Source organism: Hahella sp. HNIBRBA332 (genome assembly GCF_030719035.1).
Taxonomy (GTDB): Bacteria; Pseudomonadota; Gammaproteobacteria; order Pseudomonadales; family Oleiphilaceae; genus Hahella.
Map to the genome: position 1 here is coordinate 4,727,571 of NZ_CP132203.1, position 115,343 is coordinate 4,842,913.

Genomic DNA, 115,343 nt, shown 5'->3' on the forward strand with positions numbered 1-115,343 from the left:
AGCATACCCAGGCCTGCGCGCAGAATAGGCACGACAGTCACTTTCTTGCCTTTCAGCTTTTCCACTTCCACCGGTCCAGCCCAGCCCTGCACAACCTCCGTGCCCAGATTGAAATCTTTACTCGCTTCATAAGTCAGCAGCGCTCCTACTTCCTGGGCGAGTTCGCGAAAGCTTTTAGTGCTGATTTCAGCCCGCCGCATCAGGCCGATTTTATGACGGACCAAGGGATGGCGGATTTCATGGGTAGGCATAGAGTATCTCCGGCAAGACCCGAAAAAGCAGGAGCGCTCTCCGGGCATCAGGTAATCTGAATATAAACGCGCAAAATCCTAGCGTATTTTGCGCGTCCACACATCCCTGCAGACGGAAATCTTGCGTGAAAATTGCAGATATATCGGCAAGATGGCTCTTATTCTTTTTATCCGTCCCGCCTTTCTCGTCTCACCTAATCTTCTTGTCCCGCCGGTTTCTGGTTTTTCATGGCGACGCCGAAGCCGATCTTACCGTTTGCAGGATCACTGGCGTCAAATATCAGCAACTCGCCATCGGCGGATACGATTCCCATGCGGCCGCTGTAAGTCAGCTCGCCGTTCGGCTCAACGTTATATGACACGCTCAGATTCCGCGTCGCAATCCCCGTCGAAGCGCGTATCTGACTGTCTACGCCAGCGCCCGCGCCATCCAGCGTCAGACGACTGAACGTCGCCTGGGGGATGTCCTGGTCTTCAATCACAACACCCAGCCAATACTCTCCCTGCAGAATATTATTAGCCATATCCGTGGCGGTGCGCAGACATATTGCGGCGCTCGCCACCGGTCGCCAGCCGCCGACTTCCGCGTTGCCCGGACTATCGTCTTCAGGAGGAGTGACGGGAACCTGCTCTTTCCAGGCCACCCTGGAAAAATGGAACACCCGACCATCAGGCGACGCGCCCCCCAATGTGCGTACGCTCCAGCGACAGGGGTCATAGACCGGATCGCCGTCGTTATCCACAGGACAGTCCAACGTATAGCCTGCGTTCTGGACAACTTCATCAAACGCCTCGTCCAAAGGCGGATCGGACCAGCTTAAAACAGCCTCGTCGTCAAAAGAGTAAGCAATCGCCCGACTTTCCGAACCTGCGCCCACACCGGTGCTGCCGATGCGCTGCAAGACGCCGTTTCCGTCTGCGTTTAAGGTGGCTTTATGAATCTGCACGGTGAGCTTGTTGTCAGCGCCGCTGGGAAAATAGGTTTCTTCAATGCAGAGATAGTCGCCCTGGGAGAGGTCCGGCTTTTGATAGACAATATCGCCGTCCGGATTTTCAGCGGTGGCTGTCTCATCGACTTTAACGCCGGCGTAAAAGGTTGTGCTGATGGCGGCGACATCCGTCAGGAAGAAGAGATCGCCCGCGGCGCTGATGCCGCCATATCGCGAGCCGGAGGCATTCATAAAGCCCGCGTCATCAAATTTGTATTTAGGCGTGTTGATCTTGGCGTAACCGCCATTGCCGCTCTTATTCAGGAGGTCGCCCAGCCCTGCTCGCGAGTTGCCGCTGATCACCGAACGCATCACGCGCCCCTGATCCCGTTGCAGAGAGATTTCCGACGCATACTGCAGCCCGCTCAGTACAAAGTCCGGGCTGGGAACCGTTGGGTCTTTGGGTTTGTTTTCCAGTTTTTCGCAGCCTTGCAGCGTCACGGCAACCACCGCGACGATAAGCGCACTTCGGGACCAATGCGCAGGCCCCAGGTTGTATTTATTGTTATTCATCGCAATCAAAGAGCTCAGTGGGGAGTTACCAACTGCAATCTTAGGTTACACAAAGATAAATTCATTGATGCAATTGGCAAAAGCTCGGAAAAGCGGCGCCGCGCGCCGCAGGCGCTCAGGCTTTACGATGGGAGCGGGCTTCCGTCGCCTGCCAGGACATGCCGGTGAGAGAGCGGTATTCTTCCAGAGCGTCGATCATTGCACGGGTCAGTTCAGCGGGCTCCGGCAACAGCGCCCGGTCCGCATTGATCCCGATCTGCACAGACTGGTTGTAACTCAGCAAGCTGACGCCGAGCCCGATATCGCCCGTCTGCGGCACCCAGAACATCAACTCTTTCACTTTGCTGCCCGCCAGATAGCGAGCGCGACGCGCTCCAGGCACATTGGAAAGCACCATGGACGTCTTGTTGCTGAATAGCTCCAGCAGCGGTTGTTGCACGCCTTGGGGAAACAGCCCCATTGCGGTGAGCAAGGCATGAGAAAGACTGGGTTGCATCGACTCTTTCAGCGCCGCCATATCGTGCTTGATCTTGTACAGGCGCTCTATAGGATTGCCGATCCCCGCCGCCAACGGCACGAAGACAGTGCCAAACTGATTGCCCAGCTCCTGTAACTGTTCTCTGCCCAGCCGGGTCTCCAGCGGCCTTAAATTGACAGGCAAGGTGGCGTGCAGACGCACACCGTCCACCTGATCCATACGCTCCTGCAACAGGCGCCTCAGGCCGCCGCTGACGCAACTGAGCAGCACGTCGTTGATGCTGCATCCAAACGCCTGAGCGACTTCCTTGAATTTATGCAGGGGGATTAATTCAGACCAGGTGCAGCATTTCATGACGCCCAATTCGCCACGCAAAGGCGTAGGGTCGTCCGCCTCAAGCGCCGCCAGACGCGCAATCTCCGCCGCCCCGTTCAGGCCCTGCCTGACGCCTTCCACTGCATAGCCGGGTTCACGCAGGATACTTTTACCCTCTTCCGCAATGCGATACCGCAGCTTGGTGCACTTTTCCACCGCCCGGGACAGCGTCTCCATCCCCATGACGAAAGACTGCCGTGCGCGCACGCCGGCGTCTCGCTGCTTACCCGGATCCAAAGGAAATGGATTAATGTTGGGAGACTGATCGGACAGCGAGCCAAACACCGCCACCAGCGCCAAACCGTCCGCATAACAATGATGCACGCGCATCACACAGACATGATGGTCGCCATAGTTTTCAATGAGGTAGACCTGCCATAACGGCTTTCCCGGGTCCAGAGGCGTGCTCATCAGCTCGCCAATAAACTTTTCCAGGGCGTCTTTATCCGCTGGCTGCGGCAACGCAACTTTGCGGACGTGATAATCCAGAGAAAAATAGGGCTCTTCTTCCCAGAAATAGAATCCAGAGTGATTGACCGGCTTTTGCCGAAAGCGGGGAAAGGCCAGAAACCTGGCGTTGATGAGTTCTTTCAGCTTGTTGAAGGGAATTGGCTCCACCACCGCCATCGCGGTGATCACCATCAGGTTTGTCGGACGATCCAACCGCAACCAGGCTGAATCGACGCCGCTTACCGGCTCGAAGTGATTATCTGACATGAGCTTTCGCCGCACCTCCCCCTACAATTCGGTCATTAGCCATAACGGCTGAAAATCGCAAACTTCTTTACAGAGCGATTACAAATTTTAACACAGGCTCAAAAGCGGCAATCCTATAATCAAAGTGCGACAACCTGACTGCCTGGTTGGATTTCGCCGGATTTTTCGAGCTAAAACCGGCGAGTCTGCGGAATGCGCCCTGGCAGTTTAACTGATGTGTCCATGGGGAAACCATAGAGCATCAGGCGACACTTTATATATAAGACTTAAGATTAGCCTCCACGCTTACAAAATAGGCGCCATAATTAACCTATAGGCGCAATCAACCGAAGTGTCGTCCAGGTGCGAGCACATACAAATATAATAAACCCGTTGTAGTTTCAGCCACAGGAGGCGTAAATCTCCAAGCGTGCGGAAAACGGGGCGGCGCGACGGTGGGAGTTACTACCATGAAAGCAGTCCATGCCCGTAAGTTGTTACGACCAATTGATCCGGCCTATACCGAGATGTTTTCCGGTAAGGTCTACTCCGTGGGAAAAGGCGCGGTATCTCTCCGCAACCACAGCGCTCCGGCGGAAAACACCGTCATCGGCGTCCACGGCTTCCTGGAAAATCACTGTTATTTCACCCAGACCTATCAGGCCCCCGACACGGAGCTGATCCTGCTCACCTGTAGCAATTACCATATTCCCGTCAGCGGGCCTACGTTGGAGTCCGCCCCCTGGCAAACGCCCATCAAATATCTTGAGGCGACCATAGAATACGACGCCGCCATTCTTAATCAGGTGCTGCAGAATCTGCCCAGCACCAATCGAGTGCGGGTGCATGGTCACTCGCGGGGCGGAGCCGTTATTCTGGAAGCCATCAAGCAGTGGCCCGAACTCTACGCTAACGTGGATATCGTGCTGGAGGCCCCGGTGCTGCCGCTAGGCAAGCTGCACGCACTGGCCCGCGCATTGCTCGACCCGGTCAGTCACGGTATGTGGCCCTGGGTGATCCGACTGGTCAACAGCGCCCCTTCCACCACCTACGGACAAACCTTTTTCGGCAGAATGAATTCCCGCAAACGGGTGTTGTTGGATCGTCTGTTTTCATCCACTCGGGACCATCTCACTATTGTGCGAAATATTGAGAACATTCTGGCCTGGATGGAAAAAGGCGACATGACGCCTTACGAGCACATGCGTCATGGCACCATCCTGATACCGAAGATTGACCGCATTCTAGACCGGGACGCCATGCTGCAAAGCGCCGAAAATTCCCCCAACGCCATACGCATTATTGAAACCGGCGCCACCAGCCACTTTATCACCCTGGATAGCCTGGAATGGGTGCCGCCGCTGTCGCTACTCCCCAACGCCGCAGCCGCTGGCGCCTGACACTCTGCTGATCTTGTTTCCGGCCAAGGACGCGCCGGTGGCCTCCTACAGGGCCTCACAACTGAGCAACCAATCACAAACTGCGGGAACGCGACAAAAAGTTAGGTAGGCTTTTCTAATCTATCTTTAGTAAACTTGCCGCCAATCATTCACAGGTTGCGATGAGCCATCGCATTACGCCGAAAGACTGTTTTCTGAAGCCAAATGGCGGGGATCACTCATGTCCAAAGAGAAACTGTTAAGCGTCAACGCAAGAACCGCGAACGCCCGACGCCTGCAACAGTTACTGTTGGACTACCACAACTATCGCCTGCAAAGAGACGAGCATCCCCTGGCGCAGGACATTGATCGGCTGTGCGATTGGCAGGCGGATCGCCTCAAAAGAACCCATAACGACCTATACAGCAACCAGCGCTACCATGAAGCGTTAGACTTCCTGCTGAAAGATCTATATTCCCCCAAGGAATTCACGCGCCGCGACGCGGATCTGGAAAGGGTGTTTCCGGTGATGGTGAAACTGCTCCCTGACTCCGCGCTCCATACCATTGCCGATCTGGTTGAATTGAACCTGCTCACGCAACAGTTGGATGAGCATATCGCCGCCGTATTGCGACAGATGCGTGTCGAGCGGATTACCGAGGACAACTATGCGGAGGCTTTCCGAAGTTGCGATAACTTCGCATCCCGCCGCCGCCAGATCACGCTCATCGACAAAACCGGCCATGAGCTGGAAAAGTATGTAAAAAGCCGCTTCGTAAGCTTCAGCCTCAAAATTACCGAAGGTCCGGCGGAAATGGCGGGCCTGGGACAGCTGCACAACTTCCTGTCCAGAGGCTTCAAGGCGTTCAAGGAGATGGGCGGGGTCAGTCAGTTATTGCGCGTCATCATGCAGAGAGAAAGCCACATCCTGGAGCAAATCCAGGTCAACGCGGATTCTCCCTTCACGCTGCCGGATAATCTGCGCGCTTACGCCTGACTATAGCGAGACGTAAGCCGAAGTTCTCAGGCTTTTTTCAGCAGCCCGTCCAAGTGGCTGTGAATTTCCTGCTCAATGCGGTCTTTGAAAGGACGGAACAAAAAACCCAATTCCATGTGCAGGTGTATCTGGCTTTCCGCCACTTCCAGCTGCCCCTTAACCCCACTGCGATGAAAGCGTAGAACTTTATCCTCCCACTCATAGTCGACGCTGAACCGCTCGGACAAGCTCTGCGCCAGCTCGTCCGCCGCCTGCACGGCATGATCCATATCAAGATTATGTTCACGGGTGAGTTCGATCACTGACATCTAAAAAACTCTTTGGTTAATTGCGGAGGCTATTGTTTATGGGTTTTCGTCATGTAAATCAAGCAAAAAAATCCCGCCTTGGGCTGCGAATCGCGGGTAGGACTTTCCCCGGGACACAGGTAGAATACCGCACAATTATTTTTACGGGAGCAACCTAATGACAGAGCGGGACACCACCCACTTCGGTTACAAACAGGTGCCGGTCACAGAGAAAGAAAGCCATGTGGCCAAAGTGTTCGACTCGGTCGCCGCCAAGTACGACTTGATGAACGACCTTATGTCGATGGGCATTCACCGCCTCTGGAAACGCTTCACTATCGATAAAAGCGGCGTCCGCGCCGGCGCATCGGTATTAGACATCGCTGGCGGCACCGGAGACCTGACCAAGAAGTTCTCACGCCTGGTAGGCCCGTCCGGCAAAGTGGTTCTCGCAGACATCAACGCCTCCATGCTGCAAGTTGGCCGCAACCAGTTGCTGGATCACGGTTACGGCGACAACATCGAATTTGTGCAGGCCAACGCCGAGGCGCTGCCCTTCCCCGACAATAGCTTTGATTGCGTCAGCATCGCATTCGGTCTGCGCAACGTGACCGACAAAGATCGCGCACTGCGGGAAATGCAACGGGTGCTGCGTCCTGGCGGGCGTCTGCTGGTGCTGGAATTCTCCAAACCCACCAACCCCATTGTCTCCAAAGCTTACGATGCATACTCCTTTTCCGCATTACCGCTAATGGGCAGTCTCGTCGCGCAGGACAGTGAAAGCTATCGCTACCTCGCCGAGTCCATCCGTATGCACCCGGACCAGGAGACCCTAAAGTCGATGATGGAGCAGGCCGGACTCTGCTTGTGCAAGTACTACAACCTCACCAGCGGCGTCGTCGCGTTGCACACTGGCGTCAAAGCCTGATATGAGCCCCTTCGACCCGCTTCTCCTCACCGCCCTCAATGCGACGGCGGAACGCATCGCGGCGGAGATCCTCCGCTACGACGCCGGTTCCGCCGCGCGTCTTGCGGAGTTGGACGGCAAATGGGCGCAGTTGACGTTAACGCCTCTCAGCCTGTCCGTGTACGTCAGGTTGGGCGAACGTCCCCGTTTTGCGGATGAAGCCGGCGGCGACGTCGATCTCGTCATTCAGGGCTCTCCTGGCGATTTCCTGAGCTATTTGCAGAACAAAGGCGGCGCACAGAACATCCATATTCAAGGCGATATAGGCCTGGCGCAGCGTATCGCCGCCATCGCCAACAACCTGGAAGTGGATTGGGAAGCCAAACTGGCCGAGCATCTTGGTGATATGCCCGCCCACTTTCTGGGTACGCGATTGCGCGGTTTCGGCCGCTGGGTGAAACACGTCGGCGACAGTTTTCGCCGTGACGCGGAAGAGTATCTACACCATGAAGCGCGCACAGCGCCGAGCAAAGATGAAATGAGCTACTGGGCGGATGAAGTCGATCGGGTACGGATGGATTACGATCGTCTGGAAGCCCGTCTGCAACGCCTGCAACAAGCCCTTAATCCCGCAGTAAAAGACACTGATAAGTGAGAAGAATCAACCGCCTTATTCAAATCGTCTGGGTGATCTGCCGCTACCGGCTTGATGAATTCGCCCCGTTGACCTTATTGCCGCTACCTCTGCGCCTGCTGTTTTTGCTGGCGCCCTGGCGTTTGTTTCCCAAACCGCAAATCCCCCGCGGCGAACGCTTACGACGCGCGCTGGAGGAACTGGGACCAATCTTCGTCAAATTCGGACAGATACTTTCCACCCGTAAAGACCTGCTGCCAGAAGATCTGGCGGACGAGCTCAAGCGTCTGCAGGACAAAGTGCCTCCCTTCGCCAGCGACTCGGCCGTACGGATCATCGAGGAGTCGCTGAAATCCCCGATTTCAGAGCTCTTCGCCGACTTTCAGACTTACCCGATGGCGTCCGCCTCTATCGCGCAAGTGCATGCCGCCACCTTGAAAAACGGCAAAGAAGTCGTGGTGAAAGTTATCCGCCCCGGCATAGAAAAGACTATTCGCCTGGATATCGCATTGATGCTGCTGGTGGCGAGACTGGTCGAAAATTACTGGGAAGACGGTAAACGCCTGCACCCGGTAGAAGTTGTGCGCGACTACGAACACACGATTCTGGACGAGTTGGACCTGCAGCGGGAGGCCGCCAATACGTCTCAGCTCAAGCGCAATTTCGCTGGCTCCGAGCTGATCTATATTCCTGAAGTCTACTGGGAGATGACCCACTCCCGCGTCCTGGTCATGGAGCGTATCTACGGCGTTCCCATCGCGGATGTGGAACAGTTGCGCAAAGCCAACGTCAATATGCAGCTGCTGGCGGAGCGTGGGGTGGAAATTTTCTTCACCCAGGTATTCCGTGACAGCTTCTTCCACGCCGACATGCATCCCGGCAACATTTTCGTGGATGTCAGCAATCCCGCCAGCCCACGCTATATCGCAATCGACTGCGGCATCGTCGGCACACTAACGCCGGAAGACCAGTCTTATTTAGCCAGAAACCTGCTGGCCTTTTTCCGCCGTGATTATCGTCAGGTGGCGGTGCTGCATATTTCCTCCGGCTGGGTTCCGGGACATACTCGCGTCAATGAGTTTGAAGCCGCTATTCGTACGGTCTGTGAGCCGATCTTCGAACGCCCGCTGAAAGACATTTCTTTCGGGCAGTTCCTGGTGCGGTTATTTCAGACCGCGCGTCGTTTCGATATGGAAGTGCAGCCGCAATTGGTATTGCTGCAGAAAACCTTGTTGAATATAGAAGGACTGGGACGCCAGCTTTATCCAGACCTGGACCTGTGGTCCACCGCACAGCCTTTCCTGGAAAACTGGATGAAACAGCGCATTGCGCCGCCGGGACTGCTGAAAGCCATTAAACAGCATGCGCCGGACTGGATTGAGCAGACACCTGAATTGCCGCAGATTCTGTACGAGGCCTTTGATCAACTGCGCCATCTGGATCGCTACAACCAAGCGAATCAGGACAGTCTGGCGAGTCTGAGTCGCGCGTTTGAGAAAGATAAGCAGCAACGGCGCGACTTCTGGCTCGCGGGCTTGGTGCTCGCTTCCGCTGCGGCGATGGCGATCGGCGAACAACCCTTGCGCCTGACGGAGCTGCCCTGGCCCTCCGTTGTACTCGCCGTCACCGGTCTTTACTTGCTTATGCGCCCCAAATAGCGCGATAGTAAGGGTGCATCTTACAAATTTGTGACAACCTCCGACTTAAGAAATAAAACGGTAACAATGACAGAGCAGAATTGGCGCCTCGCAATAAAGTGGAATAACGACGGCCTTATCCCCGTCATCGCCCAGGACAGCGATACTGGAACCGTGCTGATGATGGCGTGGATGAACGAAGACGCGTTGTCTGAAACGATTACCAAGCAGGAAGCGGTGTATTGGTCACGCTCCCGGGGAAAACTCTGGCATAAGGGTGAGACCTCCGGGCATGTACAGAAAGTAAAAGACATTCTACTGGACTGTGACGGCGACACTTTGCTGCTGAAAGTTGAACAAATAGGTGGAATTGCTTGTCATACCGGGCGTGAGAACTGTTTTTTCCGTTCTCTTGACGCACAAGAGTGGAGGGTCAACGCGCCGGTGAAGAAAGATCCGAAAGATATCTACGGATAAGCGCCCCCTCTGATTCGCCCACTATCAGGTTGAATGACGATGCGGCGACTCGGCAGGCGAAGTAAAGTTTTAGACAATTTGTTTTCAGAGGCTTGGAAAAGCGCAACATGAACGACATATTGACCCAGCTCGGCAAAGTGCTCGAAGAACGCAAGCTGGCCGATCCGGATTCGTCCTACGTCGCCAGTCTGCATGCGAAAGGACTAAATAAAATTCTGGAGAAAGTCGGCGAAGAATGCACCGAAACCATCCTCGCCGCCAAAGATGCAGAACAGGACGGTTCAACGCATAATGTGATTTATGAAACGGCGGACCTGTGGTTTCACAGCCTGGTGATGTTGAGCCACTTGAACATCACCCCGCAGGAAATTATGCAGGAGCTGGCGCGACGCTTTGACATTTCGGGGCTTGAAGAAAAAGCCTCGCGGGGAAAGAAATAGCAGCGGACAGCCCATACCGGCGCTAACGCTGGACTTGTAGGATTTGGTAATCAGGCAGTAATACTTCAAAGGAGCACAATCATGGGCATATCCATGTGGCAACTACTCATCGTTCTGTTAATCATCGTGCTGCTGTTCGGTACGAAAAAGCTGAAAAACATCGGCGGCGATCTGGGCGGAGCGGTAAAAGGCTTTAAGAAAGCCATGAGCGATGGCGAATCCGAAGAAGACAAAGAACCCAAGAAGCTGTCGCAAAATGAGAGCCGCGCCATCGAAGGCTCCGTAGAGCGCAACGACGCGAAGACTGAATCCAAACACAGCTGATCCAGATCGGACGGTCCATAGCCTATGTTCGATATCGGATTCCCAGAGCTAGCGCTGGTTGCGGTCATTGGCCTGCTGGTGCTAGGCCCGGAGCGACTACCTTACGCCGCACGCAAAACCGGCTTGTGGGTAGGCCGCATCCGCCGCATGGTCAGTCAGATGTCCTCTGAAATAGACCGGCAATTAAAAGCCGAGGAAATGCGGGAGCGGCTGCGCAAAGAGGGCGACACCCTTGGCCTTGAAAAAATTCAGCAAACGGTGAATGAAGCCCTGGCGGAAGCGAAGAAATACGAGGACATGGTTGAAAAGAACCCGGCCACGCCGATGTCCTCCCAATCTCCCCAAACGCCGCCTTCCGGGCATGACTCACAACCGGTAGAATCCCACTCCCATTCCGACGACGCTTCCAAGCAGCATGACCGCTCCTGAAATGACTCCGCGCGACGACAACACAGATAAAGAACTGCCGTTATTTGATCACTTGGTTGAATTGCGCAACCGTCTTTTGCATTCCGTTTTGGCGGTGCTGGTGGCGTTTTTGCCTTTGTATGCGTTTCGCAATGAAATCTACGCCTACCTGGCCAAGCCGCTGCGCGCGGCGATGCCGGAAGGCGCCACCATGATCGCCACCGAAGTGGCGTCGCCGTTCCTGGCGCCCTTCAAGCTGACGATGGTGCTGGCGATCTTTCTCATGATCCCGTTCATTCTCTACCAGATCTGGTCGTTCATCGCTCCCGCGCTGTATAAGCACGAGAAAAAGCTGGCGATTCCTCTTCTGGTAAGCAGCGTGCTCCTGTTTTATCTGGGCGTCGCCTTCGCCTATTACGTGGTGTTTCCCCTGGCGTTCAACTTTTTCGCCAGCGCCAGCCCTGAGGGCGTGACGGTGATGACGGACATCAACAAATATCTGGACTTCATCCTCAAGCTTTTCTTCGCGTTCGGTTTCGCCTTTGAAATCCCCATCGCCACCGTATTGATGGTCAAAGTCGGCATCACCAACGTAGCCAGCCTGCGGGAAAAACGCCCTTACATCGTGGTTATCTGCTTCATCATCGGTATGCTGCTGACGCCCCCTGACGTTATTTCGCAGACCTTGCTGGCAGTGCCTATGTGGCTCCTGTTCGAGGTCGGCGTCCTTTGTAGCCGCTGGGTGGAGCCGACAGCTGATCCCAACTCAGAATCCGTCAACACCTGACTTCCAGCCAAGTTCTGACCTTATGAATATCCTGTTGTTTTCAGCGGAAGAACTTTCCGCGTCCGGCCAGCTCACTCTTATCGACAGACGTGCAGAGCATTTGCGCAAAGTGTTGAAGGCCCAAGCCGGCGACGATATTCGCGTCGGCCAGATCAATGGAGAGATGGGAACCGCTCGTCTGCTTGATATCAACGAGGAGCGCGCGCGCCTGGAAGTGAGCCTGAACGCCGAAGCGCCGCCGCCGTTGGACCTGACCCTGATCCTGGCGCTGCCCCGCCCCAAGATGATGCGTAGAGTGATTCAGAGCACGGTATCTTTGGGAGTAAAGCGCATCTACTTGATTAACTCCTACAAGGTAGAAAAAAGCTACTGGCAAACCCCCTGGCTGGAGGCCGCCTCACTGAGGGAAAACAGCCTTCTGGGTCTCGAACAGGGCGTAGACACAGTGCTTCCTGAAATCCATATGCGCAAGCTGTTCAAACCTTTTGTGGAAGACGAGCTGCCGCACATCATCGCCGAAAGCGACGCCTGGGTGGCGCACCCCACCTCCGAGGCGCAGTCGCCACAGGTCAACGGACCGCTGACTTTAGCGGTAGGACCCGAAGGCGGGTTTACGCCTTACGAAGTGAAAAAGCTGGAGGAAATCGGCTTTAAGGGCTTCACCCTGGGTAAGCGCATACTTCGCGTAGAAACGGTTATTCCCGCGCTGATCGGCAAGCTATATCTGTAACTCACACGGGCGCGAGCGCTATCAGAAAGCAATCGCCGACCTGAACCCGCCCGCACCACAGTCTCTATCGTCAGACCCCCATAGCCTGACGGATCAGTTCTTTCTTGATCAACGGTGTTTTATTCACCAGGGTTAATCCTGCGTTCCTTACTCCGGCGATCATGGGAGAAGGGTGTCCGAAGCCGCGCTTGAATGCCTCCATCAGCGTCATCATGGAAAGATTTCCAGCCTGACGCCGCCGCTGATAGCGCCGCAGCATCTCTTCATGCCCCAGGGGCACACCCCGATCTAAAGCCCGTCGCGCCTCATCCAACAAAGCGGTTACATCTTCAAAACCAAGATTGACGCCCTGCCCCGCCAAAGGATGAATCGTATGCGCCGCATCGCCAATAAGCACCGCGCCGCCATCAAAGTAACGCTTAGCGTGTCGCTGCCTGAGCGGGAAAGCAAAGCGTCGACTGATATCGAGCACCTCTCCCAACGCCTGCTCGGACGCCTCAGATAGCGCAGATTTGAAACTGGCGTCATCCAGTTGCATTAACCTGGCCGCCTCCACCGAATCCGCCGACCAGACAATGGACGAACAACGGTAGTTTTGATCCTGATCCAGTAATGGCAGCAGAGCCAACGGTCCTGTAGACAAAAAGCGCTGCCGGGCTGTGAACTGATGAGGGCGGGCTGTAGTTATCGTCGCAACAATCGCCTGCTGACCGTAATCCCATTCCCGAGTCGGGATGCTCAACCACTGACGAATACGTGACAGAGCGCCATCCGCACCAACCAGCATTCTGCAGGAAACCGTCTCGCCGCTCCCAGTGTCGAGGGAGTAACCCGAAGCCTCCGGCTTCAACGCCCGCACCTGATCCTTGATGACGAGGATGTTAGAGCGTTCAGCAATGCGTTGATGCAAAGCGGAGGTCACCACACGGTTTTCGACGATCAACCCCAAGCTGCTTTCATACACTTCAGCCGAGGAAAACAGTATCCGACCGCTTCCCGCGCTATCCCAGACGTCCATATCGGTGTAACGCAGGCTATATGGCTCTATCTCCGCCCATACGTTCAATTCGCGCAATAGCTTTTCACTTGCCAGCGTCAGAGCGCTGACGCGGGGATCGAAGCTATGCGCGTCATTGCACTTGGGCGGCGTCCCCGTGTTCAACCCGCCAGGATCGATCAGGGCCACTTCTATGTCCAGCGCCGACAAGCCCAATGCGATCGCCGCGCCGACCATACCGCCGCCAACGACGGCGACAGGAAATTGTGTCTTCACAATAGGAAGCCTCTACTTTGCAGACCCCGGATAATCCATGTTCAACGCCATTGCGGGGCGCGCTCTGCAACGCCCATGGCATACTCAGCAAAGCGGCGTTTAGCCGCCGGCGCCAGATTCAGACTAATCAAGCCAAACTGCCTGACGCTCTCCAGCCAGGCGGACTTTTCACCAAATAGTTTGATCAGTCCATCACTGGCCGTCACAGTGCGTTTTTGATCCGCCTGCTGGCGCGTCAGATACTTGTTCAGTATCGGCAGTCCGCCTAATTCTTCATTGGTGACCGCTTCATTCAACGCTTCCGCCAGATGCAGCGCATCCCTTAAAGACAGGTTATATCCCTGCCCCGCCACAGGATGCAGCGTATGCGCCGAGTTGCCCAGTAATACCAAGCCTTCTCGAACCTGTTCCTGAGCGGTTTGCAGCGTAAGCGGGTAATGATTGATATCCCCGATCCGAACGATTCGACCTATCCGGTAGCCGATTTGAGACTGTAACGCCTCAGCAAAACCAGCCTTGTCCAGGGACAGCAGCCCCTGCAAGCGATTGCTCGGCACGGTCCAGACCACCGCCATTCGATCATTACGCGCAGACGCCAACGGTAAAAAGGCGACAGCGCCGCCATCAATGAAGCGTTCGTATGCGATATTGTCATGTGAACGGGAAAGGCTCACGTTGACCACCAGCGCATGCTGGCCATAATCCACGCGATGGCTGGCGACGCCAAAGCCCTCCGCAAGACTGGAGCGTCCTCCATCAGCGAGCACCAGCAGCCTACCGACGACGTCCCGCTCATGGTCACCTTCCCGCAGACGCACGCTCATACCTTCCGCACAACGCTGCGCGGACACCGCCTCTGCGGGCGCCATGACTGTCAAGTCAGCCCATCCCTCCAATGACGCAACGAGACTACGTCCAATCGCCGCATTGGGAACCACATAACCAAAGGCGTCCAAACCTTGCTCTTGCGCCTGCAGCCGGGTCGCACCCCATTTACCCTGTTCAGAGACATGGATGGTGCTGATGGAGCCAGCGTAGGGCGCCATGGCGGACCATACCCCCATGCGCTCATACAGGAGGCGAGAGCCGTGAGACAACGCCGTGGAGCGCATATCGAAACTGGGAGTAAAGGGACCCTCAGACGAAGTCCGCAAGGAGTGCGCCTCCACCAGCGCCACTTGAAAACGACGCCGGGAAGACTGCTGCAAGGCCAAAGCCAGCGTCGCGCCGACCAAGCCTCCGCCGACGATAACAATATCGTAGTGACGGGTCATCATTTACCCCGCATCAAGGCCTCAATTTCATCAACTTTCTTCGGCGTACCCGAGGTGATGACGTCACCGCCCTGCTTGGTCACAATCACATCGTCTTCGATGCGGACGCCAATGCCTTTCCAGCGTGGGTCAACGTCTTCCAACTCCGGCGCGATATAAATACCAGGTTCGACAGTCAGCGCCATGCCAGGCTCCAACACCCGCCATTCACCGCCAACTTTGTAGTCGCCAACATCATGGACATCCAGCCCCAGCCAATGCCCCGTGCGGTGCATAAAGAATTTTTTGTAAGCCTCAGTTTCAATCAGCTCATTCAGTTCGCCGTTAAGCAGGCCGATCTCACGCAGACCTTCGGTAATCACTTTTAATGCCGCTTCGTGCGGCTGGTTCCAATGGCGACCGGGACGCACTTCTTTAATGGCCGCGTCCTGAGACGCCAGCACGATTTCATAGATAGTGCGCTGCTCAGCGCTGAATTGTCCGGAGACCGGGAATGTCCGAGTGATGTCGGACGCATAGCAATCCAGCTCACAGCCCGCGTCGATCAATACCAGATCTCCGCTCTTCAGCTTGTCGTTATTAGTGACGTAATGAAGAATACAAGCATTCTCGCCGCCGCCGACAATACAGTTGTACGCCTGCGCCCGCGAGCCTTCCCGCAGGAATACGTGCTGTATGGCGGCTTCGAGCTGATATTCATACATGCCGGGCTTACAAATGCGCATGGCTTCGTTATGCGCTTCGGCGCTAATGCGCGCCGCCTGCTTCATAATTTTGACTTCAGCGGAAGACTTAAACAGGCGCATATCGTGCAGCGTATGCTCCAACGCCACGAACTCTCCGGGCGGGTGCGCGCCATTCTTGATTTTGCTGCGGATGACATTGATCCATTCCATAACCCTGCGATCAAACTTTTCATCCAGCCCCATGGAGTAGTAAACCCGCTGCTTGCCTTCCAGCAATCCCGGTAGAATTTCATCAATATCGTCAATGGGGAAAGCGTCATCGAAGAGATAGTGTTCGATCGCCCCTTCCTGTCCCGCCAATTTGCCATTCCAGCGTTCGTAGTCAGGGTTCTTTTCCTTGCAGAACAAAATGGATTCGCCGTGCTCACGCTCCGGGATCAACACCATCACCGCATCCGGTTCCGCAAACCCGCTGAGGTAATGAAAGTCGCTACTCTGACGGTAAGGATATTCCGAATCGCGATTACGCACGCGAATTGGCGCTGCGGGCAAAATGGCGATGCTGTTGGGCGTCATCACGTCAAGCAGATGGCGCCGACGTTTCTGATATTCACGAATCGATAATGCTTGCACGTCTATCTCTCTTAAAAACTTTTAGTTATCCGTAATCTGGCGCACATCCGTACAAACTGCCGGCGGGCCTTGTCCTTAGACCGTTAATGTAGCGTTTTCTTTTCCGAGGCGGCGTTCTTTTTAGCGGCAGTGAGTTCCTGCAGCACATTCAACGCCGCCACTTTCACAAACTCAGTCAGCTCCAGCAGTTCTCTTTCATCCTGCTCGTCGCCATCCACTTCGGGGTCCACTTCGCCGATATCCACCAGATCCTGAAGGATTTCCTGCACATCCGCCGAGCAGGAGGATAATCCGCTCCCCAAAACAGACGTCAGCCCCTCGACGAAGCCCCTGCACCAGTCCGCCAGCGCCGCAACGCGCAGCGAGCACTCTACAGCATCTTCCGGCAACCAGGGCTGAAAGCTCATATTATCCTGCGTCAGCGCTGCTTCTGCGTAGCCGTATACGGCTTTGAAAGCCGCTTGCAGGTTCTCTTCAATCGCATTGACGCTGCCGGCGAAACGCTGCGTGTAGCTCCACCAGTCGTTATCCTGCGCCTGGTCTCCCGCCGCCATTCTTCCACACCAGAGACCGTGAACTCCTGCGGGAGTCGCGTCAGCGTCGATGCGGTTTAATAGTTGTTGCAGGGCATGGTAGGGTTGGGACATTCGTTTAATTCTCCAATCGGGCGGAAGTCGCCCGCTTCCACAGGCTTAACCATCATCGTTCGCAACGGCGAATGGCGTAACCTTATTAAATAGAATTCATTTGGCAAAAACACCCGCTCTGCTTTAATAAGGCGCATCGGGCGCAATTGAATATATATGCGACGGCTCAGGCTTTCGCCATCATGTTTTTTACGGTTCTGGCGTCAACTTTATCAGGATCGACTCACGCCAGAATAATGCTGTGTATGCTAACATGACGCCCACTTATATCGCCACGCGGGTGCGCACGTTGACCCCCTTACATCGGCGACTTATATTTAATTGGACGCCCATGCGCCTACAGTTTGGTTTTCTAACATTTTTCCACTTTGATTCGCGTCCGTCATAAGTCGAGTCATGTTAGAAAACTCTTCCTGAAGAACCCTAGCAATACCACTGGAAAAACTTATGGATGTTTCTCAGTTGCAGCAGTTAAGCGATAAAATTGACCGCCTGATACAGAAGTGCAAACAGCTCGAAGCAGATAATCAGGCGCTACGCCAGCTGCAGGAAGACTGGCAAAAGGAACGCATGCAACTATTACAGAAGAACGATCTGGCCCGCTCCAAAATCGAGGCTATGATCAGTCGTTTGAAAGCTTTGGAGCAACGTTAATGAGTCGCACCAACCATACCGCCACCGTCACCATCCTGGATAAGGAATACTTGGTCGCCTGTCCTCCGGAAGCGCAACGCCAACTGGAAGACGCCGCGCGGACGCTGGATCAGAAAATGAAAGAAATCCGAGCATCTGGAAAAGTTTACGGCACAGAGAGAATTGCAGTCATGGCCGCCTTGAACTTGACTTACGACTTGATGCAGCAAGGACAGAAAACCGAACAGGTCTCTTCTACCCTAAGTACGCTGCATGAAAAACTGGACGCAGCGCTGAGAAATAAATAACTTTACAAAACATACAATTACGTAATCAAAAAAGAAAAAAATATTGGATATTCCTGGTTTGCCCCACTGCTTTTTTCACATTTTTCGTTATAATAGGACCCAAGCTCCCTGAACTGCTCGCCAGTCAGATACGTCCTCGAGCCGATGAATTTTATTATTGGTTACCTCCTGCGAGTGATGTGTGCAAGTCCCTCTTGAAGGGAAAGCCTAATTCATTCCAGCGGTTACCTCCTTGAACCAAAGGGTTCAAGGGCCACGTCAGACAGCGGCTGTCTCGGGGAGTTTATTTTTTCTGCTATGAATAAAGCGTCTATTCGTCGCGCCATGCGCAAAAAACGCAGAGCGCTGACACCCGCCCAACAACGCAGCGCCGCTTCCGGTCTGCAAAAATCACTCAGCTCAGCCATTCATCTCAGTCGTAGCGTCCGCTGGGGTCTATATCTCGCCAACGACGGGGAAATCAATCCATTTCCAACCATTCAGCGCCTGTGGCGTAGAAAAAAAGCCTGTTATCTTCCCGTGTTACACCCGCTCTACCACAACCGGCTATGGTTCGTTCGGTATCTGCCCGGCGCCAAGCTCAAGCCCAACAAGTACGGCATTCCAGAGCCTGTGCTTCGGGGAGCAAAACGAGTTCCCCCCTGGTCATTGGATGTGGTGTGCTTCCCATTGGTTGCGTTTGATAAACAAGGGAACCGATTGGGAATGGGAGGGGGTTATTATGATCGCACTTTCGCGGATCGCCGGGTCATCATCAAAAGGCCGAAATTGATTGGGTTCGCTCATCATTTCCAGCAACTTCCAGAGTTGCCCCACGAACCCTGGGATATTCCACTGTCCGCTGTCGCCACAGATCAGCAATTGCATCGCTTCAGAAACAAAAAAGCCCTGCGTTAACAGGGCTATTTCGAATCGTCAGGAAGACAGGGACTAATTAACGTCCTCGCCAGCGACGGAAACATAAGTGGGCGACGTACGTGCTTCCTTGTGGCCAAAGGTTGTGAAGCCGCTGACGACCAACCCAAGGCAAAATACGATCACAAGCGTAAGCATGACGTCAGGCTTGCGCTTCATGCATCCCCCTAATTTTCATTGGCGTTTTTTAATTTTATAAATCAGACAAATAGGTAATTGTCTTAACTTGAAATTATAGAAAAGTATTGTAACTCCTGCCTGATTTAAATCAAAGCTTTAAAACGCAATAGTGTGACCGTTTCTGCCTTTATATTAAAACCTCTTAATTATCAGGCACCTAGAAACAGTTTGTAGGCTGGGTTATTGGTTTCCTCCCAATACCTGAAACCAACGGTATCCAGCATTTTCCGGAACTCCGCCATTTCATCATCGTTAACCTGCGCCCCCATTAAAACACGGCTATAAGCGGCGCCATGATTACGATAATGAAACATGGTGATATTCCAGCGGGCGCCAAACGCCATAAGGAACTTCATCAACGCTCCTGGACGCTCTGGAAACTCAAAACGGAAAACCTTCTCGTTGGTTAACGCTGGCGAATGCCCCCCAACCATATGGCGGATGTGCATTTTGGCGACTTCATTATCAGTGAGATCAAGCACCGAGTAGCCTTTTTCCTCAAGAATCCCAACCAGCTCCTTACGATCTTCCAGACCAGAGCTGATTTGTACGCCGACAAAGATTTGCGCTTCTGTCGCATCACAATAACGGTAGTTAAACTCGGTGATACTGCGGCGACTTAACGCTTGGATGAAACGCTTGTAGCTGCCCGGACGCTCTGGAATTTTCACCGCCAGGATCGCCTCGCGCTCCTCACCCACTTCGGTACGCTCCGTGATGTATCCCAGACGATCAAAATTCATGTTCGCGCCGCTTACGATGGCGATCAGGTTTTGGTCCTGAATCTTCTCTCTCGCCACGTATTTCTTCAAGCCGGCGATGGCCAATGCGCCAGCCGGCTCAGCGATAGAGCGAGTATCTTCAAAGACGTCTTTGATGCCCGCGCAGATTTCGTCAGTGGTGACTAGGACGACTTCATCCACATATTGACGACAAACCTCCCATGGAGCCTTACCGATTTGTTTGACGGCGACGCCGTCGGCGAAGATACCCACTTCCGGCAACGTCACCCGCTTGCCTGCCTTCAACGCTGCATGAAGACAGTTGGAATCTTCCGGCTCCACGCCAATGACTTTGACATCAGGACGAAGATATTTGATGTACGCCGCGACGCCCGCGATCAAACCGCCCCCGCCGACGGGGACGAACACCGCATGTATGGGAGACGTATGCTGCCACATAATCTCCATGCCTACTGTGCCCTGACCGGCGATAACCTCCTCATCGTCGAAAGGAGGGATATAAATGTATCCCTTTTCTTTGACCAGGGTTTGCGCGTGCGCCGCCGCTTCGTCAAAGGCGTCGCCCTTCAACACGACCTTAGCGCCTTTCGCCCGTACGGAATTCACTTTGATTTCCGGCGTAGTTTGCGGCATGACAATTGTCGCCTTGACGCCCAACTTTTGCGCCGCCAGCGCCAATCCTTGGGCATGGTTGCCCGCTGAGGCCGCAATCACGCCTTTTTCTTTGGCTGAACTGGAAAGTTGTGCGAGCTTGTTATAAGCGCCACGCAACTTAAAGGAAAAAACCGGCTGCAGGTCCTCACGCTTCAATAAAATATGGTTATTGAACCTGTGGCTCAGTAGATGGGCCGTCTCCAAAGGAGACTCTATCGCAACATCATAGACTTTGGCGTCCAGGATCTTTTTTATATATCGGTGAGGCATGATGGGAACTTACTAAATCGCTAGCGGAATTGAGCGCCAAATAATATCGGCATTACAGACCCAACGTCTACTATTGATAGGACGCGGGGTCTATAATTCCCCTATTTTTGAGGGCGGGCTTATGCACCAGGACGAATTAAAGCAGGCTGTCGCAAAAGCGGCGCTGGAATACATCAAACCCCATCTGCAAACCGATACCATTCTTGGCATCGGCACAGGCTCTACTGCCAACTATTTCATCGACGCGCTGGCGGAAGTAAGAACCCAGTTCGATGGCGCTGTCGCCAGCTCAGAGGCCTCCGCCGAGCGTTTGAAGAAGCACAATATTCCGGTATACGAACTTAACTCCGTTTCCGGCTTGGAGTTCTATATCGACGGCGCTGACGAAACCAATCCGCGCCTGGAGCTGATCAAAGGCGGCGGAGCCGCGTTGACGCGCGAGAAGATCGTCGCCGCCAACGCCAAAACCTTTATCTGCATCGCCGACGAATCCAAATGGGTCGACGTGCTCGGCGACTTCCCCCTGCCGATTGAAGTCATTCCCATGGCGCGCAGCTACGTTGCAAGGGAACTGGTAAAACTGGGCGGCGACCCGGTCTACCGGGAAGGCTGTGTGACGGACAATGGCAATATTATTCTGGATGTGTTCAACCTGCGCATTCTGGAGCCGGTGAAACTGGAGCAACAGATCAACCAAATCACCGGTGTGGTGACCAACGGCCTGTTCGCCATGCGCCCTGCCGACGTACTTCTGCTGGGATCACAGGAAGGCGTGAAGACGATCAAAGCGAACGACTGATTGAGAATCTGGCGCGATCCGCTCATTGGATCGCGTCATTCGCCTTCCCCGTTTTCTGTCGACAAAAGCATCTTTCAAAAACCTCTCTGTATTCTTCATTCCCCCATTATTCAGAATATCCCCAACATTCCCCCCCACAAAAAAACAAGCGCTTGCTTGGTTTTAAATTGATCGATAAGCTGAGCCCTAATTAACAACTCGACAAGGGACTTGCGCATGTTCAACGAGACTCATCAAATGGCGCGGCGCACGACCGCAGCATTCATCAAACAACATGTCGCGCCTTATATTCAGGAGTGGGAGGAAGCTGGCTCGTTTCCTCGAGAGATCTATCGTCTGGCGGGAGAGGCCGGCGTACTTGGCGTTGGCTTCAATGAAAAGTGGGGCGGCGCCGGCGAGAACGATATATTGATGAAAGTCGCCGTCAGCGAAGAGCTCATGCGCAGCACTTCCGGCGGATTTGTCGCCAGTCTCGGTTCTCTGGATATCGCCTTGCCGCCGATCGCTCGCTGGGGTAACCCCGCGTTGCAGGATAAAGTGATTCCACCTGTACTCCAGGGCGAAAAAATCGCCGCACTCGCCATTACAGAGCCCGGCGGAGGCTCCGACGTCGCCAACCTGCAAACTCGCGCCATTCGAGAGGGCGACGTTTACCGTATTAATGGCTCTAAAACATTCATCACCAGTGGTTACCGGGCGGACTTCTATACTGTCGCCGTGCGCACTGGCGGCGAAGGTCACGCTGGCATCAGCCTGATTCTGGTGGAACGGGAGCGAAATGGGTTTAGCGCGGGACAACCACTGAAAAAGATGGGCTGGTGGGCAAGCGATACCGCAGAGCTGTTTTTTAATGACTGCATTGTTCCGGCTGAAAATCTTATCGGACCGGAAAACAGCGGCTTCATCGCCATTATGAGCAACTTCTTGATGGAGCGACTGGCGCTTTCCATCATGGCCTATATGACCGCGCAAATCGCTTACGAACAGGCCTTGAATTACGCTCGCCAGCGCGACGCATTTGGTAGAAAAATCGCCAAGTTTCAAGTTATCAAGCATCGCCTGGTCGAAATGGCGACACAGGTAGAGATCGCTCGCAACTACACATTGAATATTGCTCAACGCATACAAAACGGCGATAACCCGATCAAAGAGGTCGCCATGGCGAAGAACTTCTGCTCACAGGTCGCCCAAGAGGTAACAGACGCCGCCGTGCAGATTCACGGCGGCATGGGCTACATGCGCGAATCAGTAGTGGAGCGATTGTACAGAGACGCTCGCATACTCAGCATTGGCGGCGGCTCCACCGAAATCATGAATGAGATTATCGCCAAGCACCTCGGTCTATAAGCTCGGGCAGACGCCTTATTGGTTTTAGCGTGGCAAAGCTCCTATAATTTGCTGCCCAGCTTTTTAATAGAATGGAAAAGAGTATGAACTTTGACAATATTTCCGCAGGTAAAGAACTGCCAGACGACATTAACGTCGTAATCGAAATTCCCGCGCAAAGCAGCCCGATCAAATACGAAATCGACAAAGACTCCGGTGCGGTAGTTGTTGACCGTTTCATGGCCACCCCCATGTTCTATCCCTGCAACTACGGTTTTATTCCTCACACGTTGTCTGACGACGGCGACCCGCTGGATGTGTTGGTTGTTGCGCCCTACCCAATTCAGCCCGGCGCAGTGATTCGTTGCCGCCCAATCGGCGTGTTGAACATGACTGACGAAGCTGGCGAAGACGCCAAGCTGCTGGCGGTGCCTCACTCCAAGCTGACTCCGCTGTACAAAAGCGTCAACGAGCCGACAGACCTGCCTGAGTTACTGATCAAGCAGATCGAGCATTTCTTTGAGAACTACAAGGATCTTGAGGAAGGCAAGTGGGTGAAAATTTCTGGTTGGGCGGACCGCGAAGCGGCTCGTCAGGCTATCCGTGACGCAGCGGCAGCCTACAAAGGCTAATTACTGCAGTTTCCGGCGACGCTTCAGCGTCGCCGGTCATTCCCTTTTCTAAAAGCAGGTCTTCGCAATGCGGAGCAACTACTTCTCCCGATCCTTGCGAATCTTTTCAACAATGGCTGTGGTTGAACAGTTATCCAGAAAGTCCAAGGCCCGCACTTCTCCACCATAACCTTCGACGATCTCCCAACCGACAACTTGCTCTTTGCTGTAGTCGCCGCCCTTCACCAGGATATCCGGCTTCAGAATCTCTAATAAGCGCTCTGGCGTGTCATCTTCATACCAGGTAACCCAATCCACCGCTTCCAGACCAGCAAGCACCGCCATCCTGCGTTCGAGGGGGTTAATCGGGCGCGCCGCTCCCTTCAAACGGCTTACAGAGGCGTCGCTGTTAATCGCAACGACCAATCGATCCCCCAGTTTTCGCGCCTGATCCAGATAGCCGACGTGGCCGGCGTGAATAATATCGAAGCATCCGTTCGTGAAAACAATTTTCTCGCCATGAGCGCGCGCGTCGTCCAACGCCACTTTTAACTGCTCCACCGTCATTGCGCCACGCCCTGCGCCTTGCTCCTGTTGCACTGCGCGACGCAATTCCGGCGCGCTGACTGACGCCGTACCCAGTTTGCCTACGACAATGCCAGCGGCGATATTGGCCAACGCCACCGCCTGCCCCATTTCACTACCTGCGGCCAATGCTGCGGCGAGTACGGAGATAACAGTATCGCCGGCGCCTGTAACATCAAAGACTTCTTTCGCCTGGGCAGGCAAATGCAGTTCAGGTCGTCCCGCTCTCAGCAAGGTCATCCCCTGCTCGCTGCGCGTCACCAGCAACGCTTCCAGCTCCAGTTCCTCTACCAGTTTCAAGCCACGCTGAACCAGTTCAGCCTCACTCGCACAGTACCCTACCACCGCTTCAAACTCAGACAAGTTAGGGGTAATCAAGGTTGCGCCGCGATATTTCTCGAAATCGCTGCCCTTTGGGTCGACCAACACGGGGATTTGTTTGCTTCGCGCCAATTGAATAAAAGCTTGCGGATCGCGTAATGCGCCCTTGCCGTAATCGGACAAAATCAAAGCCCCTGCGCCAGCCAACTGCCCTGCGACTTTCTTTTCCAGCGGTTCCTGCGGAACGCCAGCGAAACTCTCTTCGAAATCCATGCGGATTAATTGCTGATGACGACTGACCACCCGCAACTTGGTGATAGTAGGTAAAGTTTCATGCTCCTGAAAATCCGCCAATATGCCAGCGGACTCCATCCGCGCCGCCAGTGACTGCGCCGCTTCATCTTTACCCGTCACCCCCAAAATCACCGCCGCACTGCCTAGCGCAGCGATGTTCAACGCCACGTTAGCGGCGCCGCCGGGCCGGTCTTCCAACTGCTCCACTTTGACGACGGGCACCGGCGCTTCAGGAGAAATCCTTGATGTCGCGCCGTACCAGTAGCGGTCCAGCATAACGTCGCCAACCACTACGACCCGTGAATTCTGAAACATTGGAAGCTGTATCTGCATGCCCATCCTCAAAACTGAAGCCTTCATTTATCTGTTTGCGATGGAAGGATCGCGCGGCAATATTAGCACGCCTCTCCCCCAGACAGCACCTTACCGCTCCGTCAACTGGCCGGACAAACTGGAGAGCCGGGCGGGATCGGGCTAAAATGCGCTTCTTTTGTTTTAGGAACGCCGTTACGTGTCCGAAGAAAAACGCGATCTGACCTACTCAGACTTTATTCACCCCCGTTATTGGCCAACTTGGCTTGGGATCGCCTTACTATGGCTGATCGCCCATACACCTTTGGCCTTTCAACGTGGACTGGGAATTCTGATGGGCCGCGCAGCCTACTATTTACTACCCAAGCGACGCCATATCGCTGAAGTTAATATCAATCTGTGTTTTCCAGAGCTTACCTCTGATCAGAGGCAAGATTTGGTAAAGTCGGCCTTTGACAACAACGCCATCGGCTATTTTGAAGCCGCATCCGCCTGGTTTACAGGAAAAGAGCGCTTTCGCTCGATTACCAAAGCGCACGGTCTGGAAAACCTGCAAGCAGCGCAGGCCAAGGGCAAAGGCGTTATTCTATTAGGCGGTCACTTCACCACACTGGATCTTGGCGGCGCGTTATTTGATATTTATTCCAGCGCAGCCAGCATGCAACGGGACCATGACAATCCCCTGTTCAACCTGGTGATGACCCGCGCCCGTAGTAAATTTTGCCATCCTGTATTGAGCAAGGACGACTTGCGCGGCCTTATCCGCCTGCTGAAAAACGGCAAAACCATCTGGTACGCCACAGATCAGGATTACGGTCGCCGCGGTAGCGTGTTCGCGCCCTTCTTCAAGGTTCCAGCCGCCACCATTACAACGACCTCTCGCATCGCACAAAAAACCGGCTCACTAGTCGTCCCCTTCAGCCACTTTCGTAATAAAGATGGTGGCTACGATATTTACTTTGAACCGGCGTTATCCAATTACCCCACCGGCGACGATGTCGCAGACGCTAAGGCAACCAACTTGGCGATAGAAAACGCTATCCGCCGCTATCCTGCCCAATATTTATGGATGCATCGGCGGTTTAAGACCGAGCCTCAAGGGAAAAGTCACCGCAAATATTCCGGAAAATGAGCGACATATCCACATATGAAAATTGCGCATATAGAAAGCAGCATCAACTGGGGCGGCCAGGAACTCCGTATTATCGAACAAATAGAGTGGTTACGGTCACATAAACATGAGGCGGAACTAATAGCGCGGGAGGACTCTAAAATCTACCAGGAAGCCCAAAAGCGCAACATTCCCGCTCATGCTCTGGATCTGCGCGGCTCAGCCAATCCTGGCACTGTACGCAATCTCTGCAAACTAATAAAACACAAAAAATACGATATCCTAGACTGCCATAGCAGCAGAGACGCCAGTTACTCCGCTCTAGCCAAGTTATTTACAGGACAAGTAGTTGTACGCTCGCGTCACGTCATTGACCCTATAAAAAACGACTTCCTGCACCGACTAGTCTGGCGTGTGGGCAATGACTTTATCATTACCACTGCGGAACACATAAAACAGCAAGTAATCCGCCTTGGGCTATCTACACCGGAGCGCGTATATGTTGCCGAAGCCGGAGTAGATGCAGACCGCTTCAAGTCTGATCTGCGCATGACACAAAAAGCGCTGAAGCAAGAGCTGGGAATTCCTGAAGAGCACTTGGTCATCGCCAACGTAGGAATGATTAGGCGGGATAAAGGCCAGCTGTATTTCGTAAAAGCCTGTACTGAAGTCGCTCAGCGCATACCAAACGTCACATTTATCCAAGTTGGAGAAGCAACTGATTCCACCCGTGGCTACAAAGAAGAAGTGATGATGGAGATTCAACGCTCTCCATTTAAAGATAGGTTCAAGTTTCTTGGCTATCACGCAGACGTCGAGAACTACCTGGCCATCAGCGATATCGTCGTCGTGTCTTCGGTGGAAACAGAGGCCAGAACACGTTTGGTCTCTCAGGCTTATTTGTGTGGAGCCAATGTGGTTGCGTCCAATATTGGCGGGCTTCCAGAAATGGTTGAACATGAACAAACCGGGCTGATCGCCCCAGCCGCTAATCCCAAAGGCATTGCAGAGCAAGTCCTCAGGTTGGTGGAGAATAAAGACTTAGCTGATCGACTACGCGCCAACGCCGCCCAGTACGCCCTCGACAAGCTGACAATGGAAGGTATGATGAGCGGGATGTTGAACGCCTACAATAGCGCCCTCTCTATGAAAGGCAAAAAATGAGCTACTTGCCCGACGCGATTAATTTTTCCCAGATCAAACGAATTCTGGTCACCAAACTACGTCATCACGGTGACGTACTATTGACGACCCCAGTCATTCACACGATTAAACAACAGCATCCGCACATTGAAATAGATCTGCTCATTTATGCTGACACCAAAGCGCTGGTTGAGCACAATCCCGAGTTAAGCCAAATATTTTGCATTGATAAAAAGTGGCGTAAACTTCCGCTGCTTCGGCACCTGCAGGCGGAAAGGACACTACGAAAACAACTGCAAGGACGACAGTACGACTTGTTAGTCCATCTTACAGACCACTGGCGAGGCGCAAAGTTGGCGAGAGCGTTAAAAACGCCCTACTCTGTGGCGGCCAAGTATCCTAAGCGCGCCAAGTCATTCTGGTGGAAAAAAAGCTTCACTCATTTATATCCTCTCCCCGAGACACCACGACATACTGTGGAAATCAATCTGGATTCACTCAGACGAGTTGGCCTTTACCCCGAATCTCAGCATAAACAGCTTGTATTGCAGACAAGTAACCAAGCGAAAGAATCTGTGGAAGGGCTGCTGAAGCAATTCAAGTTGGATAAATACTGGATTATTCACCCAACTTCCCGTTGGATGTTCAAGAGCTGGCCGGTTGAGAAAAACATAGAGCTAATCAAGATGCTCCAAAAAGCGAACGTTCCGCTAATTATGACAGCAGCGCCGGACGCACGGGAGCTAGAGATGATCCAGCAAATAAATGCAGGTCTTGAAAAGCCGCCTGTTACTCTGGCGGGGGAGCTGTCATTAGACCAGCTGACCGCTCTAATCGCCCAAAGCAGCGGGTTCATCGGCGTCGATACGGCCCCAATGCACATGGCGGCCGCATTGGATAAGCCAGTTGTTGCGCTTTTTGGTCCCTCTGACGAGAAGAAATGGGCGCCGTGGGGAGATAAGTCAAAAGTAATCGCCCACAGCGGCTTTAGTTGTCGCTCATGCGAGCTGGATGGCTGCGGTGGAGGCAAACTCAGTGAGTGCCTCTCCAGCATTGAAGCCGATACAGTATTTCAGACCGTTAAAAGTTATCTATCTGATAAGGAAGCATAGGCTTCGGAGAATACTTTCTCCATACGCTCCACCATCAATTCACGGGAAAAGCGTTCTTCTCCAAATTTACGGGCGTTGCGCCCCATCGTGCGTAAATGCTCTCTATCTGAGATCATTTGCGTCATGGCGGCAGTCATCGCCTTCTCGTTTCTGGGCGGAATCATCAGGCCGGTTTCGTTCTCCACGACGATTTCCCGAACACTTCCTACGTCCGTGGCGACGATTGGCAGCCCAGTTAACATCGCCTGCATAATACTTTGAGGCACCCCTTCGTTGTCATAGGAAGCCAGCACGAATAAATCCATAGCATGTAGATAATCCAACACATTATCCACCGTACCAGTCAAAGTGACGTGCTCGCCGATACCTAAAGCCGCAATTTGCTTCTGTACATTATCAAACTCTTCACCGCCACCGACCAACAGTAGGTGCGCAGAACTTCCCGACTTTAATAGTTCGGCAAATGCATCAACAAGATAGCTATGTCCTTTCCAGTCTCGCATGATCGCAACTTTTCCGATCACAGGACGATCCACAGGCAGTCCAAGTATAGTTTTGGCCTGATCCTTATCTTCCGCAAGCGGATATTTATCGATCTCCAACCCAGTCGGAATCGAAACCACCTTTTGCTTGGCGAATCTCGGCTGGCAAGTTAAATAGTCTCTCAACGTGTCTCCGGTTGTGACAATGTAATCAGCGCCTTTCGCGTATAGCCAAGTGGTGGGCCAATTATCATGGACAGGGGCGGAAACATGCCGCGAACGAACTACAGCAGGACGTTTGCTTAACCAGCGACTCGCCAGAGTGAAAAGCCAGCTATCGGTGGAGCTATGCGTGTTAACAATCATGGGAGGGTTGCTTTTCAGCCAGCGATAGGCCGCCAATAAGCCCTTAAAATTCTTGCGCTCAATGGGCACTGGAAAAACGGGAATGCCTCGCTTTTGAGCCGCCGCATATATCGGGGCATGCTCTGGACAAACGATGGTTACTTTATGCCCTTCCGCAATGAACCCTTCGCTCTCCCCTAAGATTCTTAACTCCTGGCCGCCCCATCCACAGGAAGACTCGGTGTGAAGGATATTGAGTTTCAAGTTCTACTCCAATCAATCAATGGAAACTGTCATTTCATTTCAATTTGGCGATAACATCGAACCTAGAGAAAACAGCGGCAATCTGCTTGTCGTTCCGACCATTTAGATTCGCGTTTTGTAAAGCGCTCAAGTGCGCCCCCTTCGTTTCAAAGAAATTACGCTTAAAGTGGTCCAATTTCAGGCAATTAGTTGACGCCAGCGCTGACATAGCCTTAAACCAAAGGTCGTCGCCATGGGCGCAAATTTCCATGAAGCACGCCGAGTCGAAAACCGGGGGAGCAAAGCTGCAAGGAGGATAAAGCACTCCTCCAGTACCTACAGGAATGACGCTCTTCCCTGATTCACGTCCTTGAATATTAGGCCAATACCGGTATTGGTTGAGTTCCCCCACTGCATTGAAAGTAATATAGCGGGCGCGATGGCATATAATCTGAGCGGGATTGGACTTATGAGCTTCATATAAGGTCGCCAGCCAGTCATGTGGATACAATATGTCATCATCGGCCGTTACGATGGACGACTGCGGGTATTCTTCCAGCGCGAATATCAGTTTTTTATAGGACTTAATATCCTCGCATTCCTTAATTTCCAAGCCTCGATCCTGAAGCTTGGAAATCTTTTTTGGCAACTTGCTCATGTCCTGCTTCGCAATCCAAAGTAGCAATCTGGACGGCTGGACGCTTTGATTTAAGATAGACTCCAAACAGATATGTAATTGAGCAAATCTTGGCGGATAACTGGTTAAACTGACAATGGGCGAACCTGAGCCAACATCCACTCCACATTGATTGGACACCAAAGACCTCATTTTTAAATACAGCTCAAAACGCCATTGCTTGCGTTCAACTCTATCTAAGCTGCGTCCAGTTTGCTTTTCCAACGCCTAGCCTCTCTCGTTATAGACTCTAAAACCCCTACCAAACTACTTTCTTTTGTAGAAAGGCTTCATCAACCCAAGACAGACTTTAAGAAGAGCAGCGGCGCATTTATCCTTCAACGGTGTTTGCTTAGGCTTCGTAAGCGCTTGTCTTAAAGACTTCAAGTAGATATATGAGTTATACATCTCTGGGTATTTTTCTCTCAATAATCGAGCGGTCGTTATAAAGTTATTGCTATATGTCAGTCGCTCATCTGCATGCAGGCGGATGATGGCTTGCGCCTCCGGCGCGTGAACAATTTTCTTTCCATTCATCAGAAAGTTAATAGCGATCTCCTTGTCCTGCCCATTTCGAAAACGTGGGTCATAACCGCCCCGCTCAATAAAGGCGCTTTTCCTTATAGTCACAGAGGAACCTGTATAACCAGGATTTTGATATATAAAACCAGATATTCTCGGCGTATTAACGGGATTCTTGAATGGCAGCACCTCTCCATTCAAAAGTTTATCCAATTTCGCAACAACCAGATCAGGCTTATCTTCATCAATAACTTTCTGAATTTTCTCTAGATACTGCGCTTCCCAAATATCATCATCGTCAAGAAAAGCAATAAACTCCCCTCCAGCCATGCACGCGCCGAAATTTCTGGCTTGAGCCGCTCCTGCACGACTCATAATACGATATAGCCGTACCGTATCAGGAAAATCCTGTTCTAGCTGACACGGTTCGGTGCCGTTGTCGACGACAATAATCTCATAGGGAGGATGAGTTTGTCGCAGCACCATATCTACGGTTGTATTGATATACTGCGGCCGATTATAGGTAGGAATGACAACCGATATTCTATTCACTCCAGACCGCCTCTCTGTTCTCAACTATCATTCCGCCTTGCTCCCCATCTGGAGTAGCTTAAATACAAACCCAGCGCCATCAGAGCTATAAACGCGGTATCTCTTCGCATTGTCGTGGTTACTAACCCCGCCACAGTTAACGTCAGCAGAGTATTCATTGCAATGGCCCACCAGCAAGCAAATATTGGATCTTCCCTAAGCCTGGGGAAATCCTGAAATAACGTAATCAGCCAAACCAGGAAAAAAAACAAAAGACAAAATAAACCCACCCCACCGTGCTCAACCAGCCAAGTCAGATAGACATTATGAGCATGCTCCACAAACCAAAAACGGTCAGGATTGTATGTTTCTCCCCGACTCTTAGCGACCTCTTTTATATAATCTTCTGTTAACTGCTTATACTCGTTGTAACCTCGTCCCAACAATGGCGCTTCAGGATATGCCTCTAATGCGGTATTCCATATTCTCTCCCTGGGAGTCAGTTTGCCCTCAAATACAGCGGACCACTGATTCTGTTTGGCGACAACGCCAGGAAAAAGCGTTATCAGTACAGCAGAGCAGCTCATTAAGACAGCAAGGACGATTACCGCGATTTTTCTGCTCCGCATAACAACTGGAATCAATGCGACTCCCACGGATAAGGCTGCAACGCCAATCGCAGCACGACTACTGGCCGCCATCAACCAAGCACCAACTACGGCTAAAGACACCGCCAGCACGGCAAATAGCAACCAACGCCTACGAAATAAAATGTATAAGAAACTGGATAGAAGAAACTGAAATACGATCAATACATACAATGACGCGTGGTTGACATGCTGAATATTTGGCAAACGCAGAACGATAAAACTGTGAGTACTCAGATAGTCAGGCCAGCTCCACGCCATACCTGCAAAGATAGATAGGGTCAGAGCCGTCAATATCAACCAATACTGTCGCGTTGAAAACTGCGAATACCTCAGCATGAAAAACAAAATCAAGTAACGAAGGACGTGAGAAACTTTTGTCGCCAGATCATCCTGCAGCGCAACCACCAGCTGGGTGGCAAACATGCTAAAGGCAAATAATATTACTGCCAGGTCCCATCTATCCCACGCCAGTTTGAAGTCTTTAGCACGAAAGCGATTGACAAGCCAAATCGCCATGAAGCCAACTAAACCGGTATTGCGCACCCCCTCAAGCAATGGCGTACCAACGATAACCGCCAACAGCAATGCAAACTCAACATTCCGCCATATCAAATCGGTCTTGCTTGTAAGCCGCTCGCAACAAGGCTGTGTCATAATTGAGCAGGCGTAAGTCACTTGTGGGAATTTGTTCGTGAGCCAAGCGCCTCACGATAAAGGTCAATATATTGTTGAGCGACTATTGGCCAGTCATGCTTCGCAATATACTCGATTGTAGATGCAGAGGTCTTTTGCATCAGCGGCCGATCAGCAAAAGCTTGTTCTATCAGATGAGCCATAGCATCTATATCTTCACTGGGAAATAACCAGCCATTTACACCTGGCGTCACCATTTCCAAGCATCCATCCACAGCGCTGGCGATGACCGGCAATCCCGCAGCCATTGCCTCTAACAACGAGTTCGAATACGGCTCTTTGCGGGATGCCGAAAGAAATACCGTTGCGCCTTTCAGCAACGCAATTTTTTCACCACCAATTTTAGGCCCGTGGAAGATAACCCTATCAGCTATCCCCAGTTCTTCTGCTAACTTTTCATACTTTTCGGTGTTGTCGCCACGCCCCACGATCCTGAACTCGATATCCTTCCGCTCCAGTTTTGCAAAGGCTTTCAGCATGATATCGAAGCCCTTTCTGGGAATTAGGTTGGCGACGCTGATAGCGTATGGTTTTTCCGCCTTAAAAGGCTCAACGCTTGAGAAGTCTTCCAGACTGACTCCGTTATTAATAATGTTTATACGCTCGGAAGAAATGCCAAAGTCTTCCATTACATCCGCCATATAGCGGCACTGGGCAATAAAGCGGTCAACAATATCTAGCCCCTTTCGCATCCGGCCCGTCGCATAATCGCTCTTGCGAATACCGCCTTCCGGCACAATATCACTGCCATGAGGACGACAAATAACTGGAAAGTTCATCCATCGACGCAGCTCACGTGCGACAAAGGTCTGCGGATAGGCGGCATGGCAATGCAGCACATTAAACCGGTACTTTCGATATACCTTGTAAAGGTCTATGAGTCTCAACCGGTTTCCGAACTTTTTTGATCTCGGGGCTTTGAATCGCACCACATCATAAGCATACTGACTGTCGTCGTACTTTCTTCTTTTCGGCGCCGGCGCCAAAACAACAACTCGAATACCGAGCTTACTACATTCTGTGGCCAAATGATGGAGCACTGTCTGCGCCCCTCCAATAGATGGCAAAAATACGTCAGTGTAAAAGCAGATACAGAGATTGGACATAGTAATCTTATATGTTTTCAATAGGCACAATAGCTCTAGCGCCCTGAGGATAAAGTTCACTTCCGCCTCTATACGAAGCTTTCCCCACAGGACACTACTAAAGTTCTCAATCTAACATGCCAACGACCGGTAGATTTCTTCATATTGGGTAGCGATATTACGCCAGCTTGATGGGCGGACACTAGAATAAGCCTTCTCAGCAAGACTTTTTCTTAAATCTCCGTCATGCCATAAGACCGAAATTGCTTCTGCTAATTGGTCCGTGTCTTCTACAGGGTAAGTTAATCCTGTGACGCTATGCTCAATTATCTCTCGATTACCGCCAACATCCGAAGCTATAACAGGTATATGCATAGCAATTGCTTCAACAATTGCATTTGAATACGCTTCTTTACGTGAAGAATTTATGAAAAGGCGCGCACCTTTCAGCAACCTTACCTTTTCTTCCCCGTCAACATGCCCAAGCAGCTCTACCCGCTCATTTAATCCCAACTTCCTGATCAGCGTACCAAGTAGCTCGGTATCCGGTCCGTGCCCCGCTATTTTCAATGTGATTTTAGGGTCAGACGTTTTAGCCATTGCTCTAATCAGGTTATCAAACCCTTTAACTGAACTCAGACGCCCCATTGCAAGCGCATAGTGTCCGCAACTACCCGCCATATTTTGCGAGGCAGTAAGAATATTGTTGTCGACACCATTATTGATAACCACAATTTTGTTTTCCGGCGCCATCAACTCCATCAACACAGACTTCATGTAAGCGCCTTGTGCGACGAAGATATCAACCGATTTCATTCCCAGTCTCAAGCGCTTCTCTACATAGCGGCTTTTCCTTATCCCACCATCAGGCACAATATCATTCCCATGAGGGCGACAAACTACAGGGACACTGACAAGACGCTTAAAGCTCCTGGCGACAAAGGTCTGAGGGTATGCTGCATGACAGTGAAGAAGGTCAAACTTAAAGGATAGATACAACCTGAGCAGATCTAAAAGAACCATCCTATTTCCGATTTTTTTCGACCCTGGCGCTTTAAACCTTACAACTCTGTATTCGTAATCATCATCACAGATTTCGTCACCTCTGAAATGTGGGGCCAGGACCACAACCTTAATGCCCCGTCTAGTGAGCTCGGTCGCCAGATGATGCAGCACCACTTGCGCGCCCCCCTGACGGGGGAAAAAAGTGTCCGTATAAATACATATTTTGAGCTCTCCTTGCACACCTGACCTAGCGGTCTTCATTTCCGCCCAACTCTCGCAACTTGGCGTACTTAAAGAAACTATTCATACAACCTACTACTATGTGAATTAGCCCTGGCGCGCCATCCAAGAAGCCTCGTTTAAGAAAATAAAACTTCATGAAACGAAATAATGGGCTAAGTATTAGTTGAACAAGAGAGAATTTTTTCCCTCTTCGCTTCAGCTCATGAGCCTGCAACGTCGTATAACGGTTTTGCTTTTCCAAGTAGGTAGAGACTCCATCCTCCGAGAAATGCAGCAAGTCCCCGTTTAAACGTCCAGCTTCCGACTCCAAAACTACTTTTTCATGGATGGGGTCATCACTCCAACGCCCTTTAGAGCGGTCAAACAAACGCAAACTCAAATCAGGATAGCCTTCTCCATGTCTGAGCCAGCGCCCCATGAATCTATTGCATCTCGGCATCGCGTAGCCCGAATAAGCTGGATTTTGCATTACTGCGCGAATTTCTTTCGCCAGCTCAGGCGTCACACGCTCATCCGCATCCAGACACAACACCCAATCATTCACAGCTTGCTCAACAGCAAACTGTTTTTGCTTGCCATAGCCCTGCCATGATTTTTCTATCACCCTGGCGCCAAGCGACTTTGCGATTTCTCGAGTATCGTCAACACTTCCTGAGTCAATGACCACCACTTCGTCAGCGAAAGCGACACTTTCAATACAGGCTTTTATTCGTGCAGATTCATTAAGCGTAATAATAGTCACACTCAATAACTTTGGATAAGGCTTCACGTTATTCGCTCTCTATCAACAAGCTTCATAACCCTTTCCCAAATCACTTCGGGAGAGAGCTCATTCCAGCATGGAGGATGGTCAAATTTGTCGCCCAAAACCTCATAGCGGCAGTGCTTTTGCATACAAGGCGCACAATGGTAGCTTGAGCCAAGAGAGGTTTGTTGCGCGCCGTATATTCCAGTGAGAGAGGGATTAGTTGGTCCATACAAAGCGATTGTTGGTTTAGCAAGCGCAGCCGCCAAATGGCCCAACCCTGTATCCACGGTGACTATGACTTGAGCCTTGGCGATGTGCTCCGCGATCCCTTTTAACGGCATTCGAGGCAATACCCGTACGCCTGTGGAAGCCTCCAAGCGTTCCGCCCGCGCTTTTTCTTCTTCATTCCCCCATGCCGCCCACACATTAAAGCCGGCCTCCCGGCACCGTCGAGCCAGATCAATCCAAAAAGTTTCAGGCCAGTGCTTGGTGCGCCATGTCGTACCGTGAAGAAACATAATCGTCGGCCCCGTATCTTCAGATTCAGCAGCGTTTATCTTGAGCCCATACTCTGGCTCACCTCTTTTCGCATAACCGAGCCCCTGCGCGAATAATTCGCGCGTCCTCTCCACTGCATGCATTTGCTTGGCGACTGAATAGCGTCGGTGATAGAAAACACTGGAAAGAGGCTCTCTCACGGACGTGCGGTCGTATCCGACGATTTCCGCACCAACTTTTTTGGCTATCAAGGCGCTTTTCAACAAACCTTGGGCATCTATAACAACGTCATAATCTGACTTAAGCTTTTCACCAAAACTCGCCCATTCACCAGTTCTCAACGCCCCATAGGGATTTTTACGCCAACGCCGCAACGCGGCAGGAATGACCTTGTTGACAGACGGATGCCAGGTAGGGATTTCTGCGAAAGCTTCCTCAACCACCCAGTCCAATTGTAAGCCCGGTACGTTCACCGCAGCCTCAGTGACTGCGGGCAGCGTATGTACGACATCTCCTAAGGAAGACATTTTCACCAGTAGAACTTTAGGCAAGGGGCGCAACTTCCTGACTGTCGGAACCACAAGGCAACTTATCCAACGCAGAGATGACCTGTTGCGCTGGTAACTGTTTGAGGCAGTTATAATGTCCCAAAGGGCAAGTACGTTCAAAACAGGGACTGCAGTCCAGACCCAAGCGAACGATTTGCTTGTGCTCAGTAAGTGGCGGCGTAAAGTCTGGAGAGGTAGAGCCGTAAACGGCGACCAGAGGACGCCCTAAGGCTGCAGCAACATGCATTAGGCCTGAATCGTTACTAACGACGCGAGAGGTTAATGACAACAACGCGACGGCTTCCTGCAGACTCGTCAAGCCAGCAAAGTTCACAACACCGACAGAGCCTGAGGCCGTCGCTATTTCTTCGCAAACAGGTTTGTCATTGGTGGAGCCAAACAACCAGACGCGCCATCCGTCTCGCAGATAATGGCGCGCAACGGCCGCATAATGCTCCGCAGGCCACTGCTTGGCGGCGCCAAATTCAGCGCCGGGACATAACCCCAAAATTGGCGTCCCATCCGCGTCTACGGCGTACTTAGCGCACACGTCCGCCGTAAGCTTCGCATCAGGTTTCAACTCTGGGTTGGGTATACGGCTTAAGTCAGCTTGTCCATTATCATAGGCAAGCGCCACAAAGCGCTCGATCATCAGCGGGAACTGCGCTTTATCAAGCTTACGAATGTCATTCAACAAGCCATAACGCATTTCTCCCCGCCAACCAGTACGCCTTGGTATGCTCGCAAACCAGGGAATTAAGGCGGACTTCAATGAGTTAGGAAGAACAATGGACCAAGCGTAGTCCTTAGCCTTTAAAGACGCAGCCAGTTCCCGCCGCGCCTTCAACATCAGCTTGCCATGCCCCACCGGCATATCGATGGCGTCCCTCACTTCCGGCATAGCCTCAAGAATTGGGCGACTCCAGCCTGGAGCAAGGACGTCTATTTGAGCGTCCGGGTAAAGGCGCACAAGCACTTTAAAAAGGCTTTGCGCCATCACCATATCGCCAACCCAAGAGGGCCCGATAATCAGAATATTCAAGGGCTGGCGCCTCTTACCAGGAAATAAACTAAAACTTAGGCGACGGGCGTCAGCCAGTGCTTGAACTCTTCGTTACGTCCTTTGACTACGTCGAAGTACAGCGACTGCAATCTTTCAGTAATCGGCCCACGCAGACCGGAGCCAATTGGACGTCCATCCAGCTCTCTTATCGGCGTAACTTCCGCCGCAGTACCAGTGAAAAACGCCTCGTCAGCAATATAGACTTCATCACGGGTGATACGCTTCTCCACCAACTTATAGCCCAAATGCTCCGCCAGATGAAAAATCGTGTTACGAGTGATGCCGTTGAGGCAGGAGGTCAACTCCGGTGTGTATATAACGCCATCACGGACAACAAAGATGTTTTCTCCGGAACCTTCCGCCACATAACCTTCCGGGTCAAGTAGTAATGCCTCATCGCACCCACACGCCAACGCTTCGTTCAAAGCCAGCATAGAGTTGATGTAATGACCGTTCGCTTTAGCGCGGGTCATAGAAATGTTCACATGATGACGAGTATAAGAGCTGGTGCGCACCTTGATGCCTTTCTGCAACGACTCTTCACCCAAATACGCTCCCCACTCCCAAGCGGCGACGATCACATGCACGCTCAGATTATTAGCGCGCAGCCCCATACCTTCAGAGCCATAGAACGCCATGGGGCGCATATAAGCTGAGCTCAGATTGTTGTCACGCACCGCCTGACGTTGAGCTTCATTAAGCTCATCCTTGGAAAAGGGCAGCTTCATGTTCATGATATGAGCAGAGTCAAACAACCTGTCGGTATGCTCCTGCAAACGAAAAATCGCCGCCCCCTCAGGAGTCTGGTATGCGCGGACGCCTTCAAACACGCCCATGCCGTAATGCAGCGTATGTGTTAACACATGCACATTGGCGTCACGCCAAGGCGTCATTTTGCCGTCGAACCAGATCAAACCGTCACGATCAGCCATGGACATAGCAGTCAACTCCTTCGGGGCCCAAAGCCACACATTCTTAAACTGTAACCCGACTTTAACGTCGGAAGAGTATTAGTTAATCAGAGGAGCAACCAGGTCACTCCGCAAATACTTTTTCCCAAAACGCCACAACCCAACGACGCTCTTCCAACAGCTCGTCAGCTTGTATTCGCGCAGGAAGATTCTGAAGCGCTAGCCGGTGCCCGCGAGAGCGAAGCAAGCGATAGATGTCGCACAGTTTATCCGCATCTTCAGGAGTGAAAATACCGGCCTCACCCAATGCTTCCAATATCCTGATGTTGTCGCTCCAGACAACAATCTGAGGGTATTCATTCGCCCAGCGCAAAGCTGCATATTGAACCATAAATTCGATATCAACGATACCGCCCCCATCATGCTTGAGATCGAAATAAGGCAGGCTTCCTGAGGAATCCGACTTGGTTCCGAGAGAGGCGCGCATTTTCTCTCTCATCTCCATCACTTCTGCGCGCAATTTTGCTGGGTCACGAGGTTGCGTAAGAATGTCTTTCCTTACTTTTTCAAACTCTGCGCGAATACCGGGACACCCCGCCACCGCTCTCGATCGGACTAGAGCCTGGTGCTCCCAAGTCCACGCGCTTTTTTCCTGGTATTGCTGAAATGCGCTAACAGAGCTGACCAGTAATCCCGAGTTCCCAGAAGGTCGCAGACGCATATCCACTTCATATATATCTCCAGAAGCCGTTTTCGTCGTCAGCAGATGGATAATTCTCTGCCCAAGGCGGGTGAAAAAGACTGGATTGGCGATACTGGTTTCACCATTCGTACTTAAATCTCCTGAAGCGCCATGCAGAAATACTAGATCCAAGTCCGAACCGTAACTCATTTCAATCCCACCAAGCTTTCCATATCCGACAACTGCAAATCGCATATCGTTTGGCGGAGCATCTTCGTAGCCTGGCTCGCCGTATTTCTTCACCATCGTTTCCCAAGCTTCATCCACCACCTGCTCAATAATGGTTTCAGCGATAAAAGTCAGGTAATCACTCACTTTCATCAGGGGCAGAGTCTCACGCAAATCAGAGGCGGCCACACGTAATACGTGAGCCTTTTTAAAGTACCTCAACGCCTCCATTTGCTCTTCCAGATCATCATTGGGAATGCGCAACATTTGCTGACGGAGTTCATCACGCAATGCAGAAGTATCAGGCGGAGTGTAAAGGCTACCTGAATGCAATAACTCATCAAGCAGCAAGGGCGTAGTTACAATTTGCGTCGCGATCCAGGCGCTTTCCGCGAACAACCGAATAAGTTCGGTCAGCGCGCTTGGGTTCTCATTCAGTAATGCTAAATAAGCACTTCTCCGCAGAACAGCTTCAACCAGAGCCAATAGTCTTCTGCACGTTTCATGCGAAGCCCTGCTGTACGCCAAAGACTGAAGCAGGTTGGGCATGAACTCATCTAAACGCTCTTTTCCCTGCAACTGAATATGCTGCACTCGTGAGCTCTGGCGAAGCTGCTTCACAGACTCATAGATTTCCACTGCCTGTTCACATCCAGACTGCGATAACAACTCCAGCGCCTCATCCTGAGTTAATCTGCCCGCCCAAAGAGCCCGCCACTCGACCGTATCTGGACGCTCTAAAGGAGCTTCCCTGCGCTCAGCAATAATGTCGGCAAAATGCTCCGATACACAATCCCTGAATTTATCTAATTGAATTCGACATTCACTCCACTCCGAGAAGCCCATTGCCACAGCAATCCGCTCCCTCCCCTCCTCATCCTTTGGTATCTCCTGAGTCTGCTTGTCTTCAAGACCTTGAATAGCATGCTCTAAATTGCGCAGAAATATATACGCCTCCCGTAACTCAGTCGCTGCGGCGACAGGTAGAAGCCCTTCGTCTTCGAGGCATTCCAGAGTCAGCAGCAGGTTCCGTTGCTGCAGCCTGACATCTCGGCCACCGCGCATCAGTTGGAACACCTGGACGATAAATTCAATCTCTCTAATACCCCCTCGCCCTACTTTAATATTTCCATCCTGACCTTTACGCTGAACCTCTCTTTCTATCATCTCCTTCATCGCTCTCAGCGCCTGAACTGCGCCAAAGTCGATATATTTACGGTAAACGAAAGGCTTAAGCGAAGTTAGTAGCTCTTCACCCGCCTCAATATCGCCAGCGACCGCCCTGGCCTTGATCATCGCATACCGTTCCCAATCCCGACCTTGCTCCTGGTAATAAGCTTCCATAGCCGCAAAGCTAAGAGCCAGAGCCCCACTCTGCCCGTATGGCCTCAGCCTCATATCCACCCTAAACACAAAACCATCGGCCGTTGTTTTATCTAACGCCTGTATTAACCTCTGCCCCAATCGAGTGAAAAACGCCTGATTATCCAAAGAGCGAGTCCCACCCTGAGTCTCACCTCTTTCAGGAAACGTGAATATTAAATCAATATCCGATGATACATTGAGCTCGCTCGCCCCAAGTTTCCCCATAGCGAGAACAACCAAATGCTGCTTATCGCCAGCGACAGAGTGCGGCTCCCCCAACTGCTGACTCATATCACGATAGATCCAACCCAAAGCCTCATCAATACAGGCTTCTGCAAGCCATGAGACCTCACGGGCTGTGACTTGATAGTCCGCCAAGCACACCAAGTCTCGCCATATAATTCGAAACATCATCCGTCGGCGAAACTGCCTCAGTATTCGAAGCAAGTCATCCTCCTTCTGAGCTTCCGACAACTCTTCGACCAATAACCTTCGGAAATCGGCAGGTTGATAATCTTTTTGATACTTGGAAGACTGCAAGAAATTGAGAGCCAGGCCGGGCTCCCTAAGAACGATTAAGGCGAGGAAATCACTCACTGCAAAAGCGCGGAGAATATCGGGAAAGAAAGGAGAAAATGCGCCTAAAGTCTCGGCAGGCAGGCCAGCAAACTCATCCCAATACTTCTGAATCGCTGGATGAATTGCTGACGGATATAACTTTAGCTCGCTTGGCGCAGCCATTAGTCTGTGCTCCCCTGATCAGAATTTCTTTTCCTCAGAATAGCACGATCAGAACCATAGCTAACGCTTCAATGTGTGACGCCCTTATGTTAATAAATTACCAATCGCTCTTTGCCAATGCCTGCCTCAACTCTGAACGATTCAAAGTAGCATTAACATTCCAGTTGTAAGGCAAGTCCGTAGAGAACTTAATATTCATAGGTAAGTCTCGTCGATACTTACGGACAAACGCCTCAACCCCACCTACCACTGCGAAATCATCCTCAAACCAGCCAAATATACTAGACAAGTGGATAACATCATTCTCTATTACAATCCCTTTATTTTCCTGCGTTAAATATTTTTTTGATTGCTCTTCCAACTGCTGATTGAGATTACTCGCAGTATAAGGCTCAATACGTAAGTCTGGGCAACTCATAGATGCACAGTTAAGCGCCATGTGAATCCTTGGATCACCCATCTTACGAAGAATTCCATGCTCCAAATAACGCAGAGTCACCTTCTCTCCACACAAGACCCCTGCATCAAACGTCCAAACGGGCTTAAAGAAGGAACCCAACGATTTAAGCTTAGTAATTGGCCAGTTATCGACGACCATTTTGATAGCGAGAATATTATAGCCATTTAGGTAAAAGGCCATACGCTCTTCAGGAGTCTCAAGATCAGACAAAGGGAAGGTAGCGATCTGCTCGACTAATTTGGCAAATTTCTCATTTCCTTTTAACGCCCCATAGTCGACAAAGTTGGCATCCATATATTCTTTGTGATCAGGTTTAACATATTGCCGCAGTAGCTCTGAGTATGCCGACCAGTCTGGTTCCTTGGCGTTTGCTGTAAATGCAATAAAAGCAGCTAACGCTGTACATAAGAAGCAAATAGACCTCAAATTGATGCGCATACTCTTACCTTCTGAAAGCAGAATTAACCCGTTAGCTCCCTCCTCAGCACTTCCAAACCTATCAAGCCAGGCGCTGTGGAGTTAAGTATATACTCAGAAAAACCAACCCCTTGCTCTCTACTTAACCACTGAAATAAAGACTCAACTTCAGCTTTAACTAACTGCCCCATCATGTTTCCTTTGGAACCACTTAAAGTCAGTAGTGAGCTTATCCCAGCCATACATTCAACGTACTGATACCAATCCTTGCCATCATCGTTGGCTGCAGCTTCCATATAGCATGCCAATTCATCAATTAATTCATCGAGCAGTGTACTTACTATGCGCTCAGGATCACACTCCCGCTCAGTCGCAGTGACTCCTGCAAGACTGTATCCACGAGCCGCTTTGCTTTTCTTACTCAACCAACAGGGAACTTGCTTAGCTATTTTCTCAGCCACAGCTATAACGCAAGACACATCGCCTTCTTTGAGCTCAATTTCAATCTCGGATATGGGTTGAACTCCACCAGCACTGCGAATTTCACCAATATCTAAAGCCAACTCAAATACGCTTCCGCCAACCTCTACCATCCATTTGGTACGCTCAAATTTGGTTTCAAAGACAGGCCCAACCCTCTCCAACTCTATACCTTTGACAGCTTCCACCTTTGAAAGTTTCGTAATATCCAACTTATTTTCTGATAATTGCCAGTTCCACTCGTCACGAACATGCAAACCAGCCACACACCTGCCGCTCCCCTTCAGAGTTTGCTCCCAGGTATCTCCATGATTCCGTATTCTCAAAGCAATCTTTGAGCGCTGCATAGCAAAGTTAGGAGTGTCGTAATATACATTTTGGAGTATTGAGCTTGAGTTCGGATTCCCCCAGATTTCTATGAGATCAGAATACGTTCTTGACAGCCTCTTTCGAGGAAAAGAAAGCTTAACCTCGATTTCTTTCATGATTTTTCTCCGCACGCCCACATAAATCGCCAGCTTCTTATATTATTTTGAGCAAAAAAAAACCGGCTCTGAGAGCCGGTTTTCTTTCTGAAAATACTTTCAGACAATATTAGAACGCGTAGGTTGCGCCAACATTGAAAGTCTCAATGTCAGTGTCATCACCACCGCCTGCAGGTTCTACAGTTTTCAGGTCATACTCAACATACACATACATGTTGTCAGACAGATTGTGCAGGGCCTGAAGTGTAATTTCACTTGCTTCTTCATCGCTCTCAAAGTCAGCAAAGCCATATGCTGCTGCGAACTGAGTTGCCCCCATGGTGTAAACACCACCAAGCGCCCAAAAATCAACGTTTTCGTCTTGAGTCTCGAACTGACCGATTACTTTGAAGTCGCCGAATTTGTATGAACCAGACAAACCGATTACGTCTTCACCACCATCCAAGTCATTAATTGCGTAACCCAATACAACCTGCAGCGCTTCCATTTCATACTTAGCAGCAACAGAAGCGGTATACTCAGAACCACCTTCCAAAGACTTAGTCACACCAACAGTGAAACCGCTAAAGCTTGGGGAATAGTAATGCAGAGTATCACTCTCTGCCATTCCCGCCACGTCACCAGCAACACCTACGGATTCAAACAAGTCAATTTGGTCAACCCACTCATAAACGGTATCTTCTGAACCCGCCAAAACAGTACCGAAGTCACCTTTAACACCGATAAAGGCTTCATCAAACTTCTCGCCTAAGCCTTTATTGGTAGCTTGGTCATCAGCATCAAAGTGAAACTCTGCTTTGAAGAAGCCTTCAACGCCAGGCATAATTTCATGCTTGTGTTTGAAACCGATAGTAGACCCATTATCAGCAAAGTCAGTGTTGCTGGCTTCACCAGCACCAGTATCAACATTTACATACGACTGAACTAACTGAATGTTACCGTAAACGGTAGGCATGGAATCTAAACGAGCAGCCAGCTCAGAGGCCGGATCCATCGCAAAAGTGGTAGAAGAAATCGTTGCAGCGGCAACAGCTGAAGCGATCAAAGTCTTTTTCATTTCGTCTTCCTTTTGTGTGTTAAATCAACTTCTTTCGAAGATTGATGGTTAAAAGCCACATTTTTCTTTATATAGGCAAAAAATTTTCGCCAATTTATAGTTCGTGATTATGTCAACTTAATGACATTTTTCAATCCGATGTTTTGTCTATATCAAAGCCTCCTTTTTCGCCGCACCCCATCAGTTTTTAAATGTTGATAGATTTTCGCAAATCAGGCCTCTTCACAGAGGTCTACATTTCTTCACTGAAGGTCAGCCAAAAAGGCTTAAATTTCCACTCTATCAACAACTTACCATCAAAGCCTTGACAGCTCTTTTTGCAGAGAGGCAAAAAATCCTTACAAACAACGGGTTATACAACTTTCCTAAACAAGAAAATTAATAACCATATGTAATACAATGTTGTCGTTTTTGCAACCAAAAAGTGCCTCTATGGCATTTTTTTTTGTAACAAAAAATCTACTTTCAAGCCCTAAAAAGGCCGAGGGGGCTTCCCCCTAAAAAACCAAAACTTTTTACAATCAAGCAGTTAAATCGACCGCTTTGCGTGCTCTTTAATCGCCTGATATTGGCGCAGCTTTCTTTACCTAAACAAACATACATAGAAGCGCACCAGTACTATAACAAAGGAATTATATTATTGGGCCATCCATCCCATAGTGGATTTCCGAAACCCAAGTAGCTTCAAACCACTCGATTTTGCTGAGCAGGCGTAAAGCATAAAACTCTTAATTTCAATACTCTTTTACTCCACACGAAGCGAAAATGTTGTTGGGCCAACATTGGCCAGCGTCACTTCCATGTCCGCACCAAACTCTCCCGTCTGAACCTTGCTTACTATTATTGAAGCCTTATTAACAAAATGATCGTAAAGCTTCTCGCCTAATTCAGGCGAAGCTGCAGAAGAAAAACTTGGTCTCATTCCTTTTTTTGTATCAGCCGCCAACGTGAACTGCGATACAACCAACAACTCTCCATCTATGTCCTTGAGGCTTAGATTCATCTTGCCATTCGTATCAGCAAAAATACGGTAGCCCACAATTCTATCTAACAGTCTTTCCGCCTGACGCTCGGTGTCATTTGGTTCAACCGCCAGCAAAACGAGAATGCCTTCACCGATTGAACCAACTGTCTCTCCATCCACTTTGACGGAAGCATGCGCAACGCGTTGAATCAGTCCGATCATTTATTACGCTCGCGCTTAATCTTTAAGGAACTGTTACAGCCTTTTTAAACATTTGCGGCATTAAAACTGCCTATTACTTAACTGTCAATAGGACTAGCCATTAAGTTTCGATACGCCACCGATCCTATCCGCCATAGAGCCAATAGATTTAATCATCGCATCAACCATCGCAGGATCTCTCACTGAGTGACCAGCGTCTCTAATGATGTACAAATCGCTACCTGCCCAGTTTTGGTGCAGGTCAAACGCTCTCGCCAAGGGAGAAATAGCGTCATAACGGCCATGAACAATGATGCCCGGTATGTCTTTTAGATGAGCTTCTGAGCTCGCTGGCTTGTCGGTCAGCTCCTGATAGAACTTACAGCCCAATATCGCCAAAGAAATGGCTTGGTGAGGGTGTGTCAATCTATCCACCAAGTCCTGACAAGGATGAAGAGTGGAAATCTTAGCCACCCATGCAGCCCACTGCTTTGCGGCCTGTATCTGAAGCAGCTCGTTCGCGCCACTCAGATATTTTGAAAAGTAGCTTAGTATTTGCTCAACGCCTTCTTGCGGGCAATCCTTCATCACTTCATGCCAGGCATCTGGAAACATTTTTGGGGCCCCTTCCGCCAGCATCCATGAAATCCCCGCCGCATCAGCAACAAAGTAACCAGAAATCACCACTCCTAATACGGTTTCAGGGTGGGCGCAGGCATATTGTTGCGACAGAAAGCCCCCCCATCCCATCCCAATCAGCATCCATTTATCAATGGCCAGGTGTTGCCTCACCCGCTCAATATCCTGGATAAGAATATCTGGACGGTTATGATTAGTCTCAGCTAATGGCGTAGATTTACCGCAGCCCCTCTGATCCATCATGATGATACGGAAACGCTCAGAGTCCAGCAGGCGTCGACAGAATGGGTCTGAGCCGTATCCTGGCCCGTCATGCACAAACAATACTGGCAGTCCGTCTTTATTGCCGGACTCCTCAATATAAATTGTGTGAAGATTATCTACAGGAAGGAAATGTTCTTTGTGAGGCTTTAGATCTGGGTATAAGGTGAGCATTCGGCTTTTCCAGCATTGTCCTTTAACTCGAAAGAACTATAGCACTCTGCGGAAAAGCCGAAAACTTTATAGATCACTTTATCCAATTACTTTTGGATTTCAGTCCTTAGTACGGTCAGCGCGCTTACGCTCGTGCTCTTTCAGCAACTTCTTGCGAATCCTGATATTGCTGGGCGTCACTTCAACCAGTTCATCGTCTTCAACGAACTCTAACGCCTGCTCCAGAGAAAAACGAATCGGCGGAGTCAGAAGAATATTCTCGTCCGTACCAGCTGCGCGAATATTGGTCAACTGCTTGGCCTTGGTCGGATTAACAACCAAATCGTTATCTCGACTATGCAGACCGATAATCATGCCTTCGTAGACTTCAATGTTTGGATCCACGAACAGACGACCACGGTCCTGTAGGTTAAACAGCGCATACGCCAACACTTTACCCGCCACATTTGAGATAAGAACGCCATTGTTACGTTCAACGTTCACACCTTCTTTCACAGGGCCGTAATGATCAAAGATATGGGTCAGAATGCCTGTACCTGAAGTCATGGTAAGAAACTGAGAGCGGAAACCAATCAAGCCGCGAGAAGGCACAATAAACTCTAAACGAGTACGTCCTTTGCCGTCCGGGATCATGTTGACCAACTCACCGCGACGCAGCCCCATCACCTCCATGATCGATCCCTGGTGCTCATCCTCCACGTCGATAATAACCTGCTCGTAGGGCTCGACCTTCTGTCCATCAATCTCTTTTACGATAACTTCTGGACGGGAAACGCCTAATTCAAACCCTTCACGACGCATGGTCTCGATCAAAACGGATAAATGCAACTCACCGCGACCAGATACAATGAATTTGTCAGGAGAGTCGCCTTGCTCTACACGCAACGCTACGTTGTACAGCAGCTCTTTCTCCAATCTTTCCTTGATATTTCTACTGGTAACGTACTTACCTTCTTTACCAGCGAATGGCGAGTCATTGACCTGGAATGTCATGCTGACGGTCGGCTCATCTACGATCAACGCGGGAAGTGCTTCCGGACGTTCCGGGCTACATAGCGTATCGGAGATATTCAACTCATCCAAACCAGTAACACAGATAATGTCCCCGGCTTCCGCCTCAGGCACGTCCACGCGCTGCAGGCCGTGATAGCCCATTACGGTTAATACGCGCCCATTACGCTTGCCGCCATCGCGATCAACCACAACAACAGGCGTATTAGTTTTTACTTTACCGCGCGAAACGCGACCAATTCCGATAACGCCAACATAGCTGTTGTAATCGAGGGCGCTGATCTGCATCTGGAAGGGGCCATTAACATCGACAGAAGGAGCGGGAACCTTTTCAACCACCATTTCAAACAGAGGCGTCATGTCTTGTTGCAATGCATCCGGCTCAAGTCCCGCAATGCCGTTCAACGCTGAAGCATAAATAACAGGGAAGTCTAGCTGCTCTTCTGTAGCGCCTAGGCGGTCAAAAAGATCCATCACTTCACCGACGACCCAATCAGGACGAGCGCCAGGACGATCCACTTTATTGACAACAACGATAGGCTTCAGCCCACGAGCAAACGCTTTTTGAGTCACGAAGCGAGTTTGCGGCATAGGACCGTCAACTGCATCGACGAGCAGGAGAACAGAGTCAACCATAGACAGAACACGTTCAACTTCGCCGCCAAAGTCGGCGTGTCCAGGAGTATCTACGATATTAATTCGGTAATCATTCCACTTGATGGCGGTATTTTTCGCCAATATAGTAATGCCGCGCTCTCGTTCCTGGTCATTGGAATCCATAACGCGTTCAGCGTCCATGTCCTTGCGGCCTAAGGTGCCCGACTGCTGAAGGAGTTTGTCGACCAGAGTGGTTTTACCGTGGTCAACGTGGGCAATAATAGCAATATTTCTTAATTTCTCGATCACAAAAAACACCTGCAAAATAAACAGTCATGGGCTGAGGGCGCGACATTATAGCTGACGCCTGAATCTTTTTTATACATCTTTATACACCCTCCCGAAAATTTATCTATTCTTAGCCTGATACCAAAATGGTGCACGGCGCCCCAAAAGCGCACAGCCGCCCCAAAATTCGCACCATGATAGTGCAAACCTATTGAAAGGTTAGAGAAGTCGTCACGCTCACAGTTCATGGCGTCTTTTAAAAACAAGGAGTTATGATCAAAAAATCTCTTGGCAAATAATTTGCTAATCAGGAAAACCAGAAGCAACTGACCATGAGGCGTGATAGTATTTTTGCGCTCGTTAGACTTCCCGGAACGCTCTCCCCTCCACGGGTCTGTTTCATGGTGGCGAGGATACACTACTGCAGTGTTTCGGTTTCACCTCAACATAAATAAAATCTTACGGAGTAACTGGAATGTCAGAGAAAACTCTGAATCTTATTAAAGAGCACGAAGTTAAATGGGTTGATATGCGCTTTACCGACACTAAGGGTAAAGAGCAGCACGTGACTATCCCTGCTAGCGAAATCTCTCCGGAATTCTTTCAAGAAGGCAAAATGTTTGACGGTTCCTCCATCGCTGGTTGGAAAGGCATCAACGAGTCAGACATGATCCTGCTGGCGGACGATGAAACCGCCGTCATCGATCCGTTCACTGAAGAGACCACTCTGAACCTGACTTGCAACATCATCGAACCCGCCACCATGCAGGGTTACAATCGCGATCCTCGCTCTATCGCCCAGCGCGCAGAGGAGTACCTGAAGTCCACAGGCATCGCGGACACTGTATTGTTTGGACCAGAGCCTGAATTCTTCATTTTCGACAGCGTAAAATGGAAGTCCGACATCAACGGAGCCATGTACGAAATCTATTCCGAAGAAGCGGCCTGGGTATCTGGCGACGACTTTGAAAGGAACAACGTAGGTCACCGTCCTGGCGTAAAAGGCGGTTACTTCCCCGTACCTCCCGTTGACTCCCTGCATGATCTACGTGGCGCGATGTGCGCAGCGATGGAATCCATGGGTTTGACCATCGAAGTACACCACCACGAAGTAGGCACCGCAGGTCAGTGTGAAATCGGCGTTGGCGCCAACACCCTGGCGCGCAAAGCAGACGAAGTGCAAATTCTGAAGTACTGCGTACACAACGTAGCGCATGCTTACGGCAAGACTGCGACCTTCATGCCCAAGCCTCTTGTTGGCGACAACGGTTCAGGCATGCACTGCCACCAATCGCTGTCCAAAGACGGCAAGAACATTTTCTCTGGCGACGGCTATGCTGGTCTGAGCGACATCGCCCTGTACTACATTGGCGGCATCATCAAGCACGCTCGCGTATTGAACGCTTTCACAAACCCTTCCACTAACGCGTATAAGCGTTTGGTGCCAGGCTTTGAAGCGCCGGTTATGCTCGCTTACTCCGCTCGCAACCGTTCCGCTTCCATCCGTATTCCTTTCGTCACCAACCCGAAAGCGCGTCGGATTGAAGTCCGCTTCCCAGATCCTTCCGCCAACCCTTACTTGGCGTTCGCCGCCATGTTGATGGCTGGTCTGGACGGTATTCAGAACAAGATCCACCCTGGCGACGCTATGGATAAGGATCTGTACGATCTGCCGAAAGAAGAAGCCATGAACATCCCAACAGTATGTAGCTCTCTGTCACAAGCTCTGGATTATCTGGAGAAGGACCATGAGTTCCTGACCAAAGGCGACGTGTTCACCAAAGACATGATCGAAGCTTACATCGAGTTGAAGCGCAAAGAAGTAGAGCGTCTGGACATGACCACTCACCCAGTCGAATTCGAGATGTACTACTCTGTATAATCCGCTGCGAAGTTAACTACGACGGACTTGAAAACCCCGCAATCTGCGGGGTTTTTTTTGGTTCCGCTTCTGCTACAGTTCAAGTAACTGGTCAATTGGGTTGAAGTTATGAAATCTCGGTTCGCTTATATTCTTCTTTCTTCTGCGCTTTTTTCTTCTTATTCAGGTCTGGCCTGCGCAGAAATTTATCGCTGGGTCGACGCACAAGGCAATGTGGAATATTCCGACCAGGAGAGAGAGGGCGCCGAGAAAGTCGAAGTTGGCCCAACCGCAACGATAACCATGCCAAAAATGACGGATATACCGCCTCGCAGCAATGATGAGCCGGAGCCTGCGCCTTCAAGCTACTATGCAACGCTGAATATAACCTTCCCCACCAATGACTCCGCTTTTCACTCCGGTAACGGCGATCTGACCGTATTATTCACATCGGATCCAACTCTGTACCCCAATCACAGCTACCGCGTCTCGCTGGACGGAAGCCCGGTTGGAACAACCAAGGATAACTTCCTTGAGCTGAAAGGCGTTAACCGGGGCACACACTCCGTTTCTCTTGATGTGATTGATAATTCAGGCGTTGTCCAGAGCGCAGCGCCAGTGCAGTTCACCATTCATCGCCCCAGCATAAAAAACTAGCCCAACATAACGCACCAAAATAGCGCATAATTAAAAACTAGCGCATCCACTTTGTGCATGACGCGCCATGATCACGCACATCGCCGCAGACTTACGTTGCGCCAAAGCCCGCTTCTGGAGCGCTTCCTAGGGGCATAGCTCACATTTGGGCTATCCGCCCCACGCCTGTGCAGAGAACCCGGTAATTCGCACCGCTTTACCGCAGTTCTGGTTTGGATATTGCATTCACAATGCAAAAATAGGTCAACTTTATGCTACCCATCGTTTTTCAGACTCGCTTACTCGAAAATCTGACCACTTCCGTACTGGTTATTGACCCCCAGCAGCGGATTGCATTCAGTAATTCATCCGCCGAAGTGTTGCTGGAAACCAGTGAGCAAAGAGCCCATGGGGCCACCATTAAGGATTTATTGATAGAAGGCAGCTCTACGCTGACCGGGCTGGAGGAGTGCCTGCGCACAGGCCAGACTTATACCCAAAGAGAGGCTGAGTTTCTATTGCCCTCCGGGAACCGTCTTCTGGTTGATTACACGGTCTCTCCCGTGCATATCGTCAACGATGTCTACGTCATCATGGAGATTCAACCCCGTGATCGCCTTTTACGCATCAGTCGTGAGGAAGAACTGCTCTCCAAACAGGAAACCTCCCGCATATTGATTCGCGGACTCGCCCATGAAATCAAAAATCCCTTGGGCGGCATCCGCGGCGCGGCACAGCTTTTGGACAAAGAGTTAAAGGAAGAAGGACTGCATGACTACACCCGCATCATCATCGATGAAGCGGACAGACTGCGCAATCTGGTTGACCGCATGCTTGGCCCCAATCGCAGCTTTAAACAGGAGCCGACCAATATCCATGAAGTGCTTGAGCGGGTGTACAGCCTGATTGAAGTAGAAAGCGCCGGTAAGATAAAGCTCATCCGCGATTACGACCCCAGCATCCCCGAATTCGCCGGCGATAAGGAACAGCTGATTCAAGCCTTCCTGAATATTTGCCGCAACGCCATGCAAGCCTTTGAGGACTACACGCCTCCCGGGTCTGAGGGTCCGCAAATATTATTACGTACACGCCCGCTCAGGCAGTTCACGATCGGTCATACGCGACATCGCCTGGTGGTAAGAGTGGACGTCATCGACAACGGCCCCGGCATTCCATCCGAATTCCTGAATAATATTTTCTACCCGATGGTAAGCGGTCGCGCTCAAGGGACGGGCCTGGGGCTTTCCATCACACAAAGCATAATCGGACAACATAAAGGACTGGTTGAATGTGAAAGCCAGCCCGGCAGTACGAACTTCATCATATTTATTCCACTGGAGCCACTATCATGAGCGCATCACCCAACGTATGGATCATTGATGATGATCGTTCAATTCGATGGGTCTTAGAAAAAGCCCTGGAGCAGGCGCATCTAAATACCCGGTCATTTGAATCCGGGGATGGCGTTCTGCATCGCCTGGAGCGGGAGCAGCCGGATGCCATTATCAGCGACATCCGCATGCCCGGCATTGACGGACTAAGTCTGCTGGGACAGATTCATACCAGCTACCCGCACCTGCCAGTTATTATCATGACCGCACATTCGGACCTGGATAGTGCGGTATCTTCCTACCAAAGCGGCGCCTTCGAATACCTTCCCAAGCCTTTCGACGTGGACGACGCCGTCTCTCTGGTAAAGCGCGCCGTGGCTCATGCGCAAGAACAGATGGCCACCAGCCGCCCCCCAGAAGGAAGCTCCTTGAGCCAGGACACGGAGATCATCGGTGAAGCCCCCGCCATGCAGGAAGTATTCAGAGCCATCGGCAGGCTTTCTCACAGCAATATCACAGTATTAATCAACGGCGAATCCGGCACCGGTAAAGAACTGGTCGCGCGCGCCCTGCATCAGCACAGCCCCAGAGCCGGCAAACCGTTTATTGCTCTCAACATGGCTGCCATACCTAAAGATCTGATCGAGTCCGAATTGTTCGGGCATGAAAAAGGCTCCTTCACCGGGGCTGGAGGCCAACGGCAGGGGCGCTTTGAGCAGGCCAACGGCGGCGCGCTATTTCTGGATGAGATTGGAGACATGCCGCCGGATACCCAGACGCGCCTGCTACGGGTGTTGGCGGACAGCGAGTTCTATCGGGTCGGCGGCGCCACCCCCATCAAAGTGGACGTGCGTATTATCGCCGCCACACATCAGAACTTGGAAAAGCTGGTGCAGGAAGGGCGCTTTAGGGAAGACCTTTTCCACCGTCTGAATGTCATCCGAGTGCATCTACCCAAGCTCAGCGAGCGTCGGGAAGATATCCCTAAACTCGCTGGGCATTTCCTGAAAAAAGCGGCGGAAGAGCTGAATGTCGAGCCCAAGGTGCTGAAAACCGAGGCGGAAGAGTACATGTGTTCGCTGGCATGGCCTGGCAACGTAAGACAGTTGGAAAATACCTGTCGCTGGCTCACGGTGATGGCCTCTGGCCGGGAAATTCACGTTTCCGATCTCCCCCCTGAACTGCAGGAGCAATCCAACCACCGCAGCCCAACCCAGGATTGGCAGGAATCATTGCGCACCTGGGCCGAACAGGAGCTGAAGAAAGGCAAAAGCGGCCTGCTGGATACAGCGGTGCCCACTTTTGAGCGCATCATGATAGAAAGCGCGCTGAAGCAGACGGCAGGAAGAAAGCGCGACGCGGCGCTGCTACTTGGCTGGGGACGCAACACCCTCACCAGAAAAATCAAAGAGCTGGGAATGGCGGGGCACGACGAGAGCGAAGACGACGATTAAGCCTCTCTCGCGAGTCTGGCTACATACAGAACATAAGGGGCCTTCGCGCCCCTGCTCACGCTTTTTTCTAGAAATTCGCCAGCGATTTCGGACGCTCTATATAAAAGCCTTGCACATAATCGACGCCCAGCTTTTGCAGCATCTCCAATGACTCTTTGGTCTCCACCTGCGGAGCGATAATTTCACGCCCCAAGTAATGCGCCATTTCCGTCATGGAGCGAATCATCGTCTGATCGTTTTGATCGGTCGCCACCTCTTTGACAAATGAGCCATCCACCTTGATCAGGTCCACGGGCAACTGCTTGAGATATTGATAGGACGCCATGGCGGTGCCGAAATCACCCAGGCAAAAACGACAGCCATATTCCTGCAGCTCCACAATAAACTCAGAGACATCGCAAAGATTCGAGATCGCGGCTGCTTCCGTGATTTCGAAGCACATTTTGTCCATAGGGCAGTCGTATTTAGTCAACCGCTCAAAGATAAACTCCAGCAATCCCTCATCATTCAGAGAGTGACCGGAGAGGTTGATGCTGACCCCGCCCATCGTTTCAATCTGCTGTCGGTTCTTCGACATCCAGTCCAGCATATGTCCAACCACCCAGCGATCCACCGCCTGCATCCGCTTGTAGGTTTCCGCTGCGCGCACAAAGTCTCCCGCAGGAATCAGGTTGCCGTTGTCATCGTATATGCTGAGCAATATCTCGTATTGGGCGCCCATCTTGGCGGCGGGATGCAGCGGTATGATTTTCTGACAACGCAGCAGCACCCGCTCGTTCTCCAATTCTTTCCCCAGGCTCGCCACCTTCGAGGCGATAGCGTCCCGCCTGGCAATCAGGGCCTGATCGACATCAAACTCTTCGACGCGATTGCCTCCTTTACTCTTGGCGCGACGGGCCGCCTCTTCAACGGCCTGCATCATGTGAGGCACATCCAACACGCCGCCGCTGACCTCCACGTAACCAATACTCGCGGAGATAGAGAAGACGTTGCTTTCCCACTGCAGCTGATACTGGCGCAGCGCCGTGGTGATTTTCTCCACCGCCGCCGTCGCCTCGCCTTCCACCAGCAACATGAATTCATCGCCGCCAAACCGGCATACCAACGTCTTCGGCGTAAAAAGCGACTTCAATAAACTTGCGATATCCTTTAGCGCCTGATCGCCCGCCTCAATACCGGCGGATTCGTTGATCAGACGGAACTGCCCAAGACTGACCAGTAACCCGACAAACTTATCGCCGTCACTAGACTGAGAAAGTTTCACTAACGCCTGGCGCTCAAACTCCTTACGCTGGATAAGCCCGGTCAGTTCATCATGTGACGATGCGTGGCTGAGCTGCTCATAAAGGTCCTGAACCATGGCGTCCAGACCTTGATCGACCACTGGCGTATCCACCGACTCATCCGGCTCGGCAATGCCTTTTTGCAGGTAGGCCGCCAGCGTCAGCGCGTCCAGGTCAATCACCTTCATCCCCTGATGATTCACGAAAACATAACGTGAAAAGCTGCGCCCAACCCAGACCAGCCGAATAAATTCCGCCTCTTTCTCATCACGTTCCAATCGCAGCCAATCTCCGACCTTCAGTTTTTGCGCTCGCATCAGCCAACGCTGCAGCCCCCTTTGCCTGGCTTCGCCCAGCAGTTGCACGCCTGGATCACTGATTTCTTCCCGATTATCCGGCATGGTCACCATTTCAGGCTCGGCCCCCACACTACGTACGAGGAGGCGTTTAAGTTCGTCGCGAATATGGCCAGACGGCATATGATTGGAGGAGATGGCGGAAAGACCATCCTGAATAATGCGTAGCAGTTCCGGCAAGTTGAACTCGAAACTTGGGTCATCGCCGACATGAATCAGCGTATCCAAAACGCTCAGGTAGTCATACCAGGCCTGACTAGAGGGGCCTTGCCGAATATAGGTCAACGACAGTAAGTCTCGCCACCCCCCATTCAGCAATGTCGCCACCGCACGCGGCACCTGCTTGCCGGCGATACGTTGTTCAATTTCGTCAATCACCGCCTGCTTGGCTTCCTCAACTTTCTGCTGCCCTTCCGCCGCTGCGGTGACCCTTTCCACATTCCGACGATAGAGTAGGTTCTGTCGCTCCAGCAATTCATCCAAATCCGCAAGCGCTTCATCAAATACGCCTGGGTCCCGTTCATGATCCACCTGAATACGATGAATGAGCGTATTGATGCGATCCAACGCCGATTGGCTGCTCCTCCCCCCCTTGACGCCGATCTGCGCAATTCGGTTAATGACTTTGTGCGCTGTATTTTCATGCTGCTCCAGGAAGTCTGGGTTGCGCATCAGCAAACGCAGCACAGGTAGCTCCAGCCCCTTGATCTGCATCTTGGCGATTCCGCTAAGCTTCTGGTTTTTCAAAAGGCTGGCGAAAAACCGGTCCACGACATCCAGGGCCTTGTCCTGCTCCGCCCCAAAAGATTTCAAACCCGCTTCATTATTCTGTAGCACATTGAACAAGCGCTCACGCAATCCTGATTCTTCAAGACTAACGCCCTCCCCAGGCGGAGCCTGCTGCACAGCCTGCAAGTTGAACAATATTTCTTCATTGCGAAACTGGGGCGCCTCAGACGCTTTTGGAAAGGGCGGCGCTTGCTGCTCTTTTTGCTTCAACAAGGCGCGATTGCTTTCCAGGATTTCAAACAGCTTGTTCACCGCTGCGAAACTGGTTTCCGCATCCGCCAGGTAACCATGCATATCCCTTTCGCCCTGCGCTCCTGATAGCGGAGGAGCTGGGGGAGTAACAGGACTGCCAGGCTGCGTGGACTCCTCTTGATTAGAGCCCATCAGCTTTTGACGCAATTGCTCAGCGCGCTCTTTATCCTCCGCACTGAACGGACCTTGTTTGCTCTCAGTTGGCGGTTTCTTTACGCTTTCCTCTTCCGCCGCCTTCTTTTCCGCCTCTGGAGTGCTTAAGTATTTCGACAAATCAAGATTGGGCAGCACACCCCGCCGAACCAACAGGTCATTGATTTCCGCATATACAGGCCCGAGTTCGGCCAGCACAGTGCGTTCGAACACTCTCAGGCACAGGCGCTCAGCCGGCAATGGTAGATGCAGTTGAATCAGGGTGTCACGCAAGGCATAACATAACAGCGGCGGCCCCACAGCGTTGTTATATCCCTTGTGGCAAACCACTCCGGCGGCGTCCAAGCGCATCTTCAACTGCACCAGAACAGCCCGGTATGTGGTTTCCGCTTTTGTGACCATAACTTTCAGCGTAAGCCAGTCTTCAAACTCGGACTTATCTATTAATGATAAATCCGTGCGCTCTTCTTCCTTTTTGGCGGCGCTCTCCGCTCGGGGCGTCAGCGCCTGGCCAACATGCTTGAAAAACTGGCTGGAAAAAATTTCATTCTGTTTCGCCAGGGCAATGGCGGCGTCGGCAAGTTGAGAGCGCTGGTTATCCGTAGGCGCAGTATTAATGGCCTCGTCGAAACTTTTCGGCAAGGCGCGCAAATAGGTATCAAACAAGGGCGTCAAATGCTGGTGAATGACCCGCTCGCACTGCCTCATCAACAACGAAGCGGAGTCCGTGGAGCTTTTTGGTGCGCCAGGGCCAATGTTTTCGGCCCCACATATACGCAGCAGGGCGGTCACCGCCGCCATATTGCCTTCCGCAAAGCTTCCTCCCATTGCGCTGTCGATGGCTCTCACCACATTCACTTTCAGTGTATGGTTGCGATTCACGAAAGGATCAATAAAACTCACTTGTACGCGCTGACCGGCGGTAAAGCCGCTATGCTTGAGGCGCTGAGCCGTCTCAGTGGGATAGGTGACATAAACGCCTTCCGGGCAGAAATCCGCAATCGTGCATGACAGGCCACTCAATCCCTTAAAGTCGAGAGATGCGCTCAACTGAATGGGACGCCGTGGACTCGCACGCCGCTCCTGTTCTCTGCCACTGATTTCCGACATGGGTTTCTGTAGGTTAAGTTAATTAACTAAGAAGGCGCCGGTCGCCGCTATCGCTCCGCCCGCATCAGAGCGCTAATACCAGTATAGACAGCCAATAAATTTTTGGAGAAAGAGTTCGCCAATGGCTTTACTAAAAAAAACCTATCCTTTATCTCCAGTTATAAAACTTTTACCTCTGTTACTGATGGGGTTGCTGGTTCTGGGAGGCTGTCAATCTACGGGGTTTATGTTGCAGGCGATTCAGGGGCAGTGGGAGATCCTGCAGAAGAAGCGCCCCATTGAAGAAGTCGTGCAGGAAGACGCGACGCCCGCCAATCTCCGTGAACGGCTTGAATATGTCATGCAAGTCAGAGAATTCGCCGCCACCTCCTTGCACCTTCCCGTGGAGGAAGCATATAGCGAATATGCCGACCTTGAACGCCCCTATGTCGTCTGGAACGTTTTTGCCGCGCCGGAGTTTTCTATGCGCAGTAAAACATGGTGTTACCCCATCGCAGGCTGCGTCGCCTACCAGGGTTATTTCGCCGAGCGGCCCGCCCATGAAGCCGCTGAAGCACTGACGAGCGAAGCGTTCGACACCCATGTGGGCGGCGTCCCGGCTTACTCAACCTTGGGCTGGTTCGACGACCCGGTCCTGAATACATTCATTTGGTATGACCCTGTGGATTTGGCCGGGCTGCTTTTTCATGAACTGGCGCACCGCAGACTGTATATAAAGGGAGACACCGCCTTTAATGAAAGCTGGGCGACCGCCATCGAGCAGGAAGGAGTGCAGAGATATATCCAATACACTTCTAACACACCCTCGCAGAATGCGCCACCACTGCTCAGCATCTACTCCGCAGACGCCATTAATGCTCGCTACGCCGAGCGCGCTCAGAGTCGGGAACAGTTCGTCGCCTTGGTGAAGCAAACTATTGGTGAACTGGAAGCGCTATATAAAGAAAGCCTGTCTCAGGAAGACAAACGCGCCCGCAAAACGGAAATCATTGAAGTATTACGCGCCCGATACACGAAGCTAGCGCAACAGCGCAAGATATCCTCAGGCTATGAACGCTGGTTCAACGCGCCAATTAACAACGCCAAGTTACTGACAGTCGCCAATTACCACCAATGGACGCCAGGGTTACGTTACAAAATCCGCGAGCTGGGCGACCTCAATGCCTTTTATCAGTGGTCGGAATCCCTGGCGGACCTGAGTAAAGAAGAACGCATGGAAGTGTTGATAAAGTTGAATGAACTGGCGCAGCACAGCGCCGCCAGTTCATTCGAGAGTGAGACAAGTAAATAGAGGACAGCGCGGACGCCTAGTCCAGATTTTTAACAAATACCTTTGAATTACGTTGCAGGTTGTACATGCTTTGCTTTTTCACTGGTAAATCCGCAACCTGCCCCAACTGAAAGCCCCGCTCGATAAACCAGTGGGCCGTTTGTGTAGTCAGAACAAAGAGTTTGCTCATATTGGCGGATTTGGCGCGACGCTCGGCGTAGGCCAACAGCTGATCGCCACGGCCCTGCTTGCGATAGCTGTTTCTGACCGCGACACAAGCCAGCTCCACACAGCGTTCATCTTCGAACGAGTACAAGGCGGCGCAGCCGATGATGGCGCCGTCGCGATCATCAACGATGAAATTGCCAATCTCCTGCTCAAGCAGCTCGCGAGAGCGCCTTACCAGGACGCCCTGTTCCTCCAAAGGCCGGATCAGCGCCAATATGCCGCCGACATCGTCAATAGTGGCGGGGCGAATCTCATCATAGGAATCATCGGTGATTAAGCTGCCGACGCCATCACGCGTAAACATCTCTTGCAGTAAAGCGCCGTCTTCCGCATAGCTGATCAGATGCGCTCGCCGGACGCCATTTTGCAGAGCGCGACAGACTGATGAGAGCTGTCGGAATTCTTCTGTGTCAGAGGCTAGATTCTGCAAATGCTGCAATGCATCATTCACAGACAAATCACGCAAGACGCCGCCATCAGGTCCAGTCAGTCCCCGTTTTGGGCCAAATACGATCAGCTTGTCCGCCTTCAACGCCACGGCAGCGGAAGCCGCCACATCTTCACAAGAGAGATTGAAAACCTCTCCTGTCGGCGAATATCCCAATGTAGGCAACAGGACGATCTGCCCCATCGCCAATAGCTTGTGAATAGGCTCCGCCTGGACTTTTCGCACAAACCCCGTATGACAGTGGTCGACCCCATCCACCACCCCCACGGGTTTGGCGATGACAAAGTTGCCGCTGATCACCTGCAGCGCCGCGCCGTGCATGGGAGAGTTCACCAGCCCCATGGACAGCTTGGCCTCCAATTCCGTGCGCAAACGCCCAACCGCTTCACACACGCAAGGCAACGCCTCTCCATCCGTAATACGCACGCCGTGATGATGGTGAGACTGCAAATCAGACTCCTGCAACCTGGCCTCGATTTGTGGCCGGGCGCCGAAGGCCACGACCAAACGCAGGCCCAGACTGTTGAGCAGAGAAATATCCTGCACGATGGTGTTGATGCCAGCATGCGCCAGCGCTTCGCCGGTGAGAAGAATGACGACGGTTCGACCACGATAGGCATTGATATAAGGAGACGAATGTCGGAACCAGTAAACCTGCTGCGCTGGATCGCGTTGCACGGCGCCGCCGGATTGCGCACCGAGGGAGGGAGGTTTTTCCTGATTTAATTCATTCATAGTCGCCAGTCTCAATTCTTTCCTGGGCGCATCCCAGGCGGTTAATCCAGCCATACGCTCATACTGAAGCTCTAAATACCCTCCAGCAGGAGCGGCTGCCGCTTAGCATAAGGCAATTTGCAGATTTGAAAAGTCCGGGGAAATAACTTATTCCGAGCGCTATAGACACAGACGTCGTATAAGCTCTTCCAGCAGTTTCATCATAGGGGAAATACGATCCAGAGCCACGTATTCGTCAGGCTGGTGCGCCTGATCAATGTCTCCAGGTCCCAGGACAAGCGTTTCTGCTCCCAAATGTTTGAAAAACGGCGCTTCCGTCGCAAACGCAACGCTTCCGGAGGTTTTCCCCGTCAGCTCTTCACAAATACGAACCAAACGACTGTCCTCTCGTTCCTGGAAACTGTCTACGCCCTCAAACAGAGGCCGTAGCTGAATATCCACTTCATGTTTTTCCGCGATGCTACGTAATCGGCTGCGTATACTGTCACGCACCGTCTCCATGGGCATTCCCGGCATTAAGCGCACGTCATATTGCAGCTCACAACTCTTGCAGATGCGATTGGGATTATCTCCGCCATGGATGCACCCCAGGTTTAGGGTTGGATAGGGCACAGCAAATCCAGGATTGCTGTATTGCTCCATCCATGACGTACGCAGTTCCCTCAAACTGATCATCACATCCGTCATCGCCTCCAGCGCGTTGCGTCCTAACGCTGGCTGCGACGAGTGCCCAGACCGGCCCTCCACTTTGATAGAGTCCATCAATATGCCTTTGTGCTGACGAATGGGTCGCATACCTGTCGGCTCTCCGATGACCACATAGTCTCCGTAATTTTTAGCCGCCTGCATTAACCGTCGCGCGCCATCCATTGAGCTTTCTTCATCCGCTGTAGCGATCAGCGTCACCGGCTTGCGTAAATACGGCAGGGCTGGAGCCAACGCCGCCAGCGCCAGAGCGAAAAAACCTTTCATATCGCAAACGCCCAAGCCGTACCACTTGCCGTCCCTTTCACTCAGCTTGAACGGATCGCTATTCCAGGCGCCATCGTCATAGGGAACTGTATCTGTATGCCCCGCCAGCACTAACCCCCCTTCGCCCTGCCCAGCCTTGGCGACCAGATTCCATTTATCTTCAGCTTCGTTCACCGGCAATAACGTCACATCCATCCCCAGGGATTCGCACCATTGCGCTAACCGCTGCACCACCGGGCGGTTACTTTGATCCCATCGTGGCAATGTGCTGCTCACGGATGGAATGGCGACTAGCTCGCGGATCATGGTTTCCAGCTTCGGCAGCTCGGGCATGCGTACTCCTCTGGCTTGAAAGTGATTACGGGTCGCCTTGGGCGACCGCATAATGGCTATTTATATACCTTAATCTCCGCAATATCGCGCTTCTTGATGTGGAAGCTCACCGACCCCGTCTGTAAAGGCACAGCCACATCTATTTGGTATTCCAGCACTTTTTCGATACTGCCCTCAACCAACTTACCCGAGTTCTCCTTGAGCCTGACGGGATACCCCACGTATGCGTCCAGTTCGTCCACTTCTACCTGGCGATACGCCTTTTCAACCTTGGGAGGTGGTGGCGGTGGCGCGTCAACCACAACAGGAGGCGGAGATAAAAACGCCTTCAACTTGGCTTGATCAATATTTGCGCTCAAATCCGGAATCATGACTTGATTCATTCGCAGTTGCAGCCCCAGAGCATCCACAATGGAGCTCATATCCATAAAGGCGAGCAAACTGTAATCCAGATCCTCAACAGGGTTCAGGATAAACTCGAAAGATCCGTCGCCTTTTAAGTAGACTGCGTATGCGTTAACCAAATCAGCGCTTGGAGTAACGCCCGCTTCAGCCAGAATCTGCTGACTTTTCTCTATGCTCCCCTCCACAAATTGCGCGGGACTGTCGCCTGTTTTCTTGGTGCAAAACAAAGTCAGCCGCTTGATAAACGAAGCATCCTCATACAAATACGTCAGATACTTCAGTCGCGGCAACCTGGTCCCTTCAGATGGAGGCCAAGAGAAGTTGCGATCCACATCAATGTCCAGGCGCCCCTGGATATTGCTTACTCCTTGGATATCCGTGTTAAAAAACAAGCTCAGCATGGAGGACATTGAGTTGTAGTTATATCCCCAAGAAGCGTCGACCTGTAAACGGTCGTACCCCATTTCACGCATCTCTTTGACATCGACGCCATCTACATCACCGCAGTCAATCGCCAAGAACTCTCCAACATTATGAGAACCATCCGGCTCAGATTTGTAGTTCTCCCAAGAATCCACCATCGGCAAATTAGCGTGGACCACTGAGATCTCCAGGGAGTCAGGCATCCCTGCATCCGCGCTTTGCGGCGAACGACGATTCAACGGAGAGTAGTAGTCAAGCATGGCGAACACTGACGGAAACTTCAGGCTGATTTCCTGAATGGGAATGGTCTCCCGCAATTGGAAAGGCGTAAGCTTGACGTCTTTGATGATGATCTCGCCTTCTAGGTTGGAGCTGATCCAGCCGTAATCCACCGCCATATGAAGCGCTGTCGCTTCTTTAAATTTGGCGATTGCCTGATCCGTCTGATACCAGACCAATCCTTTGAACGCCCCATAGGCCCCTAATACAACTAAAAAAGTAGTGACTATAAATTTCTTCATGAGGTCAGCATCCGAATATTTGCTTACTAATCAATGCGCGACTTAATTAAAGCAGCCTAGTCCGCAAAAACAAACAGGCCCGGTGTGAACCGGGCCTCAGCCTGAAGGCTTTTCTGCGGTTTGGCGCCAGATCAGGCGTCGTCGCAGCCTTTGCGAGTTATCAGGGTGCCTACGCCTTCATCGGTAAAGATTTCCAATAGCGTAGCGTGGGGGACCCGGCCATCGATGATATGAGCGCTATGCACGCCATTTTTCACCGCTGACAGGGCACATTCGATCTTGGGCAGCATTCCACCGTGAATAGTGCCATCAGCGATCAGCTCGTCGACTTGTTTTGTGCTCAAACCAGTTAACACTTTGCCTTCTTTATTCATCAGGCCGGCGATGTTGGTAAGCAGCATCAGCTTTTCCGCCTGCAGCACTTCAGCGACTTTACCTGCGACCAGATCGGCGTTGATATTGTAAGACGCGCCGTCCTGCCCTACGCCAATAGGCGCAATGACGGGGATGCAATCGCTGTCAGTGAGCATGGTGATAATATCTTTGCGTACGCCCGTGACCTCCCCGACATGGCCAATATCGATAATCTCCGGCTTTTGCATATCAGGTGTGGCGCGGGTTACTTCTAATTTTCGCGCGGTAATGAAGTTGGCGTCTTTGCCAGTCAGACCGATAGCTTTACCGCCGTTGCGGTTGATCAGGGCGACGATGTCTTTGTTAACCGAGCCGCCCAGCACCATCTCCACCACATCCATGGTTTCGCTGTCCGTTACACGCAGTCCGTTTATAAAACTGGATTTGATATTCAGCCGCTGCAGCAAATCGCCGATTTGCGGTCCACCACCATGCACGACGATAGGGTTAATCCCCACCAGTTTCATCATGACCACATCTCGGGCGAAGCTGTTCTTCAACTCTTCATCCGTCATGGCGTTGCCGCCGTATTTGATCACAATGGTTTTCCCCGCAAAGCGCTGTATGTAAGGCAGCGCTTTGCTCAATACCGCCGCAACCTGGAGGGCGTTATCTCGATCAAGCATAATTCCGTTAGTCTCCTGCGAATCTCAATGCACAGTTTCAGCGAGCCCACTCCCGGACCCGCTGTGATTTAAAAAGGAACCGACAAAGAAGGGTCCACGGCCAACAACTGATCGCGGAAGACCTTTTGAATGCGCCCCAATGCGTCCTGACTCTCCGCCTCAAAGCGCAGCACCAGCACAGGCGTGGTATTAGAAGCCCTACACAAGCCCCAGCCATCAGCGTACTCAACTCTCACGCCATCAATGCTGGACACGTTACCATCGCCCCAAGATGCGTTTTGGGACAGTTTTTCCATGACCATAAACTTGCTGCTGTCGCTGACCGCAATGTTAATTTCCGGAGTGGAAACATCTTCCGGGAACTCATCAAACACAGCGTCTGCGTTGCGCTCATCGATACCAAGAATTTCTAACAGACGAGCGGCGCTGTATATGCCATCGTCAAAACCGAACCAGCGCTCCTTGAAGAAAATATGGCCGCTCATCTCGCCCGCCAGCAATGCGCCAGTCTCTTTCATCTTCGCCTTGATCAGCGAGTGCCCGGTCCGCCACATGATGGGACGACCGCCATAACTGGAAATAAGAGAGTTCAGGCGGCGGCTGCATTTCACATCGAAAATAACATCAGCGCCAGGATTACGAGAAACGACATCCTTGGCGAACAACATCAACAGACGATCCGGCCATATGATCTTACCTTTCGCCGTAACCACGCCTATGCGGTCGCCATCGCCATCAAAGGCAACACCGATATCAGCGCCGACCTCCTTCACCTTTGCAATGAGCGCCTGCAGGTTTTCTGGCTTGCCCGGATCTGGATGGTGATTAGGGAAGTTGCCATCCACGTCACAGAACAGCGGCGTTACTTCGCAGCCCAATTCTTCGATCAGCTTGGGCGCGATATCGCCAGCAACGCCATTGCCTGCATCCAGCACCACTTTAAGCGGAGCCGCGACAGCAATATCATTAACGATGGCGTCAATATAATTTTGGCGAATATCCTGGTTTCTCAGCTCGCCCTGCCCTTTGACATAGTTCTGTGTACGTATCCGCTGCAGTAGCTTCTGGATCTCCGCCTGCGCCAGCGTATCTCCCGCCAACATCATCTTAACGCCATTGTATTCAGCGGGATTATGGCTGCCAGTCACCATAGCGCCGGAGAGCGTTTGAGTATGGTGCGCGGCAAAATAAAGCACTGGCGTAGGCACGAGCCCCACATTAATGACATTAACGCCGGTCGTCATGATTCCTTGCGCCAGCGCCCTGGCTAGCGCCGAGCTGGATTCGCGGCCGTCATAGCCCAGACACATATCCGTCACATTTTTCTGACGCGCTTCAGAACCGAGCGCTCGCCCGATCTCATACATCACTTTGACGTCTAATGTGTCGTCCACTACTCCGCGAATATCGTAGGCCCGGAAAATGGTCTCAGAGACATTCACCACCTGAGATTCATTGACTTCCATTGACGCCCCCTCACCAAAGTCGGAGGCGGGTTCGTCATCGTGTAGCCCCAGCAGATCGTCGTCCTCCCCCAGCATGCTGATGTCCAACGCATCATCATTTTGAAACAGCGGAGCCGCCTCCTCTTTGGCAGGCTGAGGCGCTTTCTTGGCCGGAGCCGCCTCCGCCCCTGTCTCAGCAGACGTGGCTTTGGACTTGGAGGGGATTGAGCGCTTCACAACGGTCTGACGCGCCTGATCCAGCAGCACCACCATTGAATGGAAAGATAGCAGGGAGATCTTTGGCGAACTGGGTTTCTCCCCCATAATGCAGGCTTGGCCAAACGCAGTAACCGCCGAGATATCCTTGCGCACTTTTTTGGTGAACAAAAATACTGGCGCCGCCGCCAGTCCCGCAGCCAATAACGCGATAGCCAGAGCGACTATCCACAACATCTGGTCGCTATAGGAAAAGCGGGCTGACTCATTGGGATAATAGGCCACTTGCCATTGCGGCAAAGCCGTGGCGCCCACCAACTTGTCGCCAGAGCCTTGCCCATGCTCTATCACCACTCGTTGCTGTCCGCCGACGGACTGCAACAACTGATACTTCCCGCCGCCGGTCTGACGCCAAGTCGGCTCAAGAATCTCAGTGCTAAACATTACTAAAACAGTACCCACGATCACGTTGGAATCTGTTTGCACCGGCTTTACGACTTGAATAAACCATTTTTCGTTAGATACGAAGGCTTCCAGACGCACCGCCTTGCCTTGTTCTACGTTACGCACCATATCCAGGCTGGCGAAGCTGACCGGCACCGGAGATTCCGTGTCGCGCACGCCTCTCCCCTTCTGAAACGCGACCGCCCGCACTGCGGCGGGCAACGTTTTAGTGGCGATACCTGTGACTTGGGCGCGCACCTGATCATCCACAAACCTGGCGGCGTCCACACTGCCCGCCAAGACAGCGACCTGATCCTCAATAAATTTTAGGCGGTTATTAATGACGGATACCGCCGCATCCAGATTACTCTTCTGGGTTGCGGCATTGACTTCATCCACCAAAGGCTGCAACACCGTGGATTTCAATACAAAAGCGGTGATGACGACACAGACCGCCGCTAAGGCTGCGCTCAGTCCGGCGAAAAGTCCCGGGGCGGCAAGCCCTTTGGTTTCCGTCTGTTTGCTTTTGTTCGCTGGGGCCGGTTTGGGCTTCTGTACGCCATTACCGTTCGCTTTGCCGTTAGTCTCCGCCTGCTTCTTTTTCATCGGTTTCATTGATAAGCCAATTTACCTTTTATTCGCATTTCGCCACATGGCCTCAGCACGCCCTTTGCACACTGAGGCTAAAGTCATGTAAAGAATACACATTTCCTGCAACTCGGCCTACGCCGCTTAGTTGCGGCGGTTATCAAAACGAGCAAATGCTTATTTAGTTCCCGTTGAACCAAAGCCGCCTGCGCCACGCGAGCTGTCATTAAAGTCGTCAACAATTTCAAATCCGACTTGCACCACCGGCACGATAACCATCTGCGCTATACGTTCGCCAACATTAATGGTGAACGCCTCGCTCCCTCTGTTCCAGCATGAGACCATGACCTCACCTTGGTAATCCGAGTCAATCAGACCAACCAGGTTGCCCAGGACAATTCCGTGCTTGTGTCCCAGACCCGAGCGAGGCAGCAGCATAGCCGCCAATCCAGGATCAGCAAGATGGATCGCCATGCCCGTTGGTATAAGCGTAGTCTCCCCCGGTTGAAGCGTGACAGGTTCCGCCAAACAGGCGCGCAAATCCAGACCAGCGGAGCCGTCAGTTGCATATGCGGGTAGTGGGATTTCCTTGCCCAGACGTTTATCCAGAACTTTCACGAGTAATGCTTGTTTCATGAACCTCAGACCAAATTCAATTATCAGTAGACTGTGTTTTTCGATAGTGCTGGACGATATGAGACATTAATTGTCCCGCAAGCGCCTGCTTGGATTGTTTAGCTATTGAAATCACCTCATCCCGGCTGATGAGGGAAACTTCGTTATCATCGCTGTTAAAGCCGATGTCTTTACGAGAAACATCGTTTGCGATGATCAGATTGATATTTTTACGCTCCAGCTTGCCGCGCGCGTATTCCTGCACTTTCTGGGTTTCCGCAGCAAAGCCGACCGTAAATGGAGCGTCTTGCAAGGCGGCGACGTCCGCAAGAATATCAGGGTTACGCGTTAACGCTATCTGTAGCTGTTCGGCGGACTTTTTCATTTTTTGGTCAGCTATTGTTACAGGCCGATAATCTGCAACCGCCGCTGCAGAAATGAAGATATCCGCCCCGGCCTGCACCGCAGCCAACGCTTCCGCGTGCATTTCCAATGCGCCTTCCACATTAACGACCTTTACGCCTCCAGGCCTGCGCAAAGCGACCGGCCCGGAAATCAAAGTGACCTGCGCGCCCATACCGGCCGCTGCTTCCGCCAGGGCATACCCCATTTTCCCCGAACTGTCGTTACTGATGTAACGCACGGGGTCAATACGTTCGCGGGTCGGCCCCGCAGTAATCACGACATTACAGTTCCTGAGCTGCTCGCCCAAGGCGAAATGCGCTTCCGTCAAAGCAAGCATAGCAGCCGGCTCCAACATCCGCCCGGGGCCTAAATCTCCACACGCCTGCTCACCCGCATCAGGCCCCCAAATAAAGGCGCGTGGTCGCAACGAAACCAGTTTTTGCACATTAGCCTGAGTCATGGGGCTGCGCCACATGGCTTGATTCATTGCAGGCGCTACCGCCAATGGCGCCTCACTGGCCAACAGCACAGTGGTGAGAAGATCATCCGCCAATCCGCCCGCGATTCTGGCGATAGCATCCGCGGATGCCGGCGCAACGATGATTAAGTCCGCCCATCGAGCCAATTCAATATGCCCCATCCCCATCTCAGCTTCGGGATCCAGAAGGCTGTCTCTAACGGGTCTGCCTGATAGCGCCTGGAAGGTTAACGGGGTGATAAACGCTTTTGCGCCTGAGGTCATCAGCACTTGCGTTTCAGCGCCGCTTTTCACCAACAGCCGGGTTAGTTCAGCGCATTTATAAGCGGCGATCCCACCAGTGATCGCCAGTAAAACTTTTCTGCCGGTAAGCATCGCGTTACTTCACTCTGTCCCCGTTTTGACTGGGGCTACGATAGCACCAGTCCGTTTTTTTTTCATCGCATTTGTATATAATAGCGGCCGTTTTGATTGCCGCAGCATATCAAAGCAAAGACGTATTTAATGGATGAACAAATTAGTAAAAGGATTTTGTATGCCTATCTCCGATTGGCCAAAGGCCGACCGTCCTCGTGAAAAACTCATCGCCCATGGCGCCAGCAAATTAAGTGAAACCGAGCTTCTCGCTATATTCTTCCGAACCGGCTCCCGCGGCCGCAGTGCGGTGGACCTTGCCCGCGACACCATCAACCAATTCGGCGGACTTCGTCCCTTACTGGACGCCAGCCTGGATGAATTCACCCAGGTTCCCGGTCTAGGGGAAGCAAAATACAGCCAACTGCAGGCGGCAACGGAACTCGCCAAGCGCTACCTGCAAGAGAAAATGCAGCGAAGCCATAATCTCACCAGCCCCGAGCTGACGAGGGAATATCTGAGCGCCCATCTGCGACATTATCCGTATGAGGTTTTCGCCGCCTTATTTCTAGACAACCAGCACCGCGTGATCGCCTACGAGGAGTTATTTCGCGGCACTATCGACTCCGCTAGCGTGCATCCACGAGAAGTGGTGCGCAGAGTGCTAAAACACAATGCCGCCGCTATAATATTCGCTCACAATCACCCGTCCGGCGTCGCGGAGCCGAGCCTTAGCGACAAGGAAATCACAGAAACTCTGCGCAAAGCGTTAAGATTGGTTGACGTGCGAGTACTGGACCATATGATTGTCGGCGACGGAGAAGTCGTTTCTCTGGCGGAGCGGGGTTGGATTTAAACTCTCCGCCCATATAAAGAAGCGCTTGCGACGGAAAAGCAAAAAAGAGATGCGCCAAGCCCTCTGGAAATTGTGCAAAAAATGCAAAATCTTTTGCTTTGAAAGCCTCTTTCTGCTATAAAGTCGTGCTCATTTTTACGGGTCTGGGTAAAGCGGGAAATTCTCCACCCAGAAGCAGGAATTTTTCAGTACCAACGTTTGGTTGGAGGCGAGTCAAATGTCTAGAGTTTGTCAGGTTACGGGCAAAGGCCCAATAACTGGTAACAATGTTTCTCACGCAAACAACAAAACCAAGCGCCGTTTTCTTCCGAATCTGCAAACTCATCGTTTCTGGGTCGAGAATGAAAAGCGCTTCGTTAAGTTGCGTGTTTCTACTAAAGGTATGCGAATCATCGATAAAGTCGGCATTGACAAAGTGCTGAGCGATATTCGCGCACGTGGCGGCAAGGTTTAAGGAGCTATATTATGCGCGAGAAGATCAGATTGGTTTCTTCAGCTGGAACCGGCCATTTCTACACAACCACTAAAAACAAGCGCACTATGCCTGAGAAAATGGAGATCAAAAAATTTGATCCCGTTGTTCGCAAGCACGTTGCTTATAAAGAAGCCAAGATCAAGTAAGCATCTTACTTCTTCAAAATAACGGCCAAGCCTTTTCAGCTTGGCTGACGAAAGCCCGGCCTAGTCGGGTTTTTTTATGCCTTTCCTTTTCCATACCCGACGGGTAACGCCACGTCCACAGCAACGGGAAGATGGTCAGACACAGGAAAACAAACCACACCCGCATTTCTGATCTGCAGCCCAGGGCTAACCATAATATGATCAAGGGAGCGCTCAGGACGCCAACTGGGAAAGGTGTTCACACGTTCAGGCAATGACACTAGCGTCGTGCGCCCAAGCGCTGTAGAGCTTAGCAGCTGCTCCGCATGATTGTTCAGATCCCCCATCAAAACAACATGCTCATACCCCTCAATTAATTCGCAAACGTGCTCCAATTGCTGACATTGAGCCTTTTCCCCCAGTGACAGATGCAACATCACCACAACAAGAGGATTAGTGGGATCGCCATAGGTGGCGATAATAGCGCCCCGCCCAGGAATGACGCCCGGCAGTCTATGTTGTGTAACGGAATTCGGCCGATAGCGGCTCAACAATCCATTACTATGCTGAGCAATGCGCCCAAGATTGCGATTCAACTGCTGGAACCAATATGGATGACCACTCTTCTCCGCCAGATATTCCACCTGATTGACAAAACCGCTGCGGATACTGCCGCCATCGCACTCCTGTAACGCCACTACATCATACTGGCTCAGCAAAGCGGCTATACGGTCAAGGTTTTTATTGCGGGACTGGCTAGGCAAAACATGCTGCCAACTCCGCGTCACATAATGACGATAAGCGGCGGTCGAAATACCGACCTGAATATTAAAACTGAGGAGACGGATATGTCTGTGGTGGGGAAAATCTTCAGCGGCATTCATGTCGCCCTCCATAACCGGAGAGCGACGGGGTAGTAGGGCGCCAAATTTATCTCTGAATTTTTGATACACGCCCCACTACTCCTACTACGTTTGTTTAGCTAGCGCCCTCTCAGGAACCTTTCGCCTGGCGCTCTTTATCTATCAGGAAGTCAGCAACTTTCAGCATATCCTCATACGTCCCACCACGAATGGCGTCTATACGATACTTGCCATTGACCACCAACGCCGGCACCCCTGTCGCACGCGCGGAAAGCGCACGTGAAGCTGCTTGCTCCACTTTGGACTTCACACTGAAAGAATTATAGGCCTTTTTAAACCGTGCTTCTTCCACGTCATATTGAGCGAAGAATTTAGCCAAGTCATCTTCGGAGTTGAGGGACTGTTGATCTCTCGCCAACGCATCAAACAGCGGCTGGTGCATTTTGTCAGAAACGTCCAGTGCTTCCGCCGTGTAAAAAGCCTGAGCATGTGCTTTCCAGATCTTATTGAAAGCGGCTGGCGAGCGGAAGAAGCTTACATCCTCCGGCAGGCTTTTCTTCCAAGCGTTAACCAGAGGATCAAACTTGTAGCAGTGAGGGCAGCCGTACCAGAACAACTCCACCACTTCGATTTTAGAAGCATCTAGCACCGGAATCGGCGCAGGCAGTGTTTTATAGTGCTGACCTTCAACATAGGTCTCAGCCCTGGCCGCCAAAGCAACCAGCCCTAAAGTCATGATTAATAGAATCCTGGCGAACTTCCGCATTTACGATCTCCGAGCTCCGTTGATTAGAAAATATTTGCAGGCATGCTGTAAGGAAAAAAGTTTTACCTCTTAGCATTCAATATGCAACTCCAGGTCCGTGCTTATGACAAACAATTAATATGGCGGCAAGCTGCGTATAACAAAAAAGGCGGACAAAGCCGCCTTTTTCGAACAGGTATATTTCAAGCTACGTTTAATGCAAGCCCAAAATGTAGTTAGCCAACGCTTTGATCTCAGCATCGCTCAAATTAGCGGCGATGTCGCGCATAATGCGGGTCTCACCATCATTGGAGCGATCACCTGAGCGGAAGTTCTGTAATTGTTTGGCGACATAATCAGCATGCTGACCGCTTAAACGAGGAAATCCTGCTGGAAAGTTGCCTGTGCCATTGGGCGAGTGACAACCAGAACAAGCAGGGATGCCCTTGGCGGCATTACCGGCGCGATAAAGCGACTCGCCCTTCTCTAAAGTCGCCTCACTCGCTGAGCCTACCGTTGCAGGTTGACTGGCGTAATACGAGGCGATATCGGCGATATCCTGGTCCGACAAGTTGTCTGTCAATCCAGTCATTTCCGGCACTGCGCGGTCTCCGGACTTGATATCGTGAATCTGTTTGATCAGATATCTTTCACCCTGCCCCGCCAGTTTGGGGAAGTTGGGAACGGCGCTATTACCGTCAGCACCATGGCAGGCCGCGCAAACTGCAGATTTGGTCTGTCCCGCCTTGGGGTCTCCCTCAGCGTGCGCCAGGCCAACCATACCCATCGCCAGCACCAAACCAGTTACGAAAATTCTCATTGTTGACCCCATCAGCTACCTATTTAATTTGCAATTACATTGTTGAGGCGCTTTGATCCAAGATACCCCAAGCACAATCAGTATCTTATTTTACCAATTCGCGCATGCTGCAATTACGTGAAAAGAACAGGATTATCTTTCCACGCCCTTAAAACGGTCTGGTATTATACATAAAACACTCAAAACATGAACGAATAAACAACGCGACAACGTCATTCAAAAACGCAGCATCAAAACAGTGCTGCATCCACTCATTTTTCGATATTTGCAAGCATTAAAGGTATGACCCAAACCACCAAACGCCCCGTCTCATATCAAAGCGCCCGCTTCCTTATGAGCGCAGAACAGTTGCAGCAGTGTCCGCCTGACATGGGCGTAGAGGTCGCCTTCGCCGGACGCTCCAATGCAGGAAAATCCAGCGCCCTGAACGCGATCACCCAAAATGGGAAACTGGCGAAAACCTCCAAGACGCCTGGCCGCACTCAACTTATCAACTTCTTTACCCTGAATAGCGAAGGCTGCCGACTGGTCGACCTTCCGGGCTATGGCTACGCCAAAGTGCCGAAAGCCATGCTCGAAAAATGGCGGAGCAATTTGCAGCGCTATTTAGAACACAGATTGACGCTGAACGCTTTGATCCTGGTCATGGATATCCGTCATCCTCTCAGCCCCTTTGACTGCAGCATGCTCGACTGGTGCGAAGCCCGCGAGCTACCGACGCTGGTATTGCTGACCAAAGCCGACAAGTTGAAGTTCGGGCCCGCCAAAAGCGCGCTGCAAGAGGTAAGAAAGGAGCTGAAGAAGAAATGGAAATTCCCTATCGAAGCACAGCTCTTTTCCTCCGTCAGCAAAGTGGGAGTTGAAGAAGCGCACGCTTTTATGGACCGCTTCTTTATTCCCCCTGACGCCGCCGCTTCAGAAGCTGAGGAATCGGTAGAACCCCAGGCGTAGAAAGCTTACGAACAATTGTTCACAGACCCAAATCATTGAGTACGCTGGGGGAATAGTTCTGCTGCAACCCAGTGACTTCATCGTAGAACGCCGGTTGCAGGTATGGCGCTTCCAGACAAATGACTTGGTATATCCCATGCTTGAGAGTGTCTTTACGGATCAAAGCACTCTCTTCCCCTGCGGCGGTTTTAAGAAACGACATCCAGTTCGTCACCACCAACCAGACGTTTAACGCCAGAGATCGACGCAAGTGATCGGAAACCGGCCTTAAAATGCCTGACAATTCCATTCCATAAATGATATTCACCACACTGCCGATACAGCGCTGCGTGAACTTGCGATAGTCCGCCTTCAAGCGCTCATCCGATTCAAGATAATGTTCCAGATCCCGATGAAAGAAACGGTAACTCCATAAACCATCAAAAACGGATTCAAGGTAATCAAATTGATCCTCAACAGTTAACGGTCGCCCTTCCGGGGCCTGCAGATAGTGATCGACCAGCAATTGGTACTGTAAAAAAATCTCGTAAATGATGTCCGTTTTATTGCGAAAGTGATAATAGAGATTGCCTGGCGAGATACTTAAGTGAGAGGCGATATGATTGGTAGTGACGTTGCGTTCTCCACGCTCATTAAATAAATCCAGACTGGCTAAAATTATTTTCTCTCTAGTGTTCATTACGACTGCTCTGATCCAAACCGGCGGCTTTCATTATGAATAGTTCCTTCTACACATCCAGGCCTTGACACCTAGAGTATATACTCTAAAAATATAACCACTGATGCAAGCATAGAAAAACAAAAATCTGCACGATGGGGCAAGACGCCCAGGAGGCGATTATGGCGGCGGACGTTCTCACAATTACCACTAGCAAGAAAGAAATTCAGCACCTACATCGGGCGTTTCGTGCGCAAAAGCGTGCGTTTGACCATGACCCCAACCCAAGTTACGAGGTGCGGCGCGACACCTTGATTCGCTTGAAAAAAGCGTTGCTGAACAATCAAGAGGCGTTGCTTGACGCCATCAATGAAGACTTTTCCTCCCGCTCTCGCGACGAAACGCTTTTAGCGGAGTTTATGCCAGCCATACAGGGCATCAACTATACGCTGAAGCACCTGAAGTCCTGGATGAAACCTTCCCGCCGGCAAGTCGGCTTACTGTTTTTCGGTTCCGAAAACTCAGTCCATTACCAAGCATTGGGAGTCGTGGGCGTCATCGTTCCCTGGAATTACCCTCTTAACTTGGCGGTAGGCCCCCTGATAACCGCCTTGGCGGCAGGCAATCGGGCAATGATAAAAATGTCCGAGTATACGCCGCGAACCTCTCAGGTCTTTCAAGACTTGATGGCGAACACCTTCAGTGAGGACTTGGTTTCCGTGATAGTCGGCGAGGCCGATGTCGCCGCCGAGTTTTCCCGCCAACCATTTGATCACCTGATATTCACTGGCTCTACTGCAGTGGGGCGCATGGTCATGCGAGCAGCGGCGGAGAATCTTACCCCTGTAACGCTTGAACTGGGCGGGAAGTCTCCCGCGGTCATCTCGAAAAATCTTCCGATTAGCGACGCTGCGGAGCGTATCGCCTTTGGAAAAGCGTTTAACGCAGGCCAGACCTGTATCGCGCCAGATTATGTGCTGTGCCCCGAAGATAAGGTCGAGCCCTTTATAGACGCCTTCAGGGAAAAATTTCGCAAGCTGTATCCATCATTGAAGGACAATCCAGATTACACGGCGATAATCAATGATCGCCAGCACAAACGTCTGCGTGGTTATTTAAAGGATGCAGAGGAGAAAGGCGCCACCCTGATCGAAATGAACCCGGCCAACGAGGACTTCAGCCGCGGCGCCCGCAAGCTTCCGTTAACGCTGATTCTCAACGCAACGCCGGAGATGAAAGTGTTGCAGGAGGAAATATTCGGCCCGTTGCTGCCGATAGTTCCCTATCATTCCATCGACGACGCCATTCGTTACATTAATAACCGTCCTCGCCCCTTGGCGCTCTATTACTTTGGCTACAAGAAAAGCGAGCAAAAGCACCTTCTGGAGCGCACCCACGCAGGCGGCGTCTGCATCAACGATACGTTAGTGCACTTCGCCCAGGACGACCTGCCGTTTGGCGGCATCGGGGAGTCTGGTATGGGGCATTATCACGGCAAAGAAGGCTTTCTCAATTTCTCCAACGCCAAAGCCGTGCATACGAAGCAGCGCTTCCACAGCGGAAAAATTATCTTTCCCCCTCACGGCACGTTGCTGCATCAATTGGTATACAAGCTGTTCCTGCGCTAGCGGGAACGGCTGTCCCACCTTATATAACGCCTATAGGGCGACCAAACGCCCGCCGATAGACGACTCTAGCGACTCAACTTGCGCCGCGCCTTCATGGCGCGTAGCCTATACGCGAATTGCGCGCCGTGCAGGCTATGCGCCCACTTAACCCCCATAGCAACCCTTTAGCTGACGCCGGAATCTTCCGTCTATGAATACCGTTATCTACCCAGGCACCTTTGACCCTATCACCAATGGTCATAAAGACTTGATCGCCCGCGCTTCGCGCATCTTCGATAAAGTAGTTGTGGCCGTCGCAGCCAGCCCGAAAAAGAATCCTCTGTTTTCACTGGAAGAGCGGGTGGATCTGGTGCGTCAGGTCGTCAAGCCGTTCTCCAATGTGGACGTAAAAGGCTTCAGCAACCTGTTAGCGGATTTTGTGCAACAAAACCAAGCCAATATCATTCTCCGCGGTCTACGCGCGGTGTCCGATTTTGAGTATGAGTTCCAGCTCGCCGACATGAACCGCAAGTTGGCCCCGAGTGTGGAAAGTCTCTTTCTTACCCCAGCCAACCACCTGTCCTACATCTCCTCTACGCTTATCAGAGAAATCGCTGCGCTGGGCGGCGATGTGACGGAGTTTGTAGATCCAATCGTCTCTAAAGCCTTGCAACAACAATTCGCATTGCGCAAGTGATTCCAGGGTTGTGTTTTTGATACAATCAGCATGTTTCTAGAGCACTGTATAGTCGGATAGGGCGAGAAAAGAGTGGCGTCGGCCACCCTGTCCGACAAGCATGAGGTACCCTATGGCGCTAATGATTACGGACGACTGCATCAACTGTGATGTATGCGAGCCGGAATGCCCGAATGAAGCGATTTCTCCGGGCGAAGAAATATATATTATCGACCCCAATAAATGCACTGAGTGCGTCGGCCACTATGACGAACCACAGTGCCAGCAGGTATGCCCTGTCGACTGTATTCCTCTGGACCCCAACAAAGTGGAAACCGAAGAGGAACTGATGACGAAATATTACAAACTGACAGGCAACACGCCCGCCTGATACGCTTGCCGGGACGGATAAATAACTGTCCGTCCCCACCTTTATCTATTTACGTCCTTTCTATATAAGTTCGGCAATATATTCTCACTCTCTTTTACTTGTTTTTACCTGATATAAAGGACTTATCTTTATTAGTTCAGGACATTTTTAAGCAATGTGAGCTAAACTTATAAGCTGGAAATGTATTTCCAAACGGCGAAGCCGTCTCATCATTGTATTTTTTGCTGGAGATAGATCATGGCTACCCGTGAGCGAGAAAAAGAAGCGGAAGAGGAACAAATGACCGAAGCTCAACGGCTGACGCTGCTTGAAAAAAGCATGTCGCTGAACCGCTTTTTCTTGCTATTGCTCGCCATGCTGATCGTCGTGACCTTATCCGTCACCATTACCGTGTCCATCATCAGCGCTATGGACAGTGGAGGCGATTCCGCGAAAACGGCGGAGATCGTTGACCTTCAGAAGAAGGTGCAGGAGTTGCGACAGGAACTCCAGGCCACCCGCGAACAAGTCGCAGTCCTGAACGGGGAGATTCCCAACATTAAAACCTCCATTGCAAACGGCAGCGCCCCCGCCTTTCAGCGCCTCTTGCTGAAGCAGGAAGCGAGCTACCAGGAGTTTATTCGCGGCGTCAAAGAAGGCATGTACGACTTGGCGCGCATGGTGCCGGGGTCCCGCACTTGGTTGGAGCTTTATAACGAGAAGATGGACCGCGCGCTCCAATTCAGTCAGGAGCGCCAGCGGGAACTACAGCGTTTGAACACAGGCGGCGTATTGATTGAACCAGGCGGCTGAAACCATTCAGTCCCCCTCGATTTCAGATCCCATCAAAATAGACATCCAGCGAGTTTCTTCGCTGGAGTCCAACGCGATCTTCAACATCATAGTCAGCGGCACGGACAACAACATCCCCACTGGACCCAGCACCCACCCCCAGAATACCAATGAAAGAAACACCACCAGAGTAGACAGCCCAAGCCCACGCCCCATGAACTTGGGCTCGATAATATTTCCCATCACTACATTGATCACCACATAACCCGCGCCAGCAATGGCCGCATGACCCGGTCCCAGTTGGATCAGAGCCAGCAATACAGCAGGAATCGCCGCGATAATGGAGCCAATATTAGGGATAAAATTGAACAGTAACGCCAACAACGCCCATAGCAGCGCATAATCCACGCCCAGCCCCAGCAACATGATCCAAACCGTCAATCCCGTCACCAGACTGATGATGGTCTTTATCGACATGTGACGTTTTACGTTGTCGAGAAACAAATCCAGACGCTCGAAAGCCATACGCCCCTCAAAGGCGCGATGCAGCTTATTGGGCAGCACCGTAGCCTCAAACACCATAAAAATCACGGTCAGAACAATGAGAAAGGCGTTAGACAGCACGCCTCCCAGGCCGCCCAACATGTTCGCAGCCGTTTTGAGCAATGAACCAGGGTTGAAGTAATTCTTCACGACTTCCTGGGAGATATGAATCCCCATTGAGTTCAGCCAGTTGATGAACTCTCCGCTCACTCCTTGCAAGCGCTCCTGATAAAAATCCAGATTTTCCTTAAAGTCCGCCAATGACGAAGCGATGACGCTCACCACCAGCAACTGCGCACAAGTGATTCCGACCAGCACCAATATCAACGAAAGCCAGGCCGGCACGCCCTTGGATTGAAGAAAGACAAACGGAGGCGTGCACAAAATAGCGAAAAAGGCGGAAAGCAGAAAAACCGAGACGATGGACTCCGCCTGCTTAACCCCTGCAACGACAATGATGAACGCCGCCAGGGTAATCAAAAATCGCGCGCCTGCAGTGAATCCTGCCTGCTGAGACATAAGAATGCTCCTGGAAGTTAAGGAGAGGGCTTCCTAGACGGAAGCCAAGTGAGTAAGCAAAAAGTTTTGGGCGTTGAAGCGCTCTTCGCCCTCCTCTATCGCCTTGCGCTCATAGGAGCCATCCGGCTGTAAAAGCCAGGCGTTAGAGTTATCCCGCAGATAGGCGTCCAGCTCGCTTTTGATACGCTCCGCCAGCTCTTTTCGCTCGATAGGAAAACAGGTCTCCACCCGATTCAGTAGATTACGCACCATCCAATCCGCACTGGAAGCATAGACTTCATATTTCCCGTTATTATGGAAATAAAATGCGCGCGTATGCTCCAGAAAACGTCCGACAACCGAACGCACCTGTATATTTTCGGACACGCCGGGAACCCCTGGGCGCAAGCAGCAAATGCCGCGGATAAGCAGGTCAATGCGCACCCCGGCCTGGGACGCTTCATACAAGGCGGTGATGACTTTAGGCTCGGTCAGCGCATTGAACTTGGCAAGAATATACGCCTCCTTCCCCGCTTTTGCGTTTTCCGCTTCGCGGCTGATCAGCCCCAGTAACTTGTCATGCAACGTGAACGGCGCATGAAACAGCTTTCTGATTTTGAGCGCTTTACCCATTCCGGTCAGCTGCAGGAATATCCTGTGCACATCCTCACACAGGGCGTTCTCCGCCGTCAGCAGACTGTAGTCCGTATAGAGCCTGGCGTTGCTGGCGTGGTAGTTGCCGGTGCCCAAGTGTACATAGCGCCGAAGCTGGCCTTCCTCACGCCGGACGATCAGAATCATTTTGGCGTGAGTTTTAAACCCCACCACGCCGTAGACGACGATAACGCCAGCCTCCTGCAATCGACTCGCCAGCTCCAGGTTTTCCGCCTCGTCAAAGCGGGCGCGCAACTCGATAACCGCCGTCACTTCCTTACCGCGACGAGCGGCGTCCACCAACGCAGCGACAATTTCAGACTGGCTGCCAGAGCGATACAGCGTCTGGCGAATGGCCAGCACATTGGGGTCCTTCGCGGCCTGACGCAGGAGATCTATCACCGGCGTAAAGCTCTGAAATGGATGCAGCAGCAGAATATCCTGCTTGGCGACGACCTCAAACAGATTTTCTTTATGCCTCATTTCTTTAGGCAACCCCGGGGTGAATCCAGGGTATTGCAAATCAGGCCGGTTAACAAAGTCGTTTACGGCAAGCAAACGCGTCAGGTTTACAGGACCTGCGACGCGATAACACTCCGTCTCCGTCAGACCAAACTCCTGCAACAGAAACTGCACCAGTTCTTCAGGGCAATTATCCGCCACCTCCAACCGCACCGCATCGCCGAAACGACGGCTGAGAAGCTCCCCGCGCAATGCCTGCGCCAAGTCTTCCATATCGTCTTCTTCCAGCACCAAATCCGCGTTACGAGTAATACGGAACTGGTACATGCCCTTCACCGTCATCCCGGGGAACAGGTCGTCGGCATGAGCGTGTATGACGGAAGACAGGAAAATGAGATTATCGCCGCCTTCGCAGACTTCGTCTGGCAGGCGCACCAACCTTGGCAACGAACGCGGAGCCGGGACAATCGCCATACCCGTCTCACGACCGAAAGCATCTTTACCATCCAGCTCAACGATAAAGTTCAGGCTCTTATTGACCAGACGGGGAAAGGGATGACTGGGGTCTAATCCGATAGGGTTGATGACCGGCAGCAGTTCGCGCTCGAAATACTGGGCCACCCAATCCCGCTGGGTCGGCGTCCAGTCCGCACGGCGCAGAAAGAAGATGTTTTCCTGCTCCAAAGCGGGAATCATCACATCGTTCAGCTCACTGTATTGCTGTTCTACCAGTTTGTGCGCCTGTTCAGCGATGTGCTGTAAAGTCTGCGCCGGCGACATACCGTCGGCGCCGACTGTCTCCCGTCCATACTTGATCTGTTGCTTAAGGCCCGCCACCCGAATTTCGAAAAACTCGTCCATGTTGCTGCTGAATATGCATGAAAACATCAGCCTCATCAGCAGCGGGTGGGATGTATCCAAGACTTGATTCAACACTCGGGCGTTAAACTGCAGATGGCTCAGCTCACGGTTGAAGAAATACTCGGAACTGTTCAGGTCTATGACAGGGACCTGTGAGGAGTCCACCTCCTCTTCTAACACATCGTTAACGGCAACCGTTGTCGAATCGCTACTCATGAAACTGTAATCCTTAAGCGTTTGTTGGTTATGTCTGTTTTAAATGTTGCGCCGCCTTCTTGGCGAAGTAGGTCAAAATCCCATCAGAGCCAGCGCGTTTGATGCACGTCAGCGACTCCATCATCACCGCCGTTTCGTTCAACCAGCCCTGCTGGGCCGCCGCCATATGCATGGCGTATTCGCCGCTGACCTGATATACAAATGTCGGCACCTGAAATTCGGATTTGGCGCGACGCACTATATCGAGGTAAGGCATACCTGGCTTGACCATGATCATGTCAGCGCCTTCGGCCAAATCCAGCGCGATTTCCTGCATGGCCTCATCGCTGTTAGCGGGGTCCATCTGATAGCTGTATTTATCGCTTTTCCCCAGATTGGCCGCTGAGCCGACCGCGTCGCGGAATGGCCCATAATAAGCGGACGCATACTTCGCCGAATAAGCGAGTATCCTTGTATTAATATAGCTTTGTTTTTCCAAAGCGCCGCGCAACTCACCAATGCGGCCATCCATCATATCCGAGGGAGCTACGACGTCCGCGCCAGCTTCAGCATGGGTAAGACCTTGTTTGACAAGCACTTCTACAGTTTCATCGTTGAGCACGTAACCTTTATCGTTAATCAGACCATCCTGCCCATGCGTAGTGTAAGGGTCCAAGGCCACGTCGGTGATTACGCCCAATTCGGGAAAACGGCTTTTAAGCGCCCGAACTGCGGTCGGGACCAGTCCCTCGGGATTATAGGCTTCCGCCGCGTTCTCGCTTTTGCCCTCGGCGGGAATTACAGGAAACAAAGCGATAGCGGGGATCCCCAACCCCACCAGTTCCTCCGCTTCGCGCAACAAATCCTCGACGTTGACCCGCTCAATCCCAGGCATAGAATCGATTTTCTGCGCTTTCTCCTGGCCGGGAAGAACAAACATCGGATATATCAGATCATCGACGGTCAGCGTGGTTTCGCGCATCAGTCGACGGGAAAAGTTATCGTAACGCATGCGTCTCATGCGCACAGCCGGATATTGACGGGGGGTAAATGCCACGTAATCGCCCTCTATGCTGTCAGAAAATTTATCGCATCATGATAAGCCTTTGTTTTCATGAGCGCCACGCCATTTCCTCGCCCCAGGGAACGGATTTCAGGCAAGATAAAATGAACTATTCTCCTCAGTATGGGGTCTATTTCATCACTGACTTTTTAACGCCCTTGGGTTTCGGAAATAAGACATGAAAGCGAAAAAACTAGGCTTGTTATTGCTGTTAGCGTTACTGATCGGCGCTTTTTTTCTGTTCGATCTTAACCGCTACTTCAGCCTTGAGTATTTTGCGGAGCAACGGGAGGTGATATCAGCCTACACCACGGCCAATCCATTAACCGCCGCCGCCATTTACTTTGTCGTCTATGTTGTGGTCACAGGCCTGTCTCTGCCCGCTGCGGCCGTGCTGACACTAATCGGCGGCGCTATTTTCGGATTGTTCGAAGGAACCTTGCTGGTGTCCTTCGCCAGCGTCATCGGCTCCACCATCGCCTTTTTGGTCTCACGCCTTTCTTTGCGCGACTGGGTGCAGGATAAGTTTGGCGACTCCCTGCAAGCCATTAACGCGGGTGTGGAACGTGAGGGAGCGATGTACTTGTTCGGGCTCAGGCTAGTGCCGTTGTTTCCGTTTTTCGTCATTAACCTCGTTATGGGCCTGACGCCAATTAAAACCCGTACTTTCTTCTGGGTCAGTCAGTTAGGCATGCTCCCCGGCACCATTGTATACGTCAACGCCGGCACCCAACTCGGACAGGTGCAGTCCGCTTCGGGCATTTTGACTCCCGGACTGATTGCCTCTTTCGTACTGCTGGGAATATTTCCTTTTATCGCCCGACGCATCCTGGATGTGCTGAAAGCGCGTAAAGCCCTGACGGGGGTGGATAAGCCGGCTCATTTTGATCGTAACCTGGTGGTAATTGGCGCCGGCGCCGCGGGGTTGGTGACGTCTTACATCGCCGCAGCGGTAAAAGCCAAAGTCACCCTTATAGAAAAGCACAAAATGGGCGGAGACTGCCTGAACACGGGATGTGTGCCCAGCAAAGCGTTAATCCGGTCAGCAAAGATCGCCAATTATGTCGAACGCGCTGCAGAGTTTGGCGTACAGACCAGCAACCCCACTATAGACTTCGCCGCCGTCATGGAGCGCGTACAGTCTGTGATCAAACAGGTTGAGCCTCACGACTCCGTGCAACGCTACACCAGCCTGGGCGTTGAGTGCCTCGAAGGTGAGGCGACTATTCTCGACCCTTATCGGGTAGAGGTGAACGGCCAGATTTTAACTACTCGCAATATCGTCATTGCAACCGGCGCACGCCCTTTTATCCCACCGATTCCTGGCCTGGATTCAGCGGAGTATTACACCTCCGACACCATCTGGAGCCTGCGCGACAAGCCTGAGCGTTTACTGGTCATCGGCGGCGGCCCTATTGGCTGCGAGCTTACCCAAGCGTTTCAGCGCCTCGGCGTCAGGGTCACGCAGTTAGACATGTCCCCCCGACTAATGCCGAGAGAAGATGCGGATGTATCCGCCGTGGTGGAGGAGCGTTTTCGTAACGAGGGCGTTGACCTGCGCTTGGGCTATAGCGCAAAAGCATTCAAACGAGACGCCTCTGGAAGCAGCCTGCTGATCTGTGAAAAAGACGGGGAAGAAATAGAACTCGCCTTCGATAAAGTGCTGCTGGCGGTCGGGCGCAGAGCCAACACCAGCAATCTGGGGCTGGAAAAACTGCAGTTAAAAGTCAACAAAGACGGAACACTACAAGTAAATGAGTACTTACAGACAGAAATACCGACTATCTATGCTGCAGGCGATGTCGCAGGCCCCTACCAATTTACGCACACCGCCGCCCATCAAGCCTGGTATGCGGCGGTAAACAGCCTGTTTGGGGTATTGCGTAAATTCAGGGCGGACTACCGGGTTATTCCCTGGGCGACTTTTACCGACCCTGAAGTGGCGCGTGTCGGATTGAATGAACAGGACGCTATCGCTCGTAATATTCCTTACGAAATCACCCGTTATGGCATTGACGACCTGGACCGCGCCATCGCCGACAGCGAAGCGCATGGATTTATAAAGGTGCTGACTGTTCCCGGAAAAGACAAAATCCTCGGCGCCACTATCATCGGCCACCACGCAGGCGAGCTGATAACAGAGTACATCACTGCAATGAAACACGGCATTGGCCTCAACAAAATCTTGGGAGTGATCCACATCTACCCAACCTTGTCAGAAACCAACAAGTACGCCGCCGGAGAATGGAAGCGCGCGCATGCGCCGCAGAAAGCGCTGCAATGGCTGGAAAAATGGCATCGCTGGCGTCGCAAAAGCGATACAGAGATGAACTCTGCATTAGGGCAAAGCAACAACGAAGTTTAGTGAGGAGACAGCATGAGCGGCGCCAAGCAGACTGAGATGGCGCAGCCTTCCCCAACTCAGTTAGTGCGCCCTTAAAGGCTAGTTTCGAATGACCGTATGCTGCACGACACGGCTTGTAGCAGGTTGAACAAACTCTGCATCCGCAGTGAACTCACCGTCCGATAATTGCGGGGCCAATCCAGCGCCGCCAAGGAAAAAAGCCGCTGCGAACAGAAAAGCCCCTGTCGCCAGACAGCCTCCGCCCAGCACTCGGGACGCCCAAATGCGGCGACGCTGTCTGCGGTTGGTAAATAAAGCGCGCCAATGGCATACATTGGTGGGCTCCTGCAAAAACACGCAGTTTAGTACGCGACGGCGCACGTGATGAACACTGTCTGCGGCGGTTTCGTCCTGCTGACGCAAATAGAGCACAATGATAAAGAGGCAAATAGCCAGCACCACCGAACCCAGCAGGATATGCAACACATCCACCTGCTGTCCTAACAGCATGGCGCCGCCGAGAATGCCAGCGACCAGCATGGTCATAGAGGCGATCATTAACGCCACTAAGCGGCCGATACGAGTATGCTTACGACGGGAACGGGAGAATGAGAGTTGGACCTGATCGCCAATCTGCAGACCAGCGATGCACTTGTCATCAAGAGAGGTGAAGCGAATTCTATCGCCTTGCCATTGATATTCGATAACAGGAAAAAAGCTGTATGACGCTTTGCCTGGCTGCGCCATTTTTTTGCGCATGCCATAACCGGGCTCAAGCGAGACGACGCGCCCTTGAACGGCGTAAGCGCAGTGAAGAAACCGGGTGAACTCCCATATCAGGACCCACCCTGCAGTAATGAGCGTAAGGCCCATAAGCAGAATCAGGACGTCCATTGTGTTTTCCTTATTATTATCTTGTTTTCAACGCAATTTATTATTTGATGAGTGCACGCTGCGAAGGGAGAGTATAAAGAAGGAAAAATCTCACAGCAATAGCGTGACGCAGGTCTCAGGCGAGGAATTAAAGAAAAGCAAGGATGGGAAATATTATTGACAATCAGAACAAAGACTTAATGATAAAACCAGTAAGCGCCGAGTTACCCGTCCGACGCCTATCCTGCATCGAAACGGGCCTCGTAACGCCACTACATATATTCGTTAAATAGGATTACTACCGTACTGCATATCCGGCTTTCGAGGCGGATCCGCGCGCACGTCATTAGCGATGGTTTGCACCTGGCCTCCACGTTGAAGGAAGGCTTCAATATCGCTCTGCAATTGCTCCCGAATCTTGTTCTTTATAGCAAGCGACTGAGACTCTGAATTCGCCGCCTGTTTAACAGCCGCACCTTCATCATCAGAATCAGCCGCGCCGGAATCGTAGGCCGGCTCCAGATCCTCAAAGTCGTCGGTATCAATGTCGCTCATGGGGTTACCTCCAAAAGACAGAGTAGGTGGTCGCTATCCTTTGTTGTTATGTCCTCTGGGAATTTTCAACCTATTTATAGTTGAGCCATGAAACTCTGCAAATGTTCTATGAGAAGAATTTTGTATCAAACTGTGATTTTCTGTAAGCATTGCCGGGCAAGGGATTGAGGCCTGTCTCCATAACGCAAAACCTCACATCCCAACACGCAAGCACAGAACACAAAATATAGGGGGGATACCGCAGACTAAGAGGAAAATGTAGTAAGGCGAGCCTAAAGATCCAGCAAAGGAACGGGTTTGCCAACGATATACCCTTGCACCCAATCCACGCCAATCTCACTCAAGGCTTCGAGCACCTCCACACTCTCCACACACTCGGCGATCGTCGCCATGCCCATGAAACGTCCCAGTTCATTAATGGAGCGCACCATAGCGTAGTTGGTCATGTTTTCATGTATATCGCGGACAAACACGCCGTCAATCTTGAGAAAGTCTACAGGCAAGCTTTGCAAGTAGGCGTAAGAAGAGAAGCCCGTACCGAAGTCGTCCAGGGCGAACCGGCAGCCAGTGCGTTTCAGCTCACGAATAAAGTCAGCGGTATAGTGCAAGCTGGCGACCGCAGCGGTTTCAGTGATCTCGAAACAAACTTTCTGCGCAGGAAAACCGCCTTTGCGGAAATGGCCCTCAAGAAACTCCAAAAAGCCGTCGTCACTGAGAGAGTGTCCAGACAGGTTAATAGTGAAGCCGCCCATATTTTCCAGCTTGGCGGGATTGGCGCGCATCCAGGACAATACGTTATCCACCACCCAGCGGTCGATATAAATGGAGCGCTTATAACGCTCTCCCGCCTCGATAAAGGCGGCGGGAGAAATCGGTTTGCCGTTCTGGTCGTTCAGGCCCAGTAGAATTTCGTAGAAATGCTCATCGCTGGATTTATCCATCGACTGAATGCGCTGCGCACGCAGCCACAGGTCACAATCGTCTATCGCTTGATCTATCCGGGAGACCCAATGCAGCACTTCCTGCTGGAACGCCTGATCGCGATCTTCTTCCAGGAACAGTTTTACCCGGCTGCCGCCAGCACGCTTGGCGGAGCGGCAAGCCAGACTGGCGTGATTCAATAAAGCGCTGGCGTCGGTGCTGCCGCCATTAATCATGACGACACCAACACTGAGCGTCGCAGAGAAGTGGCCTTCCCCAGCTTCAAAGCGATGTTTGGAAAACTGCTTGCATACTCGCTCCGCTGCGTCCAACGCAACGTCCTGGCTCGCAGGAGAAACTAACAGGGCGAACTCATTGCCGCCGATACGCCCTAATTTGAGCTCTATACGCAACTCATCCAGCCAGCTATCGACCAGCAGGCTGAAGTCGCGCAGAAGCCGATCGCCAATAGCGTTGCCATAGTTACTGTTGATTGCGCCAAACTGATCGATATCGAAAACAATCAACGCTGCGGTTTCATCGTGATTTTTCACCCAGGTGGCGAGGTATTGCAGTTGCTTTTCGAATTCGTGCCGGTGCATGCACCCGGTAAGCGGATCGTGGACAGCCTGTATGGCCATCTTGTGGTAGAGGTCCTGGACGATTGAATAAAGGCTTTGGTCGACAAAAGGTACTTCTCCCTCTTGCACACGCGCAAGCTGCCCCCGATCCATCTTTGTCACCAAATCGCTATAGTCCAAGTGCACCTCATGTAAACCCTGGGGGGTTAGAAAGACAAATTTATAAGCATCCTCTCCAACCCACACCAGACGCATGCGTTGAGTAGTATCCGCCTCGCACATTTCCACCCAATCCCCCACCTGCAACTGATGCGCTCTTTCCTGCCAGCGTTCCGCCAGCTCAAAATCGCTCTCAGCGCCGGTTTCATCGGCTTCCTCGTCAGTGGGGTAAGTGGCGACCAAAGTGTAAGTAACCGCCAAATCATCTGCAAATATGGCGCGTAACTTTTTGCAAACGGCGGAGGCCTTCTGGGGATCCGGGCTGCTGGCCAGCTCTTTTTCAATCAAATCCAGCATAGCGGGGCCTTCAAGCTCACGCTCAAACGCCAGATCCTCGCTGTCGTTATCTTTGCCTAGCCAGTCGTGCAACTGCTCAATAACGGCGAAGTAGTCCGCTACGCTATCGCTATCGCCGCCTTCTTTCAGCAGCGCTAACACCATGAAGTTTTCCCATCCCGCCGCCAGCAGCTCCAAAACGACGTCGGCCACCTGGGCGCCCGCCAATAGGGTGCTGATGCGCCGCGAAACCGCTTTGCGCGCCCGCTTCAGCCGATCACGGCCCTCACAGGTTTTGGCGATGCGTTCCGCGTTGCGGACAAAGGCGCGCTGCTGCCGCTCCACCAGTTGCTCCAGACGACTGGAGACCGACTCCAGCAACGCCGCATCCAACCGGCCTGCGGAGAGTTCGTCAATCACCTCGTTGAGCACTTTTTCCAGACTCTTGCTGGAAACCCGATCTGCGGAGGCCAGAGCCATAAAATGGTTGAGCACACTACGGGCGGGATGGCGGCTGTCATCCAGGAACGAGCTGTCTTTCAGTAGTAAAAACAGCAACGGCATACGCAACTGGTTGATCAGCCCCTTCAACTCCGTAGGCATATTGCGCGAGGAAAGAGGCGCGAATATACGATCCACCAGATCAACGCGATCCCAGACCTCCTGCGAGTCGGAAGGCATATGCACACGCCCGCCTTCCGCCATAATTTCCACGACTTCCCGGATGGTTCCGTCCTGCTGCGCCAGAGAACCTAACAGCTCGCGTTGATTTTGCTGCAAATCCTGCAACAGCTGGGTAGCACCGTATTCGTAATCTGCGCCGGGCTCTGACACGCCCCGGGAAGGCGCATATCCCCCACGCTGCATCCTGACCAGACTAAGGATACTGCCGCGGGGCGCGCGCATTTGGGGGTGCAAAGGCGCAGACGCGGCAGGAGTGTCCAGGGAGAAGTCCAAACTTTCCAAATCCGAAGCAGCGCCTTCGATAACTTTTGGCGCCGGTGAACGCGGTTTGGCGCGGCCTTCCGACCAATTAGTGCGCATCTGATCCAAGGGCACGGCTTTAAGGCCGTGGGACTTGAACATGTCAATAAATTCATCGGTGGACTCTCCCAACTCCCGCGTCAGCAAACGCTCAAAGGCGAGATAGAGCACCGGCTTCGCCGGATCAGGCGTCTGCAGGGAGTTGACGGCGTAATGCAGGCACTGACAGAGCACCGCCGGACCAATCGGGTTCCAACGGTCATCGATATCCTTGCCCGATACCTGACTGAGCATCTGGTTCAGCATGAATAGACGGGTGCGCTGACGGTTCGCCACGGCGGTCGCCACCATTTGCACTTCCAGCCAGTCTTCAAACTGCGTCTTATCCACCAGCTCCAGCTCACTGGAGGTCCACTCGCCCATGGGACGGGCGCCGAAGAGCAAATCCAGCTCCTGATGCCAATGCTCAATGAAGTCTTTCTTGAATTTTTTACGTCCCTGGGTAAACAGGACTTTCGCGTCCCGGAACGCATTGATGTCACGCAACACCGCACTGGAGGCGATACGGGTGTTCAACTCGGTTTCGATATTAGCGAAGAACGACTCCAGCAGATTGCCGATAAGACGCTCCGCCGCATTCTCAAACCACTCCTTCAGCTTCTGTCGTTTACTGCGGGTGGTGTAGGAGGGCATGTTGGACGCGCTTTGCCGGATCTTGAGCATCATTTCCACCAGCTGCGGTTGGGATTGCAGAAACTCAATCCCCACTTTGCGCCCCTCCACCCTGCGGGTATCGGCCAGCAACCTGAGATGATGCTCGCTACCGTTGTACTGGCAGAAAATATGCACTTCCACCCGACAGTCGGGCTTTTCCCTCAAATGATGGGTCAGCTTCTCCGAATCGATATCGGACAACAACATACCGCCAGCACAAATGTTGGCCACCCCGCAGGAAGCAGGGGTGAACCCTTTGGCCACGATAAGCGCCTCATGTTGCAGCGAATAACGGGGGTGTTGGCGTTTGTTGTTTTGCATCAAAACAATACGGGCGTCATATGAAGGTTCCCTTAAATCAGTTTAGTCATCGCCCACGATTCAGCAACCGCCAGCCCCTTGGGCCGCCGAATTTACAGAAGTCGTTTATCACCGGACATTCCTGGGCGACGGATTTTCCGATGGAGCGTCAATTTGACGCCGCATGGGAAAATCCGTCGCGGCTTACTGCGGGGAACAACTCATCAAGAAAGGAAACCTCTTTTATATTTATCGAAACTTCGTAATACTTTCACGCACTTACTTTTCCTTACTACAACAGACCCATCGTTCGGCCCATGGCTTACCGAGAAACAGAGAAAGTGCGGGCGCGCAAAGAAACTATCAAATTGCGCCTGTTCAAGGCCGCAGAAGAGCTCATTTCCGAAGCCGGCTTCAAAGGAGCCTCTGTTGCGGCTATCGCCGCTCGCGCCGGCGTCGCCACTGGGACGGTGTATCGCTACTTTCCAGACAAATCCACGCTCTGCGCCGAAGTCTTTCGCCATGTCACCCAACGCGAAGTGGATCAGGTCGCCGCCTCGCTCAACGCGCCAGGCGACATTGATGTCCGATTGCGCCTTGCGATCGCCACCTTCGCACGCCGAGCTTTACGCGGTAGACGTCTCGCCTATGCGCTCATTGCAGAACCCGTGGACCCGGTGTTGGATCAAGAACGTCTGAACTACCGCCAGGCCTACGCAGAACTCTTCAGCCAAACCATAGCGGAAGGCGTCAAATCCGCAGCGCTACGTCCACAGAATCCTGAAGTCAGCGGCGCTGCGCTGGTTGGGGCATTGGCGGAATCCCTGATCGGCCCCCTCGCCGAACAGATCAAATCCTACGTCCCAGGCCTTAGCAGCGACCTGCAACCGCCCATCACGGCGGACCATCCTATCGTCATGGATATTGCAGAATTCTGCATTAATGCTGTCGGGCCTATTCCAAAGCGCTGATAACGAAAACTCTCCGTCATGTTTTAATCAATGCCCCTGGAGGGACGCAATGATCGCCTAAAACAAGCCGGAACGCTACTGGCGCAAGCCTGACAGGTCTGTCAGAATGCCATGGCTCCCAAGTAAGGTCCTGACGCGGATCAACAATTATTTATCGCAATCGATAGCATATTAATATCAACCAATTAGACTAGACCCCACCAAAAACGCTCATGGCTACTCAGAAAAAACCGATTCCGGCTCTTTATATCGGCGTAATTATGTTTGCGCTTGGTCTCTTGATCGCCACGCTTCTGCACTCGGCCCGCTTCTCCCAGAGCGCCCTGTCAGCCCCAGCAACAGGCGACTCGTTGTTCACACTACAAGGCGCGGAATATACGCCGGAGCAACTGCCATATGCCGAGGCCGCCGCGCTGTTCGAGCTTGAACAACAGGTTTTTGAACGTAAGTCACAAATTCTGGAAAACGCTGCGCTTCAGGTGCATTTTCAAAACCTGGCGAAAGCGCGGAATGTCTCCAAAGAGCAGATCCGAGATGAACTGATTGAGATCAAACCCGTCACTGACGAAGAAGTCTCGCAGTTTTTTGAGGCCAACAAGCAACAAATCCAGCGTCCCTTCTACGAAATCAAAGACGCGATTAAGGACGCCTTACAGAAAGAGCGTCTACAACGCGCAGAACACGATCTCATCGCAAGCCTGAAAAAGCAGGGGCAGCTCAGTTTACACCTGACTGAGCCCAACGCTCCCGTCGCGGATCTGCAACTGGAAGGCTACCCCGTCCGCGGCGCCGCCCAGGCGCCTGTCAGTATTGTGGAGTTTGCGGACTTCCGTTGTCCTCATTGCAAACATGCCTCGCATACTTTACGCAAGATACTTGAGAAACAAAGCGACAGCGTGCGCTGGACCATGGTGGACTTCCCTGTGACCGGCAAAACCTCCGTGTATCTGGCCCAGGCCGCCTACTGCGCCGGCAAGCAGGATAAATACTGGGAATTCCATGACGCGCTCTTTGATTACGAAGGAAAACTAAACGAAGCCTCAGTGGCTGGCGTCGCCGAAAAACTCGGTCTTGATGCCGCCAAAATCGAAGAGTGCGCCGCCAGTCCGGAAGCCGCTCAGTTTGTGGAGAAAGAACAAAATCAGGCGATGGCGCTGGGACTTCGCGGCACGCCAGCAATCTTCATTAATGGTCTCCCATTCCATGGCGACAACCTGGAAGCCGCGCTGGAAGAAGCCGTCAACGCCGCCGTTGCGCGCTCCCGCGCGGGCTGAGGCAAAAGCGCTTGAGCAATAGTAAGTCATGAAGTTCAGGGCCTGACACATGCGCAGGCTCTATCATTCTCAGACAAAATAAAAGGGCGCTATTTGTCCACCAGATGAATAACGAGAGTCGCGTCATGCATGGTTTCGTCATTAGGTTAGAGTTTCAGCTACAAGGGTGCTCCTCACTAAAAGAAAAACGTCAGCGCACCAGCGGCGTCCGCGAGAAACTGGGACGACAGCCGCACTTGGCGATTATCGAATCGGGACAGACGGACAGCTTACAAACCGGCGAGTGGACCCTGATCCTTTTGGCGCCCAACCGAGCGACAGCGGACAGACATCTCTCACAGCTTGAGCAAACTCTGGCGCAAAGCCTGGACGCTCGCATCACGCTCTTCGAACAAGAACCATTGTAAGACGCCTGGGGCCCATACCAGAGGGCCCGGCCAGATGCCGGATTGATGCAAAACAGCAGCTAACTGGTGTAATATCGGGCGACTGGCGCTTGTATTTGACAACCACTATACTTGCGCGTCGGCTCGGTCCGCCCCCTGCGGCCTGACCAGAGCCCAGGAATATTGTTGCTGGACACGCGGGGGCGGCTCCGCGCGTCCCGAGAGCGCCATTAAGCGGTAGCGGGGTCCTATGTCGAAGACCAAAAAAATCGCCAAAGCCAGTTTGGAAACGATGTATCGGGTATTCACCATCCCCGAGGCGCCAAATTCCACACTGGGCCGAATCGACCAGAAAATCTCACAGAATCTGGCCGGATTCCTACAGGATCACATTGTGGCGGTGGAAAAAGATCTCAGCGAAATGGAAAAAGACTTCGCAGAGTCCCGCATTCCAGAAGAGCCCGTGTTCGTCTCTGAGCAAACCCAGTTTCTACTGGACAAGCTCGTTTCCCAATCCGTACATACAGCCTCCCCCAGTTTTATCGGCCACATGACGTCAGCGCTGCCTTATTTCATGCTGCCGCTGTCGAAAATCATGATCGCGCTGAACCAGAATCTGGTGAAAACGGAGACCTCAAAAGCGTTTACGCCGTTAGAGCGTCAGGTCATCGGAATGATGCATCGGCTTGTCTACGAAAGAGACGACGCCTATTACCAAGAGTGGATGCATAATAGCAGCGCGGCGCTGGGCAGCATGTGCTCTGGCGGCACGGTGGCCAACATCACCGCGCTCTGGGTTGCGAGGAACCTGTGCTTTCCTGCAGACTCGGTCTTCAAAGGCGTACGCCGCGAAGGCATGTTCAAGGCCCTGAAGCACTATGGTTATGAAGGGGCGGCGGTGCTGGTATCCAAGCGGGGCCACTATTCTCTCAGCAAGTCCGCCGATCTGCTTGGTCTGGGCAGCGACAATATCATCGCCATACCGACCGGCTCCAATAACAAAATCGACTTGCAAGCCTTGCGCGCCACCTGTGAAGAGTTGCGGGACGCCAAAGTGCGCATTATCAGTCTGGTGGGCATCGCCGGCACAACGGAAACCGGCAACATCGACCCACTGGAGGAAATGGCCGCCATCGCCAAAGAGTTCAGCACCTACTTCCATGTTGATGCAGCTTGGGGCGGCCCCACTTTATTCTCCAACAATTACAGACACTTGCTGAAAGGCATTGAGCTGGCTGACTCCGTCACCATGGACGCCCATAAACAGCTTTATGTGCCAATGGGGGCCGGACTGGTCGTGTTCAAGAATCCATCCACCAGCAACGCCATTGAGCATCACGCCCAGTACATTATTCGTCAGGGCTCCCGCGACCTGGGCAGTAAAACACTGGAAGGTTCGCGACCCGGTATGGCCATGCTTATTCAGTCCGGCTTGAAAATCATTGGTCGCACCGGTTACGAAATTCTGATAGATCTCGGCATTGAAAAAGCCAAAGCCTTCGCGTCGATGATCAGCCAGGCCGATGACTTTGAGCTGATCAGCGAGCCTGAACTTAATATTCTCACCTACCGCTATTGTCCCGCATGGGTCAGGCAGGCCCTGGAGTTCGCCGATGAAGAGCGCCAGCAGGCTATTAACGACTGCCTGAGCCGAATCACCAAAGGCATTCAGAAAACCCAACGGGCGCGGGGCAAAGCTTTCGTATCCCGTACGCGGCTCAATCCAGCCGCTTATGATGGGCAAGCCTGCGTCGTCTTCAGGGTGGTGCTGGCGAATCCGCTGACGACAGTGGAAATTCTGCAGGACATTCTTGAGGAGCAGCGCTCTATCGCCGCAGAGGATCTTCTCTCTGAGCGCATGGATGAACTACGTAATCTCTGCGCCACTTCAACGGTCAAAGCAGCGGCGTCCTAAGACGCCGCATTTCTGAAAAACGGTAAAACAGCGCAAAATTCGATCAAGATCATTGCACCCACTGATAATTCAGTGCACATTAAGGGCTTCCCGGCAGTATCACTATGGGAGAAGCTTATGCGTCTGGATTACCGTTCCCCTCTTGCTGACGACGCCAAATTCTGCGCCCTCTCGGGCAATGACCGGCAACGGGTAGAGTTATTTATCAAAGATACTGGCGACGCCACTTACACCCTGATCGCACTGGCGGGGCAGGAAAGCAAACCTGCGGTAAAGGTGAAACTGCAGGGTCCCTATCACAGCTTCATGCAAGCCCGCGCCGCGATGAATGCGATAGCGGGATCACTACTGAACATCAATTTTGATCTCCTGGAGAACGCCATCAGCATCTGGGGCCTGCAAGCACAGGCGCAAGTGCGTAAGCTACGCCAGGAGCGCAAGCAAAATATGGGCGACTATCGGTTCAATCCCGACGACGTCTATTTTTAACCACACACTGATGCTGCGGTTATTGGTCGCGACTGCTCGGCGCAAGCAAATATCGCAGCAGCCGCTTTTGACATGTTTTTACATTACCCACACACAAAAAGAAGATATTCCTGCTAAGATAACCACCATATCGACGCTTATTCCGTCGTAAACATCACCGGCGCTTCGAAGCAAAACTGAACGCCGCCCACCTTATTATCCTGGCGCCGCTTTTGCCGGGATACATCCTGTTACACAGTCGTTGTTATTATTCGCCGCGTAAGTGTCTATACTAGCCGTTCCGGCCAGTTCGTGGACGCCCCCTTGCGGGATCATCCAGGTCTTGTTTGGAGTATCGTGGAAGGCTCTCACGCCCTCTTCGACTTTCCAGCAAAGGACGCCTTCCAGGTTTGGTAAGGCCCACTTAAATCGTATGGAGGCGGCCTCGTCTACCGGCAACACCCTAGATAACCAGAAAAACTACGGAGCGTGAATCACATGGAATGGAACATTGATTCAAAACTCAATATAGCTCGTCATATAAGTGGTTTCGAAATGGCATTTGAACTACGGAACGGGGAAATTGTGGAGCTGAGACCTATCCAGGTACCCAAGCACCTGTCGCCGGTTCAAGTATGCCAACTTATACGCGAGTCTAAATCCGCCATTGAAAGTACTGCAAGGACAGAAGACCGAGGCCATTATTATGGTGGCAGGTCAGCCCCGGCCCACACGCCGAAGGTTGTTGTGAAAAGGAAAAGAACGTTAGTGCTGAACAACGAAACCAACTAGGTCTTCGTGATCAGCGCCCCTTTTACGCCTGCTCTAACACTGGCAGCAGTATCCGCCAGTAGCAGGCGAAGTCAGGGCTAACGCCATATTCCGCTTTCATGGCGGCTTCCCTCCTGCTGATTGACTGTGTTTCTTCCTCTGGTGAGCCAACGCCCCGATTCTATCGGCGTTTAGCCATTTACTCTGTCGTTTCCTCCCCTGACTTAATACAATACCGTTTCGTATTTGAGCGCCGCCCAAGAAGACAAAGCGATCAAAAGATCGTATTTGAGTCCCTTCTTTTGGTCGCGCTTCAATATAAAAGCGTCCGCGCGTATCCTGTCGCGGCGCGGAGTGAAAGGCCTCCCATTGAAGCTTTTCCTCAAGACAGCCTCTACTATAGGAAGACCATTCCATGAAATGCACAAGCTGTAACTCAGGCGCGCTAAAGCCCGGTTTCCTCGAAGACTTACTGGCCTGCCATATCTGCGATAACTGCGGCGGAACCCTGATTTATCTGCAGGATTACCTACGTTGGTTAAACTCAGAGCATTCTTTAAGCGAAGTGGACTTTGATCTTGCGGTTAATGCGGAAGATTCGAAAAAAGCGCTGCTCTGCCCCAAAACCGGCCGCCTGATGCTGAAATATCGTATTTCAAAAAACACTGATCACCGACTCGACCTCAGCCCGGAAATACTCGCCATGTGGTTAGATAAAGGCGAGTGGGATTTGCTGAAGCAGGAAGGACTCGCCACCAAGTTGAATGCGATTTTTACCGATCCCTGGCAGCGAAAAATTCGCGAAAGCAAAGCTCGCGATGTTTTCGAAGCTTTATATGAAGAAGAGTTCGGCAAAGAGGAATACGCCAAACTGCGGGAAGTTCGCGAGTGGCTGGACAAGCAGTCAAAACAGAAGTCGATGATCGCCTATTTGCTGGCGAAAGATCCCTACTCCGCCAACCGGTAACAAAAAAAGCGGGCTTAACGCCCGCTTTTTTCATCAATAGAGTCTGCGTTCCCGCCGACTATGCTTCCGGTTTCTTCAGCTCAAGTCGCAGACTGTCTATTTTTGCGTTCAAGTCCGCCATGCGCTTATGGGTTTCCAGATCCAACTGCAGTTTACCATCCATAGTTTTTACCAGGGGATAAATACTGTTTTGAATGGTGTCAGCCAGTGTCGCGAGAATTTTATCCAGGCCAGGCATGGGCTGGTTGACGACTTCCACTTTGGGCGCCACATCCACTTTCGGCGCAGCGTCTTTCAAGTCGCTCATGGCCTTGACCATTCTGGCCAGCTGCTTGACCACATCAGCGGAGTAGTCCTTTGGGGCCTCCACCGGTAAAGCAGGCTTGTTCCCTTGGCCAACAACCTCAGTAAGACGACTCAATCCATCCGTCATTTCCCGCAGTTGGCGCACCGCCTGCTGTGACGCATCCATGTCCTTCAGGCCCCGGTTTTTAGCGAACTCTTCTTTGATCGCAGACCAACGGGTTTGCTGCTCAGCCGTCAGCGTTCCACGCAATTCCGCCAGCTTCAGCAGGTTCTCTTCCGCCCCCTGGGTTAACAACTGCGACTCTCCTTGATAGTGGTCTTCCAACAGTTGCTGCAGCTCATCCCCAGTCATCACCGAGGTGATTTTTTCCGCCAACTTATTCATGTTGCGATAACTTCCCTGCAACTTAAATGTTGGCTCGGAGCGGTAAGCGTCAGCCTGGGCGCTGCTGCGAATGTATTCCTGATTAACCCGCAACACGACTTTTTGCACGTCCATCAGCTTGCCCAATACATCGACCACTTCTTTGAACTCAGCGCCGCTGTATGTGTGCTTCATATCCGTCGCAGCGACTTCGCGGCCCTTCGCTGCATCAATGAACTTGTAGAAATCCTCCATATCTCGAGTCGCCAGCGGGGCCAAAACTGGATTGGACGTCATCGCGTTCTCGATATAACTCATCGCAAAGGCGTCTTCCATGCCGCCAAGAACATCGCCAAGGTTATAGATATCAGCCCGGTTAGCGAGCATATCCGGCACTTTGAACGTTTCACCGCTCTCCGTGTAGGGGTTACCCGCCATGACGATACAGAACTTCTTGCCACGCAGGTCGTAAGTCCGCGTTTCTCCGTTCCAAACCCCCTCTACTCTTCGCGTGCCGTCACAGAGGGAGATAAATTTCTGCAGAAACTCTGGATGCGTATGCTGTATATCGTCCAGATACAGCATGACGTTGTTAGCCAGTTCAAAGCCAAAGTTCAGCTTGATCAACTCCTGTCTGGCCGTCGAGTGCGGGGCCTTTTCAGGGTCCAGCGAGACCACGTCATGCCCCAGAGAAGGACAGTTCACTTTAACGAAAGTCAGCCCCAAACGGCTGGCGGTATACTCCATCAATGTGGTCTTGCCGTATCCCGGCGGGGAGATCATCATCAACAGGCCCATGTTGTCCGTACGCTTGCTTTCGCCAACCGTCCCCATCTGCTTGGCGAGGTTATCGCCAATGAATTTCAGGTAGTGGTCATTGATCAGCTTGTTGCGCACGAACGAAGTCAACGGCCGAGGTTTAAGCTCATTCAGGCGCAACATCTTGCGGGCCTGCTCCAGCTTCTGCTGGCGCAGTTTGAGAAAACGCTCATAACCGGTGATGTCTTCTTCGACATGACGACTCATCCGCGCCATGAAGTCGTCTAACGCCAGTTGCAGCGTTTGTTCTTTGATCCGTGAGTGCGAGCCCAGCAAACCGGATACGGTGAACCGTAAGTCAACCTCGCGCTTATCCCTGGGGATTTCCTGCTCCGCCGCCAGAATCGCTACTGCCTCGTAATGGAAGTCTTCGAACTCCTGCCCATTGGATTGTAGAAAAGCCTGCAGCCAGCTCCGCGCCAAGCGCCAGCGCGCCCCCAAGTCGCCATCCAGAGACTTCATGCTCTCCTGCAGCATATTCCAGGCATTGGACGTCTGCAGATTCAGTTTCATGCGCTCATAACAGTCCAGGGCGTATTTGCCGGTTTCTAAAGCGAGCGCGTCTTTGCCCAGCTCGGCGGCCAAATAAGCCGCCGCCTGCGCGATATCCACCTCACTGAAATCCAGACGTTGTTGCGCCACAAACTGCTTCAGCTTATCCCCAAGCGCGCCCTGCAACTGCGACATCGCCTGAGGACTGTTCAACACCTCCAGCATGATCTGCGCCGCACGAGCCTGCGCGCGGCGGGCGGCGCTGTCTTCATCATGCTGCCAGGCCGACCAGAATAAACAAGCCAGCGCCCGAATGCGTCCGGTATATTTCAATAGTTGCGCCTGATTGATAACCGGCAGAATCTTCGCCAGGATCAGCGCCGCGTCATGGTCATGAATCCCTTTTTCATACCCTTCTTTGTAGCGAGGACCGGCGAATTCGGTGACAAACGGCTGTATCCCATCTCCCGCCGCCAACGTCTGCATGACCTTTTCCTTGAAGGCGACTCCCTTGGGGTCACTGAGACGCTCCAGAAAACGATGCGCCAGAAACTCTGCGCGATACACATCCGGCGTTTCCGATATCAGCGTCATGTCCCAATAACGACGACAGGCATCCAACTCCGCATCGTCAATCAGCTGGTAGTAGTCGCTGCCGGTCACATGAATAAACAGCTTGTCGTCCCTGGGCAATATAGACAGATCCAGTTCCTGCGTATTGACGCTGAAGCGGTGACGCGGCCCTAGCTTGATGACCTTACCGCCCTCTTCGAAAATGTCCGTTTTGTCCCGCAATCCTCTCACGGCTTGCTCTTTAGCGGACTTCAGTCGGCTTTCCAGGTCATCTGCGGCGATCTGATCACCCAGATCACGCAACTGCTTCACTATTTGCCGAACTTTCTGCGCCAGCGCGTCGGATGCAAAGAAGGTATTCACCTCATCCATTTGCTGGAAGCGCTGACAGCGCTTGCCGATGCTTTCCAGAATGCGCCCGGCGGCGTCCGCCAGGGTGTGCGTCTTGCGCTGACGCTCTTCGATCAGGCGCTGCTTATGCTTGTCGAACGCGTCGTACACTTCGTCCCGCTTGGCGAGAATGTCTCCCAGAAATTCGTCAAACTCGCCGAATTGTCCTTCCAATTCCTGTAATTGGTTCAGCAGGCGGGACAGCAGCTCGTCGCACTTATCCGGGGTGTCCGCCAAGCCGAGAGCATTGCTAAGGCTTTGTTCAAACAAGCGGAACTGCGCTGCGAATTGCGCAGTCGCCTCTTTCGAGCCCAACGACTTGGCTTTGTTCTGTACCTTTGCCTTCTGTTGGTTGATCTTGGCGTACAGCTCGGAAATACCGTCGATGATGTGCGTACGCTGTACGGCGTCTTCCACTTCCAGCGTCGCCACCAACTCCGACAGCAAATCCAGGCCGGCGCTGATTGCGCCAAACTCTTCCAGCAGCGGTTTCAACTCTGCACGCGTTTCCAGTTTTTCCGCTTTCTCCGTCAGCTCTTGCAAGCGCTCGTAATAACCATCAAGCGCTTTTGGGGTGGCCAGGAACTTGACGGTCTCCTGCGCCAGTTCCTGCTCGGTCTCCACCAACTCAGCTTCCATAGCGTCGATCGCAGAGAGGTCGATATACCGGTAGTCACGCAATGTCATCAACCTGCCGCGCAGCTTGCGGGCCGCGTCCAGCGCATTGACGAAATCTCCCGGCTGACTCCAGGATTCCGGCGACAAACTTTGGATCAGCTTTTTCTTGTCCGCCGCCGCCTGCTCCAGCGCGGAACGCGAACTATCCTGAATTGACGCGACTTTTTCATATTCATCCAGCACTAGCTCGCCGCTGGCGACCAGCTCTTTCAGGAGTCCGTGCACCTCAGCCAGCTCCGTGGAGTCCAGCCAATAGTACTGATCGAACAAGCGCATCGTGGTTTTGATTAACGAGTTATAGTGCTCGAAAGAGGCGACATTCTGCTCCACCAGCCGACAAATGCTGAGCAGATCAGAAATACCGCGCACTAACTCCTTATTGCCGATACGCCCCAGAAACGTCTGGCTGGTAGTTTCCTGCGCCGCAAACGTTTCACTGAAATAAGGCGTCTTCCATACCTGCATGGGATGAATACGCGTCGGCTCGTCGTCCGCCGTGAACACCACCATACGACCGTCGTTAAGCAGCGCGTAACCATGGCCGACGATGGGATTCTGCAGGGATTTAGTGATCAGGTTATAGCTGTATAAGCCGCAGATGCCCTGAGGTATTTCATAAAAGACAAACAACACGTCCTCACCATTGGGAGAACGAATCATGCGTTTAAAGCGAAAACCGTCTATCTCTTCGTCAAAGTGTTTGAGTTCTCCGGTTTCCAGATAATAGCCGCCAGGAAACATAAGGCCATGATCTTCCGGCAACTGAACGCAGGACTGACCGATGGCGTCAATACGCGTTACTTTGCTAAGGCGCTTGTTGAATACATAGTGACGCCAGTTCTCTTCCCGATATGGCAGCACCTTTATCAGGATCAGCTCGCCCACTTCCGCGAAAAAAAACTGGCCGTCGTCCAGAGACTGATTTTCATCGTCAACAGGGTCGGAAAAAATGCCTTCGCCAGTACGGGTGTTATTTTCGATCTTGAACGTCAGGTCGCCGCGAATGTTATCGACGAACAGGGTGTCGAGAATATTGATGTGCGGATGCTGCCCTTCAACCACTTGCTCCCGCTTGATTTCAGACCACTCAAAGTCATGTCGGGGAGGCAGCTGGATATAGCGTTCGCCACGATTGTCGATGTAGCTCTCCACCTCGCCGACGGCGTTAACCGCCCACTGGAAAACACGCAGATCTTCCAACCGCTCGCCAATTTGAAACGCCGCCAGCAGTCGTCCCTGGCGCACCACCAACTGCAGCAACTTGGCGTTTTTATAGTACGTATACAGTTCATTAAAATCAGAGAGGAACTTGGCGTCCGCCAGGAAAGTGCCGTCTGAAGTATGCTCGCTGAGCTCCAGCCCCTGCTCAGTTTCGGTCAGTTGATACAACGCAAAGACATCAGAGACTTTGGTTTCTTTCTTCAGACCGATAAAAACGTTGTATCCGAATAGCAGAAAGTCCCCGACCCTCACGATGTCGCGGGCGACACAATTATTCTCGGTTCGCACCCGGATACGACTGAGGATATCCATATCGGAGCTGCCGAACTCCTGCAGACGCTCCTTGTTTAGGGCCTCCACCAGTTCGCGCAGGCGAAGCCCCTGTTCCTGAAGGCGTTTGCGCAATACTTCATAGGCGCCTCCTTCAGCAACGGCGTTTTCAACCAGATCATTGGTTTGCGATGTCATAAAGACTCCATCCAAACTGCGGTTCTATCAGATCAGGCCGACGGGCGACCAAAGCCGCCCGTCTGACTGCAAAGAAAGGGTCGAAGGGTTAGTGGGGCTTATCGCCGGACGGTTTGCCGGTGATGGACAACAGCTTGTCCAACGCCGCTTGCACCGCCTGGCTCTTGCCAGCCACGCCATCGATGGCTTTGCCGACAGCCAGGGCTTTGGAGAAGCTCTCGAAGTACTCTCCGCCGCCACCGACGATCTCGATATTGGACTTCTGCAGCGCTTGCGCCAGCACCTGCGCCTGATCGGTCGCAATTGACTTGTTGGCTTCGATGCTCGCCATGACTTCCTTGATGGCGGCGTCCATACGCATACGGAACTCTTCGAACTCGCGCGCTTCCGGAGACATATTGCCCATCGCGTTGAATTTCTCCACCAAGCCGTCCGCTTCCGCTTTGGCTTTCTGACGAATGATTTCCGCTTCGGTCGCGCCTAGCTCTCTTTCCGCCCGCGCTTTCGCCATACCAATGCTCTCGTCCCCGCGCGCTTTGGCGGTCAGTTTCTCTTCCAGCACCTTGGCGTCCGCCAAACCACTCTTCTCGTTGGCCGCCGCCTGAGCCTCGATGACTTCTGCTTTCGCCAGTCCTTCCGCTTTCTGAGCATTCGCCTTCGCCTGACCTTCGCGCTCGTAGGCGGCCGCCTTGGCTTCCGCCACACGGGCCTGCGCCAGTCCGGACGCCGCTTCCATCGCCTGAATGCCCTCTGCTTCCTTCTTGTTGGCTTCCGCCTTCTTGGAAGAGGCTTCCAGCTCCGCCTGCGCAATGGTGTTGATCTCCTGGGCGCGGAACAGCGCTTTTTCTTTCTCCGCTTCCGCCGCTTTCACCTGCTTGACCAACTGCTCGTCCGCTTCCGCCTGGGCCGCCAGAATGCGCACTTGCTTCTCGCGTTCCGCCATAGACACTTCGCGAACTTCTTTGATGCGTTCTTCCTCTTCCGCCACTTTCTTCTCGACGGAGATACGCTCGCTGATCGTCAGCGTGATGACTTTGCGCTGTTCTTCCAGTTCCTTCTCTTTGGCGATGCGCTGCAGCTCAACTTCGCGCTCGCGGTTAACCATTTCCAGCTGGCGGGCTTTCTCAACTTTCTCATGTTCAATCGCGACAGCGCGCTCACGGTTTTTAACCGCGATTTCAACCTGACGTTGCTTGTTCTCTTCCGCAATCGACAACTGTTCTTCCGTCAGAATGCGCGCTTCTTCCGCTTTCTTGCGCTCTTCTTCACGAACCTTCTGGGTTTCGGCGGTTTCACGAGCCTGAATGGACTCCACCTCGCGCTTCTGCTTCGCTTCGGCGTCAGCTTGCTGCCGCTCCAGCTCCAGCATGGCTTCGCGCGTGGCGACATTCTTACGCTTGATCTCCAGCTCTTCGTCACGCTCCAGACGGTTGGTGTGGATATTGTGCTGAGCCGTGATTTCAGTGATCTTTTTTATGCCTTCGGAGTCCAGAATGTTGCTGGAATCCAGGCTGGATTTAGGCGTCTGCTCCAGATAGTCGATGGCGACGTCTTCCAGAACATAACCGTTCAGATCGTTACCGATGGTCTGCACAATGCGGTCGCGGAAGCCAATACGGTCTTCAAACAGCCCCAGAAACTCCATTTGCTTACCGACCGTCTTCAGCGCCTCAGAAAACTTGGCGTTAAACAGCTCGTTCACGGCGACGCGATCCGACGCCCGGGATACGCCCACCGCTTTCGCCACTTTCAGCACATCTTCCGCGGTCTCATTCACCCGCAAATAGAACGCGACGGTAATGTCAGCACGCAGGTTATCCCGACAGATCAGGCCGTCTTTACCGCGGCGATCAATCTCCAGCGTGATAACCGAAATCTTCATGGTTTCGGCTTTGTGAATAACCGGCAGCACCATGGCGCCGGTAAAGTACACTTTCGGCTGGGTCGACATATCGTTAACGATCAACGCCTGCCCTTGCTCTACCTTTTTATAGAACGCTTTAAACAGGGCGAGTATTCCCAGCAGGAATAGAAAAATGCCCCCTATGATAGTTAAAAGACCCAAAACAGCACCCGCTTCCACTTCCATAAGCCACTTTCTCCTAGCTCTATGCCTAGTTGATTTATGAATTTATTTAGTTCGAAATATTGCAACAGCGACTATCAAGAGTCCGCCAAAAAGTCTTCTTCGGGCATCACCTGATAGGCGTTTTCCGCTTCCAGGTATTTAACGAATATGACTTTATCTCCACGCTTCAGATTCAAGCCCGCTTCACCTCTGGCCTTCAGAATGAGATGCGCGCCGTCGATGGTTATTTCCGCTTCCCCAAACGTTTCACTGACGCTCCCTGATCGCACAGTCCCGGTTCTTCCGATGACAATGACTTTAGCGCTCGCCGTTCCATAAGCTTTGCGAAACAAAGGACGCAAAGGACGTATGGACTTAGCCGTCAACAGGATCGAAATTCCAAAGGCGATAGCGATAACGCCTGCGCCGGCGATATAGAGAATAACGCCCCCAAACATAGGAATCAGGATATACAGTGAAACGAAATAGGTGAGAGCCCAGCCGTAAATGGCCAGGAAACTCAATACCAGGGGTAATGGAACGCCGGTTAAGCCCAGGGTAACCATCAGTCCCGCCAGTCCCTGCGCGTCGGCCACATCCAGATCAAGATCCAAATCAAAAGGATCCAGGTCAAGCAAGCCGATAATGGCGAGAATCCAATAGCAAACGACAATCCCTAAAAGGACTGTGAAAACCACAGTCGGAAACGAAAAAATTGTTGCCAAGTATGCTTCCATATCTCACCTCTTACGACATACTATGTCATTAATACTCAGGACGGCCATATTATGTCAACAGAAAATTTCGTCCTTCAAACAAATCGTTTAGCGATTAAGCTTAGCTGTAAATCCGACGCTTTTTTTAGATTGACATGATATGGCGCGACCATTACGATCGACGCGGGACATATTATGTCGCGAGGAGACAACGGTGAGTTTAATTAACGATTTAGCCCTCAAATTATCCGACGCCGCCTACGAAGGCCACACATTCGACTGCCTCCCGATCAGAGGAGAAGTGGAGGTGCTGCAGGTGCAAGTGTCGGAGCTGGATGCATTACCGATATACGTGACCGCCACAGAGACCCAAATCCTATGCATCAGCTATCTGTTCCGCAAGGGGGAACTGCTGGAATCCCGTCTCGCAGAATTAAACGAATCGCTACTGGAAATGAGCTTGCCGATGCCCCTCAGCGCTTTCGCCATTGTCGACGACTTCTACGTCATTTACGGCGCCTTGTCGCCTCTGTCCATTCTCGAAAACGTCCTGAAAGAGCTGGTGACGCTGGCCCGCAACGCCAACGACTGTTTCCAGGCCTTTGAAGAGTATTTGAAATAGATCACCGGAGGTGTTCCATGAGCAGCATCATCGAAAAGCTACTGACCGCATTACGCGGGGGCGTGAGGGAAATGGGAGAGGCCGTGATGGATGCGGACGGCGTACGCGCCATCGAAAGAGAGATTGAGGTCGCCAAGGGGCATATCGAAGACGCCAAACGCAGTCTGACGGATGTCATGGCCCATAAGCTGGAGGCGGACGCAACAATAAAGTCTCTACGCCTGGATATCGCCAAGCGTGAAACCGAAGCCCTGGCGGCGCTTAACCAGAATAACGAAGCGCTAGCCCTGCAAGCAGCGGAGCAAATCGCCAGGCTGGAGACTAGCGTGAGTGAACAGCTGACAATCAGCCAACGCTATAACGAGCAGATCCAACGCCTCAAGAGCAATATTCAAAAAGCCGAAAAGTTAATCGCCGACCATGAGCGGGATCTCGCCGTCGTACAAACGACGGACAAAGTGCAAAAAGCCACACTGCAAATCACTGACAGCGCCGCCGCACATAACGCCAACCTCGGTTCGGCGCGTGAGACGCTGGAGCGCATCAAACGCAGCCAGCAAATGACGGACTATCAGATTGAGGCTGGCGAAGAGCTACAGGCGCAGCGCGATGAGGATCCATTGGCCAAACGACTTGAGGCCGCCGGCCTGACAGGTGACAAACATAACGCCCGCGACATTCTTGAACGTCTAAAAGCGCAAAAACCCTGAATGCATTGCGGCGGAAATTGCTGATGACATTTACGCAGCTCTGAACGGGCTGCTTTTTACTATCAATGAGAAACTATATGAAAGGCGACCAGCCAGCCAGAGCGGCGCCGGGAGATAACGTTGAACAAAGGTAAAGATCGTTGGCTTGAAGAACAAAAAGCGGTAAGAGCCACCCAACTTGCTTTTGACGTATCCAAAGAGGTGCAGCAAGTATTGAAGCGAGCGGCCCTGGACCAGGACCTGAATCCGCCGGACATGATCCGCAAGATACTGGGACTCTCCTACAACAAAACGCCGATTCGCCCGCGCCTGACCGTTTCCTTGCGCTCGGAAGACTTCACGCTGCTGGCGCAGAAGTACGGCATCGACCCGGAGGACACACTGGCCATCCGGGAAAAAGCGGCGGAAGAATTGATCGCCTTCGCCCAGTCGCTATTAGATTGATCCTGTATGGGACGCAGTACTCAGGCTGCGTCCTGACTTTGCGTCTGAGCGCTGACTTGACCGCCAAAATAGGCGACGCTGAGTTCCTCATGCGTCTGCGCAAACCCCACCTGTAATTGATCCATAAAGTTCTGCAGTTCTGTCTGTTTCAGTTTGGCGATCTCCACGTTGTCAATCTGCCGATTGATGCGATGAATCACCAATTGCGCCTTTTCATGGTTCGGCAGCGACTCCAACGCTTTTTCAACTTCCGACATGGCATGGGCAATTGCTCTGGGGAACACTTTTGACTGAATCAGGAACTTCAGCACTTCCTGACGCTGGATGCGCACTTGCATCTCGCGCCGATACATTTGATAACCAGTCAGCGACTTGAGCACGCTCATCCATTGCAGATTATCGTTGGTGGCTTTGGTCACAATGGCGTCCGGCACCAGATTGGCGGAACGGGTATCGATAATGCGGCTGGTCATATCCGCCCGCTCCAGATTACGCCCCACTTTCAGGAAGGTGTATCCCGCGTCGTGATTCATCGTGCCCGCCAGAATGCCGGTTATATGCTGGCATTCACTGATGATCTCGAAAAGGAAAGGATAACGCCCACGTTTGGTCAACGCTTGCTGCGCATGGTCTTTGGCGTAGAGATAGACCCGGTTGATGGCTTCCCAGACTTCCCGAGGGATGACATCGCGAATGGTGCGGGCGTTTTCCCGCGCATAAGCCATACAGGACAGGATGGAAACCGGATTGTTGTTTTCTGCAATCAGGAATTTCAGGACCGAGCGTTCGTCGAATTCGCCTTCATAGAGTTCACCAACGCCCGTGATGGCGATGAGCTGTCCCCAAATTGGCGACAGGCCTTTCGGCAAGTCCAGGGTCAGATTGGCGTTGACATTGATCAGGCGCGCCATGTCCTCCGCACGCTCAAGATACCGGGCCATCCAGTATATGTTTCCGGCTACTCGTGAGAGCATTTCAGGCCTCCTCGTCTATGATCCAAGTATCTTTACTCCCCCCGCCCTGGGAGGAATTCACCACCAGCGATCCTTTTCTCAACGCTACCCGGGTCAATCCGCCGGTGGTCACGTAAATCTGATCGCTGGAAAGAATGAAAGGACGCATGTCCAGATGTCGCGGCTCCACCTTACCGTCCACCAGCGTCGGCGCAGTGCTGAGATTCAGCGTCGGCTGCGCGATATAGTTACGCGGATCGGCTTCGATCAGCTCCGCGAACTTTTCCCGCTCTTTCTTGGTGGATTTGGGGCCGACCAGCATGCCGTAGCCGCCGGATTCATTAGCGGGTTTCACCACCAGTTCCTCCAGATGCGACAGCACGTATTTGCGGTCTTCGTCCTTCATACATAAATAAGTGGGCACATTGGGCAGGATCATTTCTTCACTCAGGTAATACTTGATCATGTCCGGCACAAATGCGTACACCACTTTGTCGTCCGCTACGCCCGCACCCGGCGCGTTGGCCAGCGCGACGTTGCCCTTCAACCAGGCCCGCATCAGACCGCGCACGCCCAGCACTGAATCAGGGTTGAAGGCTTCCGGGTCCAGAAACAGATCGTCCACGCGCCGATAGATCACGTCGACCCGCTCCAGACCATATATGGTTTTCATATAAACGCAGTCGTCGTCGGTCACCACCAAATCCGTGCCTTCCACCAACTCGCACCCCATCTGCTGGGCGAGATAAGCATGTTCAAAATAGGCGGAGTTATAGATGCCCGGCGTCAGCACCACGACCTGGGGATAATCCGCCGGACGCGGCGATAGCGCCGCCAGGGTATCAAACAACTGCGAGGGATAATCGTCCACCGGCAAAATGCTGAAATCGCCGAACAGGTCTGCGAATACACGTTTCATGACCTGCCGGTTTTCCAGCAGATAGGAAACCCCAGACGGCACCCGCAGGTTGTCCTCCAACACGTATATCTGTCCATCAGAATGCCGCACCAGGTCCGAGCCGCAAATATGCGCCCACACGCCATGAGCCGGGCTCACGCCAATGCATTGCTTACGAAAGTTCTTGGATTTGCTGAGCAGCTCTTTGGGGAAGACTTTATCTTTGACGATCTTCTGGTCGTGATAGATGTCATCGATGAACATGTTGAGCGCTTTGACGCGCTGTTTGAGTCCGGCGTCGACCACATCCCATTCTTTTTTGCTCATCACTCTGGGGATAATGTCGAATGGCCACTGTCGGTCAATGGAGCCGCCTTCCTGATCGTAGACGGTAAAGGTAATGCCCATCTCCTTTATCGCCAGCTCAGAGGTGCTTTTCAGCCGATCCAGCTCCTCGTCTTCCATTTCCGCCATGTGTCTGGCCAGTGTTTCCGCCACTTTCCTTGGCTTCCCTTTCCCATCTATCAATTCGTCATAGAGTTCCGGGTATTTATAGTCTTTCCATTGAATGCCCATGGAAGAGATCCTCTCGTTTTATTATGTCTACGGTTACCGCAACTTCAGGCTGCTGCTGGCCCCCTCCGTAACAAACGCCCTTGAGCGGCGGTACGTCGGTGTAATCCCGCCCTATCGCCACGATGATATGTTCTTTCGCCACCCACATATTGTTGGTCGGGTCCACATGAATCCAACCATAGCCCGGCGCATGCACCGCAAACCAGGCATGTGAGGCGTCCGCGCCCTGACGCTTTTTCTCTCCTTCCGGAGGATACGTAAGCACGTAGCCGCTGACGTAAGCGGCCGCCAGTCCGATGGCCCGCAGTCCCAACACCGCCAGATTGGCGAAGTCCTGACAGACGCCTTTGCGCAACGCCCAGAATTCCGTGACGCTGGTGTCCACCTGCGTGGCGCCGGACGCGTATTTAAAATCCCGATAGATGCGGGCGGCGAAGTCTTTCACCGCTTCATTCAACGCACGCCCTTTTTGAAAGCTCACCAGCGTATAGTCGGTCACTTCATCAATGATCGGAACCGAGGCGTCTGGATAAGCGAAAGAGCACAGCGCGGCGCGTTCCTCCGGATTAGACGCCGCGGCATAGCGCGCACGCTCCCAAGGCGCCGCGCAGGCCTCGTTATGCGGCCTCGGGCGACGCTCCACAATCGCCTCGCTCACCACCTTGAGCGCAGTGTGAGGCTTATGCACTTCAAAGTAGTGCATCTGGTTGCCGAAGGCGTCGGTCCTCAGGTTCTGAAACTGCGGCTTGGGGTCCACCTTCAAGCGATGCTCGATGCGCATCTGGCCGTCACCGGACAGCGGCTCCAGCCACGCGGCGTTATAGGCGAGCGAGGCCGGTCCCGGATAGCGGTAGACCGTCTCGTGCTTCACCCTCAGCAATACGCCATCAGCGCATGAATCGGGTGAGGGGTTGGGCGTGCTTGAAGTATTGGTGCTCAATATTCAGACCAAACTGATTTAGTTGTTGTGTCAGGTTTTGCAAAAAGGGAGCCAACTCTGTCTGAGTCAATTCGAGGTCGCGCCACTCCACCGCATCCGCCAGTCGCAGTGGCGTAAGAATCGCCAGAACGTTTTTCTCGAGCCCGATCAGCCCTTGTTGCGGCGTTGGGTTCAAATAGCTCAACAAGGGCTCCAGCTCACTGACAGCATAGACCAACGAGCGCGGGTTGGTAGGCTCCAGTAGTAAATGTTTCCATAGCGTGTAAAAAGGCAACTCAGTGCCGTAGCGGCGACGATGACTACTCAGACAGTCATGGGCTTCGAGCAACATTTCCCGCAGCCCCGCCTCGTTGTCTTCGTTCAGTTCCGCGCAGATTTTATAGGTGCTGGATAGCGTGTTTTGCGCACGCTCCAAGCGACGCCCCAGTTGCAGCCAAAGCCCGCCCTGATTCAACGCCAGACTTTCCTGACTGGCGCCTAAAAACGCCAGCAGCGCGGTGAGGAAAGGCTGGATAAACTGATCCAGCGCCAGCACGCTGCGGTTCTTTTCGCTGTACTCCAGCAATTCCTCAAGCTCCTCCACCGCGCGCCAGCAGTCGCCGGACCACAGATCCCGTACGGTGTAAGCGGAGTTGATAGCGCCGCGCAGGTTGAAAGCGACGCCACCAACGCGGGCGGAGTCCAGCACATACTGTTTCAGATCCTCAACTGTCGGCAGGCCTTCGCGACCAAGAGAACAGAACGCTTCCACTGCCGGCAGCATGCCTTCCAATACGGCTTTATCGGTGTCGAAGCCATAGTCGATATAGTTTTCCAGGCGTCGCACATAAGCGCGAATATGGCGTAGCAGGGATTCCGTACGCTCCAGATAACGCGCCAGCCAGAACAGGTTTTCCGCCGCCCGGCTGGTAAGCACCGCCGAGGCGATGCGTCGCTGTTTGGTGGGGCTCAGCCGCAGCACATCGCGCATGGTGCCGGAGCTTTTCAGCAGCCATGTGTCCTTACTCCATCCGCCGGACTGGCTGGACACTAGAAAAGTGTGCGCATCCGGCGACACCCGGGTCAGGCCGCCGGGCATGACATCATATTGTTCGCCATCGCCGGCGGCGAAGCCTCGTAGCACCAGATGTCGCGGCTGGATCTCAGCGCCAACCAGTGTGGGCGTAGTGGAAAAGCTCAGCAGATCCTGCCCAACATAGCGCCAGGGTTCCGCCTGAATGCGCCGTTTTAGTGCGTCTCGCTCGCGTGCGCTCATTTTGGGCCCAAAACGCACCAGCGCGTGGCGATCCACGGTTTTGATCACCAGATCGTCCAGATTCTGCAGGACGTGTTTGAGTTCTTTCTCCTGCCCGCACCACCAGGTAGCCACGTTGGGCAACTTGAGTTCTTCCGCCAGAAAGTGCTTCGACAGCGCCGGCAGAAACGGCAGCATCGCTGGCGATTCCAGAAAGCCGCTCCCCAACGGATTGGCCATTCCCACACGCCCAAGCGCTTGCGCCTGCGCGAGTCCCGGCGCGCCCAGCATGGAGTCGGCGCGAAAGTTCAAAGGATCGCAGAAAGCATCGTCCACCCGGCGGATAATCACATCCACTTGCTGCAGATCATCCACGGTTTTGAGATAGACCTTACCCTGACGCACCGTCAGGTCATCGCCCTGCACTAAGGTGATGCCCAGTTGCGCCGCCAGATAGGCGTGTTCGAAATACACTTCGTTGCCGATACCCGGCGACAAAAGCACAATTGTAGGTTCTTTTTGCTGATCCGGCGCCAGCGCCGCCACATGGCGTTTGAAGTGATAGAAGAACTGCGCCAGCGGCGCGATGGCGTAGTCCACCGCGTTTTGACTCAATACCCGCTTGGTCACCATTCTGGCTTCCAGCACATAGCCGGCGCCGGAAGGGCCCTGGGTGCGATCCGCCAACACCCACCAGGAGCCGTCGGGGCCCCTGGCCAGATCCGCGGCGAACAGACTTAGCGGCAGCGTTGCAGACCCCATCATCGAACGCAAAAATCCCGGATGCTGCAATACCAGTTCCGGCGGCAGCACCCCTTGCTTCAGACAGGTTTGCGGTCCCAATAAATCCGCCAGCACCCGCGAAAACAGATGCGCCCGCTGCTGTAATCCCGCTTCTATCGGACTCCAGTCTGTTTCAGACATCACCATCGGCAGCGGGTCCAGCTGCCAGGTTCGACGCATGCCCTGCGGGTCGTCGTATACGTGGTAGTTAACGCCCTGCTCTTTCAAACGACGCAGCGTGTCGCGACGCAGTTGTCCCAGATCGTCCCGGGACACTTGGGAAAAATAGTCCGCAAAGGCGCGCCAATGAGGACGCACCTCGCCGCCGGAGCCCAACATTTCATCAAATGCAGTGGCGAGGGGGGAATAAGGCAACCCAGTCAGGTCCAGACTGGGTTGTGAAGAAGGCGCTATGTTTTCTGACATAGCTTAATCGTAGCGTAAATCCAAGGTTAAGGGATAGCTGGCGTTGGGCGTGGGTCGGGGCGGCGCTGCGCCGACGCGAGGCTCGCGGCGAGGGTAAAAGCGCCCGCCGCCATCGATAACCGGCGGCGCAATCAGAGGGCCATGGGTGTGGCCAATATCTTCAAAGCGGCTGATGCGACGCGCTTCCGCTTCCAGCGCATTGACTGGGAAATGTTCGTAACTGCGCCCCCCCGGATGCATGACGTGGTACGTGCACCCACCCAGACTGCGGCCATTCCAGGTATCGAAAATATCAAACACCAGAGGCGAGTGAACGCCAATGGTCGGATGCAAAGCAGACCAGGGCTGCCAGGCCCGATAACGCACGCCCGCGACGAAGCAGCCCTCTTCGCCGCCTGGGGACATAGGGACGACGCGCCCGTTGCAAGTCAGCACGTGGCGCTCCGGCGTCGCCAGCCTGAGTTTGACCTGCAGGCGCTCCATACTGGAGTCCACATAACGCGCCGTTCCGCCTGCCGCCGCTTCTTCACCAAGCACAAACCAGGGCTCCAGCGCATGCCGCAACTCCAGTTCAACGCCCTCCAGCTCCATCGTTCCGACACGTGGACAACGAAACTCCAGAAAAGACTCATACCATTGAGATTTAAAGGGATAACCATTATCCGCCAGAAACTGCAGCACATCCGTCAGATCCCGCCACAGGAAGTGAGGCAACATAAAACGGTCATGCAGGCTGTGTCCCCACTCAATCAACTTGTGCTTGTAGGGACGCTCCCAAAATAAAGCCACACAAGCCCGCAGTAATAACATTTGCGCCAAGCTCATGCGCGCATGGGGCGGCATTTCAAAAGAGCGGAACTCAAGAATGCCGAGGCGCCCCGTGCTGCTGTCCGGGGAATACAGTTTATCGATGCAGAATTCACTGCGATGGGTGTTCCCGGTCAAATCCGTCAGCAGATGGCGCAGCAACCTGTCCACTAACCAGGGTTGCGGCACGTCTCCCGCCGGCATATGAGAGAAAGCGATCTCCATCTCATATATCCGTTCAATCCGCCCTTCATCCAGGCGCGGCGTCTGGCTGGTGGGGCCGATGAACATGCCGCTGAACAGGTAAGACAAGCTGGGGTGATGCTGCCAGAACGTAATCAGACTCCGCAGCAGGTCAGGACGCCGCAATAACGGGCTGTCCGCCGCCGTGGGTCCGCCCAGCGTCACATGGTTGCCGCCGCCAGTGCCGCTGTGTCGACCGTCCAACATGAACTTTTCCGTTCCCAATCGGCTCAGGCGCGCTTCGTGGTAAAGCGTTTCTGTAATCTGCTTAAGCTCATTCCAACTGGCGGCGGGTTGAATATTCACTTCAATCACCCCAGGGTCCGGCGCCACCACCATTTTCACCAGTCTGACATCATGAGGAGGGGGATAGCCCTCGATGCGCACCGGGCGCTTTATCCGGGTCGCAGCCCGGGACAATGCGTCCAGCAGGGCGACATATTCCTCCAGCGTACTGACCGGAGGCATAAAGGCATGCAGATAGCCGTCGCGCACTTCCGTGCACATCGCGGTATGGATGGCTATCTCCGCCAAGGGACGGCTCTCTGCTTTAGCGAGCGGCCTCAATTCCTGCGGCAATGGGGCGAACGGATCACGCTCATGTACTTCGTACTCGTCGCTGAGTTCATGAGAGGAAAGACTCGCCAGGGGTAACCTGAGTCCAAGGGGCGAGTTGCCGGGGCTGAGGTACAGCGCCCCCTGTAAAAAGCGCCAGAGACAGGTGCGCCAAACGCCCGACACTTGATTATGGCCAATCGGCAGGCAGTAGCCCGCCACCTGATTGAGCCCCCTCTGCATGACCTGCGCCAAAGTACGGCGCGCCAGATCCTCATGATCGCCTTGCACATCATCGTCCGCCGGCAGTTGGCCATGACGCCACATATAATAGAACGGATCCTCATAACAGGGCTGCACCGCGCTGTCGGAGAGCCCCATTTCCTGGCAGAAAGCAGCCATGAGCGCGCGTGCGTCATCCGGTGTGGCGTCATGGGTCAGCATATCTTCCGGCCCCCGCCATAATGGCGCGCCGTCTTTACGCCAATACAAGGCGTACTGCCAACGCGGCAGCGGTTCTCCGGGATACCATTTGCCCTGGCCGTAGTGCATAAAACCGTTTTCCGCGTACTGTTTTTTCAGCCGCAGGGACAAATCAAAAGCCAGGCGGCGCTTCTCCGGCCCATCTGCATCCGTGTTCCATTGCGCCGATTGCATATCGTCGATAGAGACGAAGGTCGGCTCCCCGCCCATAGTCAGGCGCACGTCGTTGCGGGTCAGCGTCTCATCGATGAACTGCCCCAAGGCGTCGATGTCTTCCCATTCTCGCTCAGTAAAAGGCCGGGTAACGCGAGGATCTTCTTTTATCCGGGTCACTTGGTTGAAGAAACTGAATTCGACTTCCGCCTCATCCACAGAACCCAGGATAGGCGCCGCTTCTTCCGGATTGGGGGTGCAGGTAAGGGGAATATGCCCTTCCGCGGCGAACAGACCCGAGGTTGGGTCCAGTCCCAACCAGCCAGCGCCGGGAACAAAGATTTCACACCAAGCGTGTAAATCAGTGAAGTCATTCTCCGGTCCGCTGGGACCGTCCAACGATTTCTGGTCCGGCGTCAATTGCACCAGATAGCCGGAAACAAACCGCGCCGCCAACCCCATCCGCCGCGACAACTGGATCATCAGCCAAGCTGTATCCCGACAGGAGCCCCAACCGATCTCCAAGGTTTGCTCCGGCGTTTGCACTCCCGGCTCCATGCGAATGTTGTATTGGATGTCTTTGCAAAGCGTTTGGTTCAGCTCCACCAAAAAGTCATTGATCGGCTTTTTCTTTCGGGGCAGCGCCTGCAAATAGGACTCAAAACGAGGGCCCCACTCTTGCGTCGCAAGAAATGGCTCCAGTTGGGCTTTCAGTTTGTCAGGGTATTGAAAAGGGTAACTCTCCGCGAAGCTTTCAACGAAAAAGTCGAAAGGATTGTAGGCGGTCAAATCCGCCACCAGATCCACATCCACTTCCAGCTTGGCGGTCTTCTCGGGAAACACCAGCCTCGCGACATAGTTGGAGAATGGATCCTGCAGCCAGTTAATGAAGTGCGGCTTGGGATGAATGTTCAGGCTGTAACTGATAATCGGCGTGCGGCAGTGCGGAGCGGGACGAAGTCGGACAGTGTGCGGAGACAAATTGACCAGTCGGTCATAAGTGTATGTCGTTCGATGCCTGATCCCTACCAGAATACTCATAGCAACCCCCTTGCTTAGTCATCGTCGGTAAGCGCCTGCATTGTTATCACGCATCCTTGGTCGAATGGCT

At 52.5% G+C, this 115,343-nt stretch carries 97 protein-coding genes and 1 other RNA gene (1 of these 98 only partly in view); 44 read left to right on the top strand and 54 right to left on the bottom strand.

The features are described from left to right. The 3 genes from upp to O5O45_RS20875 form a co-directional block, all read right to left on the bottom strand. Positions 1 to 251: the beginning of a uracil phosphoribosyltransferase gene (gene upp, locus O5O45_RS20865; protein ID WP_011395043.1), read on the bottom strand. Its footprint begins 385 nt before the window's first position; the window shows 251 of its 636 coding nt (coding positions 1-251); its start codon is at positions 249 to 251; the stop codon falls past the left edge of the window. Positions 252 to 445: 194 nt separating this feature from the next. Beyond that, positions 446 to 1,753: a hypothetical protein gene (locus O5O45_RS20870; RefSeq protein ID WP_305901273.1), complete on the bottom strand. Its 1,308-nt coding sequence runs from the start codon at positions 1,751 to 1,753 to the stop codon at positions 446 to 448. 115 nt (positions 1,754 to 1,868) lie between these two features. Further along, complete coding sequence (locus O5O45_RS20875) at positions 1,869 to 3,323, bottom strand: WS/DGAT/MGAT family O-acyltransferase (protein ID WP_305901274.1); 1,455 nt, start codon at positions 3,321 to 3,323, stop codon at positions 1,869 to 1,871. Positions 3,324 to 3,772: 449 nt separating this feature from the next. Here O5O45_RS20875 and O5O45_RS20880 point away from each other — a divergent pair, with 449 nt between their 5' ends. Both O5O45_RS20880 and O5O45_RS20885 read left to right on the top strand, forming a co-directional pair. Continuing rightward, entirely contained in the window at positions 3,773 to 4,702 is a 930-nt protein-coding gene (locus O5O45_RS20880; RefSeq protein WP_305901275.1) for an alpha/beta hydrolase, read from the top strand. A 220-nt stretch (positions 4,703 to 4,922) separates the two neighbouring features. Beyond that, positions 4,923 to 5,678: an FFLEELY motif protein gene (locus O5O45_RS20885; RefSeq protein WP_305901276.1), complete on the top strand. Its 756-nt coding sequence runs from the start codon at positions 4,923 to 4,925 to the stop codon at positions 5,676 to 5,678. Between the two features lie 26 nt (positions 5,679 to 5,704). Here the strand turns inward: O5O45_RS20885 and O5O45_RS20890 are convergent, their stop codons facing one another. Continuing rightward, positions 5,705 to 5,986: a polyhydroxyalkanoic acid system family protein gene (locus O5O45_RS20890; RefSeq protein ID WP_127973390.1), complete on the bottom strand. Its 282-nt coding sequence runs from the start codon at positions 5,984 to 5,986 to the stop codon at positions 5,705 to 5,707. A gap of 157 nt (positions 5,987 to 6,143) precedes the next feature. Here O5O45_RS20890 and ubiE point away from each other — a divergent pair, with 157 nt between their 5' ends. From ubiE to O5O45_RS20935, 9 genes are all read left to right on the top strand, one after another. Continuing rightward, the gene (gene ubiE, locus O5O45_RS20895; RefSeq protein ID WP_305901277.1) at positions 6,144 to 6,893 is read left to right on the top strand and encodes a bifunctional demethylmenaquinone methyltransferase/2-methoxy-6-polyprenyl-1,4-benzoquinol methylase UbiE; all 750 of its coding nucleotides are present in this window, start codon (positions 6,144 to 6,146) and stop codon (positions 6,891 to 6,893) included. A gap of 1 nt (position 6,894) precedes the next feature. Then, positions 6,895 to 7,527 (top strand): ubiquinone biosynthesis accessory factor UbiJ, encoded by a 633-nt coding sequence (locus O5O45_RS20900; protein ID WP_305901278.1) that lies wholly within the window; start codon positions 6,895 to 6,897, stop codon positions 7,525 to 7,527. Beyond that, positions 7,524 to 9,164, top strand: a complete 1,641-nt coding sequence (gene ubiB / locus O5O45_RS20905) for a ubiquinone biosynthesis regulatory protein kinase UbiB (RefSeq protein ID WP_305901279.1) — start codon at positions 7,524 to 7,526, stop codon at positions 9,162 to 9,164. The genes O5O45_RS20900 and ubiB overlap by 4 nt, the downstream gene beginning before the upstream one ends. A gap of 66 nt (positions 9,165 to 9,230) precedes the next feature. Further along, entirely contained in the window at positions 9,231 to 9,620 is a 390-nt protein-coding gene (gene hisI / locus O5O45_RS20910) for a phosphoribosyl-AMP cyclohydrolase (protein WP_305901280.1), read from the top strand. Positions 9,621 to 9,727: 107 nt separating this feature from the next. Further along, positions 9,728 to 10,060: a phosphoribosyl-ATP diphosphatase gene (locus tag O5O45_RS20915; protein WP_305901281.1), complete on the top strand. Its 333-nt coding sequence runs from the start codon at positions 9,728 to 9,730 to the stop codon at positions 10,058 to 10,060. Positions 10,061 to 10,141: 81 nt separating this feature from the next. After that, the gene (gene tatA, locus O5O45_RS20920) at positions 10,142 to 10,384 is read left to right on the top strand and encodes a Sec-independent protein translocase subunit TatA (RefSeq protein ID WP_305901282.1); all 243 of its coding nucleotides are present in this window, start codon (positions 10,142 to 10,144) and stop codon (positions 10,382 to 10,384) included. Between the two features lie 24 nt (positions 10,385 to 10,408). Continuing rightward, on the top strand, positions 10,409 to 10,813 hold the full coding sequence (gene tatB / locus O5O45_RS20925) for a Sec-independent protein translocase protein TatB (protein ID WP_305901283.1): 405 nt from the start codon (positions 10,409 to 10,411) through the stop codon (positions 10,811 to 10,813). Further along, entirely contained in the window at positions 10,800 to 11,579 is a 780-nt protein-coding gene (tatC, locus tag O5O45_RS20930; protein WP_305901284.1) for a twin-arginine translocase subunit TatC, read from the top strand. Before tatB ends, tatC begins: the two co-directional genes overlap by 14 nt. Before the next feature lie 22 nt (positions 11,580 to 11,601). Beyond that, a complete protein-coding gene (locus O5O45_RS20935; RefSeq protein ID WP_305901285.1) occupies positions 11,602 to 12,309 on the top strand; it encodes a 16S rRNA (uracil(1498)-N(3))-methyltransferase in 708 nt (235 codons plus the stop codon). Between the two features lie 70 nt (positions 12,310 to 12,379). On the opposite strand, the gene O5O45_RS20940 is transcribed toward O5O45_RS20935, so the two are convergent. The 4 genes from O5O45_RS20940 to O5O45_RS20955 form a co-directional block, all read right to left on the bottom strand. Further along, entirely contained in the window at positions 12,380 to 13,582 is a 1,203-nt protein-coding gene (locus O5O45_RS20940; RefSeq protein ID WP_305901286.1) for an FAD-dependent monooxygenase, read from the bottom strand. Between the two features lie 41 nt (positions 13,583 to 13,623). Further along, a complete protein-coding gene (ubiH, locus tag O5O45_RS20945) occupies positions 13,624 to 14,859 on the bottom strand; it encodes a 2-octaprenyl-6-methoxyphenyl hydroxylase (RefSeq protein WP_305901287.1) in 1,236 nt (411 codons plus the stop codon). Beyond that, the gene (gene pepP / locus O5O45_RS20950; protein ID WP_371747864.1) at positions 14,856 to 16,175 is read right to left on the bottom strand and encodes a Xaa-Pro aminopeptidase; all 1,320 of its coding nucleotides are present in this window, start codon (positions 16,173 to 16,175) and stop codon (positions 14,856 to 14,858) included. Before pepP ends, ubiH begins: the two co-directional genes overlap by 4 nt. An 83-nt stretch (positions 16,176 to 16,258) precedes the next feature. Then, entirely contained in the window at positions 16,259 to 16,822 is a 564-nt protein-coding gene (locus O5O45_RS20955) for a UPF0149 family protein (protein ID WP_305901288.1), read from the bottom strand. A 447-nt stretch (positions 16,823 to 17,269) separates the two neighbouring features. On the opposite strand from O5O45_RS20955, the gene O5O45_RS20960 reads away from it, so the two are divergent. The 4 genes from O5O45_RS20960 to O5O45_RS20975 all read left to right on the top strand — a co-directional run bounded on the left by O5O45_RS20960 (position 17,270) and on the right by O5O45_RS20975 (position 18,660). Further along, complete coding sequence (locus O5O45_RS20960; protein ID WP_011395022.1) at positions 17,270 to 17,476, top strand: TIGR02449 family protein; 207 nt, start codon at positions 17,270 to 17,272, stop codon at positions 17,474 to 17,476. Continuing rightward, positions 17,476 to 17,763, top strand: coding sequence for a cell division protein ZapA (locus O5O45_RS20965; protein ID WP_305901289.1), 288 nt, complete (start codon positions 17,476 to 17,478; stop codon positions 17,761 to 17,763). The genes O5O45_RS20960 and O5O45_RS20965 overlap by 1 nt, the downstream gene beginning before the upstream one ends. A gap of 102 nt (positions 17,764 to 17,865) precedes the next feature. Further along, positions 17,866 to 18,048, top strand: a non-coding RNA gene (gene ssrS / locus O5O45_RS20970) — 6S RNA. A 12-nt stretch (positions 18,049 to 18,060) separates the two neighbouring features. Next, on the top strand, positions 18,061 to 18,660 hold the full coding sequence (locus O5O45_RS20975) for a 5-formyltetrahydrofolate cyclo-ligase (protein ID WP_305901290.1): 600 nt from the start codon (positions 18,061 to 18,063) through the stop codon (positions 18,658 to 18,660). 33 nt (positions 18,661 to 18,693) lie between these two features. Here O5O45_RS20975 and O5O45_RS20980 read toward each other — a convergent pair whose 3' ends face one another. Beyond that, positions 18,694 to 18,837 (bottom strand): hypothetical protein, encoded by a 144-nt coding sequence (locus tag O5O45_RS20980; protein ID WP_305901291.1) that lies wholly within the window; start codon positions 18,835 to 18,837, stop codon positions 18,694 to 18,696. Positions 18,838 to 19,007: 170 nt separating this feature from the next. After that, positions 19,008 to 20,525 carry a threonine ammonia-lyase, biosynthetic gene (gene ilvA, locus O5O45_RS20985; protein ID WP_305901292.1) on the bottom strand — a complete coding sequence of 506 codons (1,518 nt, stop codon included), beginning with the start codon at positions 20,523 to 20,525 and terminating at the stop codon, positions 19,008 to 19,010. Positions 20,526 to 20,646: 121 nt separating this feature from the next. Here ilvA and rpiA point away from each other — a divergent pair, with 121 nt between their 5' ends. From rpiA to ppa, 3 genes are all read left to right on the top strand, one after another. Next, complete coding sequence (gene rpiA / locus O5O45_RS20990; protein ID WP_305901293.1) at positions 20,647 to 21,324, top strand: ribose-5-phosphate isomerase RpiA; 678 nt, start codon at positions 20,647 to 20,649, stop codon at positions 21,322 to 21,324. Between the two features lie 216 nt (positions 21,325 to 21,540). Further along, complete coding sequence (locus tag O5O45_RS20995; protein WP_305901294.1) at positions 21,541 to 22,671, top strand: acyl-CoA dehydrogenase family protein; 1,131 nt, start codon at positions 21,541 to 21,543, stop codon at positions 22,669 to 22,671. Positions 22,672 to 22,754: 83 nt separating this feature from the next. Next, positions 22,755 to 23,282, top strand: a complete 528-nt coding sequence (gene ppa, locus O5O45_RS21000; protein WP_305901295.1) for an inorganic diphosphatase — start codon at positions 22,755 to 22,757, stop codon at positions 23,280 to 23,282. Between the two features lie 78 nt (positions 23,283 to 23,360). On the opposite strand, the gene hldE is transcribed toward ppa, so the two are convergent. Continuing rightward, complete coding sequence (gene hldE / locus O5O45_RS21005) at positions 23,361 to 24,794, bottom strand: bifunctional D-glycero-beta-D-manno-heptose-7-phosphate kinase/D-glycero-beta-D-manno-heptose 1-phosphate adenylyltransferase HldE (RefSeq protein WP_305901296.1); 1,434 nt, start codon at positions 24,792 to 24,794, stop codon at positions 23,361 to 23,363. A 178-nt stretch (positions 24,795 to 24,972) separates the two neighbouring features. Between hldE and lpxL the strand changes: the two genes are divergently transcribed. The 3 genes from lpxL to rfaQ are packed head-to-tail and all read left to right on the top strand — an operon-like array spanning position 24,973 to position 28,139. Then, positions 24,973 to 25,905 (top strand): LpxL/LpxP family Kdo(2)-lipid IV(A) lauroyl/palmitoleoyl acyltransferase, encoded by a 933-nt coding sequence (lpxL, locus tag O5O45_RS21010; protein WP_305901297.1) that lies wholly within the window; start codon positions 24,973 to 24,975, stop codon positions 25,903 to 25,905. A gap of 15 nt (positions 25,906 to 25,920) precedes the next feature. Then, positions 25,921 to 27,048, top strand: coding sequence for a glycosyltransferase family 4 protein (locus O5O45_RS21015; protein WP_305901298.1), 1,128 nt, complete (start codon positions 25,921 to 25,923; stop codon positions 27,046 to 27,048). After that, positions 27,045 to 28,139, top strand: a complete 1,095-nt coding sequence (rfaQ, locus tag O5O45_RS21020; protein ID WP_305901299.1) for a putative lipopolysaccharide heptosyltransferase III — start codon at positions 27,045 to 27,047, stop codon at positions 28,137 to 28,139. Before O5O45_RS21015 ends, rfaQ begins: the two co-directional genes overlap by 4 nt. Here the strand turns inward: rfaQ and O5O45_RS21025 are convergent. From O5O45_RS21025 to typA, 17 genes are all read right to left on the bottom strand, one after another. Beyond that, entirely contained in the window at positions 28,115 to 29,230 is a 1,116-nt protein-coding gene (locus O5O45_RS21025) for a glycosyltransferase (RefSeq protein WP_305901300.1), read from the bottom strand. The two genes, rfaQ and O5O45_RS21025, sit on opposite strands and share 25 nt — an antisense overlap. 34 nt (positions 29,231 to 29,264) lie before the next feature. Continuing rightward, on the bottom strand, positions 29,265 to 30,110 hold the full coding sequence (locus tag O5O45_RS21030) for a glycosyltransferase family A protein (RefSeq protein ID WP_305901301.1): 846 nt from the start codon (positions 30,108 to 30,110) through the stop codon (positions 29,265 to 29,267). 42 nt (positions 30,111 to 30,152) lie between these two features. Beyond that, complete coding sequence (locus tag O5O45_RS21035) at positions 30,153 to 30,959, bottom strand: glycosyltransferase family 2 protein (protein ID WP_305901302.1); 807 nt, start codon at positions 30,957 to 30,959, stop codon at positions 30,153 to 30,155. Between the two features lie 20 nt (positions 30,960 to 30,979). Beyond that, positions 30,980 to 32,173 (bottom strand): O-antigen ligase family protein, encoded by a 1,194-nt coding sequence (locus tag O5O45_RS21040; RefSeq protein WP_305901303.1) that lies wholly within the window; start codon positions 32,171 to 32,173, stop codon positions 30,980 to 30,982. 86 nt (positions 32,174 to 32,259) lie between these two features. Then, entirely contained in the window at positions 32,260 to 33,387 is a 1,128-nt protein-coding gene (locus O5O45_RS21045; RefSeq protein WP_305901304.1) for a glycosyltransferase family 4 protein, read from the bottom strand. Between the two features lie 111 nt (positions 33,388 to 33,498). Beyond that, on the bottom strand, positions 33,499 to 34,632 hold the full coding sequence (locus tag O5O45_RS21050) for a glycosyltransferase family 4 protein (protein ID WP_305901305.1): 1,134 nt from the start codon (positions 34,630 to 34,632) through the stop codon (positions 33,499 to 33,501). Next, positions 34,619 to 35,383, bottom strand: coding sequence for a glycosyltransferase family 2 protein (locus O5O45_RS21055; protein ID WP_305901306.1), 765 nt, complete (start codon positions 35,381 to 35,383; stop codon positions 34,619 to 34,621). Before O5O45_RS21055 ends, O5O45_RS21050 begins: the two co-directional genes overlap by 14 nt. Further along, complete coding sequence (waaC, locus tag O5O45_RS21060; RefSeq protein WP_305901307.1) at positions 35,380 to 36,411, bottom strand: lipopolysaccharide heptosyltransferase I; 1,032 nt, start codon at positions 36,409 to 36,411, stop codon at positions 35,380 to 35,382. Before waaC ends, O5O45_RS21055 begins: the two co-directional genes overlap by 4 nt. Further along, complete coding sequence (gene waaF, locus O5O45_RS21065; protein WP_305901308.1) at positions 36,404 to 37,450, bottom strand: lipopolysaccharide heptosyltransferase II; 1,047 nt, start codon at positions 37,448 to 37,450, stop codon at positions 36,404 to 36,406. The genes waaC and waaF overlap by 8 nt, the downstream gene beginning before the upstream one ends. 35 nt (positions 37,451 to 37,485) lie before the next feature. Next, positions 37,486 to 38,409 (bottom strand): branched-chain amino acid transaminase, encoded by a 924-nt coding sequence (locus tag O5O45_RS21070; RefSeq protein WP_305901309.1) that lies wholly within the window; start codon positions 38,407 to 38,409, stop codon positions 37,486 to 37,488. A gap of 97 nt (positions 38,410 to 38,506) precedes the next feature. Next, a complete protein-coding gene (glnE, locus tag O5O45_RS21075; RefSeq protein WP_305901310.1) occupies positions 38,507 to 41,398 on the bottom strand; it encodes a bifunctional [glutamate--ammonia ligase]-adenylyl-L-tyrosine phosphorylase/[glutamate--ammonia-ligase] adenylyltransferase in 2,892 nt (963 codons plus the stop codon). A 97-nt stretch (positions 41,399 to 41,495) separates the two neighbouring features. Beyond that, positions 41,496 to 42,296, bottom strand: coding sequence for a DUF547 domain-containing protein (locus O5O45_RS21080; protein WP_305901311.1), 801 nt, complete (start codon positions 42,294 to 42,296; stop codon positions 41,496 to 41,498). 23 nt (positions 42,297 to 42,319) lie between these two features. Beyond that, complete coding sequence (locus O5O45_RS21085) at positions 42,320 to 43,240, bottom strand: CYTH domain-containing protein (RefSeq protein ID WP_305901312.1); 921 nt, start codon at positions 43,238 to 43,240, stop codon at positions 42,320 to 42,322. Between the two features lie 109 nt (positions 43,241 to 43,349). Next, positions 43,350 to 44,297, bottom strand: coding sequence for a porin (locus O5O45_RS21090; RefSeq protein WP_305901313.1), 948 nt, complete (start codon positions 44,295 to 44,297; stop codon positions 43,350 to 43,352). A 745-nt stretch (positions 44,298 to 45,042) separates the two neighbouring features. Next, positions 45,043 to 45,483, bottom strand: coding sequence for a D-aminoacyl-tRNA deacylase (gene dtd / locus O5O45_RS21095; RefSeq protein ID WP_305901314.1), 441 nt, complete (start codon positions 45,481 to 45,483; stop codon positions 45,043 to 45,045). Positions 45,484 to 45,576: 93 nt separating this feature from the next. Next, positions 45,577 to 46,536, bottom strand: a complete 960-nt coding sequence (locus O5O45_RS21100) for an alpha/beta fold hydrolase (protein WP_305901315.1) — start codon at positions 46,534 to 46,536, stop codon at positions 45,577 to 45,579. Between the two features lie 99 nt (positions 46,537 to 46,635). After that, the gene (gene typA, locus O5O45_RS21105) at positions 46,636 to 48,453 is read right to left on the bottom strand and encodes a translational GTPase TypA (RefSeq protein ID WP_305901316.1); all 1,818 of its coding nucleotides are present in this window, start codon (positions 48,451 to 48,453) and stop codon (positions 46,636 to 46,638) included. 454 nt (positions 48,454 to 48,907) lie between these two features. On the opposite strand from typA, the gene glnA reads away from it, so the two are divergent. From glnA to ntrC, 4 genes are all read left to right on the top strand, one after another. Beyond that, positions 48,908 to 50,314 carry a glutamate--ammonia ligase gene (glnA, locus tag O5O45_RS21110; RefSeq protein ID WP_305901317.1) on the top strand — a complete coding sequence of 469 codons (1,407 nt, stop codon included), beginning with the start codon at positions 48,908 to 48,910 and terminating at the stop codon, positions 50,312 to 50,314. A 108-nt stretch (positions 50,315 to 50,422) separates the two neighbouring features. Beyond that, positions 50,423 to 50,950, top strand: coding sequence for a DUF4124 domain-containing protein (locus tag O5O45_RS21115; protein WP_305901318.1), 528 nt, complete (start codon positions 50,423 to 50,425; stop codon positions 50,948 to 50,950). Positions 50,951 to 51,201: 251 nt separating this feature from the next. After that, entirely contained in the window at positions 51,202 to 52,281 is a 1,080-nt protein-coding gene (gene glnL / locus O5O45_RS21120) for a nitrogen regulation protein NR(II) (protein ID WP_305901319.1), read from the top strand. Beyond that, a complete protein-coding gene (ntrC, locus tag O5O45_RS21125; protein ID WP_305901320.1) occupies positions 52,278 to 53,714 on the top strand; it encodes a nitrogen regulation protein NR(I) in 1,437 nt (478 codons plus the stop codon). Before glnL ends, ntrC begins: the two co-directional genes overlap by 4 nt. A 67-nt stretch (positions 53,715 to 53,781) precedes the next feature. Here ntrC and O5O45_RS21130 read toward each other — a convergent pair whose 3' ends face one another. Then, positions 53,782 to 57,657 carry a DUF1631 family protein gene (locus tag O5O45_RS21130; RefSeq protein WP_305901321.1) on the bottom strand — a complete coding sequence of 1,292 codons (3,876 nt, stop codon included), beginning with the start codon at positions 57,655 to 57,657 and terminating at the stop codon, positions 53,782 to 53,784. A gap of 121 nt (positions 57,658 to 57,778) precedes the next feature. On the opposite strand from O5O45_RS21130, the gene O5O45_RS21135 reads away from it, so the two are divergent. Then, positions 57,779 to 58,948, top strand: a complete 1,170-nt coding sequence (locus O5O45_RS21135) for an aminopeptidase (protein WP_305901322.1) — start codon at positions 57,779 to 57,781, stop codon at positions 58,946 to 58,948. Positions 58,949 to 58,964: 16 nt separating this feature from the next. Here O5O45_RS21135 and argA read toward each other — a convergent pair whose 3' ends face one another. From argA to coaBC, 7 genes are all read right to left on the bottom strand, one after another. Further along, a complete protein-coding gene (argA, locus tag O5O45_RS21140; protein WP_371748011.1) occupies positions 58,965 to 60,338 on the bottom strand; it encodes an amino-acid N-acetyltransferase in 1,374 nt (457 codons plus the stop codon). A gap of 159 nt (positions 60,339 to 60,497) precedes the next feature. Beyond that, positions 60,498 to 61,643 carry an acetylornithine deacetylase gene (argE, locus tag O5O45_RS21145; RefSeq protein WP_305901324.1) on the bottom strand — a complete coding sequence of 382 codons (1,146 nt, stop codon included), beginning with the start codon at positions 61,641 to 61,643 and terminating at the stop codon, positions 60,498 to 60,500. Between the two features lie 56 nt (positions 61,644 to 61,699). Beyond that, a complete protein-coding gene (locus O5O45_RS21150; protein WP_305901325.1) occupies positions 61,700 to 62,992 on the bottom strand; it encodes a hypothetical protein in 1,293 nt (430 codons plus the stop codon). Positions 62,993 to 63,123: 131 nt separating this feature from the next. After that, positions 63,124 to 64,032, bottom strand: coding sequence for an acetylglutamate kinase (gene argB / locus O5O45_RS21155; RefSeq protein WP_011394984.1), 909 nt, complete (start codon positions 64,030 to 64,032; stop codon positions 63,124 to 63,126). Between the two features lie 68 nt (positions 64,033 to 64,100). Next, entirely contained in the window at positions 64,101 to 66,752 is a 2,652-nt protein-coding gene (locus O5O45_RS32035; RefSeq protein WP_371747865.1) for a phosphomannomutase/phosphoglucomutase, read from the bottom strand. Between the two features lie 150 nt (positions 66,753 to 66,902). Then, positions 66,903 to 67,361 (bottom strand): dUTP diphosphatase, encoded by a 459-nt coding sequence (dut, locus tag O5O45_RS21165; protein WP_305901326.1) that lies wholly within the window; start codon positions 67,359 to 67,361, stop codon positions 66,903 to 66,905. A 16-nt stretch (positions 67,362 to 67,377) separates the two neighbouring features. After that, complete coding sequence (coaBC, locus tag O5O45_RS21170; RefSeq protein ID WP_305901327.1) at positions 67,378 to 68,598, bottom strand: bifunctional phosphopantothenoylcysteine decarboxylase/phosphopantothenate--cysteine ligase CoaBC; 1,221 nt, start codon at positions 68,596 to 68,598, stop codon at positions 67,378 to 67,380. A 160-nt stretch (positions 68,599 to 68,758) separates the two neighbouring features. Here coaBC and radC point away from each other — a divergent pair, with 160 nt between their 5' ends. The 3 genes from radC to rpmG all read left to right on the top strand — a co-directional run bounded on the left by radC (position 68,759) and on the right by rpmG (position 70,054). Then, entirely contained in the window at positions 68,759 to 69,433 is a 675-nt protein-coding gene (gene radC, locus O5O45_RS21175; protein WP_127968586.1) for a RadC family protein, read from the top strand. Between the two features lie 217 nt (positions 69,434 to 69,650). Beyond that, complete coding sequence (rpmB, locus tag O5O45_RS21180; protein WP_127968585.1) at positions 69,651 to 69,887, top strand: 50S ribosomal protein L28; 237 nt, start codon at positions 69,651 to 69,653, stop codon at positions 69,885 to 69,887. A gap of 11 nt (positions 69,888 to 69,898) precedes the next feature. After that, a complete protein-coding gene (rpmG, locus tag O5O45_RS21185) occupies positions 69,899 to 70,054 on the top strand; it encodes a 50S ribosomal protein L33 (protein ID WP_011394978.1) in 156 nt (51 codons plus the stop codon). 74 nt (positions 70,055 to 70,128) lie between these two features. Here rpmG and O5O45_RS21190 read toward each other — a convergent pair whose 3' ends face one another. The 3 genes from O5O45_RS21190 to O5O45_RS21200 form a co-directional block, all read right to left on the bottom strand. Beyond that, positions 70,129 to 70,917: an endonuclease/exonuclease/phosphatase family protein gene (locus O5O45_RS21190; protein ID WP_305901328.1), complete on the bottom strand. Its 789-nt coding sequence runs from the start codon at positions 70,915 to 70,917 to the stop codon at positions 70,129 to 70,131. A 109-nt stretch (positions 70,918 to 71,026) separates the two neighbouring features. Then, on the bottom strand, positions 71,027 to 71,662 hold the full coding sequence (locus tag O5O45_RS21195) for a thiol:disulfide interchange protein DsbA/DsbL (RefSeq protein WP_305901329.1): 636 nt from the start codon (positions 71,660 to 71,662) through the stop codon (positions 71,027 to 71,029). A 193-nt stretch (positions 71,663 to 71,855) separates the two neighbouring features. Then, positions 71,856 to 72,461, bottom strand: coding sequence for a c-type cytochrome (locus O5O45_RS21200; RefSeq protein ID WP_305901330.1), 606 nt, complete (start codon positions 72,459 to 72,461; stop codon positions 71,856 to 71,858). 282 nt (positions 72,462 to 72,743) lie between these two features. On the opposite strand from O5O45_RS21200, the gene yihA reads away from it, so the two are divergent. Then, on the top strand, positions 72,744 to 73,412 hold the full coding sequence (gene yihA, locus O5O45_RS21205; RefSeq protein ID WP_305901331.1) for a ribosome biogenesis GTP-binding protein YihA/YsxC: 669 nt from the start codon (positions 72,744 to 72,746) through the stop codon (positions 73,410 to 73,412). A gap of 19 nt (positions 73,413 to 73,431) precedes the next feature. On the opposite strand, the gene O5O45_RS21210 is transcribed toward yihA, so the two are convergent. Beyond that, complete coding sequence (locus O5O45_RS21210) at positions 73,432 to 74,091, bottom strand: TetR/AcrR family transcriptional regulator (RefSeq protein WP_305901332.1); 660 nt, start codon at positions 74,089 to 74,091, stop codon at positions 73,432 to 73,434. A gap of 161 nt (positions 74,092 to 74,252) precedes the next feature. On the opposite strand from O5O45_RS21210, the gene O5O45_RS21215 reads away from it, so the two are divergent. From O5O45_RS21215 to O5O45_RS21230, 4 genes are all read left to right on the top strand, one after another. Further along, positions 74,253 to 75,698 carry a coniferyl aldehyde dehydrogenase gene (locus O5O45_RS21215; RefSeq protein ID WP_305901333.1) on the top strand — a complete coding sequence of 482 codons (1,446 nt, stop codon included), beginning with the start codon at positions 74,253 to 74,255 and terminating at the stop codon, positions 75,696 to 75,698. 190 nt (positions 75,699 to 75,888) lie between these two features. Then, positions 75,889 to 76,374 carry a pantetheine-phosphate adenylyltransferase gene (gene coaD, locus O5O45_RS21220; RefSeq protein WP_305901334.1) on the top strand — a complete coding sequence of 162 codons (486 nt, stop codon included), beginning with the start codon at positions 75,889 to 75,891 and terminating at the stop codon, positions 76,372 to 76,374. A gap of 112 nt (positions 76,375 to 76,486) precedes the next feature. Continuing rightward, positions 76,487 to 76,744 (top strand): YfhL family 4Fe-4S dicluster ferredoxin, encoded by a 258-nt coding sequence (locus O5O45_RS21225; protein ID WP_127968577.1) that lies wholly within the window; start codon positions 76,487 to 76,489, stop codon positions 76,742 to 76,744. 237 nt (positions 76,745 to 76,981) lie between these two features. Then, positions 76,982 to 77,536 carry a hypothetical protein gene (locus tag O5O45_RS21230; protein ID WP_305901335.1) on the top strand — a complete coding sequence of 185 codons (555 nt, stop codon included), beginning with the start codon at positions 76,982 to 76,984 and terminating at the stop codon, positions 77,534 to 77,536. A gap of 6 nt (positions 77,537 to 77,542) precedes the next feature. Here the strand turns inward: O5O45_RS21230 and O5O45_RS21235 are convergent, their stop codons facing one another. Genes O5O45_RS21235 through hemB form a run of 3 tightly spaced genes read right to left on the bottom strand, consistent with a single transcriptional unit; the run spans position 77,543 to position 81,785 of the window. Continuing rightward, complete coding sequence (locus tag O5O45_RS21235; protein ID WP_305901336.1) at positions 77,543 to 78,577, bottom strand: AI-2E family transporter; 1,035 nt, start codon at positions 78,575 to 78,577, stop codon at positions 77,543 to 77,545. 33 nt (positions 78,578 to 78,610) lie between these two features. Continuing rightward, positions 78,611 to 80,749, bottom strand: a complete 2,139-nt coding sequence (gene ppk1, locus O5O45_RS21240) for a polyphosphate kinase 1 (protein ID WP_305901337.1) — start codon at positions 80,747 to 80,749, stop codon at positions 78,611 to 78,613. 28 nt (positions 80,750 to 80,777) lie between these two features. Continuing rightward, entirely contained in the window at positions 80,778 to 81,785 is a 1,008-nt protein-coding gene (hemB, locus tag O5O45_RS21245) for a porphobilinogen synthase (protein ID WP_305901338.1), read from the bottom strand. Between the two features lie 184 nt (positions 81,786 to 81,969). Between hemB and O5O45_RS21250 the strand changes: the two genes are divergently transcribed. Beyond that, positions 81,970 to 84,156, top strand: a complete 2,187-nt coding sequence (locus tag O5O45_RS21250; protein ID WP_305901339.1) for an FAD-dependent oxidoreductase — start codon at positions 81,970 to 81,972, stop codon at positions 84,154 to 84,156. Positions 84,157 to 84,234: 78 nt separating this feature from the next. Here O5O45_RS21250 and O5O45_RS21255 read toward each other — a convergent pair whose 3' ends face one another. The 3 genes from O5O45_RS21255 to O5O45_RS21265 form a co-directional block, all read right to left on the bottom strand. Further along, positions 84,235 to 85,029, bottom strand: coding sequence for a DUF3592 domain-containing protein (locus O5O45_RS21255; RefSeq protein WP_305901340.1), 795 nt, complete (start codon positions 85,027 to 85,029; stop codon positions 84,235 to 84,237). A gap of 264 nt (positions 85,030 to 85,293) precedes the next feature. After that, positions 85,294 to 85,563, bottom strand: a complete 270-nt coding sequence (locus O5O45_RS21260) for a hypothetical protein (protein ID WP_305901341.1) — start codon at positions 85,561 to 85,563, stop codon at positions 85,294 to 85,296. A 272-nt stretch (positions 85,564 to 85,835) separates the two neighbouring features. Next, a complete protein-coding gene (locus tag O5O45_RS21265; protein WP_305901342.1) occupies positions 85,836 to 89,579 on the bottom strand; it encodes a DUF1631 family protein in 3,744 nt (1,247 codons plus the stop codon). A 296-nt stretch (positions 89,580 to 89,875) separates the two neighbouring features. Between O5O45_RS21265 and O5O45_RS21270 the strand changes: the two genes are divergently transcribed. The 6 genes from O5O45_RS21270 to O5O45_RS21295 all read left to right on the top strand — a co-directional run bounded on the left by O5O45_RS21270 (position 89,876) and on the right by O5O45_RS21295 (position 96,310). Further along, positions 89,876 to 90,529: a TetR/AcrR family transcriptional regulator gene (locus O5O45_RS21270; protein ID WP_305901343.1), complete on the top strand. Its 654-nt coding sequence runs from the start codon at positions 89,876 to 89,878 to the stop codon at positions 90,527 to 90,529. Positions 90,530 to 90,789: 260 nt separating this feature from the next. After that, positions 90,790 to 91,803, top strand: a complete 1,014-nt coding sequence (locus O5O45_RS21275) for a DsbA family protein (protein ID WP_305901344.1) — start codon at positions 90,790 to 90,792, stop codon at positions 91,801 to 91,803. Positions 91,804 to 91,907: 104 nt separating this feature from the next. Beyond that, complete coding sequence (locus O5O45_RS21280; protein WP_305901345.1) at positions 91,908 to 92,210, top strand: DUF503 domain-containing protein; 303 nt, start codon at positions 91,908 to 91,910, stop codon at positions 92,208 to 92,210. Positions 92,211 to 92,439: 229 nt separating this feature from the next. After that, positions 92,440 to 94,104, top strand: a complete 1,665-nt coding sequence (gene panP / locus O5O45_RS21285) for a pyridoxal-dependent aspartate 1-decarboxylase PanP (protein ID WP_305901346.1) — start codon at positions 92,440 to 92,442, stop codon at positions 94,102 to 94,104. Between the two features lie 117 nt (positions 94,105 to 94,221). Then, positions 94,222 to 94,593: a PA4575 family protein gene (locus O5O45_RS21290; protein ID WP_305901347.1), complete on the top strand. Its 372-nt coding sequence runs from the start codon at positions 94,222 to 94,224 to the stop codon at positions 94,591 to 94,593. A gap of 1,165 nt (positions 94,594 to 95,758) precedes the next feature. Next, positions 95,759 to 96,310 carry a TFIIB-type zinc ribbon-containing protein gene (locus O5O45_RS21295; RefSeq protein ID WP_305901348.1) on the top strand — a complete coding sequence of 184 codons (552 nt, stop codon included), beginning with the start codon at positions 95,759 to 95,761 and terminating at the stop codon, positions 96,308 to 96,310. A gap of 58 nt (positions 96,311 to 96,368) precedes the next feature. Here O5O45_RS21295 and O5O45_RS21300 read toward each other — a convergent pair whose 3' ends face one another. From O5O45_RS21300 to O5O45_RS21310, 3 genes are all read right to left on the bottom strand, one after another. Continuing rightward, positions 96,369 to 101,621: a DNA repair ATPase gene (locus tag O5O45_RS21300; RefSeq protein WP_305901349.1), complete on the bottom strand. Its 5,253-nt coding sequence runs from the start codon at positions 101,619 to 101,621 to the stop codon at positions 96,369 to 96,371. 88 nt (positions 101,622 to 101,709) lie between these two features. After that, complete coding sequence (locus tag O5O45_RS21305; RefSeq protein WP_305901350.1) at positions 101,710 to 103,710, bottom strand: flotillin family protein; 2,001 nt, start codon at positions 103,708 to 103,710, stop codon at positions 101,710 to 101,712. Between the two features lie 74 nt (positions 103,711 to 103,784). Then, positions 103,785 to 104,426 (bottom strand): hypothetical protein, encoded by a 642-nt coding sequence (locus O5O45_RS21310; RefSeq protein ID WP_305901351.1) that lies wholly within the window; start codon positions 104,424 to 104,426, stop codon positions 103,785 to 103,787. A gap of 193 nt (positions 104,427 to 104,619) precedes the next feature. Here O5O45_RS21310 and O5O45_RS21315 point away from each other — a divergent pair, with 193 nt between their 5' ends. The 3 genes from O5O45_RS21315 (at position 104,620) to O5O45_RS21325 (ending at position 106,181) form a co-directional block, all read left to right on the top strand. Further along, positions 104,620 to 105,027 (top strand): YjfI family protein, encoded by a 408-nt coding sequence (locus tag O5O45_RS21315; protein ID WP_127968560.1) that lies wholly within the window; start codon positions 104,620 to 104,622, stop codon positions 105,025 to 105,027. 17 nt (positions 105,028 to 105,044) lie between these two features. Then, positions 105,045 to 105,737, top strand: a complete 693-nt coding sequence (locus tag O5O45_RS21320) for a PspA/IM30 family protein (RefSeq protein WP_305901352.1) — start codon at positions 105,045 to 105,047, stop codon at positions 105,735 to 105,737. A 120-nt stretch (positions 105,738 to 105,857) separates the two neighbouring features. Next, positions 105,858 to 106,181, top strand: a complete 324-nt coding sequence (locus O5O45_RS21325; RefSeq protein WP_127968558.1) for a hypothetical protein — start codon at positions 105,858 to 105,860, stop codon at positions 106,179 to 106,181. A gap of 20 nt (positions 106,182 to 106,201) precedes the next feature. On the opposite strand, the gene O5O45_RS21330 is transcribed toward O5O45_RS21325, so the two are convergent. The 5 genes from O5O45_RS21330 to O5O45_RS21350 are packed head-to-tail and all read right to left on the bottom strand — an operon-like array spanning position 106,202 to position 115,273. Next, the gene (locus O5O45_RS21330) at positions 106,202 to 107,155 is read right to left on the bottom strand and encodes an alpha-E domain-containing protein (protein ID WP_305901353.1); all 954 of its coding nucleotides are present in this window, start codon (positions 107,153 to 107,155) and stop codon (positions 106,202 to 106,204) included. Position 107,156: 1 nt separating this feature from the next. Beyond that, positions 107,157 to 108,608, bottom strand: coding sequence for a circularly permuted type 2 ATP-grasp protein (locus O5O45_RS21335; protein ID WP_216736493.1), 1,452 nt, complete (start codon positions 108,606 to 108,608; stop codon positions 107,157 to 107,159). Continuing rightward, entirely contained in the window at positions 108,583 to 109,479 is an 897-nt protein-coding gene (locus O5O45_RS21340; protein ID WP_305901354.1) for a transglutaminase family protein, read from the bottom strand. The genes O5O45_RS21335 and O5O45_RS21340 overlap by 26 nt, the downstream gene beginning before the upstream one ends. Before the next feature lie 16 nt (positions 109,480 to 109,495). Further along, positions 109,496 to 111,991, bottom strand: coding sequence for a circularly permuted type 2 ATP-grasp protein (locus O5O45_RS21345; RefSeq protein WP_305901355.1), 2,496 nt, complete (start codon positions 111,989 to 111,991; stop codon positions 109,496 to 109,498). 3 nt (positions 111,992 to 111,994) lie between these two features. Beyond that, complete coding sequence (locus O5O45_RS21350) at positions 111,995 to 115,273, bottom strand: transglutaminase family protein (protein WP_305901356.1); 3,279 nt, start codon at positions 115,271 to 115,273, stop codon at positions 111,995 to 111,997. Between the last annotated feature and the right edge of the window lie 70 nt (positions 115,274 to 115,343).

Excerpts from the sequence above, each read along its gene's own strand:
- O5O45_RS21135 (WP_305901322.1), top strand. The coding sequence starts at position 57,779 with ATGGCTTTACTAAAAAAAACCTATCCTTTATCTCCAGTTATAAAACTT.
- O5O45_RS21215 (WP_305901333.1), top strand. The coding sequence starts at position 74,253 with ATGGCGGCGGACGTTCTCACAATTACCACTAGCAAGAAAGAAATTCAG.
- O5O45_RS21050 (WP_305901305.1), bottom strand. The coding sequence starts at position 34,632 with ATGAAGACCGCTAGGTCAGGTGTGCAAGGAGAGCTCAAAATATGTATT.
- O5O45_RS21255 (WP_305901340.1), bottom strand. The coding sequence starts at position 85,029 with ATGGACGTCCTGATTCTGCTTATGGGCCTTACGCTCATTACTGCAGGG.
- tatC (WP_305901284.1), top strand. The coding sequence starts at position 10,800 with ATGACCGCTCCTGAAATGACTCCGCGCGACGACAACACAGATAAAGAA.
- O5O45_RS21260 (WP_305901341.1), bottom strand. The coding sequence starts at position 85,563 with ATGAGCGACATTGATACCGACGACTTTGAGGATCTGGAGCCGGCCTAC.
- tatA (WP_305901282.1), top strand. The coding sequence starts at position 10,142 with ATGGGCATATCCATGTGGCAACTACTCATCGTTCTGTTAATCATCGTG.
- ntrC (WP_305901320.1), top strand. The coding sequence starts at position 52,278 with ATGAGCGCATCACCCAACGTATGGATCATTGATGATGATCGTTCAATT.
- O5O45_RS20975 (WP_305901290.1), top strand. The coding sequence starts at position 18,061 with ATGAATAAAGCGTCTATTCGTCGCGCCATGCGCAAAAAACGCAGAGCG.
- dut (WP_305901326.1), bottom strand. The coding sequence starts at position 67,361 with ATGAAACAAGCATTACTCGTGAAAGTTCTGGATAAACGTCTGGGCAAG.
- O5O45_RS21045 (WP_305901304.1), bottom strand. The coding sequence starts at position 33,387 with ATGTCCAATCTCTGTATCTGCTTTTACACTGACGTATTTTTGCCATCT.
- O5O45_RS21210 (WP_305901332.1), bottom strand. The coding sequence starts at position 74,091 with ATGAACACTAGAGAGAAAATAATTTTAGCCAGTCTGGATTTATTTAAT.
- O5O45_RS21295 (WP_305901348.1), top strand. The coding sequence starts at position 95,759 with ATGAAATGCACAAGCTGTAACTCAGGCGCGCTAAAGCCCGGTTTCCTC.
- O5O45_RS21310 (WP_305901351.1), bottom strand. The coding sequence starts at position 104,426 with ATGGAAGCATACTTGGCAACAATTTTTTCGTTTCCGACTGTGGTTTTC.
- rfaQ (WP_305901299.1), top strand. The coding sequence starts at position 27,045 with ATGAGCTACTTGCCCGACGCGATTAATTTTTCCCAGATCAAACGAATT.
- argB (WP_011394984.1), bottom strand. The coding sequence starts at position 64,032 with ATGCTTGATCGAGATAACGCCCTCCAGGTTGCGGCGGTATTGAGCAAA.
- argE (WP_305901324.1), bottom strand. The coding sequence starts at position 61,643 with ATGCCCGAGCTGCCGAAGCTGGAAACCATGATCCGCGAGCTAGTCGCC.
- O5O45_RS21230 (WP_305901335.1), top strand. The coding sequence starts at position 76,982 with ATGGCTACCCGTGAGCGAGAAAAAGAAGCGGAAGAGGAACAAATGACC.
- rpiA (WP_305901293.1), top strand. The coding sequence starts at position 20,647 with ATGCACCAGGACGAATTAAAGCAGGCTGTCGCAAAAGCGGCGCTGGAA.
- O5O45_RS20870 (WP_305901273.1), bottom strand. The coding sequence starts at position 1,753 with ATGAATAACAATAAATACAACCTGGGGCCTGCGCATTGGTCCCGAAGT.
- O5O45_RS21015 (WP_305901298.1), top strand. The coding sequence starts at position 25,921 with ATGAAAATTGCGCATATAGAAAGCAGCATCAACTGGGGCGGCCAGGAA.
- ppa (WP_305901295.1), top strand. The coding sequence starts at position 22,755 with ATGAACTTTGACAATATTTCCGCAGGTAAAGAACTGCCAGACGACATT.
- ppk1 (WP_305901337.1), bottom strand. The coding sequence starts at position 80,749 with ATGAGTAGCGATTCGACAACGGTTGCCGTTAACGATGTGTTAGAAGAG.
- glnA (WP_305901317.1), top strand. The coding sequence starts at position 48,908 with ATGTCAGAGAAAACTCTGAATCTTATTAAAGAGCACGAAGTTAAATGG.
- ubiE (WP_305901277.1), top strand. The coding sequence starts at position 6,144 with ATGACAGAGCGGGACACCACCCACTTCGGTTACAAACAGGTGCCGGTC.
- O5O45_RS21320 (WP_305901352.1), top strand. The coding sequence starts at position 105,045 with ATGAGCAGCATCATCGAAAAGCTACTGACCGCATTACGCGGGGGCGTG.
- O5O45_RS20890 (WP_127973390.1), bottom strand. The coding sequence starts at position 5,986 with ATGTCAGTGATCGAACTCACCCGTGAACATAATCTTGATATGGATCAT.
- radC (WP_127968586.1), top strand. The coding sequence starts at position 68,759 with ATGCCTATCTCCGATTGGCCAAAGGCCGACCGTCCTCGTGAAAAACTC.
- O5O45_RS20885 (WP_305901276.1), top strand. The coding sequence starts at position 4,923 with ATGTCCAAAGAGAAACTGTTAAGCGTCAACGCAAGAACCGCGAACGCC.
- O5O45_RS21330 (WP_305901353.1), bottom strand. The coding sequence starts at position 107,155 with ATGCTCTCACGAGTAGCCGGAAACATATACTGGATGGCCCGGTATCTT.
- O5O45_RS20960 (WP_011395022.1), top strand. The coding sequence starts at position 17,270 with ATGGATGTTTCTCAGTTGCAGCAGTTAAGCGATAAAATTGACCGCCTG.
- O5O45_RS21300 (WP_305901349.1), bottom strand. The coding sequence starts at position 101,621 with ATGACATCGCAAACCAATGATCTGGTTGAAAACGCCGTTGCTGAAGGA.
- O5O45_RS21335 (WP_216736493.1), bottom strand. The coding sequence starts at position 108,608 with ATGGGCATTCAATGGAAAGACTATAAATACCCGGAACTCTATGACGAA.
- O5O45_RS21305 (WP_305901350.1), bottom strand. The coding sequence starts at position 103,710 with ATGGAAGTGGAAGCGGGTGCTGTTTTGGGTCTTTTAACTATCATAGGG.
- O5O45_RS20935 (WP_305901285.1), top strand. The coding sequence starts at position 11,602 with ATGAATATCCTGTTGTTTTCAGCGGAAGAACTTTCCGCGTCCGGCCAG.
- O5O45_RS21200 (WP_305901330.1), bottom strand. The coding sequence starts at position 72,461 with ATGAGAATTTTCGTAACTGGTTTGGTGCTGGCGATGGGTATGGTTGGC.
- O5O45_RS32035 (WP_371747865.1), bottom strand. The coding sequence starts at position 66,752 with ATGAAACCGATGAAAAAGAAGCAGGCGGAGACTAACGGCAAAGCGAAC.
- O5O45_RS21275 (WP_305901344.1), top strand. The coding sequence starts at position 90,790 with ATGTTTGCGCTTGGTCTCTTGATCGCCACGCTTCTGCACTCGGCCCGC.
- O5O45_RS21190 (WP_305901328.1), bottom strand. The coding sequence starts at position 70,917 with ATGAATGCCGCTGAAGATTTTCCCCACCACAGACATATCCGTCTCCTC.
- O5O45_RS21100 (WP_305901315.1), bottom strand. The coding sequence starts at position 46,536 with ATGCTCACCTTATACCCAGATCTAAAGCCTCACAAAGAACATTTCCTT.
- hisI (WP_305901280.1), top strand. The coding sequence starts at position 9,231 with ATGACAGAGCAGAATTGGCGCCTCGCAATAAAGTGGAATAACGACGGC.
- rpmB (WP_127968585.1), top strand. The coding sequence starts at position 69,651 with ATGTCTAGAGTTTGTCAGGTTACGGGCAAAGGCCCAATAACTGGTAAC.
- O5O45_RS21085 (WP_305901312.1), bottom strand. The coding sequence starts at position 43,240 with ATGAAAGAAATCGAGGTTAAGCTTTCTTTTCCTCGAAAGAGGCTGTCA.
- glnL (WP_305901319.1), top strand. The coding sequence starts at position 51,202 with ATGCTACCCATCGTTTTTCAGACTCGCTTACTCGAAAATCTGACCACT.
- O5O45_RS21270 (WP_305901343.1), top strand. The coding sequence starts at position 89,876 with ATGGCTTACCGAGAAACAGAGAAAGTGCGGGCGCGCAAAGAAACTATC.
- O5O45_RS21070 (WP_305901309.1), bottom strand. The coding sequence starts at position 38,409 with ATGTCCATGGCTGATCGTGACGGTTTGATCTGGTTCGACGGCAAAATG.
- O5O45_RS21290 (WP_305901347.1), top strand. The coding sequence starts at position 94,222 with ATGCGTCTGGATTACCGTTCCCCTCTTGCTGACGACGCCAAATTCTGC.
- O5O45_RS21130 (WP_305901321.1), bottom strand. The coding sequence starts at position 57,657 with ATGTCGGAAATCAGTGGCAGAGAACAGGAGCGGCGTGCGAGTCCACGG.
- O5O45_RS20965 (WP_305901289.1), top strand. The coding sequence starts at position 17,476 with ATGAGTCGCACCAACCATACCGCCACCGTCACCATCCTGGATAAGGAA.
- O5O45_RS20955 (WP_305901288.1), bottom strand. The coding sequence starts at position 16,822 with ATGTCCCAACCCTACCATGCCCTGCAACAACTATTAAACCGCATCGAC.
- O5O45_RS21195 (WP_305901329.1), bottom strand. The coding sequence starts at position 71,662 with ATGCGGAAGTTCGCCAGGATTCTATTAATCATGACTTTAGGGCTGGTT.
- panP (WP_305901346.1), top strand. The coding sequence starts at position 92,440 with ATGTCGAAGACCAAAAAAATCGCCAAAGCCAGTTTGGAAACGATGTAT.
- coaBC (WP_305901327.1), bottom strand. The coding sequence starts at position 68,598 with ATGCTTACCGGCAGAAAAGTTTTACTGGCGATCACTGGTGGGATCGCC.
- O5O45_RS20880 (WP_305901275.1), top strand. The coding sequence starts at position 3,773 with ATGAAAGCAGTCCATGCCCGTAAGTTGTTACGACCAATTGATCCGGCC.
- ilvA (WP_305901292.1), bottom strand. The coding sequence starts at position 20,525 with ATGCCTCACCGATATATAAAAAAGATCCTGGACGCCAAAGTCTATGAT.
- O5O45_RS21235 (WP_305901336.1), bottom strand. The coding sequence starts at position 78,577 with ATGTCTCAGCAGGCAGGATTCACTGCAGGCGCGCGATTTTTGATTACC.
- O5O45_RS20915 (WP_305901281.1), top strand. The coding sequence starts at position 9,728 with ATGAACGACATATTGACCCAGCTCGGCAAAGTGCTCGAAGAACGCAAG.
- O5O45_RS20980 (WP_305901291.1), bottom strand. The coding sequence starts at position 18,837 with ATGAAGCGCAAGCCTGACGTCATGCTTACGCTTGTGATCGTATTTTGC.
- O5O45_RS20875 (WP_305901274.1), bottom strand. The coding sequence starts at position 3,323 with ATGTCAGATAATCACTTCGAGCCGGTAAGCGGCGTCGATTCAGCCTGG.
- O5O45_RS21345 (WP_305901355.1), bottom strand. The coding sequence starts at position 111,991 with ATGTCAGAAAACATAGCGCCTTCTTCACAACCCAGTCTGGACCTGACT.
- O5O45_RS21090 (WP_305901313.1), bottom strand. The coding sequence starts at position 44,297 with ATGAAAAAGACTTTGATCGCTTCAGCTGTTGCCGCTGCAACGATTTCT.
- argA (WP_371748011.1), bottom strand. The coding sequence starts at position 60,338 with ATGAATGAATTAAATCAGGAAAAACCTCCCTCCCTCGGTGCGCAATCC.
- O5O45_RS21250 (WP_305901339.1), top strand. The coding sequence starts at position 81,970 with ATGAAAGCGAAAAAACTAGGCTTGTTATTGCTGTTAGCGTTACTGATC.
- O5O45_RS21080 (WP_305901311.1), bottom strand. The coding sequence starts at position 42,296 with ATGCGCATCAATTTGAGGTCTATTTGCTTCTTATGTACAGCGTTAGCT.
- rpmG (WP_011394978.1), top strand. The coding sequence starts at position 69,899 with ATGCGCGAGAAGATCAGATTGGTTTCTTCAGCTGGAACCGGCCATTTC.
- O5O45_RS21280 (WP_305901345.1), top strand. The coding sequence starts at position 91,908 with ATGAATAACGAGAGTCGCGTCATGCATGGTTTCGTCATTAGGTTAGAG.
- yihA (WP_305901331.1), top strand. The coding sequence starts at position 72,744 with ATGACCCAAACCACCAAACGCCCCGTCTCATATCAAAGCGCCCGCTTC.
- ubiH (WP_305901287.1), bottom strand. The coding sequence starts at position 14,859 with ATGATGACCCGTCACTACGATATTGTTATCGTCGGCGGAGGCTTGGTC.
- O5O45_RS21225 (WP_127968577.1), top strand. The coding sequence starts at position 76,487 with ATGGCGCTAATGATTACGGACGACTGCATCAACTGTGATGTATGCGAG.
- O5O45_RS21150 (WP_305901325.1), bottom strand. The coding sequence starts at position 62,992 with ATGAAGAAATTTATAGTCACTACTTTTTTAGTTGTATTAGGGGCCTAT.
- O5O45_RS21115 (WP_305901318.1), top strand. The coding sequence starts at position 50,423 with ATGAAATCTCGGTTCGCTTATATTCTTCTTTCTTCTGCGCTTTTTTCT.
- O5O45_RS20900 (WP_305901278.1), top strand. The coding sequence starts at position 6,895 with ATGAGCCCCTTCGACCCGCTTCTCCTCACCGCCCTCAATGCGACGGCG.
- O5O45_RS21350 (WP_305901356.1), bottom strand. The coding sequence starts at position 115,273 with ATGAGTATTCTGGTAGGGATCAGGCATCGAACGACATACACTTATGAC.
- hldE (WP_305901296.1), bottom strand. The coding sequence starts at position 24,794 with ATGCAGATACAGCTTCCAATGTTTCAGAATTCACGGGTCGTAGTGGTT.
- O5O45_RS20995 (WP_305901294.1), top strand. The coding sequence starts at position 21,541 with ATGTTCAACGAGACTCATCAAATGGCGCGGCGCACGACCGCAGCATTC.
- O5O45_RS21265 (WP_305901342.1), bottom strand. The coding sequence starts at position 89,579 with ATGCAAAACAACAAACGCCAACACCCCCGTTATTCGCTGCAACATGAG.
- glnE (WP_305901310.1), bottom strand. The coding sequence starts at position 41,398 with ATGGCTGCGCCAAGCGAGCTAAAGTTATATCCGTCAGCAATTCATCCA.
- tatB (WP_305901283.1), top strand. The coding sequence starts at position 10,409 with ATGTTCGATATCGGATTCCCAGAGCTAGCGCTGGTTGCGGTCATTGGC.
- dtd (WP_305901314.1), bottom strand. The coding sequence starts at position 45,483 with ATGATCGGACTGATTCAACGCGTTGCGCATGCTTCCGTCAAAGTGGAT.
- coaD (WP_305901334.1), top strand. The coding sequence starts at position 75,889 with ATGAATACCGTTATCTACCCAGGCACCTTTGACCCTATCACCAATGGT.